Source organism: Actinoplanes subtropicus, assembly GCF_000721705.1.
Taxonomy (GTDB): domain Bacteria; phylum Actinomycetota; class Actinomycetes; order Mycobacteriales; family Micromonosporaceae; genus Actinoplanes; species Actinoplanes subtropicus.
In genome coordinates this window covers 114,207-227,523 of the sequence record NZ_JOJL01000007.1, presented here as the reverse complement: position 1 = coordinate 227,523, position 113,317 = coordinate 114,207, and the positions used below count along the sequence as shown (strand labels likewise).

The following is a 113,317-nucleotide window of genomic DNA, read 5'->3' as shown; positions in this document are numbered from 1 at the left end:
CACGCGGCGTGATCGAGGGAGTGCTCTCCGGCATTCCCCACGATTGCCTCATTGTTCTGGTGTCGAACAGCGACCGGGCCCCGGTCGACCGATACGAGATCGAGGCGCAGACCGTCGAGCAGTTCTGCCGGCTCGCCGGCCGCTCGGCGATCACCGTCCACCAGCGCGACCCCGGCGTGGCCGGCGCGTTCAAGGCGGCCGGGATGTCCGAGCTGATCGACGACGGCGGGCTGGTCCGGTCCGGCAAGGGCGAGGCCATGCTGATCGGGATGGCCCTGGCCGCGATGACCGGCCGCCGCCACCTGGGCTACGTGGATGCGGACAACTACGTGCCCGGCTCGGTCCACGAGTACTGCAAGGTCTACGCCGCCGGGCTGCACCTGGCCGATTCGCCGTACGCGATGGTCCGGATCTCCTGGCACTCCAAGCCCAAGCTGCGCGACGGCCGGCTGTTCTTCAGCCGCCGCGGCCGCAGCTCGGAGATCACCAACGAGTGGCTGAACCGCTTCCTCGCCGAGTATTCCGGCTTCGGCACCGAGGTGATCGCGACCGGCAACGCGGGCGAGCACGCGATGACCCTCGACCTTGGCCTCAAGCTGCGGCTGGCCGGCGGGTTCGCGGTCGAGCCGTACGAGTATCTCGATCTGTTCGAGCAGTTCGGCGGCGTGCTGGAAAGCACCAGCGCGGACGTGATGGCCAACTCGGTCCCGGTCCTGCAGATCGAGACCCGCAACCCGCACTTCCACGACAACAAGGGCGAGGAGCACGTCCAGGGCATGCGCATGCAGGCCCTCAACGTCCTCTACCACTCGCCGGTGACCCTGCCGTCGGTCCGCCAGGCGATCGTCGACTTCATGGTCGAGCAGGGCGCCCTCGGCATCGGCCAGGAGCCGCCGAAGGAACGCCTCTACCCGCCCGTCGGCACGCTCGACCTGGACCTGCTCTACGACGCGCTGGACGCCGAGGCCCTCAGCTTCCGCCAGCCGGACGGGCGGGTCGCCGCGGGCCTGTCGGCAGCCCCGCCGATCGACCGAGCCGCCATCCCCCGCCGCGTCGCATAGTTCGGTCGCGCTGCGTTGCCGAGGTCGTGGTCCGGCTGGGCGTTTCTCTTCAGCAGCTCCGATCGTACGAGCGTCGGACAGGTCCCCGGCGTGCCTGGGCCGCGAGCCGCAACAACAGCCCCGACTCCGGCCGCCGGGCGGGCCCGGCCCAAGACCTCTAGATGTGACGCCGATCACATAGATATGCCATGACGGCGGACTCGGCGGGCACGATACGAGGGCCGCGACACGGATGGAGGCGCATTGACTCCCGTCGTTCTGATCGCCGAGGAACTCGCTCCGTCCGCCATTGATGTGCTTGCGTTCGACTTCGACGTGCGCAACGTCGACGGCACCGATCGGCCGGCCCTGCTCGCCGCCGTCGCCGAGGCGGATGCGCTGATCGTGCGCAGCGCCACCCGGGTCGACGCCGAGGTGATCGCGGCCGGCGGCTCGCTCAAGGTGATCGCCCGGGCCGGCGTCGGGCTGGACAACGTCGACGTGCCGAGCGCCACCGCGCGCGGCGTCATGGTGGTCAACGCGCCGACCAGCAACATCGTTTCGGCCGCCGAGCAGGCGATCGCGCTGCTGTTGTCGACCGCCCGGCACACCGCCACCGCCAACGCGTCGCTCAAGAGCGGGCAGTGGAAGCGGTCCCGCTACACCGGCGTCGAGCTGCAGGGCAAGACCGTGGGCGTGGTCGGGCTGGGCCGGATCGGGGTGCTGTTCGCGCAGCGGATGGCGTCGTTCGGCACCCGGCTGATCGCGTACGACCCGTACGTCCAGCCGGCTCGGGCCGCCCAGCTCGGGGTGCGCCTGGTCGGGCTCGAGGAGCTGCTGCGGGAGAGCGACTTCATCTCGGTGCACCTGCCGCGTACGCCGGAGACCTTCGGGCTGATCGGCGAGAAGGAGCTCGCCCTGGTCAAGCCCGGCGTCCGGATCGTGAACGCGGCGCGCGGCGGGCTGGTCGACGAGCAGGCGCTGGCCGTCGCGCTGCGCGAGGGCCGGGTGGCCGGGGCCGGGCTGGACGTGTTCGTCACCGAGCCGGTCACCGAGTCGCCGCTGTTCGGCTTCGACAACGTCGTGGTCACCCCGCACCTGGGCGCCTCGACCGTGGAGGCGCAGGACAAGGCCGGCCTCGCGGTGGCCCGCAGCGTCAAGCTCGCGTTGCAGGGCGAGTTCGTGCCGGACGCGGTGAACGTGCAGGCCGGTGGGGTGGTGGACGAGGACGTACGCCCCTTGCTCGCGCTCGCCGAGAAGCTCGGCCGGGTGTTCACGGCGGTGGCCGGGGGCGTGGCCGCGAACGTGGCGGTCGAGGTGCGCGGCGAGATCGTCACGCACGACGTGAAGGTGCTCAAGCTGGCCGCCACCAAGGGCCTGTTCGCCTCGGTGGTCGACGAGCGGGTCACCTACGTCAACGCCCCGCAGCTGGCCGCCGACCGCGGCGTCGAGGTGGAGCTGCTGGTCAGCGACGAGCCGGCGGAACATCAAAACCTGGTTACCGTACGCGGCGCGCTGCCCGACGGCCGCACGGTGAGCGTCGCGGGCACCCTCACGCTGACCGCCACCCGCGAGATCAGCAAGCTCACCGGCGTCGACGACTTCGATCTGGACCTGACCGCGGACGGGGTGCTGCTGTTCTTCCGCTACCTCGACCGGCCCGGCGTGATCGGCGCGATCGGCACCCTGCTCGGCGAGGCGGGCGTCAACATCGCCGCCATGCAGGTGGCCCGCCGCGAGTATCACGGCGAGGCGCTGATGACGCTGACCGTCGACTCCTCGATCGACGCCGAGCTGCTGACCACGGTGGCCGAGCAGATCGGCTCGTCCCGCGGCAGCGTGGTCGACCTGCGCGCCTTCTGAGCAAAGGCGCTCGCTGAGCAAAGGCGCTAGCGCACCCGGGCGGGTGGCGGATAGACCGTCCCGTCCTGCAGGTCGAGCAGGTCCAGATTCAGCTCGCCGGCCAGCCGCTCGATCGTCTCGAGCACCACATCCGGGCAGTCGTCCTGCAGCCGCATCTCGATGTGGTCGGCGGCGGCGTGCAGCGGGGCCACCGCCCACGGCGAGCCGGCCGCCGAGGCGCGCGGGCCGCGATCCGGGTAATCGCTGGTCAGGGCGTCATAGAAGGCGACGACACGGGGGTCGGCCGGGCGCTGCGGGTGCTCTCCGCGCGCACAGCGCGCATTGGCGGCCCGCACGGCGTCCGGCGGGTCCGTTTTGTCCATCGCCCACACCACTAGGTCGAAACTCACCGGCGCATGGTGCCATCACCGAGCACGACACGCGGGAAGCGGCGCGACGACACGCGGGGGATGCGTCTTGCGCGTCATTAGTCCGCATCGCTAGCGTTGTCCCTGCCGCACGGCCCGCCGGTGGGTTCGTCTTCGGGTGACGCGTCCACCGCCGCGAGCCGGTCGGCTGTGTGTATCCGGCGGGACCGAGCCACGCGTACTCGTCGCATCAGCCCCCGCACCGTTTGCCGCGGTGCGGGGGCTGATTTCGCTCACCTGGTGGGACTCACCGCCCGAAGATCGGGACGCGCGGCTAGCCTGGTCGGGTCTTCTAGGTGAGGGAGCAGGACGTGAGCGTGGCGCGGATCGCGGTGGTGGCCGGCGACGGCATCGGGACCGAGGTGACCGCGCAGGCGCGGAAGGTGATCGAGGCCGTGCTGCCCGGCACCGAGTTCAACGACTACGACCTGGGCGCCCGCTTCTACAACCGCACCGGCGAGGTCCTCCCGCAGGCGATCGAGGACGAGTTGGCCCGGCACGACGCCATCCTGCTCGGCGCGATCGGCGACCCGAGCGTGCCGCCGGGCGTCCTCGAGCGGGGCCTGCTGCTCAAGCTGCGCTTCGACTTCGACCAGTATGTGAACCTGCGCCCCTCCAAGCTCTGGCCCGGCACCACCAGCCCGCTGGCCGGCGTGAAGCCCGGCGAGATCGACATGGTCGTGGTCCGCGAGGGCACCGAGGGTCTCTACGTCGGCGCCGGCGGTGTCCTGCACAAGGACACCCCCGCCGAGATCGCCACCGAGGAGAGCCTGAACACCCGGCACGGCGTCGAGCGGGTCGTGCGGGACGCGTTCGCCCGCGCCCAGCGCCGCGACCGGCGGCACCTCACCCTCGTGCACAAGACCAACGTCCTGACCAAGGCCGGCAGCCTCTGGGCGCGCACGTTCGCCGCCGTCGCCGCCGAGTTCCCCGAGGTCACCACGGAGTACCAGCACGTCGACGCGGCCTGCATGTTCATGGTCAGCAACCCGCAGCGGTACGACGTGATCGTGACCGACAACCTCTTCGGTGACATCATCACCGACATCGCCGCGGCCGTGACCGGCGGCATCGGCATGGCGGCCAGCGGCTCCGTCAACCCGGAGCGCAAGTACCCGTCGACCTTCGAGCCGGTGCACGGCTCCGCGCCGGACATCGCCGGCCAGGGCATCGCCGACCCGGCCGCGGCCATCCTGTCGGCTTCGCTGCTGCTCGAGCACCTGGGCCACCACGACGAGGGCCGCCGAGTATCCGAGGCGGTCGCCGCCGAGGTCGCGTCCCGCACCGCGGGGGCCCCGCTGCGTACCGCCGAGGTCGGCGACCGGGTGGCCGCCGCGCTCTGACCCTACTGTCGGGTCACTTCACCCCCGTTGTCTTAACGGGCGTTCGGGGTATCTTCGTGGCACTGCAGCTGAAGCGTGCCCTCATTCTTTCCAGATAGGCAGGTCTATTCGCCATGAGTGGTGGTGACAACCTCGACTTCGAGATCCGTCCGAACCCGGCGCCGGTGAGCCTGGCCGAGCGCGATGCGCTGCTGGTCAACCCCGGTTTCGGCCGCGTCTTCACCGACCACATGGTCACGGTGCGGTATGCGGAGGGCAAGGGCTGGTATGACGCCCGGGTGGAGGCCCGAGCGCCGATCTCGATCGACCCGGCCTCCGCGGTGCTGCATTACGCGCAGGAGATCTTCGAGGGGCTCAAGGCGTACAAGATGGCCGACGGCGGCGTCGCCATGTTCCGGCCGGACGCCAACGCGGCACGGTTCGCCCAGTCGGCGCAGCGGATGGCGATGCCCGCGCTCCCGCAGGCGGCCTTCCTCCAGTCGCTGCGCGAGATCATCCGGATCGACCGGGACTGGATCCCGCAGAGCGAGGAGGGCAGCCTCTACCTGCGGCCGTTCGCGTACGCGAGCGAGGTCTTCCTCGGTGTGCGCCCGTCCCTCGAGTACCTGTACCTGGTGATCGCCTCGCCGGTCGGCGCCTACTTCTCCGGCGGCGTCAAGCCGGTGTCGGTGTGGGTCAGCCCCGACTACACCCGCGCGGCGCCCGGCGGCACCGGCGCGGCCAAGTGCGGCGGCAACTACGCGGCCGGCTTGTCGGCGCAGGCCGAGGCCATCGAGAACGGCTGCGACCAGGTCGTCTACCTCGACGCGGTGCAGCGGAAGTACATCGACGAGCTCGGCGGCATGAACGTATTCTTCGTGCTCGACGACGGCAGCCTGGCCACCCCGCCGCTGAGCGGCACGATCCTGCCCGGCATCACCCGCGACTCGGTGATCCAGCTCGCCTACCGGGCCGGCCGCCAGGTGGTCGAGCGCCCGGTGAGCATGGACGAGTGGCGCGAGGGCGCCGCGTCCGGCCGCATCCGCGAGGCCTTCGCCTGCGGCACCGCCGCCGTGATCACGCCGATCGGCACGGTCAAGTCGCCGGACTTCGAGTTCACCGTCGCCGACGGCGGCTCGGGCGAGGTCACCATGGGCCTGCGCAAGGAACTGGTCGACATCCAGCGCGGCCGGGCCGCGGATCCGTTCGGCTGGGTGCACCGCGTCTTCTAGTCCGTCAGGAGGTGGGCCCTCATCGACGCGACCTCGTCGTCGGTGAGGCCGATCTCGCGGACGTAGTCCTCGATCGACCCGTGCAGCGCGCGCAGGTCGTCGAGGAACAACAGCATCGCGCCGGGCGGCGAGTCGAACATGTGCTCGTTGCCGTTGACCGCTTCCGGGTTCACCTTCAGCAGGTAGTCGGTCAGCCGTCGCATCGCCGCGGTGGTCAGCGCATAGTCGGCGGCGATGTCCTCGTCGGACACCCCGAGCAGGGCCAGCGCCAGCGCGCACACCGTGCCCGTGCGGTCCTTGCCGGCCATGCAATGCACGATCACCGGGGCCCGGCGCGGGTCGGCGATCACCTGCAGCGAGGTGCGCAGCGCCGCCCGGCCGTCCTCGGCGAAGTTCAGGTAGCGGTCGGCCAGCCACCGCTCCTGGTTCTCGAGCAGGGGCTGCTCGATCGTCTCCCAGTCGATGTGGTTGAGCACCAGGTGGTGGTAGTCCAGGCCGTAGCGCTCGGGCACCCGGCCGAACTTCTCGACCTCCAGCGGGCGCCGCAGGTCGATCACCGTACGTACGCCCAGCTGGGCAAACGCCATCTCGTCCGCGTCGCCGAGCCGGTGCAGCGCGTCCGAGCGGAACAGTCGTCGCCAGCGCACCGTGCGGCCGTCGAGACCGGTGTATCCGCCGACGTCGCGGAAGTTGTAGGTAGCGGAGAAACCGAGGTTGCGGGGGTATGAGTCGGTCACCACACCCCTGAACCTAGTCTCGATAGGTGGAACAAGGCTTCCTACGAAGGCCGTTAGTGGCATGCTTCATTCCGTGACCCGTCTCGTGCTCATTATTGGCACCTAGCGCGCCGGCTGACTCCTCGCCGACGCGCAGACCTCCCGCATCCGCGGGGGGTCTTTTTGTTGGGCCACCACATCCTCGGAAGGGAAACGACTCCCATGGAGTACCAGGTCTTCGACACGACCCTGCGAGACGGCGGGCAGCGCGAGGGCATCAGCTACTCGGTCGCCGACAAGCTGGCGGTCGCGCGCCTGCTCGACGAGTTCGGCGTGGGCTTCATCGAGGGCGGCTGGCCCGGCGCCATGCCCAAGGACACCGAGTTCTTCGAACGGGCCAAGACCGAGCTCGACCTCAGGAACGCGCTGCTCGTCGCGTTCGGCGCGACCCGCAAGGCCGGCGTCGACGTGGCGAAGGACCCGCAGGTGCAGGCCCTGCTGGACGCCGGGACCCCGGTGGTCTGCCTGGTCGCCAAGTCGGACATCCGGCACGTCGAGCGGGCGCTGCGCACCACCGGCGAGGAGAACCTCGCGATGGTCCGGGACACCGTGGCGTACTTCGTCGAGAACGGCCGCCGGGTCTTCCTCGACTGCGAGCACTTCTTCGACGGCTTCCGCTACGACCCCGCGTACACGGCGAGCGTGGTGCGGGCCGCCTTCGAGGGCGGCGCCGAGCGGGTCGTCATGTGCGACACCAACGGCGGCATGCTCCCGTCGATGGTCACCAAGGCCATCCAGGAGGTGACCGAGCGGACCGGCGTGACCGCCGACCGGCTCGGCATCCACTGCCAGAACGACACCTCCTGCGCGGTCGCGAACACGATCGCCGCGGTCGAGGCGGGCGTGAAGCATTTCCAGTGCACCGCGAACGGGTACGGCGAGCGCCCCGGCAACGCCGACCTGTTCGCCACGGTCAGCAACGTCCAGCTCAAGCTTGGGCTCCAGGTCCTACCGGACGGGTGCCTCGAGAAGGCGACGCGGGTCTCCACCGCGCTCGCCGAGATCGCCAACATCGCCCCCGACACCCACCAGGCCTACGTCGGGGCCGCGGCTTTCGCTCACAAGGCGGGGTTGCACGCGAGCGCGATCAAGGTGGATCCGCTGCTCTACAACCACGTCGACCCGTCGGTGGTAGGCAACGACATGCGGATCCTGGTGACGGAGATGGCCGGCCGGGCCAGCATCGAGCTCAAGAGCAGGGAGCTCGGGCTGGACCTGGCCGGCCACCCGGACGAACTCTCCACGATCACCCAAAAGGTCAAGGACCTCGAGGCGGCCGGCTGGTCGTTCGAGGCCGCCGACGCCTCGTTCGAGCTGCTGGTGCGCGGCGAGTTGCCGGGTCGGGCGTACGCCCGGCCGTTCGCCCTCGAGTCGTACCGGGTGCTGGTCGAGCACCGCGAGGACGGCGCGGTGGTCTCCGAGGCGACCGTGAAGGTACGCGTCCGCGGCGAGCGGGTGATCGCCACCGCCGAGGGCGTCGGCCCGGTCAACGCGCTCGACGAGGCGCTGCGGGTGGCATTGACCCAGCACTACCCGCAGCTCAAGACCGTCGAGCTGACCGACTACAAGGTGCGCATCCTGGAGGGCAGCCACGGCACCAACGCGGTCACCCGGGTGCTGCTGGAGACCGGCGACCACGAGCGCGAGTGGACCACGGTGGGCGTGCACGAGAACATCGTCGAGGCCAGCTGGGTCGCGCTGGTCGACGCCCTGACCTATGGCCTGGCCCGCACGTCCACGCCCGCCTGAGACTCGGCCGAGGCGGAGGCGATCAGCGCGATCGCCTCCGCCGCCGGCATCACCGGCAACTGACGTCCGTCGCGCAGGCGAAGAGCGATCAGGCCGTCCGCCGCCTCACGCTTGCCGACGATTCCCGCGTACGGGATCTTCCGGTCGGCGGCCGCACGAATGCGTGCCCCGATCGACCCGTCGTGGTGGACCTCCGCGCGCAGCCCCGCCTCGATCGCCCGGTCCCGCACGGCGCCCGCGGCCGCCGCCTGGTCGTCGGAGATCGGCAACACGTCCAGCTGCACCGGCGCGTACCAGAGCGGAAACGCCCCGCCGTGCAGCTCGATGAGATGCCCGAAGAGCCGCTCCATCGACCCGGCCAGGCTGCGGTGCACCATCACCGGCCGCTCCCGCTCGCCCGCGGCGTTCCGGAACGACAGGTCGAACTGCGCCGGCATGTGGAAGTCGATCTGGATGGTGGACAGGCTCCACTCCCGCCCGGCCGCATCCTCGATCTGGATGTCGATCTTCGGGCCGTAGAAGGCTGCCTCACCTTCCACCTCTTCATACGAAATTTCGGACAAATCCAGTGCAGACCGCAGCAGCGCCGACGCCCGCTCCCACATGTCGTCGTTTCCCGCGTATTTTCCGCCGTCGCCCCGCAGCGAGAGCCGGACCGACGAGGGCTCCATGCCGAGTGCCCGATGGGCGACCCGCATCAGCCGCAACACCCCGGCCACCTCGGAGCCGACCTGGTCCAGGGCGCAGAAGATGTGCGAGTCGTTGAGCTGGATCGAGCGCACCCGGGACAGGCCGCCCAGCACGCCCGACCGCTCGGCCCGGTACATCGGCCCCAGCTCGGCGATCCGCAGCGGCAGGTCGCGATAGGACCGCTGCCGGGCCTTGAAGATCAGCGCGTGGTGCGGGCACAGGCTCGGCCGCAGCACCAGTTCGTCGCCGCCGAGCGCCATCGGCGGGAACATGTCGTCGGCGAAGTTCTTCCAGTGCCCGGACAACTCGTACATCTGCTTCTTGCCCAGGGCGGGGGAGTAGACGTGCTGGTAGCCGGCGCGCCGCTCCAGCTCGTAGAGGAACGACTCCACCTCGTGGCGGGCCGCCGCGCCGGCCGGCAGCCAGAACGGCAGGCCGGCGCCGATCAGCGGGTCGGAGTCGAAGAGGTCGAGCTCGCGCCCGAGCTTGCGATGGTCGACGTGCACGTTTTCGGCTTGCATGGCGGGGTCTCCTTGATCAACGCAGGCGAGACCCCAAGCCCCGGGCATCTCGCCCGGGGTCGTGTGCACTAGGTCAGCAACGCCGGGACTTCTCCGGCGTCGTCGTGATCGACCAGCACAGCATCATGCCGCCGATGATAGGGCCGCCATGGCGGCCCCGCAGCCGATTTACTCGTCGTCGGCCAGCCGCTGGAACAGGATGTGGTCCCGCCACTCGCCGTCGATCTTCAGGTAGCGCGGCGCCAGCCCGTACTGGCGGAACCCGTTGCGCCGCAGCACCCGCTGGGACGCGGCGTTGTGCACCATCGTGCCCGCCTCGACCCGGTGCAGGCCCAGCTCGTCGAAGGCGATCCGCAGGATCCGGGCCAGCGCCGCGGAGGCCACGCCGCGCCCGTTCGCCGACTCGGCCACCCAGTAGCCGACGCTCGCCGACTGGAACGGGCCGCGGGTGATGCCGCTGAGGGTGATCCGGCCGACGATCCGGCCCCCGTCGACGATCACGTGCGGGAAGGTCAGCCCGGCCGCGGTCGTCCGCAGCACGTCCTCCAGATAGGTGCGCTGGCCCTCGGCGGTGTAGAACTCCTCCGGCCGGAACGGCTCGTAGGGGGCGAGGAACTCGCGGTTCGCGGCGAGCACGGCGGCCAGTTCGGGTGCGTCGCTCGTGGCGACGAGGCGGGTGGTCACGACGGTGGGGGTGGTCACGACAGCCATCATGCCTTCGGCACGATCAACTCCGCGACGATGGCCCGGTGGTCGCTCCGCGGGATCCGATGCACGCTCATCTGCCGTACGCCGATCCGCCGGTCGACGAGCACGTGGTCGATGGTGACCCCGGGGATGCCCGGGTGCTCCGCGTACGGCCAGGTCGGCACCAGGCCCTGCCCGGTGGCCGCCCCGGCGTCCCGGTAGCCGGTGGCGATCAGCTGCCGCAGCGGCGCGTGGTCGAGCGTCGAATTGAAGTCGCCCAGCAGGATCCGGGGAGTGCCGCCCGGGTCGGCCGCCGGCTCGGCGGCCAGGTCCCGCCGCCAGTCGCCGTTGGCCTTCGGCGCCCACGGTGCCATCGGATGCGCCGACTCGACCAGCAGCGTCCCCGCGCCGGGCGGCTCGATCACCCCGTACGCCTGCTGGAAGCCACCCTGATTGCGCTGGCTTCCCGCCTGGCGCAGGGGAAATCGGGTGTAGAGGCCGGAGCCCGGCGAGCCCGGCTCGTCGGCCAGCGACGCATACGGCAACAGGTCGCCGAGACCGGCCTTGGCCAGCGCGTCCTTGGCGTCCGGAGTGAACTCCTGCACGGCCAGCACGTCGACGTCGTGGTCGCGGACCAGCTCGACGATGACATTCGCGTCCGCCCCGCCGAGCAGCAGATTGCTGGTCATCACCCGCAGCCGCACGCCGTCGGTCGGCCCGCGCCCGCCCGCAACGACCCGCGGCAGCACGAAGGAGGCGAACAGCGCCACGACGACGATCGCGAGCGCGGCGGCCGACCAGCGCCGGGTGCCCAGTGCCACCGCGGCGGGCACCAGCGACCAGGCCGCGACGTACGGCGTGAAGGACAGCAACTGCACCAGCGGCCCGCGGTCGAGACCGCCGAGCCGGACGAGCGCCCACAGCAGGCCGGGCAGGATCAGTAGCCAGATCAGTACGGTCACGGCAACCCTTCGTCGGTTCCGGGCCGGTCGGGTCTCCGGCGCTACCCCCATGATCGTCATGACGCGACGCTATCGACCACCGGCCGGGCGCGGCCCACGCTCGCACCGAGCCTGCACGACACCTTCACGACATCGGCACGGTCAGCGTGGCGATCACCGCCCGGTGGTCGCTCCCGGCGACCCGATGCACCGACACCTCGCGTACGCCGATCCGCTTGTCGACGAGAACGTGGTCGAGCGTGATCGGCGGAACATGCGTGCCCCACGTCGGCACCAGCCCCGCGCCGACCGCGTCGGCCGCATCCCGATAGCCGCGCCGAATCAGCGCCCGCACCGGCGCATGGTCGAGCGTCGAGTTGAAATCCCCGAGCAGAACCCGCAGCGGCCCCGGCGATTCCGGGACGGGTTCGGCCGCGAGATCCGCACGCCACAAGGGCAGAGCCGATTCCGCGTACGGGGCCAGCGGATGAGCCGATTCCACGGCCAGCGCCCTGGCCTGTGGGGGCTGAATCGTCGCGTACGCCTGAAGGTTTCCGCCCTTTCCCCGCTCGGCACCCGGACCGCTCATCGGAAAGCGCGAATAGAGCCCGGACCCGGTGGTGCCGTGCGCCGGGTCGTCCGCGAGCGCGTTGTACGGGAGCAGCTTGCCGAGGCCGGCCGCCGCGAACCCGTCCCTGGCCGGCGCGGTGAACTCCTGCACCGCCAGGATCGACACGTCGTCCTCGCGGACGAGCCCCACGATCGCACTCGGATCAGCCTGCCCGACATACATGTTGATCGTCATAACGGTCAGGCCGAACCCGGTCGCGGGCCCACGGTCGCGGTCCGGAATCGCCCGCGGAAGCACGCACCCGGCCAGCACCAGCGCCGCGACCGCGCCGACCGTGGCGATCAGCCACCGCCGGCCCACCAGCGCGATCACCGCCGGCGCCACGGCCGCCGCCGCGGCATACGGCGTGAACGCCATCAGCTGGACGAGCCAGCCGCGCTCGAGGCCGAACAGGCGGATCACCGCCCAGATCAGCCCCGGAAGCACCAGCACGACCCCGAAGATCCTCCACCGGGCCGTGCTGGTGATCCTCATGGCCGCCCGTTTTGTCAGATCTCGGCGTCGACCATCTCGCCGATGGCGGCGGCGGTGAGCTCGTCCCGGATCACCGCGGCGTCGCCCTCCACCACCAGGGTCATGCCCTCCGGGTGCAGATGGCCGGCGGCCGCCTTCGACACCTGCTCGACGGTCGCCTCCAGGTACTCCCGGCGCAGCGTCGGGTAGTAGTCGTCCGGCAGGTCGTGCAGCACCAGCGTGCTCAGCGCCCCGACGATCGCCCCCGGCGTCTGCATCTCCACCGACAGCTGGCCGGCCCGCCACGAGCGCGCCACCGCCAGCTCGTCCTCGGTCACCCCGTCCAGCTGGGTGCGGGCGATCTCGCCGATCGTGTCGGTGATGGCCGGCACGGTCACCGCCGTCTGCACCCCCGCGGCGACCTCGAAGCGGCCGAAGCGCCGGCTCATCGCATAACTTCCCCGGATGCCGTACGTGTAGCCGCGCACCTCCCGGATCAGGTGGTTCAGCCGGGACGTGAACGCGCCGCCCAGCACCGTCGCGGCCAGCGTCATCGGCACGTAGTCGGGGGTGGCCCGCTCCGGCGCCCGGTGGCCGATCCGCAGCGTCGACTGCACGCTGCCCGGCCGGTCCACCAGAATCACCCGCCGCTGCCGCCGGACATCCCAGGCCAGCGGCCCCTCGGCAGCGATCTCGGCGCCGGTCGTGCCGGCGAACGCCGCCTCGCCCAGCGCCGCGAGATCGAGCGTGTCGAGGTCGCCGGCGACCAGCAGCACGCCCGGCCGCCGCAGCCAGGCCTCGTGGTACGCGACCACGTCGTCCACGGTCACCGCGGCCACCGAGGCCGGGTCGCCGTGCAGCGGCCGGCCGTAGCGGTCGGCCGTCCCGAACAGGTCGGCGCGCAGGGCCGCGTCGGCGCGCGGGCCCGGCTGCGCCCAGTCCATCCGCAGCGCGGTCACCTCGTCGTCGCGCACCCGGGTGACATCCTCCGGGTCGAGACGCGGGGTGCGGGCCGCCTCGGCGGCCAGACGCACGGCGCTGAGCAGCAGCGGCACCGGCGCCGAGACGCCGACCCGGAACGAATCCCAGTCCACGGCCGCGGACAGCTCGGCGCCGAGGCCCTCGAGCGCGAGCGCGTAGGCCGCCGAGTCGCGGGTCCTGGTGCCCTCCTCCAGGGACTTGGCGAGCACCGTGGCGGTGCCCTCGCGGCCCGCGCTCTCGTGCGCGGCGCCGGCCTCCAGCATCAGCATCGAGCTGGCCAGCAGCTGACCGGGCAGGTGGGCGGCGATCACGGTGCCACCGGCCACGGCGACCCGGCGGATCTCCGGGAACGTGTACGGGCGGGCCGCGCCGGCCGCCGGGCGGTTGGCGACGAGCGTCATGCCTTTTCCCCTTCCTTGCTCTCGGTTTCCTCCGGCAGGTACGTCAGGGTGACCCGGGACTCCGGCCGCAGTGCGTACGCGGCCGCCTCGGTCACGTCGTCGGCGGTGATCGCCAGCCACTGCGGCAGCCGGTACGCCACCGTCGCCGGGTCGCCGAACTGCGTCGCGTACCGGCCCAGCGTGTCGGCCCGCCCGCCGACCGTGGACAGCGACCGCCACCAGGCCGTGGTCAGCATCGCCTTGGCCCGGCCCAACTCGTCCTCGGTCACCGGCTCGCTCACCAGGCTGTCCACCACCTCGGCCAGCCCCTGTTCGAGGTCGTCGACGGCCACGCCGTCCTTCGCCGTGGCGGTGATGATGATCGGGGCCGGGGCGTGCGCGAGGTCCACCCCGTACGAGCCGATGTAGTCCGGCTGGGCGATCCGCTTGCCGTCGGCGAGCCGCTGGTAGAGCCGGCTGCCCCGGCCGTTGCCCAGCACGGTGGCGAGCACGGTGACCGCGTCGTACCCCTTGGTGCCGAACGGATGCGTCCGGTGCGCCACGTAGAGCCGCGCCGCGGGCACCGCCGCCGTCACCGTCTCGCGCACCGGCGTGGTGGCCGGCCCGGCGAGGTGCCCGGGCGGCGCCGGCGGGATGTCCGGCGCCGGCGCGAGCGCCCCGAAGTACTTCTCCGCCAGCGCGTACACCTGCTGCGGTTCGGCATCGCCCACGACGGTGAGCACGCAGTTGTTCGGCGCGTAATACTGCTGGTGGAAGGCCTTGAAGGTCGCCAGGCTCGCCGCGTTCAGGTCCTCCATCGACCCGATCGTGGCGTGGTGGTACGGGTGCCCCGCCGGGTAGAGCAGCTCGAGCAGGCGCAGCCAGGCATCCCCGTACGGCACGTTGTCGTACCGCTGGCGGCGCTCGTTCTTCACCACCTCGCGCTGGTTGTCCAGCGTCTCCTGGGTGAGCGCCGGCACCAGCCCGCCCATCCGGTCCGCTTCGAGCCACAGCGCCAACTCGAGGTGCTCGGACGGCATCGTCTCGAAGTAGTTGGTCCGGTCCGGGTTCGTCGTCGCGTTCAGCGAGCCGCCGTTGCCCTGCACCAGCCGCATGTGCTCGGTCTTCTGGACATGCACCGACCCCTCGAACATCAGGTGCTCGAAGAGATGGGCGAACCCGGTCTGCCCGTCCGGCTCGTGCCGCGAGCCCACGTCGTACCAGAGATTGACACAGACGACCGGCGAACTCCGGTCCGAACTGACCACGACCCGGAGGCCGTTCGCCAGTCGCGTGGTTTCAATGGGCCACGGATAGCCGGTCGTGACAACCGGCGCACTTGGGGACGTCACCCACCCATACTGCCCTGTCCCGCCCGTTGTCGGGCATGATCGATATCGCCTGGCGCCCCGGAGGTACCGATGGGATGCTGGGCGCGTGCTGGAGGATGTCCGGGTCAACGACCGCCTGACCATTCCGGCGGCCGAGCTGGCCTGGCGCTTCTCCCGCTCCGGCGGCCCGGGCGGCCAGGGCGTGAACACCACCGACTCGCGGGTCGAGCTGTCCTGGGACGTGGCCGGCTCGCCGCTGCTGCCGCCCACCCTGAAGGAGCGGGCGCTGGGCCGCCTCGGGCCGCGGCTGGTGCAGGGGGTGCTGACCGTGACGGCGTCCGAGCACCGCTCCCAGCTGCGCAACCGCGAGGCCGCCGCGGACCGCCTGGCCGGCCTGGTCGCCTCGGCGATCGCCCCGCCGCCCCGGGCCCGGCGCGCGACTCGCCCCACGAAGGGCTCGGTCGAGCGCCGCATAGCCGACAAGAAACGCCGCGGCGAGACGAAGCGCAATCGTCGCTACCCGGGCGAGTGAAGGTTGCCTTGCTCTAGCCCCATGCCTATAGTCGCTGGTATGCCTCTACATCTCGTTGGCCCGCACGAGATCCGGATGCGTCTGGGTGGCATCAGTCGCCAACGTGTCTACGAGATCACCCACTACAGCCACTTCCCGGCGCCGGTTGCCGACCTCGTCTTCGGCAAGATCTGGCTCGCCGATGACGTCGACGCCTGGATCCGCGAGCACCGCCCCGGCAACCACGAAGCGAGCTGGCCCGGCCCCCGCTGACGGCCCACGACGGCGAGCTGGGTCAGCGACGATTGAAGGGCGCCACGGCCTCACGATTGCGGGCCGCACCCTCCGGCCCCAGCAATTCCTCGCAGACGCGGATCAGCCGGGCCCGCAAAGCCGCCGCCCGCCGCGCGAACTCGCGCTGCCGGGCCACGTATTCCGCCTTGCCTTCCGGCGTCTCGATCTTCACCGGCTCGTAGCCGTACGACGAAAGGTCGTACGGACTCGCCTGCATGTCGAGCAGCCGGATATCCGTCGCCAGCGCGAAGCAATCCAGCGCCAGCGCCCCGGGCACCGCCGGCCCCAGCTTCTGGGCCCATTTGTGCACGTCCATCGCCGCGTGCAGGCACCCGGGCTGGTCGAGGTCGACCTGGGTGGCCCGGGTGGGCTGCAGCCGATTCAGGCCGACCGCCTCGGGTGTGAAGAAGCGGAACGCGTCGTAGTGCGTACACCTGATGGGGTGTTCTTCCACGACGCGATCGGTTTCGGCCTGGCCGAGCCGCAGCGGCAGCGGATGCCGGTGGTCGGGGGAGCGGTACACCATCGCCCACTCGTGCAGCCCGAAACAGCCGGAGAAAACGGGGCGGGACGACGTCGCGGTCAGCAGGCCGTGGATGTAGCGGACGCTTTCGCCGCGGGCGTGCATGAAAGCGTCCAGGTCGAGAGTTACCACACCATCCGGATAGGTGACGTAGAACTTCCACGCGGCATGCTCGGCCACTCCGGAGGGGGCCGGCGCCAGGCCCGTCCCGATGCCGGGATGCCAGCGGCGCAACTGGGACGGGCGGGTGCCGTAGTAGTCGTAGAGGAAATCCTCGATGGCGTGCTTCTCATCGCTGGCGCGCCGCTCGCGATGGCCCGCGGTCATCTCGTCGGCGCGTTCGGCGTGGGCGCGGGCGAGGGGAATCCAGGCGATGGAGGGCAGCGTCGTGGTGAGCGGCCTCACCTGCTTGATCCCCATCCCGTCAGCGTATCCAGCCGAGGCGATCAACACGATCACCGTCACGCGCGAATGAGCTCCGCCACCGCCGCCGGGGCACTCAGGTCTGGGGCATTATGGTCCAATTCCGGCGTCAGCACGAGGCGCGAGTCCGGAATCGTGTCCGCCAGCAAGGTCAAACCCGTTTGCGTGTGCGCCGGGGACCGCCCGCCGCCGAGCAGCAGCGTCGGGGCCGCGATCGCCGCGTACCGGCCGCCGTCGGAATCCAACTCGCGTACGACCCGCGCCTCGCGGACGACAGTCGTCTTGGCGCGCCCGGCGGGTCATGCCGGGCACGACGACAAGGCCGGGCCCCACCCCGGTAGTCACCACATCGACAGAAGCCATGCTCCGGAATGTAGTACATCTACTACAAATTTGATACCCTGCTGGACATGGGAGGAATGACTTTGACGGGGGCGCTCGACGCCGGCACCGAGCTGCCGGCCGACGAGCGGGTCATCGACGTCCGTGACCTGCGGATGCGCTACGGCACCAGAGACGTGCTCGACGGCGTCAGCTTCGCCGCCCGGCGCGGCGAGGTGCTCGCGCTGCTCGGGCCGAACGGCGCGGGCAAGACCACCACCATCGAGATTCTCGAGGGTTTCCGCATGCGCTCGGCCGGCGCGGTGAGCGTGCTCGGCGTCGACCCGGCCGGCGCCGGCGAGCGCTGGCGTGCCCGCATCGGCGTGGTGCTGCAGTCCTGGCGCGACCACGGCAAGTGGCGGGTGCGCGAGCTGCTCAAACACTTGGGTACGTACTACGCGCCCTATTCCACCGCGGCGATCCGCCGGCCATGGCCGGTCGACGACCTGCTCGAGGTCGTCGGCCTCATCGAGCAGGCCGGCCAGCGGGCGATGCGGCTCTCCGGCGGCCAGCGCCGCCGGCTCGACGTGGCGATCGGCATCGTCGGCCGGCCCGAGCTGCTGTTCCTCGACGAGCCCACGGTCGGGTTCGACCCGGCGGCCCGCCGCGAGTTCCACGACCTGGTGCACCGGCTGACCGATGTGGACGAGACCACGATCCTGCTCACCACGCACGACCTCGACGAGGCGGAAAAGCTCGCCGACCGGATCGTGATCCTGGCCCAGGGCCGGATCATCGCGGACGGTTCGGCCGACGCCCTGTCCCGGCAGGTGGCCGGCGAGACCGAGATCCGCTGGACCCGCGGCGGCCAGCGGTTCGTGCACTCGGCGGTCGAGGCGACCCCGTTCGTCCGGCAACTCTTCCTGCAGTACGGCGACGACATCGGCGACCTCGAGGTGCGCCGCAACAGCCTGGAGGACACGTACATGAAGCTGGTCCTGGAGTCCGAGGGAGGTCTCCGATGATCAGGTCCTTGCGCATCGGCCTGGCCCGCGGCGGGATCGAGCTGAAGCAGACGCTGACCACGCCGACCGACCTGTGGGCGTACTTCTTCCCGGCTCTTCTCCTGCTGGGCACGGTCTTCTTCATGCGGAACGCGCACGTGCCGGGCACCACCTTCTCGCTCGGCGCCAGCACCTTGCCCGGCGTCCTCGGCATGGGCCTGGCCCTCGGCGGCCTGATGACCGTGTCGCAGCAACTGGTGGTCGAGCGGGAGGACGGCACGCTGCTGCGGGCCAAGGCCACGCCGAACGGGATGACCAGTTACGTGGTCGGCAAGGCGGTCGTGGTCGGCGGCATGACCATCCTGAGCATGCTGCTGCAGCTCATCCCCGGGGTGTTCGTGGTGCACGGCCTGCACGTGAGCGTGGCCGGCTGGCTGACCCTGGCCTGGCTCATCCCGCTGGCGTTCCTGGCCACCATGCCGATCGGCGCGGTGATCGGCTCGCTCTTCGACAGCCCGCGGAACATGGCCTTGGCCGTGCTGCCGATCTTCGGGCTGGTCGCCATCTCCGGCATCTTCTACCCGATCACCGCGATGCCCGGCTGGCTGCAGGGCGTCGCGCAGGCCTTCCCGATGTACTGGCTAGGGTTGGGCATGCGATCGGTGTTCCTGCCCGATTCGCTGGCGTCCGTCGAGCTGACCCATTCCTGGCGGCATTTCGAGACGTTCGGCGTGCTCGCGATCTGGGTCGTGCTCGGCATGGCGCTGGCGCCGGCGATCCTGCGGCGGATGGCGCGCCGTGAGTCCGGTTCGGCCGTGGCCGCGCGACGGGAGCGGGCGATGGCGACGATGGGGCGTTGAAAGTGGCTACAGCCAACGAGATCACGTACAACCGGATCGCGATGCTGCGTGCCGAGCGCGGCATCTCGCGGCGGCAGCTCGCCGACGCCCTCGGGGTGCACTACCAGACCGTGGGCTACCTGGAGCGCGGCGAGTTCAGCCCCAGCCTGCACCTGGCGCTGCGGATCTGCGCGTACTTCGAGGTGCCGGTCGAGGTGGTGTTCTCCCTCGATCCGTTCCCCCGGCTCGGCGCGGAGTCCAACGGCGCGTCGCGACCGGCGTAGATTTCGGGAGAGGTTCTAGAAGATGGGATTCTTCCGTGCGTTTCGCCCGTTTTGTCCATGCTGGCGGTGTCTCCTTCGGCGTCGTCGAGGGTGACGGTACGACCGGCCTGACCATCGCCGAGATCGGCTCGCTGCCGTTCGAGAAGGTGCAGTTCACCGGCCAGCGGTGGGCGCTCGCCGACGTACGCCTCCTCGCGCCGATCTTCTCCAGCAAGGTGATCGGCATCGGCCGCAACTACGCCGACCACGCCGCCGAGTTCGGCAACGAGGTGCCCAAGGAGCCGCTGATCTTCATCAAGCCCTCCACCTCGGTGATCGGCCCCAACGACGCGATCCGGCTGCCGCCCGCCTCCCAGCGGGTCGAGGAGGAGGCCGAGCTCGCCGTCGTGATCGGCGCCGCCGGCGCCCGCCGCGTCGACCGGGCCGGCGCCGAGAAGGCGATCTTCGGCTACACCATCGGCAACGACGTCACCGCCCGCGACCTGCAGCGCAAGGACCCGCAGTGGACCCGCGCCAAGGGCTTCGACTCGTTCTGCCCGATCGGCCCGTGGATCGTCACCGACCTCGACGTGAGCGACCTCGAGATCCGCTGCGAGGTCGGCCGCAACCCCGACGCCATGGAGGTGCGCCAGATCGGCCGCACCAAGGACCTGGTCTTCGACATCCCGACCCTGGTCTCCTACGTGTCGCACGTCATGACGCTGCTGCCCGGCGACATCATCCTGACCGGCACGCCCGCCGGGGTCAGCGAGCTCACCGCCGGCGACACCTGCGCGATCACCATCCAGGGCATCGGCGAGCTGCGCAACCCGGTGGTGTCGCTGGAGTGAGGACTGCTCGACGATCCGCACGCCGGCCGCTCCCACGAGCTGACCGGCCCGAGGCCCTGGGGAGGCGACAGAAGGTCGACCTGCTCGCCCCCGCCCTCGGGCGTGACCTTTGTTACGTCGGCTACCCCGCGACGAAGCCATCGCCGAGCTCACCAACAACATGGGCCCCACGCCACCTGGTACGTGGACGGGCAGCAAGCCCTGCGCGAACACCCCCGGGCAGCCGCCCCCACCGTCGCCCAACTAGCCGCCCGACCTGCGACAACGTTCCTCGAGCCGGCTCGAGCCAACCGCAACTTGTGCCGAGACCCGTAACCCGATTTGGTGCCCCCCGACCAGTCAGGTAAAGTTCTCACTCGGCACGGCGAGCGGAACAGCAAGCCGCGCCGATGGGGTATGGGGTAATTGGCAGCCCGACTGATTCTGGTTCAGTTAGTCTAGGTTCGAGTCCTGGTACCCCAGCGCGACCGCTCCGCAAGGAGGGTGGCGCTGGACTTCTGATAGAGTTCGGCCCGCCCGCTGAAGCAAAGCGGAAGCAAGAAGTTCCTGGCCCCGTCGTCTAGCGGCCTAGGACGCCGCCCTCTCAAGGCGGTAGCGAGGGTTCGAATCCCTTCGGGGCTACGTTTCAGGTGCCCCCTGTCTGCAGACTGCGCAGACCGGGGGCACTTCGCATGTCTGCCGGGGGGGCCGAGCCCCCCGAACCCCCCACGGACTAACGCTTACGCTGGGTGGGGGGGCGCGCTGTTGGGCTTCGCCCTTGCCCCGGGTGGTCAGGGCTTGTGACCAAGACGGTGTCGCGAGTGACCAAGACGGTGTCGCGAGTGACCAAGACGGTGTCACGAGGTCGCGAGGTGTGGCGAGGTGTCGCTAGGTGCCACGGTGCGTTCGAGGCAAGCCGCCTCTCACAAAGCGGGGGCTGGTGGTGGTTGTCTTCTTGCCACGGCAGCCGACGGCCATCTGATGGTGGGTGGGAGGGCAAGCGGGGTTTGCTTGCGCTCCCACCCACCATCAGATTCCCTCTTGGATGTCGTGGCGAGGAGATAACTGCCACCCACCGAGCGCAACAAGTACGCCCCTCCATCTCCGAGCGCTCGGCCGGGGTGTGGGGCGGAGCCCCGCGGTTTTGCCTCTACGCGGTCGTAGAGGGGCGGTGCTGGCGGATCCAGGCCTCGACCTCGTCCGCGCGCCAGATTTTGCCCCTGCTCAACTTGGCGACCGGCTTGGGGAAGGAGGGCGCGGTGGTGATCTGGTGGGCCCGTTGGCGGCTTATGCCCAGGCGGATGCGGATCTCGTGGGTTCCTAGGAGCTGGTGGCATGGTGACATACCCGTGACTATAGGCGGGGCGCTATAGTCGGGCAACTAGTTGCGGTGCGGCATACTTGATCGATGGCTGACATTGGGGTCCGTCGTGTCGACTTTGGGTATTTTGTGCGGCCGGCCGAGGAGACCGGGACCGGGCAGTGCCGGGTGGAGCCGACCCTGGGGTATCTGATCGACCATCCGCACGGTGGTCTGGTGCTGGTGGACACCGGGATGGGGCGGCATCCGGAGGTGGACGCGCACTATCGGCCCCGACGGGTTCCGCTGGCGGGGGCGCTGCGGGCGGCGGGGGCCGAGGTCGGCGACATCGCGTACGTCGTGAATTGCCATCTGCATTTCGACCACTGCGGCGGGAACCCGGAACTCGGTGGGCGGCCGGTCTTCACCCAGCGGGTCGAGCTCGAGCTGGCCCGGACCACCGAGCACACCATTCCGGAGCTGATCGACCACCCGGGTGCCCGCTACGAGGAGCTGGACGGCGAGGCCGAGATCCTGCCGGGCGTGATGATCGTGCCGACGCCGGGGCACACCTCAGGGCATCAGTCGATGGTGGTGACGCGCCGGGACGGGACGGTCATCGTCGCCGGGCAGAGTCACGACAACGCCAGCCTCTTCACCGGGGACGTGTTGTCGCAGCGGGCCTGCGTGGGGCGGCACCCGGTCTGGATCGACCGGCTGCTGGCCTTCGACCCGCGCCAGGTCCTCTTCGCCCACGACAACGCGGTCTGGACGCCCTAGCGAGCCCGCCGGCGGCCGCCGGGCGCTACAGGCCGGAGAGGCGTTGGCCGGCCCGGACGACGGCCATGGCGTGGCGCTCGCCGGGGCGGCGGCCGAGGCGCTCGATCGGGCCGCTTATCGAGATCGCGGCGATCACCCGGCCGGTGCGGTCGCGGATCGGGGCGGAGACGCTGGCCACACCGGGCTCGCGCTCGGCCACACTCTGCGCCCAGCCGCGGCGGCGGACCTCGGCCAGCGTGCGCCCGGTGAACTTGCAGCGGGGCAGCAGCGGCATCACGGCCTCCGGCGGCTCCCAGGCGAGCAGGATCTGCGCGGCCGACCCGGCGGTCATCGGCAGCACCGAGCCGACCGGAACCGTGTCGCGCAGGCCGCTGGCGCGCTCGGCGGCGGCGACGCAGATGCGCTCGTCGGCGCGGCGCAAGTACAGCTGCGCGCTTTCCCCGGTCGCGTCTCGCAATGCGGACATCAACGGCTCGGCCGCGGTCAGCAGAACGTCCGGCGCGGCGTTCGCCAGCTCGCCCAGGCGGGGGCCCGGACGCCAGCGGCCCTGGGTGTCCCGGACCAGCATCCGGTGGATCTCCAGGGCCTGGGCCAGGCGATGTGCCGTCGCCCGGGGCAGCTTCGTACGGTCGACGAGCTCGGCCAGGCTGGCGCCGTCGACACACGCCGCCAGGATGACTACCGCCTTGTCGAGAACGCCGACACCGCTCATACTGTGTCCCACAAGCCGAAACATACCTCCCAGAATTTAGGATGTCCAGATGGTGGGAGTCACTCCGAAGCCGCGGACCTTGGCGGAAAAGGTCTGGGACGACCATGTCGTGCGTGCCGCCGATGGCGAGCCCGATCTGCTCTACATCGACCTCCACCTGCTGCACGAGGTGACCAGCCCGCAGGCCTTCGACGGCCTCCGGCTGGCCGGGCGCCCGGTGCGGCGCACCGACCTCACGCTCGCGACCGAGGATCACAACACCCCGACCGGGTACGCGGATCCCGCGTTCAACAACCGCCGCGGCGAGCTGCTGACGATCGCCGACACGGTGTCCCGTACGCAGATCGAGACGCTCCGGAAGAACTGCGCCGAGTTCGGCGTGCAGATCCGGCCGCTCGGCGACGTCCAGCAGGGCATCGTGCACGTGATCGGTCCGCAGCTGGGCCTCACCCAGCCCGGCCTGACCATCGTCTGCGGCGATTCGCACACCGCGACCCACGGCGCGTTCGGCGCGCTCGCCTTCGGCATCGGCACCAGCGAGGTCGAGCACGTGCTCGCCACCCAGACGCTGCCGCAGGCGAGGCCGAAGACGATGGCCGTCACCGTGGTCGGCGAGCTGCGCCCGGGCGTCAGCGCGAAAGATCTGATCCTGGCCCTGATCACGCAGACCGGCACCGGCGGCGGCAACGGCCACATCGTGGAGTACCGCGGCGAGGCCATCCGCAAGCTCTCCATGGAGGGCCGGATGACCATCTGCAACATGAGCATCGAGTGGGGCGCCAAGGCCGGCATGATCGCGCCGGACGAGACGACCTTCGCGTACCTCAAGGGCCGCGAGCACGCGCCGCGGGGCGAGCAGTGGGACGCCGCGGTCGAGTACTGGAAGACCCTGGTGACCGACGAGGACGCCGAGTACGACACCGAGATCGTCCTGGACGCGTCGACGGTCAGCCCGTTCATCACCTGGGGCACCAACCCGGGCCAGGGCGCCCCGCTGGACGGCGTGGTGCCGGACCCGGAGGAGTTCGTCGAGGAGACCGACCGCAACGCCGCCCGCCGCGCGCTGGCGTACATGGACCTGACCCCGGGCACGCCGTTCCGCGACGTCGAGGTGGACGTGGTCTTCGTCGGCTCCTGCACCAACGGCCGGCTGGAAGACCTGCGCGCCGCCGCCGACGTGCTGCGCGGCCACCGGGTGCACGACGGCGTCCGCATGATGATCGTGCCGGGCTCCTACCAGGTGCGCGAGGCCGCCGAGGCGGAGGGCCTGGACAAGGTCTTCACCGACGCCGGTGCCGAGTGGCGCTTCGCCGGCTGCTCGATGTGCCTGGGCATGAACCCGGACACGCTCAGCCCCGGCCAGCGCGCCGCCTCCACCTCCAACCGCAACTTCGAGGGCCGGCAGGGCAAGGGCGGGCGTACCCATTTGGTCTCGCCGCAGGTCGCCGCCGCCACCGCCGTGGTGGGCCGGCTCGCGGCGCCGGCTGACCTTGTTCCGGCCGATCTGTAACGGGAGAGACAGATGGACAAGTTTGTGACGCACAGCGGCAAGGTCATGCCCCTGCGCCGCTCCGATGTGGATACCGACCAGATCATCCCGGCCGTGTACCTGAAGCGGGTCACCCGGACCGGTTTCGAGGACGGATTGTTCAGCGCGTGGCGGGACGACCCGTCGTTCGTGCTCCACAACCCGGCCCACGCCGGCGCCACGATTCTGGTGGCCGGGCCCAACTTCGGCACCGGCTCATCCCGGCAGCACGCGGTCTGGGCGCTGCGCGACTGGGGCTTCAAGGTGGTCATCGCCGCCCGGTTCGGCGACATCTTCCGGGGGAACGCGCTCAAGGAGGGTCTGCTGCCCGTCCAACTCGACCAGAAAGCGGTCGAGGCGCTCTGGGACATGGCCGACAGCGAGCCGGAAAAGCGGATAACCGTCGACCTCGAGACCCGTCAGGTGCGCGTGGACGACGCCTCCTGGCCGTTCCCGATCGACGATTTCAGCAGGTGGCGGCTCATGGAGGGCCTCGACGACATCGGACTGACGCTGCGCCACGAGGACGCGATCACCGCGTACGAGAGCAATCGCCCGGCCTTCAAGCCGGCCGTCGCCTAAGGCCTCGAAAGCCCTGTCGGAGCAACGAATTCCGCCCCCGCCGCATCCCTGGCGGGGGCGATTTCGTTGCAACACAAGGGGTTTTTTTGCGCGAATGTTTGTGTCTGCTGGTCAAAGGGCATACGGTGCGCGCAGAATGGCTTCGATTGGGGCCAGTTCTCACGTTCGGGAGGAATAACCGTGAACAAGGCCGAGCTCATCGAGGCGCTCGCCGCCCGACTGGGGGACCGGAAGACGGCGACGGCGGCGCTGGATGCGGTCATCAGCGAGGTGCAGAGCGCTGTCACCAAGGGCGACAAGGTGGCCATCACCGGCTTCGGATCCTTCGAGAAGCGGGTACGCAATGCGCGGACCGCGCGCAATCCGCGGACCGGCGAGACGGTGAAAGTGAAGAAAACGTCGGTGCCCGCATTCCGGCCCGGCACGGCCTTCAAGGACATGGTGGCGGCCGGCAAGGTCGCGAAGGTCGCGGCGCCGGCGAAGAAGGCGGCGACCACCGCGGCGGCGGCCAAGAAGACCACCGCCACCGCGACGAAGGCGGCGCCGGCCACGAAGGCGGCTCCGGCCACCAAGACGGCGGCGGCCAAGAAGACCACCGCCACCAAGGCCGCCCCGGCCAAGACGGCCACCGCCACCAAGGCCGCGCCGGCGAAGAAGGCGGCGACCGCCACCAAGACGGCGGCGGCCAAGAAGACCACCGCCACCAAGGCCGCCCCCGCCAAGACGGCCACCGCCACGAAGACCGCCGCGGCCAAGAAGACCGCGGCGACCAAGGCCGCCCCCGCCAAGACGGCGACCGCGGCGAAGAAGACGACGGCGACCAAGGCGGCGCCGGCGAAGAAGACGACGGCCGCGACCAAGACGGCGGCGGCCAAGAAGACCACCGCCCGCAAAACCACGACGGCCGCGGCCGCCGCTACGCCCACCCGGGCCCGGGCCAACACCTCGGCGGCGCGCAAGACCCGCTGACCGAGCACCCTCATCGCCGCGTAGGCGGCGCGTCAGGCGTCCACCCTAAGGTGGACGCCTTTCGTGTGTTCCGGCGCGGAAACGGCCGCTGAGCCTACCGTCCGGGGCATGGAGCGAGAGGGGACACCGCGGGGACTGGTCGGCCGGTCGCTGATCGCCGTGCTGCTGTTCGCGGTCGCGGTCGTGCCGGGGTGGACGCTCGGCGGCCTGGCCGAGGACTGGACCGGCAACGGGCTGCTCGACTGGCTGGTCACCTGCGCCTGGTCCGGCCTCGCCGTACGGCTGCTGGCGCCCTGGGGTTCGTACCGGACGCGGGACGGGTGGCTCGGCGCGGTGCCGCTCTACGGCTGGTACCTCACCTGCGTGCTGTGCTGGCGGGTGGCGCTGCTGCCCTATCGCGACTGGGAGCCGCGGCCGGACGAGCTGTGCCGGGCCCGCTGGCTGACCGGCGACCGGCTGGGCCTGTGGCGGGCCGGGATCGCGGTCCCTAGAGCCGGGAGGCGTCCAGCAGTCGGTCCCCGCTCCAGGTGAGCAGCCAGCCGTCGCCCTTCGGCGTCTTGTAGGGCTCGGGATCGGCCTCGTCCCGCAGGGTCGCCAGCAGCGTCGGCATGATCTTGCCTTGGCTGCAGACCACCGGCAGGCCCTCGTCGCGCAGGTCGAGCAGCCGCTGGGCGGCCAGCTTGGCCTTGGCCGGCGCCTCCTCGGCCAGCGGCGGCTCGGCGAACGCGCCGTCCTGCACGATCGGGACCCCGCCGAGCCGAGCGGCCAGCGGCTCCAGCGTCTGCTTGCAGCGCAGCGGCGTCGCCGAGATCAGCCGGGCCGGCCGCAACAGGGCCAGGACCGCGCCGATCCGCTCGGCCTGCCGGCGGCCGCGCTCGTCGATCGGCCGCAGCGCGTCGTTGCCCTTCCACTCCTTGCGCTCGCCGGCGTGCGCGTGCCGGACCATCGCGACCACCGTGGTGACCGGCGGCAGCGCGGCGGCCCGGTCGAGCACGGCCCGCTCGTCGTCGTAGCTGAGCCGTTCGCGGGCCGCCGCCGGGGACAGCCAGGCCAGCTCGTCGACCTCGGCGGTGTCCACCACCGGGCCCTCGCCGGCCAGCCGCATCAGCCAGAAGTCCACCGTCTTGGGCGTGCCGTCGGGCAGGTCGTACGCCAGGGTCGGCAGTCTCAGATGGGGGACGCCGGCGCAGCCGGTCTCCTCGGCCACCTCGCGGACGGCGCCCACCATCGGGTGCTCGTCGCCGTCCAGCTTTCCCTTGGGCAGCGCCCAGTCGTCGTACCGCGGGCGGTGCACGAGGCACACCTCGATGCCGCCGCCCGCCGGGCGGTACAGCACCCCGCCCGCCGCCCGGACCGGTTGCGGCATCAGGCCGCCTTGCCGATGACCCGGCGCAGCAGCGCCTCCTGCAGGTGCAGGTGCTGGTCGGACGGGCCGAACGGGCGGCGGTGCCAGGTGCCGTCGCCGGCCAGATCCCAGCCCTCGCTCTCGTCGCTCATCGCCAGCTCCAGCACGTCGCGCAGGTCCCGCTGGGCGGACGGGAGGGTGACCCGCACCAGCGCCTCGACCCGGCGGTCGAGGTTGCGGTGCATCAGGTCGGCCGAGCCGATCCAGTACTCGGCGTCGTCGCCGGCGCCGAACCGGAACACCCGGGAGTGCTCGAGGAACCGGCCGACGATCGAACGGGCCCGGATGTTGTCCGACAGGCCGGGCACGCCGGGCCGCAGCGCGCACATGCCGCGGATGATCAGGTCGGCCTTCACCCCGGCCTGCGAGGCACGGTAGAGCGCGTCGATGGTCTCCTCGTCGACCAGCGAGTTCACCTTGAACTGCACGAGCGCCTCGCCGCCGGCCCGGGCGATCTCGGCCTGCCGCTCGATCCGCTCGATCAGCCCGGCCCGCACGCCGTGCGGCGCCACCAGCAGCCGGCGGTACTGCCGCTGCCGGCTGTAGCCGGTGAGCACGTTGAACAGGTCGGTCACGTCGGCGCCCACCTCGGGATCGGCGGTCAGCATGCCGAAGTCCTCATACAGCCGCGCCGTCTTCGGGTGGTAGTTGCCGGTGCCGATGTGGCAGTACCGCCGGATCTGGTTGCCCTCCTGGCGTACCACCAAAGCGGTTTTGCAGTGGGTCTTGAGACCGACCAGGCCGTAGACCACGTGGCAGCCGGCCCGCTCCAGGGTGCGCGCCCAGGCGATGTTGGCCACCTCGTCGAACCGGGCCTTCACCTCGACCAGCACGACCACCTGCTTGCCGGCGGCGGCCGCGTCGACCAGCGCGTCGACGATCGGCGAGTCGCCCGAGGTGCGGTACAGCGTCTGCTTGATGGCCAGCACGTTCGGGTCGGCGGCGGCCTGCTCGATGAACCGCTGCACGCTGGTGGAGAACGAGTGGTACGGGTGGTGGACCAGGATGTCGCTCTCCCGCAGCCGGTTGAAGACGCTGCGCGGCACCTCGCCGTCGGCCAGCTGCGGGTGGGTGGCCGGCACGAACGGGCGGTCCTTCAGGTCGTCCCGGTCGCACTCGCCGAAGACCTGCCAGAGAGCGGAAAGATCAAGCAGGCCGGGTACGCGCAGGACGTCCTGGTTGTCCATCTCGAGCTCGCGGACCAGGGTGTCGAGCACGTGGTCGCTGATCGAGGCGGCCACCTCGAGGCGGACCGGCGAGCCGAACCGGCGCTGGGCCAGCTCCCGCTCGAGGGCCTGCAGCAGGTCCTCGTCGCGGTCCTCGTCGACCTCGAGCTCGGCGTTGCGGGTCACCCGGAACAGGTGCCACTCCTGGATCTGCATGCCGGAGAAGAGCTGGTCGAGGTGGACCGCGATGAGCTCCTCGACGGGCAGGAAGCGTACGGCGCGGCTGTCGTTCTGCACAGTGACGAAGCGCGGCACGTTGTTCGGCACCTTGATCCGGGCGAACAGCTCGGAGCCGCCGTCATCCGGGTCGCGCAGCACCACGGCGAGGTTGAGCGACCGGCTCGAGATGTACGGGAACGGATGCGCCGAGTCGACCGCGAGCGGGGTCAGCACCGGGAAGACCTGCTCCCGGAAGTGCGTCCGGAGGCGCTCGCGCTCGGCCGCGCCCAGCTCGCCCCAGGTCACCATCTCGATGCCCTCGGCGGACAGCTTCGGCCGCACCTCCTCGGCGAAACAGGCCGACTGCCGGGTGACCAGGTCGGCCGTCCGCTCATTGATCATCTCGAGTTGGTTGCGCAGCGACGACCGGTCGCCGCCGCGCATCGGCAGGCCGGCGCTCAGGCGGCGCTTCAGGCCGGCCACCCGGACCATGTAGAACTCGTCCAGGTTGCTGGCGAAGATGGCCAGGAACTTGGCCCGCTCGAGCAGCGGCGTGTTCGCATCCTCGGCGAGGGCCAGCACGCGCGCGTTGAAATCGAGCCAGGAGAGCTCGCGGTTGAGGAAGCGATCCTCGGGCAGCTCGGGGGCGCTGTCCGACTCGAAGACCTCGTCCGGCGCTGTCGACTCGGCCGCGTCGGCAATGTCCGTCATGAGGTGCTCCTGCGGCTCGATGGGACTTTCCTCGCCGCTCCGGGGCAGGAAGCGGCCGTTGGGGCCACGCCGGCGAGCTTCGGGGATCCGGGGCGAGGTCTGCATCGGTCCATCATCGCGGCTTCCGGGGAAACGTGAAAAGGAACCGGGCCTTGATCAACTCAACCGATTCCGGCGATTCCCACACGGTGGACATCGCCCGTGACCTCGGTCTCTATCTCCACCCGTTGGCCGAGGCGGAGCAGCCGCAGCCCCGATCGCTGGAACGCGTCAGCATCGAAGGCCAGCTCACTGCCGTCGTCGAGGAGGAGCGTGCCGGCTCGGGTATCCGGGTCGAAGGTGGCGATGGTGCCCTGCATGACCTGCACGCTACCCGGTTCAGGCGGCCGGGACGCAGCTCACGGTGAGTCCCAGGTCACGGAGCAGGGCGCAGGTGTGCCGGCCGGCGCCGAGGGCCAGCACCCGGGCCAGGTCGGCCGGGGTGTCGACGTCCTGCCGCAGGCCCGGCCAGTCGCCGTCCAGCGGGGTCGCGCCGGAGGTCGCGTGCGCCACCGCCGAGCCCAGCCCGAAGCGCGGGTCGAGCGGCTCGCCGGGCGGGGCGGCCAGCAGCACCGTGCCGGAGCCGGCCGCGTCGGCCACGAAGCTGCGCCCGGCGGCCGAGCCGAGCGCCTCGTCCAGCTCTTCGGGGCGCAGCGCCGGCAGGTCGCCGGCCAGCACCGCGCGGAACCGGCCGAGGCCGGCCACCTCGTCGGCGCCGAAGCGCATCGCCGCGTTCAGGTCGGCGGCGGGCCGGTCGGGCACCACCCGGGCGCCGAGCGCGGTCACCGCGGCCGCCGCCACCGGGTCGTCGGTCACCACCACCAGCTCGGCCACCGCCGCGCCGGCCAGCACCGCCGACACCGTGTCGCGCACCATGGCCAGCGCCAGGTCGGCGTGCCGGGCCGCGGGCACCGCGCCGCGCAGCCGGCTTTTCGCCGCGCTCAACCGCTTGACGGGGATGACCGCCATCCAGTCCCGCACCATTGGTCAAGTCTGCCAAAGACCGGCGCGCGTCACCCTGCCTGGTCCCGGCGCGCCGGAGCGGGCATGATTCCTCCGAGGGATGGGGCCGCGGTGGGGACACGCCGCGGGTAGGGCAGGAGGGGCCGTGGCGCGGCGCAGGCTCGGATTCTGGCGGCGTTTCGCGGTCGTGCTGGTGCTCCCGCTGCTCAAGGTCTGGACCAAGCGGACCTGGGCCGGCATGGAGAACATCCCCGCGACCGGCGGCGTGATCATCGTGCCGAACCACGCGTCGCACTTCGACCCGCTGGTGGTGGCGCACTACATCTACGCCGCGCACCGGTGGCCGCGCTTCCTGGGCAAGGCGAGTCTGTGGAAAGTCCCCGTTCTGGGGTTCCTGCTGCGCAAGGTCCAGCAGATTCCGGTGGAACGCGGCAGTGTGGAAGCGGTGAAATCCCTGGACACGCTGGTCGAGGCCCTCAACGGCGGCGGCGTCGTGGTGATCTATCCGGAGGGCACCACCACCCGCCAGCCCGACCTGTGGCCGATGCGCGGCAAGACCGGCGCGGCCCGGCTGGCCCTGCTCACCGGCGCGCCGGTGATCCCGGTGGCGAACTGGGGGGCGCACACCATCTACGACCCGCGTACCAGCAAGCTCAAAATCCGTCCGGGTACGCCCGTCTCGGTCTTGGCCGGCCCGCCCGTCGACCTGTCCCGCTGGCGGGGCGCGACGCCCACCCGCGCGGTGCTGGAGCAGATGACCGAGGCGATCCTGCTGGAGGTCCAGGGACTGCTCGGCGGCCTGCGCGGCGAGCAGCCGCCCGCGGGGCTGTACGACCGGCCCGCCAAGCGCGCGACCGCGCCCGGGGAGGCGTGATGACCCGCGCCGCCGTCCTCGGCTCGGGCGCCTGGGGCACCGTGTTCGCCAAGGTGCTCGGCGAGGCCGGCGCCCACGTGACGATGTGGGGCCGCCGCCCCGGCGTGGTCGAGGAGATCCGCGACCGGCACACCAACGAGGGCTCGCTGCCGGGCGTACGGCTGCCCGTGGAAGTCACCGCGACCGCCGACCTGGCCGCCGCGACCGACGACGCCGACCTGATCGCGATCGCCGTGCCGTCCCAGACGCTGCGCGGCAACCTGGCCGGGTGGGCGGGTCACTTCGGCCGGGACGCGACCGTGGTCTCGCTGATGAAGGGCATCGAGCTCGGCACCACGAAGCGGATGAGCGAGGTCATCGTGGAGACCGGGCACGTCGAGCCGGAACGGGTGGTGGTCGTCTCGGGGCCGAACATCGCGCCCGAGATCGCCGAGCGCCAGCCCACCACCACGGTGGTCGCGTGCATCGACGAGGAGCGCGCCAAGCGGGTGCAGCACGCGCTCGCGCTGCCCTACTTCCGGCCGTACACCAGCGACGACGTGGTCGGGTGCGAGCTGGGCGGCGCGGTCAAGAACGTCATCGCGCTCGCGTACGGGATGGCCGTCGCGATGGGCATGGGCGACAACACCCGGGCCTCGCTGATCACCCGGGGGCTGGCCGAGACCGCCCGGCTGGGCGTGGCGCTGGGCGCCGACCCGCTGACCTTCGCCGGGATCGCGGGGCTGGGGGATCTGGTCGCCTCCTGCTCGTCGCCGCTGGCCCGCAACCGCACCTTCGGCGAGCACCTGGGCCGCGGCGAGAGCCTGGAGGAGGCACAGGCGGCCACCCGGCAGACCGCCGAGGGCGTGAAGAGCTGCCTCTCGATCCGTGACCTGGCCCGGGCGCACGATGTGGAGATGCCGATCGTCGAGCAGGTCGAGCGGGTGTGCCACGAGGGGGTGGACCCGCAGATCGCGGTGAAGCTGCTGATGGGCCGGGAGATGAAGCCGGAATGAGCTACTCCGACGGCACTCGGGTGGTGCACGCGGGACTGCCCGAGCCGGTGGTGGGCGAGCCGTTCCTGCCCGGGCCGGTGTTCGCCGCGCCGTACCACCTCGATCCGGTCAACGGCCCGGGGGAGAACGGCTACGGCCGCACCGAGCACCCCACCCGGCGTGCGCTGGAGGCGGCGATCGGGCAGTTGGAGGGCGCGCCCACGCTCGTCTTCGCCAGCGGCCAGGCGGCGATCACCGGGTTGCTGCTGTCGGTGCTTCGTGCGGGCGACACGGTGGCGCTGCCGTCGGACGGGTATTTCACGGTTCGGGCCTTCGCCGAGGGAACTCTCCGGGACCTGGGCGTGAGTTCCGTCCAGGTGCCGACCGCAGGGCCATATCCCGATTTTTCCGGCATGCGGCTGGTGCTGCTGGAGACCCCGGCGAACCCGGGGCTGGACGTGTGTGACATCCGGGCCGTCGCCGCGGCCGCGCACGCCGCCGGCGCCCTGGTCGCCGTCGACAACACGACGCCCACGCCGCTGGGCCAGAATCCGCTGGCGCTGGGCGCCGACATCGTGGTGGCGTCGGGCACCAAGGCGCTCACCGGCCACTCGGACGTGCTGCTCGGATATGTCTCGACCGCCGACGACGCGCTGTTCGCCAAGGTGGAGACCTGGCGCAAGCAGACCGGCGCGGTGCCCGGCGGTTTCGACTGCTGGCTGGCGCACCGGTCGATCGCCACGCTCGACCTGCGGCTCGCCCGGCAGACCGAGAACGCGGCGGCGATCGCGGCGATGCTTCAAGGCCGCCCGGATGTGCTCGCCGTGCGCTGGCCCGGCCTGGCGAAGGACCCGTCGTACGAGGTGGCCCGCGCGCAGATGCGCCGGATCCCCGGGGTGGTCTCGTTCGACCTGGGCACGGCCGACCGGGTGGGCCGGTTCCTCACCGCGGCGGCGCTGGTCTTCGCGGCCACCTCGTTCGGCGGCGTGCACACCACGGCCGACCGGCGGGCGCAGTGGGGCGACGACACGTCACCCGGCTTCGTGCGGCTGTCCTGCGGCATCGAGGACACCGCCGATCTGCTGGCCGACCTGACGGCCGCCCTCGACCAAGCGACCTGACGCCGCCCTGACACTTGCCTGGTCGGCGTCCCTGGCTCTATGGTTCATTACATGAGTAATGAACCGCAGAACTAGGGAGGCTCGGTGGCATTCGACGACCGCAGCCCGATCTACCTGCAGATCGCCGACGGCATCAAGAACGACGTTCTGAGCGGCGCCCTCAAGGAGGACGAACAGGTCATGTCCACCAACCAGTACGCGGCCTTCTACCGCATCAATCCCGCCACCGCGGCCAAGGGGTTCGCCCAGCTGGTCGACGAGGGCGTGCTGTACAAGAAGCGGGGCATCGGCATGTTCGTCAGCCCGGCCGCCCGGGAGAAGCTGCGCCGGGAGCGGCGGGAGAGGTTCTTCACCGAGGTGGTCGACCCGATGCTGGCCGAGGCCAAGCGGATCGGCATCGAGGTCGACGAGATCGTGCGGCACCTCGGCGGTGCCCGGTGATCGAGCTGCGCGACGTCTCGGTGCGGTACGGCTCGACCGTCGCGGTCGAGGGCATCGACCTCGACCTGCCGACCGGCAAGATCTACGGGCTGCTCGGGCGGAACGGCTCCGGCAAGACCAGCCTGCTCAGCGCCCTCGCCTCGTTCCGCCGCCCGTCCTCCGGCACGGTCCGGGTGGACGGCCAGGACGCCTTCGAGAACCCGGCGGTGATGCGGCAGACCTGCTTCATCCGCGACACCCTGGACACCAACGAGTCCGACAAGGTGCGCGCGCTGCTGCGCTTCGCCGGCTGGATGCGCCCGAACTGGGACGCCGACTACGCCGCGAAGCTGCTCGACCTCTTCGAGATCAACCCCCGGAAGCGGGCCTCGTCGCTCTCCCGCGGGCAGAAATCGGCGGTCGGCGTGGTGCTCGGCCTGGCCGCGCGGGCGCCACTGACCATCCTGGACGAGACGTACCTGGGCATGGACGCGGTGGCCCGGTCCGCCTTCTACCGCGAGCTGCTCGGGGACTATCTGGCGCACCCGCGCACGATCATCCTCTCCACCCACCTCATCGAGGAGGTCGCCGACCTGTTCGAGCGGGTGATCGTCATCGACCACGGTCGGCTGCTCCTGCACGAGGAGACCGACGAACTGCGCGGGCGCGGGGTCACCGTGACCGGGCCGGCCGCGGCGGTCGGCGAGTTCGTGGCCGGGCACACCGTGCTCGGCGAGCAGACCCTGGGTGGCGTCCGCGCGGTCACCCTCGACTGGCGGCCCGACCCGGCCGACCTGGCCCGCGGCGAGTCGGCCGGGCTCAACTTCGGCCCGGTCGGCATCCAGGACCTCTTCATCCACCTCACGTCCCGGGCCCAGCCGCTGGAGGCCACCCGATGAGCGTCACCCGCGTCCTGTTCCGCCTCTACCGGCCGATCATTCTCCCGTTCGTGGTCATGATCGTGCTGGCCGACGTGATCGCGACGGTGGCCGTGACGTCGGTCAGGCACCCCGACTTCAGCATGTGGCTGGTGCTCGGCGGGGCGGCCGCGAAGTACTGGATTCTGGTGATCGGCATCATCCTGGTCGCCATGCACCTGCGGCAGTTCGTGGTCAACGGCGCGACCCGGCACGAGTTCCTGGCCGGGGTGGCCGTGTTCGGGCTGATCCTCGCGGTGGCCTGGGCGATCGCGGTGCCACTCGGGCACGGCATCGAGAGCGCCGTGCTGGGGGCCGCCGGCAAGCGGGGGCCCGGTTATCCGGTGCTGACCGCTGGCGGCGCGCTGCGGCAGTTCGGGCAGCAGCTGCCGATCTCGCTGGCCTACCTGGTGTCCGGGGCGATGATCGCGACCGGGTTCTACCGGTGGCGGGCCTGGACCGGGCTCGTGGTGATGCTCGGCGGCGCGGTGCCGGCGCTGGCGACCGACTGGCTGCTCGGGTTCGACGTGTGGGGCGGCCTGAACCGCGGCGTGCCGTACCCGGCCGGGCTGGCGCTGTCGGTCGCGGCCATCGCGCTGGTGGCGTGGGGACTGCACCGCGCGATCAGCGACGTGCCGATCCGCCCGACCGCCGGTTAGAGCCGGACCAGCTGGGTGGGGACCTGGTGCAGCCAGTCGCGGGTGACCGGTGCCTCCGCGCCGCCGGTCACCCGGCGCAGGGCCTCGCCCGGGGCGATGCCCAGCAGCACCAGCGTCGTACAAGCCAGCAGCGTCGACCGGCCGACGCCGCCGAAGCACTGGGTCGCCACGAAACGCCCGGCCCGCACCTGCGCGGCGAGCTGGAAGGCCAGGGTGACCACCTTGGCCGCCTCGTCCTGGGGTGGGCTGTCCTCGCCGGCCGGGAACGACACCAGGTCCACGCCCAGCCTCGCCGCCGCGGCCGCGCCGCCGCCCAGGCCGAGCCGCTGCTGCTCGGCGGTGGTGAGGGCGGAGACCAGGACGGTGACCCCGGCGCCGGCCAGCTCGGCCAGTTGCTCATCGGCCCAGCCGTCTTCGCGGGGGTGCGCGATGGTCGCGAGCCGGCCGGAACCCCAACCGGCGAGCACGTGGAGCGCTGCTGTCATGAGCCTGCTGTTTCCCTAGTCCCCGGAATGGCAACGCAGAGCAGAGTAGCCCTACGGCGCCAAACGGGACTTCACTGTGTACAACCGGTCGGCACGCCGGAGGTCTTCGACCTGACCGTCTTGACCACCGGGTCGGAGAACTCGTTGGCCCACTGCGCCGCCTGGTTGTAGCTGGACGGCACGGTCACCTGCACGGCGACTTCCCGGTCCATCGTGGTGAACACGTTGGACGCCGGGCCGTCCTGGCCCCACCAGCAGACGCCGTTCATCGCGTACATCGTGGCGTCCAGCGGCACGCAGCCGGGATGCCCGCCGTCCACCCGCTCGCACATCGTCGGCTGGGTGATGCCGCAGGCGACCGTGATCGGCGGCTCGCCCCAGGCCGCGTTCTGCTCCGGGCCCGCGGTGACCTTGCGGCCGGGCAGGCCGCGCAGCGTGGCCGGCAGTTGCGAGGTGACCGCGAGGCAGACCTGGGCGGTGCGCGCGTCCAGCTTGGGCGCCGCCATCTGGACCGGGGTGGTGGGCTCGACGACGGGCGCGCTCGCGGACGGGGCCGGCGTCGCGGTGGTGTCGGAGGGCAGGAACTTCCAGAAGATGAGGAGACCGGCCACGAGCGCGATCGGCGCGGCGATCGCAGCGGCCAGCAGGGCGGCGCCGCGCGTCGTCGGTTCCGTTCGATTCGCGGTGGGAGGCGTCTCCACGTCGACCATGACTCAGAGGTTTACCACGGAGCAGGTGAGCGTCCGCATGATGCCCAGGACGTTCTGGACCTTGCTCACAATGAGCCCGCCGAGATCGTCGACGGTGTGCGCCTCGGCCAGAACCACCACGTCGTACGGGCCGGTGACCGCGTCGACCCGGATCACTCCGGGGATCTTTCCGATCGCGACGGCCACGTCATGGGCCTTTCCGACCTCTGTTTGGATCAGGATGTATGCCTGGACCACAATCCGCTCCCATCCGCCGCCAGCCTGCACCAGAACGTGAAACTACCGTAAGAATCCACTCGGCTGCGGGAAGCCACCGTTGGGGGCCTCTGTCACGAAGGGATGGCCGTACCGGTGAGCATTGCCGAGATCGGCGAGTTCGGTCTCATCTCCCGGGTCGTCGCGCGGCTCGGGGCCGGGTCGAAGACCCTCCTGGGCCCCGGCGACGACAGCGCCGTGGTGGCCGCGCCCGACGGCCGGGTGGTGGCCTGCACGGACGTGCTGGTCGAGGGCCGGCACTTCCGGCGCGACTGGTGCGGGCCCGCGGACGTCGGCCATCGGGCCGCCGCGGCCAACCTCGCCGACATCGTGGCGATGGGCGCCGAGCCGACCGCGCTGCTGGTTGCCCTGTGCGCGCCGGCCGACCTCGCCGTCGGCTGGGCCGAGGAGCTGGCGACCGGGCTGTCCGACGAGGCGGCGCTCGTCGGGGCGGGCGTGGTGGGCGGGGACATGTCGTCCAGCCCGACGCTGACCGTGGCGGTGACCGCGCTGGGCGATCTGGGCGGCCGGCCGCCGGTGCTGCGGTCGGGGGCCCAGCCGGGCGACATTCTCGCGCTGTCCGGGCGTACGGGTCATGCGGCGGCCGGATACACCGTCCTGTCCCGCGGCTTCCGTACGCCCAAGATCCTGGTCGAGGCGTATCGGCGGCCGGAGGTGCCGTATGCGGCCGGGCCCCGGGCGAGCGCGGCCGGCGCCACCTCGATGATCGACATCTCGGACGGGCTGCTGCAGGACCTGGGGCACATCGCGGCGGCCAGTCTGGTGGCTGTCGACGTACGCACGGAAGCCTTTGACGTGCCCCCGGCGATGCGGGACGCGGCCACGGCATTGGGGGTCGATCCCCACCAGTGGCTGCTCGCCGGCGGCGAGGATCACGCGCTGGCGGCGACGTTCCCGGCCGGGACGGCGCTGCCGGAGGGATGGCGCGAGATCGGCACAGTGCACGACGGCGAGGGTGTGACGGTCGACCGAAAACCGTGGAGCGGCCCGGCGGGCTGGGACCACTTCCGCTGAAAGATTTACAGTCGTCGGGTGCGGGAGATCAAGATCAGGATGGCCGACACGGCCGACCCGGCGGTGCAGGCATTGCTGGTCGACGTGCTGAACGAGCTGTCCGAGAGGTACGGCGGCAGCGGCGACGACACCCCGATCGCCGAGGACGACTTCACCCCGCCGAACGGGGCGTTCTTCGTGGCCGACGACGGCGAACGGCTGATCGGCTGCGCCGGCTGGCGACGGCACGGCGACGATGCCGAGCTGAAGCGGATGTTCACCGCCAAGGCGGGCCGCCGGCGCGGGCTGGGCCGGCGCCTGCTGACCGCCATCGAGGAATCGGCGCGGGCGGCGGGCTGCCGCCGGCTGATCCTGGAGACCGGGGACCAGCAGCCGGAGGCGATCGCGCTCTACCAGACGGCCGGCTACGCCCGGATCCCGGATTTCGGCTACTACAAGGACGAGGCGGACGTGCTCTCGTTCGCCAAAGACCTCTGACACAGACAGCCGCCGGGCCTGTGGCCCGGCGGCTCAAGTCTGATGAGCCTCAGCTCAGGCGCGGACGACCTTGCCGGCCTTGATGCACGAGGTGCAGACCTGGAGCTTCTTGGTCGTGCCGCCACCGGCGGGGGTGCGCACCGACTGGATGTTCGGGTTCCAGCGGCGGTTGGTCCGCCGGTGCGAGTGGGACACGTTGTGGCCGAAGCCCGGCCCCTTGCCACAGACGTCGCACACGCTAGCCACGGGTAACTCCTGAGTTTGAAACGAACTGAGCTTGCAACCCGGCAAGGTTACCCGACGAGCGGGTCGAACACCCAATCGCCCCCGGTCAGGGAGCGGTCCACCGATAATGTCGGTGGGCGACAGTACGATTTTCGCGTGCTGGAGACCCTGGACGCCGCCGCGGTGCACCGCTGGTGCGGTGGTGGGCTGGCCGCGTTGCGCGCCCACCAGCACGAGATCGACGAGCTGAATGTCTATCCCGTCCCCGACGGCGACACCGGCACCAACCTCGTGCTCACCCTCACCTCGGCCCAGCAGGCGCTCGACGAGGCGCCCCCGCTCGATGCCGCGCGACGGGAGACGCCGCCGGCCGGCAGCGCGTTGCGCCGGATGGCGCGCGGCGCCCTGCTGGGCGCCCGGGGCAATTCCGGCGTGATCGTCTCGCAGATCCTGCGCGGCATGGCCGACGCCCTCGCCCCGGCGGCCGCCGTGCGCGGCGCCGAGCTGGCCCGGGCGCTGCGGTCGGCCACCGAGGCGGCCTATGCGGCGGTGGCCCGCCCGGTCGAGGGCACCGTGCTGTCGGTGGTCGCGGCCGCCGCCGACGGCGCCGAGCGCCTCGGTTCCGACGATCCGGTGCTGGTGGCCCGGGCGGCGGCCCGCGCGGCCGCCGAGGCGCTGGCCCGCACCCCGCAGCAGCTGCCGGTGCTGGCCCGGGCCGGGGTGGTCGACGCCGGTGGCCGGGGCCTGGTGCTGCTGCTCGATGCGCTGGTCGAGGCACTGACCGATGCGCCGGTTGCCGCGCCCATCTTCTCGGTAGGGGAGGCTGAAGTGTCCGAATATTTCGGATACGAGGTGCAATATCTCCTCGACTCCGACGACGCCGCCGTGGCGGTCCTGCGCGAGACGCTCGACAAGCTGGGCGACTCGCTCGTGCTGGTCGGCTCCGGCGACGGCACCTGGAATGTGCATGTCCACGTGAGCTCGGCCCAGATCGGGCCGGCCGTCGAGGCGGGCGTCGCCGCGGGCCGGCCGCACCGGATAAGCGTCACCCCGCTCGAGCCCAGCGGCCCGCATGCGGTCGAGGTGACGCCCGCGCCGACGCCGGGCCGGGCCGCGGTCGTGGTGGCGGCCGGCGACGGCCTCACCGCGCTCTTCGAGGCCGAGGGCGCCACCGTCGTCGGCCGCAACCCGTCGATCCGGGAGATGCTGGAGGCGATCACCGCGAGCGGCGCCGGCTGCGTCGTCCTGCTGCCCAACGACGCGAATACGCATGCCGTGGCCACCGGCGCGGCCCGCGAGGCCGAGGCGGCCGGGGTGCGGGTGAGCGTGGTGCCGACCCGCTCGCCGGTGCAGGCGCTGGCCGCGCTGGCCGTCCGCGACCCGGCGCGCCCGTTCGCCGACGACGTCATCGCGATGGCCGAGGCGGCCGGCGCCTGCCGGTACGGCGAGGTCTGCACCGCCCAGCGCGACTCGCTCACGGTGGCCGGGCCGTGCCGGGCCGGCGACCTGCTCGGCCTGGTCGACGGCGAGGTGCACGTGATCGGCGCCGACCTGGAGGACGTGAGCCGGCGCCTGCTCGACCGGATGCTCGGCGGCGGTGGCGAGCTGGCCACCCTGGTGCTCGGCGCCGACGCCCCGCCCGCGCTGGAGGGGGTGCTCCGCGGCCACGTCACGCAGGCCTGGCCGTTCGTCGAGCTGGCCTGCTACGCCGGCGGGCAGCCCCGGTACCACCTGCTGGTTGGAGTGGAATGAGCGACCCGACGACGACCACCACCCCGCTGCGCGCGGTGCTCGGCGAGCGTGCGGCGAAGGCCCTCGCCACCCACCTGGAGCTGCACACCGCCGGCGACCTGATCTACCACTTCCCGCGGCGGTACGACGAGCGCGGCGAGCACACCGACATGCGCGACCTGAAGATCGGCGAGCAGGTCACGCTGCTGGCCCAGGTGCAGTCGGTGAGCGTCAAGCCGATGCGCGCCCGCAAGGGCAATATGCTGGAGATCACCATCGGGGACGGCTCCGGGGCGACGCTGACCTGCACCTTCTTCAACCAGGCCTGGCGCGAGCGCGAGCTGCGCCGCGGCCGGTGGGGCCTGTTCGCCGGCAAGATCACCGACTTCCGCGGCAAGCGCCAGCTGAACGGCCCGGCGTACCAATTGCTCTCCGCCGACGCCACGCAGGACGAAGCGGCCGAGGAGATCGAGGAGTTCGCCGGCGCGCTGATCCCGGTCTATCCGGCCGCGCAGGCGGTGCCGACCTGGGTGATCGCCAAGCACGTCCGCACCCTGCTGGAGACGTTCCAGCCGCCCGCCGACCCGCTGCCGGCCGCGGTGCGGGCCAACCGCAACCTGGTCGGCATCGGCACGGCGCTGCGCGAGATCCACCGGCCCAGCTCGAAAGAGGCGCTGTTCGCCGCGAAATACCGGCTGAAATGGGACGAGGCCTTCGCCGTGCAGCTAACCCTGGTGCAGCGCCGGGCGCGGGCGGCCGCCGCGCCGGGCACCGCGCGCCCCCGGGCCGAGGGCGGCATCCTGGCGAAATTCGACGCGACCCTGCCGTACGAGTTGACCGACGGCCAGCGGCAGGTCGGCGAGGAGATCGCCGCCGACCTGGCCCACCCGCACCCGATGCACCGGCTCCTGCAGGGCGAGGTGGGCTCGGGCAAGACCCTGGTCTCGGTGCGCGCCATGCTCCAGGTGGTCGACGCCGGCGGCCAGGCGGCCCTGCTCGCGCCGACCGAGGTGCTCGCGACGCAGCACTACCGCGGGATAAGCGAGCAGCTGGGCGCGCTCGGCCGGGCCGGCGAGATCGACGGCGATCCCGGCGGCACCCAGCTCACCCTGGTCACCGGCTCGCTCGGCGCCGCCGCCCGCCGGGCCGCACTGGCCAAGGTGGCCGACGGGACGGCCGGCATCGTGGTCGGCACGCACGCCCTGCTGTACGAGGGGGTCGACTTCCGGGACCTCGGGCTGGTGGTGGTGGACGAGCAGCACCGGTTCGGGGTCGAGCAGCGCGACGCGTTGCGCGCCAAGGCGGCCCGGCCGCCGCACGTGCTGGTGATGACCGCGACGCCGATCCCGCGCACGGTCGCCATGACGGTCTACGGCGACCTCGAGGTGTCCACCCTGTCCCAGCTGCCGCGCGGCCGCTCGCCGATCGCCTCGCATGTGGTCCCGCCGGAGCGGCCGGCCTTCCTCGACCGAGCCTGGCAGCGGCTGCGCGAGGAGGTGAAGGCCGGCCACCAGGCGTACGTGGTGTGCCCCCGGATCGGTACCGGCGGCGCCGACGAAGACGAGGAGCCGCCCGGCGACAACGAACCGGCCCGGCGCCCTCCTCTGGCCGTGACCGAGGTGGCGCCGCTGCTCGCCGAGGGCCCGCTGAACGGCCTGCGTATCGGCGTGCTGCACGGCAAGCTCCCGGCCGACGAGAAGGACGCGGTGATGCGCGCCTTCGCCGGCGGCGACCTGGATGTGCTGGTCGCCACCACGGTGATCGAGGTGGGCGTCGACGTGCCGAATGCCACCGTCATGATCATCATGGATGCCGACCGGTTCGGCGTCTCCCAGCTGCACCAGCTGCGTGGCCGGGTCGGCCGCGGCTCCGCGGCCGGCATCTGCCTGCTGGTAACCGAGTCGGTGGAGGGCACCGCGGCCCGGGAGCGGCTGGACGCGGTCGCCTCCACCACCGACGGCTTCCGGCTCTCCGAGATCGACCTCGAGCAGCGCCGCGAGGGCGACGTGCTGGGCGCCTCGCAGTCCGGCCGCCACTCGCACCTGCGGCTGCTCTCCCTGCTGCACGACGCGAAACTGATCACCGATGCCCGCACCGAGGCCGCCGACCTGATCGCCGGCGACCCCGACCTGACCGACCACCCGGCGCTGGCCGCCTCGGTGGCGGCGCTGGTCGACGAGGAGCGCGCCGAGTACTTGGAGAAGGGATGATTTTGCATATCTGCCCGCGTGACGCGTGGGAGAAGGCGCTGGCCGCCGGCGTCTACGAGGGTGACACGCTGGCCACCGACGGCTTCATCCACTGCTCGACCGAGGAGTGGGTGCACCTGCCGGCCACGGCCATCTTCCGGGGCCGCGCCGATCTGGTCCTGCTGGAGATCGCCGAGGATCGGCTGCCCAGTCCCGTGGTCTGGGAGGAGGGCGTGCCGCCGCACCCGGAGGTCCCGCTCTTCCCGCACCTGTACTCGGCGCTGCCCACGGCGGCGGTCGTCGCGGTCCGGGATTACCCACCCGACGCGGACGGTTCGTTCTCGCCGCTGCAGTGAGCCGCTGCAGTGAGCCGCTGCAGTGAGCCGCTGAAGTGACAGGGGCGCGCCGACCGGAAGATCGGCGCGCCCCGCTGGCCCGAACTGGGGGTATCAGTTCGTTTCGCCGGGCTTGTCGACGATGGTCATCTTGCCGTAGATCACCTGCCGGAACAGGTCGCCCTTGTGCGTGTACGAGGTGCCGTCGTCGGCGCGGTTGACGTGGTCGGCCACGGCGATCATGCGTTCGCCGATCAGGGCGTAGGTCTGCTTGTCGAAGAGCAGTTCCTGCGACAGGTAGCCCTCGAGAACCCGGCCCAGGCCGATCGCGGGGCGACCGTCGATGGTGACCGCGTCCGGGTTGATCGTCATGCCCGGCTGCTCGGCGAGGTAGCGGTAGATGGCCGCCCGCACGTCGGGTGGCAGCACGTACTGCCCGGCCAGCGACTCGGGTTGCGCCATGACGCCGCCCTCGGGGTGGTCGAGGTAGTACGCCACCTTCGCGGGAGTGGTCAGCTTGACGATCTGCGACCACGGGACGAACGCCCAGCTTCCGCCGTTCTCGCCCTGCCGGTGCACCTCGAGCCTCCCGTTGTTCATCGACGCCTGGACCTGGCCGTCGATGCGGTTCCACACCTGCACCGTGCGGTACTTCGCCTGGCCCGGCAGGAGGGCGCCGTTGGGTGTCTTCCGCTCGTACGCCGGCGGGTTGCGCATCTCCCGCGTCTCGACGTACATGAACTGGTCGGGCCGGGGGTTCACCCAGCCTCGCCGCTCGGCCGTCCACGCCGCGTTCTCCAGGTACTGGGCGGCGCTGACCGGGCGGAGGTACGGCACCGCCGCCGGAACCTTCCCCTGCTGCACGGCCGGCCGGGTGGCCGCCGGGTCGTCGAGGTTGACCACCACCACGGCGGTCGCAACGGCGGCGGCCGTGGCGACGCCGACCACGAAGGGAACGCGCAGGCGGCGCCCGTCCGCGCGCGGCGCGGTGATCCGGGTTTGCAGCGCGGCCCGGGCCCGCTGCTGCGCGGCCATCGGCGGCGCCACGTCGGGGTCGAAGGCCTCGCGCAGAATGCTGATCTCGTCCATCACTCGTCCACCTCGGTCTCGGCGCCCAGCGCCCGTCGCATCTCCTGTCGTGCCCGGTGCAGCCGGGACCTGGCGGTGCCGGCCGGTATGCCGAGCGCCTCGGCGGCCTCCTGCTGGTTGAGCCCGGCCCATGCCACCAGCAGCAGCACGGCACGGACCGGCTCGGGCAACCGCCGCAACGCGTCGGCGAGGCGCCCGCGTACGGCTGCCGCGTCGAGCCGGACCGCGACCGCGTCGGCGTGGCCGTCGACCTCGCCGGTGTCCTGCCGGCCGGCCCGCGCCAGCGCCTTGTAGCGTCGCGACTCGGCACGCACGTGCCGGGCGACCAGGTTCGAGGCGATCCCGTACAGCCAGGGCCGTGCCTCGCCGCGAGCGGCGTCGAAGCTGTGCCGCCGGTCGAAGGCGGCCAGGAACGTCTCGGAGGCCACGTCCTCGGCGAGATCCGGGCCCAGCCGCCGCGCCACGTACGCGTAGATATTCCGATAGTGCCGATCGAAGATCGCCGTGAAGATCTCCGGTCGCCGTTTGGCCTGTTCGATCAGGTCGGCATCGGTGTCCACCCACGTCGCCCCGGGCTGCGTCACCGTCACCACCAGACCCGTCTCCGTCGTATCTCAAGGTGCGTCACACCGATGATTCGCCGAAGCCGGGAAAAGTGTTCGGCTCGGGTGCCGACACAAGAAGGGGCGCGCCGACCAGGTCGGCGCGCCCCTCAGGGTTGTTGCGGTGATCAGGCGGTGAACTTCACCTTGCGGCGACGGGCCAGGAAGAACAGGACCGCGCCCAGGGCCAGGACGGCCACCGCGCCGCCGGCGATGGCGGCGGTCGGCGTGCCGGTCACGGGCAGGCCGCCACCCTTGCCGCCGGTGCAGTTGCCGGGGCCCTCGTACTTGACGGTGTCGTAGTCCGAGATGGTCTTGCCGTTCACGGTCACCGAGATCGTGACCTTGATCGAGAAGCCGGCGGTCGCGCTGAACTTCTCGGTGTGCTTCTCACCGGGCTTGAGCGTGAAGCTGCGCTCCTCGCCCTTCGAGGTCTTCAGGTCGAACTTCCACGTGATGCCGTTGGCGGGGTTGTCCGCGCCGATGGTCATCGTGGTGCAGTCCTCTTCGAGGATCGGCGTGAAGATGTTCGGCGCGTCGGTCGGAACCGGCAGGGTCGGCGTCTCCGACGGGGTCGGGGTCGGCGACGACGGAGAGGCCGGCGACGACGGCGGCGTGCTCGGCGTGCTGTCGCACTTCTGCTCCGGCTTGTGCACCGTCGTGTACACCGGCGCGTGCCAGTTGTCACCATTGTTGGTGTAGCCGTCCGACCACAGCAGGATGGTCTTGAGGGTCACCGATGTGGCGCTGGAGTTGGTGATCTTGGTGCTGGCCGCGAGCGCCTGATCCGAGCTGGGCTGGGTGTAGGGGGGAATGGCGTGGGCCGGATCGGTGATGTTCACCGTCACGGCCTTGCCGCTGCTGTCCTTGGCCGAAATGTCGCTGGCTTTCGCGTCGGCCCCGAAGTCGTTGCCGATCTTCCAGGAAACGGTCCAGCTGCCGTCGGACTTGACGCAGTCGGAGCTGCCCGCGACGAGGGGGCTGTGCGCGCTGGCCGGGGCCGCGAAGGCGGCCACTCCGGCGAGGCCGAGCAGGGTGCCGGTGACGACGGCGGTCGTACGCCGGAACTTGGTCTTAAGCAGGTTCACGCCTACTCCTGTGTTGGGGTCAGGGGTCCGGCGAGGAAGCGGCGGGCCGACGCCAAGAAATGGGGGCGAGGCCGTCGACGACGCCTCCCCACGTCGTCGACACGTAGACGTATCTACGTGCAACGGAGGATGACCCTAGCGACTAAGGAGTAACTGGGAAATGCCTCAGAGGCTCTTAAAACTGTTGTTATCCATCCGTGATCTTCCATGAACCGAGGGGCATCGGGCGGCTGCCGAGCGTGTCCGGCCACAGGGGAATTGTTCACTCTCCGATTGCGGTCGGTAAGTGGTGAAGTAGCTTCTACACGTGTTCCTCGACAACCCCGGTGCGGCGGCATGACCAGGATCATTGCGGGCGCCCACGGCGGCCGGCGGCTGTCCGCCCCGGTCGGCGTCGCTACTCGGCCCACTTCGGACCGTGTTCGTGAGGCGCTCTTCAGTGCCCTAGACACGATGACCGACCTGTCGGGAGCGCGGTTCGCCGACCTTTATGCCGGATCCGGGGCGGTTGGTCTGGAGGCGCTGTCCCGCGGCGCGAAGCATGCCCTTCTGGTCGAATCGGACGCTCGCGCGGCGCGGGCCATCCGCGACAACATCGTGGCGCTCAAGGTCGGCGCGGCCGCCCGGCTGATCACCGGCAAGGTCTCGCAGGTGCTCGCCGGAGCGGCCGATGGCGGCCCGTACGACGTGGTGTTCGCCGATCCGCCCTACGCGGTCGGCGACGACGAGATCCTCCAGCTGCAGGAAGCGCTGCTGGCCGGGGACTGGCTCGCGCCGGACGCCGTGCTCGCGATCGAGCGCTCGAGCCGGGGTGATCCGCTGAGCTGGGTGGATGGCATCACTGCCGACCGCAGTCGACGGTACGGGGAGACTACTCTTTGGTACGGTCGCCGATCATGAGACGTGCGGTGTGTCCCGGCTCCTTCGACCCGGTCACCAACGGCCACCTCGACATCGTCGGGCGGGCCAGCCGGCTGTTCGACGAAGTGATCATCGGAGTGCTGATCAACCAGTCGAAGTCCGGCCTGTTCACCGTCGAGGAACGCCTCGAGATGCTCAGCCAGGCGACGGCCGGCTACGACAACGTCCGGGTCGACTCCTTCCACGGGCTGCTCGTCGACTTCTGCCGGGCGCAGGGCGCCGCGGTCGTGATCAAGGGCCTGCGCGCGGTCAGCGACTTCGACTACGAGTTGCAGATGGCGCAGATGAACATCGGGCTGTCCGGCGTGGAGACGTTGTTCATGCCGACGAATCCGCTCTACTCCTTCCTGTCGTCCAGCCTTGTCAAGGACGTGGTGAAGTGGGGCGGCGACGCGTCGGCGTACGTCCCGGACTTCGTCGGCGAGCGTTTGGTGACGCGACTCAAGCAGAACTGACCCCTCGGCGCGCCGGAAACCGGACCGCGACGGACGCAGTAACGTGATCGGACCACGCTCTGTGGGTGCGCTATGACAGGAGTGAATCACCGGTGGATCCGCTCGACAACATCGACGAGATCATCGAACGCGTCCAGGACGCGCGCTCCGTCCCGATGTCGCGGACGAATTTCATGTACGACCGGGGCGAGATGATCGAGCTGCTCGACGCGCTGCGCTCCGGGCTGCCCTCGGAGATCCGCAAGGCCGCCGCCGTGCTCGACGAGCGGGACCGCATCATCGAGGCCGGCCGCCGGGAGGCCGACCGGATCATCAGCGAGGGTGAGGCCGAACACGCCCGGCTGGTCTCGGTCAACGAGATCACCGTCTCCGCCGAGCACGAGGGCGCCCGGATCATCGCCGAGGCCCGCACCGAGGCCCAGCGGCTGCGCGAGGAGGTCGACGACTACGTCGACACCGCGCTGGCCAACTTCGAGCAGTTCCTAACCCGGGCGCTCGCCTCGATCGAGCGCGGCCGGGACAAGATGCACGCCCTCCGGGAGATCGGGACATTCCAGGGCGAAGACACCGAGCGGCCCCTGCCGTTCTAGCGGCCCGGCCCGATTCGACGCTGCGGCTCCTGCTCAGGTAGCCTTTTACGTCGGCCTACCCATGGCTGAGAGTTCACGATGCCCAAGTCACCTGTGCAGAACCACCTGGACCCCAGGCTCCCGCTGGTCGTCGACACGACCAAGCTTCCGCGGCAGCCTGGTGCGACGCGTGCCCTGAAACGGGTGGCCCCGGCGCCGGCGGATCTCGGCCTGGAGCTGATCGGCGTACCGGAAGGGTCGGATCTTGAGCTTGATCTCGAGCTCACCTCCGTCTCCGAGGGTGTGTACGTCTCGGGCCGGGTCCGTGGCTCGCTCACCGGCGAGTGCGGCCGCTGCCTGAACGAGATCAGCGAGTCCTTCGACGTCGCCATCGCGGAGCTGTTCGCCTACGAGGACAGCACCACCGAGGAGACGACCGACGAGGACGAGGTGGGCCGGATGCAGGGCGACCTGATCGACCTGGAGCCGGCGGTACGGGACGCGATCGTGCTGACCTTGCCGACCAACCCGCTCTGCCGGCCGGACTGCCCAGGCTTGTGCCCCGAGTGCGGGGTGCATTTCGACGACCTCCCGGCCGATCACAGCCACGAGGCTGCCGATCCCCGCTGGGCCGCTTTGCGGAACCTGAAAGAGACTGAGGAGTAACTACCGTGGCCGTCCCCAAGCGCAAGATGTCGCGCAGCAACACCCGGTCCCGCCGGGCGAACTGGAAGGCGACCGCGGTCGCGACCCAGGCCTGCCCGCAGTGCAAGTCGCCGAAGCTGCCGCACACGGCCTGCTCGGTCTGCGGGACCTACAACGGTCGTCAGGTCCTCGAGGTCTGAGCCTCGCGGAGTGACGCGCCCGATCTCCGGGCGGGTCGTTCCTGGGCAACGGCGGACCACCGGTGTGCCGGCTCCCTCCGCGGAGCCGGTGACCGCGCGGATCGCCGTCGACCTCCTCGGCGGGGACAACGCTCCCGCCGTCGTGGTTGACGGCGCTCTGCGCGCCTTCCAGGACGACCCGTCCCTTCACCTCCTTCTCGTCGGCACGCATGAGGCGGCCGGCGCGGTTCTCGCTGCCGTCGCACCGGCCGAGCGCGACCGCGTGGGCATGCTGCCCATGCCGGCCGTCGAGCTGCATCCCGACGACGCCACCCGGGCCGCCCTGCGCGCGGTCGCCGACGGCCTCGCCGACGCGGTGCTCTCCGCCGGCAACACCGCGGCCATCGTCGTCTCCGCCACCCGCGCGCTCGGCCGCTGGCCGGGGGTGCGCCGCCCGCCGCTCGCCGCCGTGCTGCCCACCGCCGCCGGCCGGCTCGTGCTGCTCGACGTCGGCTCCGCGGTCGACCCGGACGCCGCGACCCTCGCCACGCACGCCCGGCTCGGCGCCGCGTACGCCGCGATCGTGCACGAGGTCGCCGAGCCCCGGGTGGGCCTGCTCACCATCGGCACCGAGCGCGGCAAGGGCGACCGGCTGCGCCGCGCCGCGCCCGAGCTGCTCGCCGCCCTGGACCTGCCGGCCGGCGGCCGTTTTGTCGGGCTGGTCGAGGGCCATGACGTCGTCATGGGCGCCGTGGCCGACGTCGTGGTGACCGACGGCTTCACCGGAAACGTCCTGCTCAAGGGTCTGGAGACGGCGTACGCCCGGCTCGGGCCGCCCGGCGGGTCGGCGGGCGTGCCACCGCGCGCCGCCCTGCTGCTCGGTGTCAACGGCACCGTCGTCGTCTGCCACGGGGCCGCCTCCGGCGCGGACCTGGCCGCCGGCATCGCCTTCGCCGCCCGGACGCACCGCCGCGCCGCCGTCGCGGCGATGGCCGAACACGTCTTTGAAGATCAGCAGAGCCCGCACAACGAGGTGTCCCATGAGTGACAAGCGTCGCCGGCCGTCGACCGCCCCGCTCGAGGAGGCGTTCGGAGTCCCGTTCGAGCCACCCCTGCTCGAGCGGGCCCTCACCCACCGGTCGTACGCGTACGAGAACGGCGGCCTGCCCACCAACGAGCGCCTGGAGTTCCTCGGCGACTCGGTGCTCGGCGTCGTGATCACCTCGGCGCTCTACCACAACCACCCCGACCTGCCCGAGGGCCAGCTGGCCAAGCTGCGGGCCAGCGTGGTCAACATGCACGCGCTCGCGGACGTCGCCCGCGGCCTCGGCCCGTCCGGCCTGGGCCCGCACCTGCTGCTGGGCAAGGGCGAGGAGACCACCGGCGGGCGGGACAAGGCGAGCATCCTGGCCGACACGCTGGAGGCGCTGCTCGGCGCGATCTACCTGGAGCACGGCCTGGACGTGGCGGGCGAGGTGATCCACCGGCTGTTCGACCCGCTGATGGCCGAGTCGGCCGGGCGCGGCGCGGCGCTGGACTGGAAGACCAGCCTCCAGGAGCTGACCGCGGCGCTGGGGCTGGGCGTCCCGGACTACGTGATCGAGGACTCCGGCCCGGACCACGCCAAAACCTTCACCGCCTGGGTGGTGGTGGCCGGCGAGCGGTACGGCGGCTCCGAGGGGCGCAGCAAGAAGCAGGCCGAGCAGCGGGCCGCGGCGGCGGCGTGGCGGACGCTGAACGAACGCGGCAGCGAGAAGCCCGACGATCTGTGAGCGCGACCGTGGTGGAAGCGGAAACGGCAACCCGGCGGCCGTCGCTCTGGGAGCAGGCCGGCTGCCGGCGCGGCGTGCTCACCGCGGTCGGGATCTTCGCGCTGACCCGGATCGCCCAGCTGCTCATGCTGGCCTGGCTGGGGCACGCCTCGGGCGACGGGGACAGCCTGCGCAGCCGCCTGCTGGTCTGGGACGGCGGCTGGTTCCTGCGGGTCGCCGTTAACGGGTACCCGCACGGCTACACGTACGGCGCGAACCATCAGATGGAGGGCAACGAGCTCGCCTTCTTCCCGCTCTACCCGATGCTGATCCGGGGCGTGGCGGCGCTCGGCATCAGCCCGCAGACGGCCGCGATCGGGGTCACCTGGCTCGCCTCGATCGGCGCCGCGGTCGCCCTGCATCTGCTCGGCACCACCCTGCACAGCAAGCGGGCCGGCTGGGCGCTGGTGGCGATCTGCTGCACGGCGCCGGTGTCGGTGGTGCTGTCCATGGCGTACTCCGAAGCGCTTTTCCTGGCTTTGGTGGCCGGCATGCTGGCCGCCGCCCACCGCAAGGTGTGGTGGGCCGCCGGGCTGCTGGGTCTGGGGTGCGCGCTGACCCGGCCGACCGGCGCAGCGGCCGCGCTCGCCCTGGCGGTCGCCGCGATCATGGCGGTGCGCGAGTCCCGGACGAAGGCCTGGCAGCCGCTGCTGGCCGCCGCGGTGGCGCTGGCCGGCGTGCCGCTGTTCCTGATCTGGGTGGGCCTGCGGGTCGGCGACCCGAGCGCCTGGTTCCGTATCCAGTCCGCCGGCTGGGGCACCTCGTTCGACTTCGGAAGCAGCACCTGGACGTTCCTGCGCCAGACGCTGAGCACCGGGGACGGCTGGGTGCCGGTCAGCGTGGCGCTGATCCTGCTGGTCGCGCTGGCCGCGGCCGGGGTGGCGCTGGCCGGGAAGCCGTGGCTGCCGCTGGCGGTTTACGGGGTGGTGGCCATGGTGCTGGTGTACGGCCAGGCCGGCTTCTACCACTCGAAGCCGCGCCTGCTGTTGCCCGTACTGTTGACGCTGCTGCCCGCCGCCGTCGCGGCCGCGCGCGCCCGCCCCCGGGTCGCGGTGCTGTCGATCGTGGCGTGGGCGGCGTTCGGCCTCTGGTATGGCGCCTACCTGGTCGCCATCTGGCCTTATACGCTGTAGGGAGACGTGAAGTGCCCGAACTGCCCGAGGTCGAGACCGTCCGGCAGGGACTGGCCAAGTGGGTGGCCGGCCGGACCATCGCGACCGTCGAGGTGCACCACCCGCGCTCGATCCGCCGGCACCTGCCCGGCGACGCGCACTTCATCGCGATGCTGACCGGCCGGACGATCCTGGACGCCTCCCGGCGCGGCAAGTACCTGTGGCTGCCGCTGGACTCCGGCGACGCGATCATCGGGCACCTGGGCATGAGCGGCCAGCTGCTGATGCAACCGGCCGAGGCCGAGGACGAAAAGCACCTGCGGATCCGGTTCACCTTCACCGACGGCGGCCCGCAGCTGCGCTTCGTCGACCAGCGCACGTTCGGCGGCCTGTCGGTCTCCGAGGGCGGCGCCGAGCTGCCCGACGAGATCGCCCACATTGCCCGCGACCCGATGGACCCGCTCTTCGACGACGAGCTGTTCGTGGCAAGGCTGCGCGGCAAGCACACCGAGGTCAAGCGCGCCCTGCTCGACCAGACCCTGATCAGCGGCGTCGGCAACATCTACGCCGACGAGGCGCTGTGGCGGGCCCAGCTGCACGGCGCCCGCCCGACCGACCAGCTCACCCGTCCCGCCGCCCGGCGCCTGCTGGCCCACGTCCGCGACGTCCTGGGCGAGGCGATCGTGGCCGGCGGCACCAGCTTCGACGAGCTCTACGTCAACGTGAACGGCGAGAGCGGCTACTTCGACCGCTCACTCAACGCCTACGGCCGCGAGGGCCAGCCCTGCCACCGCTGCGGCACCCTCATCCGCCGCGAGCAATTCATGAACCGCTCCTCCTTCAGCTGCCCCAGGTGTCAGCCAAGACCTCGTCTGCCGAAAAACTAAGATCAAATTCCCGCTACCGTACGAGGTCAGCCAAGTCCCGGCCTACCAAGGCGACCTGGCTGCCGTCCCGACCCTGTGCCGCCACCATCCGGGCTGAGACTGCAACTCGGGCAGGCCGGCCCAGGTGTCAGCCTGCCCTCGCTGCCGCCGTTCACGCGACTACCTTCTCTCGCCGAGCAAGTATCTCGCCGACCGAGTATCTTGCTGGGCGAGTATCTTGCTGGGCGAGTATCTTGCTCGGCGTGAGAGTGGGTCAGCGGTCCGGGCTGCCGGCGCCGCCCGCGTAGGCGCTGACATAGGGGCTGGCGTCGGTGGCCAGGCCGAAGCCGGCGCCGCGGCGGCCCATCAGGCGGCGGGCGGCGGTTAGCAGGGCCGGCGGGACGCCGTGCACGATGTGGCCGTCGCCGGGGCGGACGCCCTCGCCGTCCCAGCTCTGGTAGGCCGTCCACGGGCCCTCGAAGGTGCAGATCCGGACGCCCAGGTCCCGGTAGAGGGGGTGGGTCGGCACGCCGGGGTTGAGCACCACGCGGTGCAGCCCGCGCCGGGCGGCCAGCCGTACGGTCAGCGCCACCGGCCCGACCCCGCCCGAGCCGGCCGGCGCCCGGTCGAGGAACAGGCCCTCGACGCCGTCCTCCCGCCAGGCGTCGACGTCGGCGAGCACGTCGGCCAGCGACCGGCTGCCCCAGTCCAGGTCGATCCGGCCGAGCGACTGGTGCATGGTGCGGCGTTCGCCGGGCAACTCCCGGATGATCCAGGTCTCGCTGTCCAGGGCCAGCTCGGGCGAGGGATGGGCGTACGGCGGAAAGAGGGTCTTCATGATGCTCTCCGGGGGTCGGCGGCGGTCAGGGCGACGGCGAGCAGGCCGGCCAGGTGGGTCACGGCTAGCGCGCCGACGGCGTCCGGCAGGGGGCCGGCGGCCGGTAGCGGAAGGATCTTCAGGGACACGGTGAGCAGCGGCGCCGCGATCGCCAGGACGGCGGCGACGCCGGTGCGGCCGCGGGCGGCGAGCAGGTAGGTGACGGCGAAGACGCCGCCCAGCAGGGTGCCGCCAGCCAGCGCCAGTACCTCGGCGCGGGCCTCGGTGCGGGCGGCGACCACGGCGAGCGCGATCCCCAGGGCCAGCGGCGGCAGCAGGCCGGCGAGGGTGACCGCGGTGACGCCCCGGCGGTCCGGGCCGGCCTCGGTGCTCCACCCGATCAGCGCCTCCAGGATCGGCACCGCGAGCAGCAGCGGCAACCAGAACGGCGCGGTCGAGCCGGACGGCACGGCTCGCCAGACCAGCCCCACGCTGATTGCCTGGGAGGCGCCGACGGCCAGGTACGCGGCGGCCCGGCGCACCTCCGGCCGGGTGAGCCGGATCGGTCCCCGGGTACCGCAGATCATGGCCGGCCGGAACGCGCGGATCAGCGCCACCACGATCGCGGCCGGCAGCAGCGTCCCGATCGACAGCGTGCCGATCGGCAGCGTCCCGATCGACAGTGTGCCGGCCGGCGGCGTCCCGATCGGCGGCATGCCGATCGACAGCGTGCCCGTCGGGAGCGTGCCGGCCGGCAGCCCGGGCACCGGCCGGCTGGCCAGTGCGGCGAGCGCGGCGGCGGCGAGCGCCCAGCACGGCACGAACCAGCGGACGACGGCCGCCTCGGCCCGGGTGACCAGCGCCGCGGTGACCGTGGCCAGCGTGGCCAGCCCGCCGAGCCCGACCACCAGCGCCAGCCAGCGGTGCGGCCCGACCAGGGCATGCGGCGCGACCCAGACCAGCGCGCACCACAGCGCCCCGGTCGCGGTGAAGCCGGCGCCGACCAGCCGGCAGGCGGCCGAGACCCCGGCCCGCCGGGCCACGGACACGCCGGCGCAGGTCAAAGCTTGGGCGGCGGTCCAGCCGAGCAGCAGGGTGACCAGCGGAACCGGCCAGGCCACCTGCCCGAACGACTCGCCACCGGCCAGGGCGACGCTGAGCGGCCCGAGGTAGAGCGCGCAGCGAAGCGCGACGGCCCCGAGGTAGGCCCGGCGGGCCGGCGCGCGCCGCGATCGCCGGCGGACACTGACGGCCGGCGCCGGCGCGGCGGTCTCCGGCACGGTGGGTACCGGCTCGGCGGCGTGCCGGGCCCCCGCGCGCACACCGGAACCGTGCCGGCCGGTGGCGGCCGGGCCTGGGCGCCGAGTGCGGACCCGGGTCGGCCGGGTGGACGTCCGGCGTGGGGTGATCGTCACAGTGCTGCACCTCCGATCGCGGCCCGGCGTTGGGTGGTCGTCACAGCGGCCGTCCCGTTGTCCGCGGCCCGGTGTGGGGTGGTCGTCACAGTGCTGCGCCTCCGTCCGGCGCGGGCGGCCATTCGCCGGGCGCGACCCCGGCGAACGCCGGCCGGGGCGGGAAGACGTCCAGGGCGATCGGGGTGGCGCTGGCGATGTGGCTGATCGGCGGCAGGGTGACGGTCGGCTCGTGGCCGCCGAGCATCGGGCCGCCGGGGCCCTCCAGCGCGGTTCCAGCGTCGTCCGGGCGAATGGCGTCGTCCCCGCGAATGGCGTCGCCGCCGCCAGTGGCGTCTGCCCCATTGACGGCGTCTGCCCCACTGACGGCGTCTGCCCCATTGACGGTGTCGGCCCCACCGGCGGCGCTGGCCCTGTGGAAGGCGTCTGCTCCGCGGAGGGCGCCGGCCCGACTGGTGGCGCCGGCGCCGCGGACAGCGGCTGCCGCACCGTTGGCCTCGTCCGCGCCGACGGCGCCGGCTCCGCGGATGGCGCCGGCCGTGGGCGCCGGACGGTCGGGTGTGGTCAGCCAGCGGAGGGTGGCCGGCAACGCGGTGCGCGGCGCCGGCACGGCCAGGGTCAGCTCGAACGCGCCCGGTGGCGGGGGCGCGCCGAGATCGCGGTAGAGCGCGTCGTAGACCCGTACCACCCGGTCGGTGGTGAAGTGCAGCAGCGCCCGCTGCCGGGCCGCGTCGCCGAGTTGGCGGCGGCGGTTCGGGTTGCGGAGCAGGCCGACGACGGCGATCGCCAGCTCGGCCGGGTCGTCCGGCTGCACCAGCACGCCCGCGTCGCCCAGCGTCTCGGCGGCCGGGCCGACGTCCACGCCGACCACCGCGCGGCCGGACATCATCGCCTCGATCAGCCGGTACGGTGGGTCGGCCGGCCCCGGCACGTGCGCCACCACGTGGCCGACCGTGTACCGGTCGCGCGGGTCGGCCGGCAGCGGGTGCAGCCGGACGGCCCGGCCCAGCCCGGTGCGCTCGATCTGCTCGGCGCAGTGGTCCTCGTGCGCGGGAGTGACCCCGACCAGGTGCAGCACGGTCCCCGGCTGGGCCGCCGCGATCTGCTCGAAGGCGGCCAGCAGGGGGGTGAGGCCGCTGTCCGGGCCGCCGCTGCCCGCCCACACCACGGCCGGTTCGGTGTTCAGCTCGGCGGTGACCGGATACTCCGACGGGTCCACGCCGGCCGGCACCTGCACGAGCCGGGTCGCCTCGGCGCCGTGCCGCAGCGCCCAGCCGTGGTGATACGCGCTGAGCGGGGCGATCAGTCCGGCCTCGGCGTACCCGGTGCGGGCGACCGCGGCCCGGAACCGGCGCAGCACCACCCGCACCGCCGGCGACAGCCGGTCCTCCGCCGGCTTGTGCCGGGCGACCGGCGCCCGCGCCTCGGTGAGCAGCAGCGGCACCCCGGCCCGCCACCGCCCGGCCAGCGCGGCCAGCAGCGGCGTCGTCCCGCCCACGCAGTGCACCAGGTCGGTCTCCGGCAGTTCCACGGTCAGCGCTCCGAGCGCGTGTTTGAGCAGCGTGGCGGCGGTACGCGCATCCCGGGTGGAGAGCCGCGGCAGTGGCGGCTCGGCCGACTCGGGCTGCGTCCGCCAGGCGTCCACCAGCAGGTCGGCCAGCGGCACCCCGGCCAGCGGGTCGGCCCGCTCGGCGGCGAGCTCGGCCAGCCCGCGCAGCCCGGTGGCGAACCGGCGCTCCTCGAGCAGCCCCCGGCAGAGCAGGTGGGCGGCGCCGCGGCCGGTCTCGTTGTGGTCGCCGCGGCGGCGCTCGCGCGGCGGCTCCCGGCCGATCTGGACGGCCGAGGCCGTGCCGACGTTGAGCGGCAGCGGGTACGCCGGCGCGGACGGCGGTTCGCGGTCCGTGACGGTCAGCAGGTCGAACCGGAAGCGGCGGAGTCCCTCGACGAGGGTCCGGCACCACCCACTCAACGCGTCCCGCCGGTACGGGTACCCGCCGCCGGTGAGCAGGCAGACGCGCTCGAGCGACGGGGTCGATTTCACGAAGGAGGCAACGACACAGCGCGGGAAAGTTACGAGACCCTGTCGGGTAGGCGACAGAATTACGCGACTTTTATCCGATTTGCCGCCTGATTTGCCCGAAATGGGCGGATGTCACCTCGACGGGAAGGAGCGTCCGCGGCCGCGCGCCACCCCGGGCCTGTCCCGTTGCCGGCTCGCCTGGCGAGGAGGGAGGCTGAGCCGGTCGGGCCGGAAGCGATGATCGAGATGCCGACGCTCATCGCCGGCGCGCGGCCGCGACGCCGTATAGCGCGGCTGACCGTATGCAGTGGGAGCGCTCCGCGGCAAACCCGCTAAGCCAAACGTAAGGCCAGGTAAAAGTGTCAAGGTGGCAAGATTCACTGGATGCGTCCGGGGGACGGCGGGCACACGGCTTGACGCAGAGTGGGTATCGGCGGACTATGGAGTTGTCGCCAGTCGCGCCCACTCATGCCTGGTTTCAGCGGTAACCCCAAGCCAGACATGGGACATCTGCACCTAAGAGCACTTTTCTAGGGTGCACGATTCTGTGCTCACGCGTGCCCGTGTGCATAGAAGTGTGGTGCAAGCTGGGCGCGCGATGTGAGAGCGCGCGGTTTCAACAACACCCAAGAAGAAGCAGTGCTTCTCAAGGAGTCACCATGGCGAAGGCCCTCTTCGGCCACGTAGGTGCGGCGCCCGATCGGCGCCTGCTCGACGAGGTCACCCGACTGCGTTCCAGGGTGCAGGCTCTGGAGTTCGAGGTCACCCGCCTCCGGGCGGAAAATGATCGTCTGGCGGCCGCCGCGGCCGAGGCGGACGACATCCTGCGGCTGACCGAGCCCGCGCTGACCTGAGCTTCATCCGGCCGCCCACCGGCGGCCAAATCCCCCCTCAAGCACCTATAACGCATCTCAAACAGCGCGCCTCCACGTCGTGGCGGCGCGCATCCTTTTGTCCGATTTGCAGGGCGACGCCCCGTGTGAGCGCGGCGTGCCGAGCCGCCGGGCCGGGGTACGGGTAGCCTGCACCCCAGTACTACGTCGCCGACCCTCGGAGATCCGTGCACCTCAAGAGCCTGACGGTCAAGGGCTTCAAGTCCTTCGCCTCCGCCACGACGCTGCGCCTGGAGCCGGGCATCACCTGTGTGGTGGGCCCCAACGGCTCCGGCAAGTCCAACGTCGTCGACGCCATCGCCTGGGTCCTCGGCGAGCAGGGCGCCAAGGCGCTGCGCGGCGGAAAGATGGAGGACGTCATCTTCGCCGGCACCGCCGGCCGGGCCCCGCTGGGCCGCGCCGAGGTGACGCTCACCATCGACAACAACGACGGCGCCCTCCCGATCGAGTACACCGAGGTCTCGATCACCCGGCGGATGTTCCGCGACGGCGCCAGCGAGTACGAGATCAACGGCAACGCCTGCCGCCTGCTCGACATCCAGGAGTTGCTGAGCGACTCCGGCATCGGGCGGGAGATGCACATCATCGTCGGCCAGGGCCGGCTCGACGCCATGCTGCACGCCAAGCCCGAGGACCGCCGCGCCTTCATCGAGGAGGCCGCCGGCGTGCTCAAGCATCGCAAGCGCAAGGAAAAGGCGATCCGCAAGCTGGACGCCATGCAGGTGAACCTCAACCGCCTGACCGACCTCACCGGCGAGCTGCGCCGCCAGCTCAAGCCGCTGGGCAAGCAGGCCGAGGTGGCCCGCCGGGCGGCCGGCATCCAGGCCGACCTGCGCGACGCCCGGCTCCGGCTGCTCGCCGACGACCTGCACACGCTGCGCACCACGTTGGACAAGGAGATCGCCGACGAGTCGGCGATGCGCGAGCGGCGCGAGCAGGTCGAGGCGGAGAACCGCGAGATCCAGCGGATGCTCGCCGACCTGGAGGCGGCGCACGCCGAGGACGCGCCGCTGCTGCAGGCCGCGCAGGACACCTGGTACCAGCTGTCCGCGCTGCAGGAGCGGTTCCGCTCGACCGAGCAGCTGGCGAGCGAGCGACTGCGGCACCTGGCCGCCACGCCCGACGACGAGCGCCCCGGCCGGGACCCGGACCAGCTGGTCGCCGAGGCCGAGCGGGTCCGTGAGCAGGAAGAAGAGCTGCGCGAGGCGCTCACCGACGACCAGATGCGGCTGGCCGAGGCGGTCGAGCAGCGGCAGGAGCTGGAACGGCAGCTGGCCGCGGCCGAGGGTGCGCTGCGTACGGCGGCCAAGGCGATCGCCGACCGGCGCGAGGGGCTGGCCAAGCTCACCGGCAACGTGAACGCGGCCCGGGCGCGTACCGAGGGCGTGGCCGAGGAGATCGAGCGGCTCGCCGCCGCGCACACCGACGCGCTGATGCGGGCCGAGGCCGCGCAGGCCGAGGTGGACACGGTCGCCGCGGAGTCCACCGAGGCCGATCGGGACAATGTCGAGCTGGACGAGCGGCACGCCGAGGCGGTCGGCGCGCTCGACCGGGCCAACGCGGTGGTGCGCGAGCTGAGCGACGCCGAGCGGGCCGCGGAGAAGGACGCGGCCAGCTGGAAGGCGCGCGAGGAGGCGCTGGCGCTCGGCCTGCAGCGCAAGGACGGCGCGGGCGCGCTGCTCGCGAAGTCGGCCGAGGTGCCCGGCCTGATCGGCAGCCTGGCCTCGATGCTGACGGTCAAGGGCGGCTACGAGGGTGCGGTCGCCGCCGCGCTGGGCACGCTGGCCGACGCGGTCGCGCTCACCGGCGTGGACGAGGCGATCGAGGCGATGCGTACGCTCAAGATCGCCGACGCCGGCCGAGCCGCGCTGGTGGTCGCCTCGCCCGCCGGCCCCGGCATGCGCGGCTCGCTGGAGAGCCTGCGCCCGCAGCTGCCCGAGGGCGCCGTCTGGGCGCCCGAGGTGGTCGAGTGCCCCGAGCAGGTGCGGCCCGCCCTCAACCGGGCCCTGCGCGACGTGGCGCTGGTCGCCGACCTGGGTGCCGCCGCCCGGGTGGTCGCGCACAACCCCGAGCTGCGCGCGGTCACCCCGGATGGCGACGTGCTCGGCGTGTTCGCCGCGGCCGGCGGCTCCGGCAAGGCCACCAGCTACATCGAGGTACAGGCCGCGGTCGACGAGGCGAAGGCGAACCGGGCCGTCGCCGAGGAGACCATCCGCGAGGTCAAGGCCCAGCTGGTCGACGCGCGGGCCGAGGTCGCCGAGCGCAAGGAGGCGGTGAACGTCGCGGCCGCCGCCAAGCGGGCCGCCGAGGGCGAGCGCAACGCCGCCGCCCGCCGGCTGGCCGAGCTCGGCGCCGCCGCCCGCTCGGCCAAGGCGGAGAGCGAGCGGCTCGGCGCGGCCCGGCAGAAGGCGGAGTCGGCCCGGGAGACCGACCTGATGCGCCTGGCCGAGCTGGAGGAGCGGCTGTCGCTGGCCGAGTCCACCCCGATCGACGAGGAGCCGTCCACCGAGGAGCGCGACCAACTGGCCGCGCTGGTGCCGCAGTCCCGGCAGAACGAGATGGAAGTACGCCTCGCCGTCCGTACGGCCGAGGAAAGGGTTTCTTCGATCGCCGGCCGGGCCGATTCGCTGATGCGGCAGGCCAACGCCGAGCGGCAGGCCCGGGAACGCGCCGCCGCCCGCCGCGCCGCCCGGGCTCGCGGCGCCGAGATCGCCAAGGCGGTCGCGCTCGGTGCGGCCACCGCGCTGGTCCGGGTCGAGGTGTCGCTGGCCGCGGCGGTCGAGGCGCGCGACGAGCTGGCCCAGGCGCGCACCGCCCGCGAGGCCGAGTTGCAGGAAGTACGAGCGAGCGCGAAGCGCCTGGTGTCCGAGTTGGAGCGGCTCACCAGCGAGGTGCACCGGGACGAGATGGCCCGGGCCGAGCAGCGGATGCGCATCGAACAGCTGGAGGCGAAGGCCGCCGAGGACTTCTCGCTCGACGTCGAGACGCTGATCAGCGAGTACGGGCCGAGCCAGCTCGTGCCGCCCAGCGCCGCGGAGACGGCGCAGGCGGAGAAGGACGGCAAACCCGTACCGGAACCGACGCCCTTCCACCGGCCCACCCAGGAGAAACGGGCCAACAAGGCCGAGCGGGACCTGCAGCTGCTCGGCAAGGTCAACCCGCTGGCGCTGGAGGAGTTCGCGGCGCTCGAGGAGCGCTTCAAATTCCTCTCCGACCAGCTGGAGGACCTGAAGGCCACCCGCAAGGACCTGCTGACCGTGGTCAAGGACGTCGACGACCGGATCCTCGAGGTGTTCACGTCGGCGTTCGAGGACACCGCCCGCGAGTTCCAGACCGTCTTCCAGGTGCTGTTCCCGGGCGGCGAGGGCCGGCTGGTGCTGACCGACCCCGAGGACATGCTCACCACCGGCGTCGAGGTCGAGGCCCGCCCGCCGGGCAAGAAGATCAAGCGGCTGTCGCTGCTCTCCGGCGGCGAGCGCTCGCTGACCGCGGTGGCCATGCTGTGCGCGATCTTCCGGGCCCGCCCGTCGCCCTTCTACATCATGGACGAGGTCGAGGCGGCCCTCGACGACGTCAACCTGGGCCGGTTGATTACGCTCTTCGAGCAGTTGCGGGAGCGTTCGCAGCTGCTGATCATCACGCACCAGAAGCGGACGATGGAGGTCGCGGACGCCCTCTACGGCGTCACGATGCGCGCCGGCGTCACGCAGGTGATCAGCCAGCGACTCAAGAAGGAAGTCGAGGACTAGTCAGCATGTCGCGCGAGCGCGCCCAGGCCCTGCTCATCGACCTGGACGGCGTGCTGCGCCGCTGGGACCCGGCCCCGATGATCGCCGTCGAGATCGAGTACGGCCTGAAGCCGGCCGCCCTGCTGGAGACGGCGATGGAGTGGGACATCTACCGCCCGGCGATCTCGGGCGAGCTCACCGACGCCGAGTGGATGCGGCTGGTCGCTTCTCGATTGCCGCTTCCCGAGGACAAAGCGACCGAGGCCGTCGCCCGTTGGCAGTCGTACCGCGGCGAGGTGGATCCCGAGGCGTTGGCCTTCGTGCGTGACGTCCGCGCGGGCGGCCGCAAGGTCGGCATCGCCACCAACGCGACCGACCGCCTGCGGCCCGACCTGGATGCGCTCGGCCTCACCGACGAGCTCGACGTGGTGGTCAGCTCCTGGGAGCTGAAGGTCCACAAGCCGGCACCGGAGTTCTTCGCCGAGGCGGCCCGCCTGATCGGCGCGAAGCGCGAGCACGTCCTCTTCGTGGACGACGACGACCGGGTGATCCGTGGCGCGCGGGCCGCCGGGATGTCCGCCTACCGGTGGAGCGGCCCGCACCACGTGGAGCTGCTCAAGAAGGCGCTCGACCTCTAATCGCCGGTGGTGCCGTCGAGGCGTTCGCGGATGAGGTCGGCGTGACCGTTGTGGCGGGCGTACTCCTCGATCATGTGGATGTAGACCCAGCGCAGGCTTATCGTGCTGCCCCGGTTGGTGGTGAACTCGTGGTCGAGCGGGAGGTCGGCCACCGCCTTGTCGGCCGCTTCGATCTCGGCGTCGAAGGCCGCGAAGTTGGCCTCGGCGTCCGCCTCGGCCACGTCGTCGAAGTCGCCGTCGTCGTTGCCTTCCGGGCAGTAGAGGTCGGGCAGGGTCTGGCCGGCCGCACGGATCCGGAACCACCAGCGCTCGACCTCGGTCATGTGGCGGACCAGGCCGAGCAGGGTGAGGTTGGACGGCTCGGTGCTCGCCGTCTTGAGCTGCGGCGCGGTCAGGCCGGCGCACTTGGTCAGCAGGGTCTGGCGGTGCCGGTCCAGCCAGCCCTGCAGCATCTGCCGCTCGGGGCCGGTGAGGGGCTCGCGCTCGCGATTCGGTGTGGGTGCGGTCCAAGTAGTCATCGAGGGTCATCCTGCCGGGGATAGCTCACCTCGGCGACCGAAAAAAGCTCGCCGCCCTTGGCGGTGCCCTCGACCCGGACCGTGGCGGTCCGGCCGTCCAGCCGCAGTGTGCTCACCGCGTTGCCGAAGTACGGGCCGGCCAGCCGCTTCCAGCGCCACGCGGGAGCGCGCACGCCGGCGGCGCGGGCCATCGCGCGTACGCCCCGGGCGGCCAGCCGCGACCAGCTGAACCGCATCATCGGGCGCATGAAGGCCGGCACCTGGTTGTGCACGGGGGAGCAGGTCAGCTGCATGACCGGGGTGCGGGTGCCGAGCTCGGCCTCGGCGACGTACGAGTGGTGGACGTCCCCGGACAGCACGCTGATCGTCGCCGGCGGCCGATATGCGCCGCCGGCTCCCACCCGGTCGCCCAAGGCAGGGTCACCCTCGCCAAGCCGCCGGAACAGCTCGCCGAGCGCCGCGAACGAGCGGCCGAACGCGGCCCAGTGCTCGAGGTCGAACGTTCGCCGGATCCTCTCGGCCCGGGCCGCCACCCGGGGCTGGGGCGAATCGGCCCGGCGCTCGTTCCACGCCTCCAGGTGGTGGATCGCCGGCGGCATCAGCCACGGCAGGGACGACCCGACGACCAGGTGGTCGTAGTCGCCGTGCGCCTGGTCGAGGAACCACTGCCACTCGGCGGCCGGCAGCATCTCGCGGGCGCCGGGGGCGAGCACCCGGTTGCACCGGCTGTCCAGCATCACCAGGCGGGTGCGGCCCAGGTCGAGGGCGTAGCTCCAGCGGTACCTGTTGACGTCGGCGGTGTCGACCGTACGGCCGAAGTCGTGCAGCAGGACCGTGGCGTCCTCGGCCGTGCTCACCTTCTGATAGAGCGGGTCGGCGGCCAGCTCGTCCGGGGAGAGGTTGCCCAGGTGCTGGTAGACCCAGTAGGAGGCCAGCCCGCCGGCGATCCGCTCGGACCACCACGGCTCGGCGGCCATGTCCGCGCGCCAGGACTCCGAGGTGTTCCAGTCGTCGATCAGCTCGTGGTCGTCGAAGATCATCACGCTCGGTACGGTGGCGAACAGCCAGCGGATCTCCGGGTCGCGCCACGACTCCAGGTACAGCTTCGTGTACTCGTCGAAGGTCACCACCTGGTCGGCCGGGCCCTGCTGGCCGGCCGCCCGGCGGTGCTTGAGGAAGCGTTTGACCTTGGCCGAGGTGTTGTCCGCGTACACCTGGTCGCCGAGCAGCACGATCAGGTCCGGGCGGGTCGAGGGGTCGGTCATCAGCCGGCGGGCGTAGGCGTCCAGCGCGTCCGGAGGCAGGTGCCGGGCGGACGAGCTGGGTGTTCCCTCGCGGCACGATCCGAAGATCAATCGGACCGGGTCGTCGCCCTCTTCCGCCGGGCGGGTGCTGATCTCCGATGGGGGGTACGCCGAGCCCGGCGCCGGCCAGAGCTCGCGGTCGTCCACGAGCACGCGATAGGGGCTGCTCGTGCCCGGGACCAGGCCGGTGACCACGATCAGGGCGTAGTGATGCCCGTACGCCGAAAAGGTCTTCGCGGACCCGGAACCGCCGCCCTCGACCTCGACCCGCACGGTGGCCGCTGCGGTGGTCTCCACCCAGACGGTCGCGCTGGTGCCGACGACGCGCCGCAGGACGGGGCCGACTAGAAGGTGTGCAGTCATTCAGCTCAGGCCTTCAGTCCGATCATGAGTGGTGGGCGGGGCGGTTGGACGGCGATAGGGGATCTCATCTTTCAACAGATGTGCCGGATGTCGCCACTGCGCGGCCCGAGCCACGCGCGGACGGCTCGTCTGTCAGGATTTGAGCCATGGAATACGTGGTCGCCGCAGTCATCCTGCTCGTGGTCCTGGTGGCCGGCGTGGCCGGCCTGGTGGTGCCCCGCCTGCGCCGTCGTGAGCTGCCGCCTCCGGGGGAGGCCCCGACGACCACGATCGAGCGTCCCCCGGCCGATCTCGTCGTTCCCGAGGCGGAGGAGGAGCTTCCTCCCCTGATCGTCGAGGAGAAGCCGGCGGTCGAGACGCCGGAGCCGACCGCCGGCCGGCTCGTCCGGCTCCGCGCCCGGCTGGCCCGCTCGCAGAGCGTCCTCGGCCGCGGCCTGCTCAGCGTGCTGTCCCGCGACCACCTCGACGACGACGCCTGGGAGGAGATCGAGGACAGCCTGATCTCGGCGGACGTCGGGGTCGAGGCCACCCAGGTGCTGGTCCAGCGGCTGCGCGAGCGGGTCCGGGTGCTCGGCACCCGCACCGTGGCCGAGGTGCGGGCGCAGTTGGCCGAGGAGCTGACCGCGGCGCTCGAGCCCGAGCTCGACCGCAGCCTGAAGACCGCCCCGCACGACGGCCGCCCGGCGGTGGTGCTGGTGGTCGGCGTGAACGGCGCCGGCAAGACCACCACCTGCGGCAAGATCGGCCGGGTGCTGATCGCCGACGGGCGGAGCGTGCTGTTCGGCGCGGCCGACACGTTCCGCGCGGCGGCCGCCGACCAGCTGCAGACCTGGGGCGAGCGGGTGGGCGCCGAGACCGTGCGCGGCCCGGAGGGCGGCGACCCGGCCAGCGTGGCGTTCGACGCGGTGAAGCGCGGCATCGACACCGGCGTGGACACCGTGCTGATCGACACGGCCGGCCGGCTGCAGAACAAGGTCGGCCTGATGGACGAGCTCGGCAAGGTCAAGCGGGTGGTGGAGAAGCACGGCCCGGTCGACGAGACGCTGCTGATCCTGGACGCCACGACCGGACAGAACGGACTCGAACAGGCCCGGGTGTTCACCGAAGTGGTGGATGTGACGGGCGTCGTGTTGACCAAGCTGGACGGCACGGCGAAGGGCGGCATCGTCATCGCCGTGCAGCGCAAGCTGGGCATTCCCGTGAAGCTGGTGGGTCTGGGCGAGGGGCCGGACGATTTGGCGCCCTTCGAGCCGGCGGCGTTCGTCGAAGCATTGCTTGGCTCCGACGGTTAGTCTCGGAGACTACGTTGCTTGAGGCAAGGGAGACGTGGGTGGCGCAGGAGCCGGTGCGCGAGATTCCGCTGCACGGCGGCAACGTCAGCACGGTCTCGCGAATCGGGGACACCGTCCGGCGAAACACCGGGCCGTGGACCCCGGCCGTGCACGCCCTGCTCAACCACCTGGAGCGGGTGGGCTTCACCGGCTCGCCGCACGCGCTCGGCGTGGACGAGAAGGGCCGCGAGGTTTTGTCGTATCTCGACGGCGAATGCGGCGAGTACCCGCTGGCCCCGCACTGGGTGACCGAGGAAGCGCTGGTCACCGTGGCGACCATGTTGCGGATGTTCCACGACGCCCAGTACGGTTTCGCACCGCCGCCGAACGCGATCTGGCGCTCGTTCGGGCCGCCCCCGCCGGACACCGAGGTGATCTGCCACCACGACGCGGCGCCGCACAACGTGGTCTGGCGGCCGGACGGCACGCTGGCCCTGATCGACTTCGACCTGGCCTCGCCGGGCGCGCGGATCTACGACGTCGCGTACGCGGCCTGGACCTGGGTGCCGCTGTTCAGCGATCGCGACTCGTACACGCTGGGCTGGAAGCGGCCCAACAGGCCGCGCCGCCTGCGGCTGTTCGCCGACGCGTACGGGCTGATCCCGCGCGACCGGCACCGGCTGGTCCGCACGATCCGGAAGCGGATCGTGGACCACGTCGAGGGCATCCGGCGGATGGCGGCGGCCGGCGATCCGGCTTTTGTCCGGATCGTGCACAAGGGTCACCTCCGGCGTCCGATGCGTGATCTCCGGCTGCTCGACTACGAGCGCCACACCCTGGAGTACGCCCTGCGCTGAGCGCGGGCTGTGAGAGTTTCTTCACACGTACGAAACAAGCCGTCACCTCCCGGAAATCGCGCATGGACTGTGCGTGAAACAGCGGAGCGGAAGGCTCTCGCCACGAACCGGCCGACAGGCGATGGCGCCTCCGTAGGTCGTGTGGAGGACTTACACATATCCGAAGGGAGGCGGCGTGCACGTCGACACCGGCAATACCGCATGGTTGCTTCTGTCGTCCGCGCTCGTTCTGCTGATGACCCCTGGCCTGGCGCTGTTCTACGGCGGCCTGAACCGGTCCAAGGGCACGCTTAACATGATGATGATGAGCTTTTCGTGCATCGGGCTCATCTCCGTACTTTGGGCACTTTATGGCTGGACCCTCGCGTTCGGTACGAACAGCAGCACCGGTTTCAACAAGATCCTGGGCAGCTTCACCCAGTACCTCGGCACCGGCACCAGTTGGATCGGCGAGGAGTGGAAGGTCGCCGGGACCGGGACGGGCATCCCGACCTACGTCGTGATGGCGTTCCAGATGATGTTCGCGATCATCACGGTCGCCCTGATCAGCGGGTCGCTCTCGGACCGGCTGAAGTTCGGCGGCTGGGTCCTCTTCGCGATCGGCTGGTTCACCATCGTGTACGTCCCGGTCGCGCACTGGATCTGGGGCGGCGGCTGGATCGGCGCCAACCTCGGCGCGCTCGACTTCGCCGGTGGTACCGCGGTGCACATCAACGCCGGTTCCGCGGCGCTGGGCGTGGCGCTGGTGCTCGGTAAGCGGATCGGCTGGCCGCGGGAGAACATGCGGCCGCACAACGTCCCGTTCGTGGCGCTCGGCGCCGGCCTGCTGTGGTTCGGCTGGTTCGGGTTCAACGCCGGTTCCGAGCTGACCGCCGACACCGTAGCCTCCGCCGCGTTCGTCAACACCCAGCTGGCCACCGCCGCCGCGCTCTGCGGCTGGTGCGCGGTGGAGTGGATCCGGGACGGCAAGCCGACGCTGGTCGGCGCCTCCTCCGGCGCGGTCGCCGGCCTGGTCGCGATCACCCCGGCCTGTGGTTTCATCCCGCCGCTGGCCTCGATCCTGCTCGGCATCGTCGCCGGCGCCGTCTGCGCCCTGGCCGTCAGCCTGAAGTACCGGTTCGGCTTCGACGACTCGCTCGACGTGGTCGGCGTGCACTTCGTCGGCGGGTGGATCGGCTCGCTGTGGATCGGCCTGTTCGCCACCTCGGGCGTGAACGCGGTCGTCACCCACAAGTCGCTCTTCTTCGGCGGCAGCCTCGACCAGCTGTGGCGTCAGTTCGTCGCCAGCGCCTCGGTCACCGTCTACTCGTTCGCGATCGCGGCGATCCTTGCGCTCATCCTCAAGGCCGTCAAGGTGCTGCGGGTCAGCGAGGACGCGGAGGTCGGCGGCATCGACATCTCCGACCACGGTGAGACCGCGTACGACTTCCAGCCGGTCGCGGGTTCCAGCGGCGGCGCGTTCGCGATCGCCGGCATCGGCGGCACGAAGGCCGACGCCGACGGCAAGGCCGACGCCAGCCAGAAAGTCGCCGGTTAACTACCCGTATGACTGCTCCGAGAGAGGGACTGAGCATGAAGCTGGTGACCGCGGTCATCAAGCCGTACCAGCTCGACGCGGTGAAGGAAGCGCTGCACGCGCTCGGCGTGACCGGCCTGACCGTGAGCGAGGTACAGGGGTACGGACGGCAGAAGGGCCACACCGAGGTGTACCGGGGAGCCGAGTACACCGTCGAGTTCCTGCCGAAGATCAAGGTCGAGGTGGTCACCGACGAGATCGACGTGGACAAGATCGTCGACGCCGTCGTCACCTCGGCGCGGACCGGCAAGATCGGTGACGGGAAGGTCTGGGTGACCGCCGTGGAGGAGGTCGTCCGGGTCCGTACCGGCGAGCGCGGCCTCGACGCGCTCTGATTACGACCATTATGTCCAGCGAGCCGCCGGCCCCGCCCTCAGTGCCGGCCGGCGGCTCGCTCGACAAACTTCGCGCGCACATCGGCGCCGCCGCCCGGGCCGACCGGGCCGCGGCGCTCGACGCGTGGCTGACCGCGATCTTCCCGAGCCACCTGCCGGGCGTCAGCCTGCTGGCGGTGGGCGGGCTCGGCCGGCGGGACTGCGCCCCGTTCAGCGATCTCGATCTGGTGTTGCTGCACAACGGCGCGGCCGGGATCGACCGGATCGCCTCCGCCCTCTGGTACCCGATCTGGGACGCCCGGCTCGGCCTCGACCACTCGGTGCGCACGCTGCCCGAGGCGCTGTCGGTCGCGCACGACGACGTCAAGGTCGCCCTCGGCCTGCTCGACGCCCGGCACCTGGCCGGCGACCCGGCGCTCTCCGGCGAGCTGATCGCGGCGGCGGGCGATCAGTGGCGGCGCACCGCCGTACGCCTGATGCCGCAGCTCAAGGAACTCACCACCACCCGCTGGGCGAGCCACGGCGAGCTCGCGTTCCTGCTCGAGGGCGACCTCAAGGAGGCGGCTGGCGGGCTGCGCGACGTCACCATCCTGCGCGGCATCGGCCGGGCCGGGGTCGCCGACACCATGCGCCCCGCGGTGCGCGCCGCCAACCTGCGCCTGCTCGACACCCGGGACGCCCTGCACCTGGCCGTCGGCCGCCGGGTCGACCGGCTGGTCGCCCAGGAGCGCGCCGCGGTCGCCGAGCTGCTCGAACTCGACGACGGGGACGCGCTGCTGCGCCGGGTGGCCGGCGACGCGCGGACGATCGCGCACGCGGTGGACGACGCCTGGCGGGCGGTGGACCGGCTGCGGGCCGGGCGGCGCCGGGGTGGTCCGGCCGGGTCGCCGACCCGCCGGCCGATCGCCCGCGACGTGGTGGAGCAGGACGGCGAGCTGGTGCTCGCGCGTACCGCCATCGGTCCGGTCCCGGACCCCAGCCTGTCGCTGCGGGTGGCCGCGGCCGCCGCCACCGTACGGCTGCCGATCGCCCGCGCCACCAGCGAGTGGCTCGCCGCGTTCAGCCCGCCGCTGCCCAACCCCTGGCCGCCGGCCGCCCGCGCCGCGCTGGTCTCGCTGCTCGGCTCCGGCCCGGGCCTGCTGCCCGCCTGGGAGACCTGCGACCGGTACGGGCTGATCGACGCGTGGCTGCCGGAGTGGGCCCGGATGCGCAGCCTCCCGCAGGTCCACCCGGTGCACCGCTTCACCCTCGACCGGCACCTGGTGCAGGCCGCCTACGAGGCCACCGCGTACGCCCGCGAGGTGGACCGCCCCGACCTGCTGCTGATCGGCGCGTTCCTGCACGACGTCGGCAAGGGATTGCCCGGCGACCACAGCATCGTCGGCGCCCCGATCGCCGCCGAGATCGCCACCCGGATCGGCCTGCCCCCGGCCGACGTCGCCACCATCGAGAAGCTGGTGCGGCTGCACCTGCTGCTGCCGGACGTGGCCACCCGCCGCGACCTGAGCGACCCGGTGACCATCTCCACGGTGGCCGGGAAGGTCGGCGACAGCGCCACCCTCGACCTGCTGCACGCGCTGGCCCGGGCCGACTCGCACGCCACCGGCCCGGCCGCCTGGTCGGACTGGAAGGGCCGGCTGATGGCCGAGCTGGTCCGGCGGGTGCACGCCGCGCTGGACAACGGCGAGCTGCCCGAGCCGCCGCTGCCCGACCCGGAACTGCTCGACGGCGACCTGCCGGCCGTGCACCTGGACGGCGACCGGGTGGCGGTGGCCGCCGCCGACCGGCGCGGGCTGCTCGGCCAGGTCGCCGCCTGCCTGGCGCTGCACCGCCTGGACGTGGTCGGCGCGAACACCAGCACGATGGACGGCCGGGCCATCGTCGAGTTCCTCACCCAGCCGCGGTACGGTTCGCCGTACGACCCGGTGGCGCTCGCCGCCGACCTGCGCCGGGTCGCCGCCGGGGACGTGTCGGTCACCCAGCGGGTGCGGGCCCGGGCGATGAGCGCCCGCGGCGGCACGGCCTCGCCCCGGGTGGTCTGGCATCGGGACGCGGCGACCGACGCGGCCGTGCTGGAGCTGCGCGCGGCCGACTCGGCCGGGCTGCTCTACCGGGTGGCGAGCGCGCTCGACGAGGCCGGCGCCGAGGTGCGCGCGGCCCGCATCTCCACCCTGGGCGGTGACGTGGTGGACGCGTTCTACCTGGTCGGTTCGTGGGCCGAGCAGGCCGAACGCGACCGGGTCGAGGCGGCGGTGCTGGCCGCCGTATGACCAGAGACGGGTAACCAAAGGCGGTGAAGGCGCGTTGGTCCGGGCGTGCTCGAGGCCCTGCTTGATGATCACATCGCCGCGCTCGGGCCGGAACTGCGGCTCGCGCTGACCGCCACGGTGACCCGCACCCGCTCGCGGGACGGGCGCCTGCTGCTGGCCCGGGCCGCGCTCGGCGATGCCCTGACGCTGGACGACCTGCTGGCCGCGGCCCGGGCCGGCGACCGCCGCCGGCTGCGGAAGGTCCGGCGGAAGGTGACCGCGTCGCTGCTGGCCGCGATCGCGCAGACGTACGCCCAGCAGGAGCTCGCGCCGGAGGACCGGGCAGACGCGCTCGCCCTCTACGAGCTGATCCGCCGGGCTCTGGGCGGCCGCCGGCTGAACCCGGCCAACCAGGCGCTGCACGTTCAGCTCGCGCTGGCCGACCTGGGTCCGGAGCGGGCCCGGGCGCTGCTGCGGGGCTACTGGCGGATCAAGGAGCCGGCGCTGGGCTGCCTGCGGGCCGACTTGATCAACCCGTACGCCGGGGACCGGCCGGCGGAGCCGTGGCTGCGGGCCTTCCAGGCGATGCTGCCGGCGCCCGGGCCGGTGGTCGGCGAGGGCGACGGCGCGCCGTTCGACCGGCTGGCCGCGCCGGCCGTCGAGCGGGTCGAGGAGGCGCACCGGGTCTCGGTGGTGGTCACCGCGTACCGGCCGGATCGGGGCCTGCTCACCGCGATCCGCTCGATCCTGGCGCAGAGCTGGGCGAACACCGAGATCGTCATCGTCGACGACGCGTCCCCGCCGGAGTACGACGAGGTGCTGCGCGCCGCGGTGGCCCTCGGTGACCGGATCCGGCTGGTCAAGCTCGCGGTCAACGGCGGCACCTACGCGGCCCGGAACGCCGGGCTGGAGGCGGCCGGCGGCGAGTTCGCGGCGTTCCAGGACTCCGACGACTGGTCGCACCCGCGCCGGCTGGAGCTGCAGGTGCGGCCGATGCTCTCCGACCGGCGGCTGGTCGCCACCACCTCGGACGGGCTGGCCGTCACCGACCAGCTGATGCTCAGCCGGCCGGGGGTGCGCAGCGGCCGGTTCAACCCGTCCTCGCTGGTCTTCCGGCGCAACGCGGTGCTCGGCAAGGTCGGCTGGTTCGACCGGGTGCGCAAGGCGGCCGACAGCGAGTACATCGGGCGGATCCAGGCGGCGTTCGGGGCGCGCCGGGTGCGGCACCTCGACTCGCTGCCGCTGGCGCTGATCCGGCTCAGCGCGAACTCGCTGTCCCGCTCGGAGATCAAGCCGAACTGGATGCACCCGGCCCGGGTCGCCTACAGCTCGGCGTACCTGCGCTGGCACGACCGGATCGCGGCGGGGGTCGCCTCGCCGGTACGCCCGGCCGACGGCTCCGGCCGGCCGTTCCCGGCGCCCGGCCACCTGCTCGGCGCCGACCCGTCCACGCCCGTCCGGTACGACGTGGTCATGGTCGCCGACTGGCGGTTCCTGGAGAGCCCGCAGCGGACCGCCATCGACGAGTTGCGGGCGCTGGTCGCGGCCGGCCTGCGGGTCGCCGTGCTGCAGCTGGAGTCGTTCCGGGCGGTCTACCTCAAGCGGCAGCCGATCTGCGCGCCGCTGCAAGACCTGATCAACGCGGGCGTGGTCGATCGGGTCGGGATCCAGGAGCGGGTCGAGGCCGCGCTGGTGCTGGTCCGGCAGGCCGCGGTGCTGCAGTTCGCGGGCGGCCTGCCGAGCCGGGTACGGGCCGGGCGGGTGGTCGTGGTCGCCGACCGGGCGCCGCGCCGGTCGAACGGCACCGACCACCGCTACCTGCCGGAGACGTGCACCGAGGTGGCGCGCGAGCTGTTCGGGGCGGAGCCGGCATGGGTTCCACAGGACCCGGGGGTGCGGGCCGCCCTGCGTACCGGTGAGGACCGGGACTTTCCCACCGCCCTCGCGCCCGGCGGCTGGGTCCCGCCGCGCACCGCCGCCGGCCCGGGACCCGCGCTGGCCGGCGCCGATCTCTGCGACGCCGCCAACTGGCCCGGCGACCCGGCCGAGACCCTCGCGGTGTGCCACCGGCTGCCCGGCGCCGACCTCCGGGTGCGGCTGCCCGACCGGCCGCGCGGCACGCTCGAGGTGCCGCTGCGCCCCACCTGGCTGGCGTACGAGGCCGGCGACCTCGACCCCCGCCCGTTCCTCCACCAGCTCGACTTCTACCTGCACTTCCCGCCGCCGGAGAGCGCCGAGTGGTACTCCCGGCCGGCGCTGGAGGCGGCCGCGATGGGCTGCGTGGTGGTGATGCCGGAGCGGTACGCCGGGCTGTACGGCGACGCCGCGGTCTATTGCGGCCGCACCGAGGTGGCGCCGCTGATCGAGCGCTACCGGGCCGATCCGGCGCTGTTCGCCGAGCAAAGCCGGAGGGCCCGATCGGTGGTCGCCCGCGCGCATGATCCGGCGCTGCTGGTGGAGCGGATCATGGCGATGCTTCCCGTAACGGCCGCGACGTAGGCTCCGTTGAGAAAAATGTGCCTTTAGGCGGTTTTTGGGTGGCGGGCGGGGTGGTTGGACGGGTGAAGGTGACGGCGAAGGTCAAGCGGCTGGTCAAGGCCCTCCTCGGGTTGTCCCGCCGGCAGGTCGCCGGCCTGCTGGCGACGGCGATCGTCGGCCTCGGGGTCGCGGTGGCCTCGGCCGCGGGGCAGTCCGCGCTGGCCACCAGCCTGCTCGCGCTGCTGCTGGTCGCCGTGCCGGCCGGGGTGATCCACCTGTCCCGCCGGCTCGGCGGGGTCGGCCGGGCCAACCGCGAGGCCGTCCGTGACCTGCGCGCGCTCGTCGAGCAGGTGCAGCGCCGGGTGATCGCCGCGGTGGAGAAGGAGCGGCTCGCGGCCGGCGACCGGCACCAGGAGCTGACCGAGGCGCTGTCCCGGGCCGAGCGGCTCACCGGGCGCGGCGCCGAACTGCTGCTGCGCGAGCAGACCCGCGAGGTCGAGGCGCTGTTCCAACTCTTCCAGCGGGTGACGCCGCGGGCGCCGATGCCGCCCGGCGGCGCGCTCAACCCGACCGACCTGCTCGGCCTGCACAACCTGGCGGCCGGCCGGCAGCCCGGGCTGACCGTGCTGCTCGGCGGGGGCGGGCCGGCCGCGGTCTGGCTCGGCTACGCGCTCGCCGAGGGCGGCCGGCTGGTCGCGGTCGAGCACGACCCGGCCCGGGCCGAGGCGACCCGGGACGCGCTGCGCGAGCACGGCCTGACCGGCGTCGAGGTGCGGCACGCTCCGCTTGCCGAGCTCACCGTGGACGGCCGGCCCGTCGACTGGTACGACGTCGACGCGCTGGACGGCCTGACCGGCATCGACCTGCTGGTGGTGGCCGGCGCCGACGGCGTGGCGCCGGCCCTGCACGTGCTCGGCCGGCGGCTGGCCGACGGCGGCGCGGTGGTGGTGGAGGCGCCGACGCACGTCGCGCCGCGGCAGGGCGGGTTCGGCCTGACCGAGCAGCGCCGGGTCAGCGGCCGCTGGACGGTGCTCGCTCATCCCGAAGCACCGGCCAAGGCCGCCAAATAAGAGCGGTCCCGCCGCGGGGGACGGCGGGACCGCTGGGCCGCGGGTACCAGGGGAGTGTCCCGGCGGCCGAGCCGGCGGGGGCCGGCTGCTCTGTTGTCCTACGCCGGCACAGATCGGTCGCCGGCCCGGGCGGGTTTACGAACGGGCCGGGTGCCCTTGGGTTGCCAACCGGGCGGCGCGCTCGGCGTACACCTCGTGGCCGTGGTGCCGGCGGACGAACTCCGGGCCGCGGGCGGCCTGGGCGCGCAGTGCCGGCTTGTCCTCGTGCAGCCGGCGTACGGTCTCCGCCACCTCGGCCGCCTCGCAGTAGACCGCGGCGTCGCCGAACGCGGCGGCGTACCGGGCCGGCAGCAGCACCACGCAACCGGCGGCGAGCGCGGCCAGCACGTCCGGTTCCGGGTCGGCGGGCGCGTCCGGGCGGGGCAGCGGCAGGTAGAAGTCGATCTGGTAGAGGAACGAGCGCAGGCTCACCTCGGCCGGGCCGTAGACCAGCCAGGAACCGGGGGCGCCGGGCCGTCCGAACGAACGCTCGGCGGTGCCGTCGGCATCCAGCAGGCGTACGTCCACCCCCGGGCCGTCCGGCAGTTCCGCCCGAAGGCGGTGCCACTCGGCCCGGCCGCCCCGGCAGCGCCGCCCGAGCACCGGCCGGTCGGCCCGCGGCCCGCGCCGGTCCAGGCGCCACTGCGCGGGGTCGACCGTGCCGGGCAGGTCGAGCGGGGTGAGCAGGTCGGCCGGGGCGCCGTCGGTGAGCGGGTCCTCGGCGAGCGCCTCGGTGAGCAGCCGGCGGCCGTCCGGCCCGGCCGGGGCCCAGAGCGGCCGGCGGCCGAACAGGCGGCGGCTGGACGCGGCCGCCGAGCGGGCGATGGTCGCCGACTCGATCACCACCCGCTGGGCCCGGATCCCGCTCGGCAGGTCGGGCGCGTGCTGCAGCACCTTGGGGGTGCGGCACACCACCAGCCGGGCCCGGACGTCGTCGGTGAGCTCGACCTGGGCCAGCTCGCCGAGGTTGATCAGCTCCTGCACCGCCGGGTCGAGGTTGCGCACGCCGTGCCGCAGGTGCGAGAGCACGTCCAGCTGGAGCAAGGCGGCGCGCAGGTTCCGGTCCCGCAGCGCCCGCAGCTGCCCGATGCCGGCCGTCCCGGCGCCCCCGGCCGCGGTCCAGTCCCCGGCCAGCACCACGTCGTAGGCCCGCGGCCCGCTCTCGCCCCGGATCCGGCGGGGCGCGGCGAAGGCGCGGGGCTGTCGTGGGTCGGCCGTCCCGTCCTTGACCCGTACGTGCCAGGCCTGGAACGCGGACAGGTACGAGCGGCGGGCCGGGTGCATCCAGCCTGGGCGGTAGTCGGCGCTGGACAGCGAATCGGCGGAGAGCCGGATCAGGGCCAGCGGGGCGCCGCCGAGGTGCTGGGTGGCGGCGCGGCCGAGGACGGCGCGGGCCCGCTCGACGTACTCGGCGTCGGCGCCCTTGCGGACCGGGTCGAGGTAGCCGACCCGGTTGAGCGCCGCCGTCCGCCGGATCATCAGCGAGGAGAGGTTGTACGACCGGGTCTGCTCGACGCCGACCCGGGTGAGCACCAGGTCCGGGGTGACCCGCATGCCCACCGAGGTGGTCGAGAAGACCGCGTCGTCGGCGAGCAGCGGGGCGATCTGCCGCTCCAGCCGCAGCGGGTGCGACCAGTCGTCGGAGTCCTGGAACGTGACGAAGTCCCCGGTCGCGGCGTCCAGGCCGGCGTTGCGGGCCACGTAGGTGCCGCCGTTGGCGACCATCCGGATCAGCCGGACCCGCGGGTCCAGCCCGGTGGCGGCGCGCAGGATCGGGTCGTACTCGGCCGGCGAGCCGTCGTCGACCAGCAGGATCTCGTGGTTGGTCCAGGTCTGCGCGACCAGCGAGCGGACCGCGGTGAGCAGCTCCCGGCCGGGCCGCCAGGTGGTGACGATGGTGGTGATCCGGCGGGGGTGGCCGATCCGCTGGGCCGCGCCGGTGACCAGCCGGTCGAGGGCCGGGCCGCCGCCCTCGGCCACCCGGCAGGACGGGTGCGGCAGCAGGCCGGTGAAGTCCCAGTTGCGGCCGGTCCCACCGGCGTGCGGATTGGCCAGGTCGAGCGTGACGGCGGTACGGATCGGCTCGGCGATCCCGGGGTACTCCGCCAGGAGGGCGGCCGCGAGCGTGCGATCGCCCACGGCGTACGCAATCTGGGTGTGCAGTCCTTGATGTTCCGGCGCGATCGTGCCGGCCCGCCGCAGCTTCGCCAGGATCGCCAGCGCCTCCGCCGGATCGTCCGGGCGCAGGTCCTGACACGCGATCACGCGGGCCAGCTCGCCGACCGGCCAGGGCTCCTCGGCGGCCGCGCGGGCCAGCGGCGCCCGGGCGGCGACCGAGCGGGCCTGCAGCGCGGCCACGGCGAGCGGGTGCGGTTCGTACATGCGCGTCCTCCTGGTCTCGGTGTTCTTAACGACCGAGAGGCTCGTCTTAACCACCGAGAGACTCGGGTGAATTGTCCGTATCGCCCCCTTGGTTCCTGTCGTTTGTCCTCGCGTGCCCCAGTACGACGTCGCCATCCTGTCCGACCTGCGGTACCCGGGCGGCAATTCCGCGAGCATCGTCGCCGAGGTACGCGCGCAGGCCGCCGCCGGACTGTCCACCGTGCTCGCCCACCTGCCGTCGCCGCACCTCAAGCACGCCCGGCCGTTCCAGAGCCGGATCGTCGCCTGCCTGCGCGACGGGCTCGCCGACCTCGCCCACGACGACGGCGCCGAGATCACCGCCCGGGTGCTGCTGATCCGCCAGCCGCGGATCTTCACCGAGGAACCGGCCGTGGTGCCCCGGATCCGGGCCGGGCACACCATCGTCGTGCTCAACCAGCCGCCCGGCGACGAGCGGCACGCCCAGTGCTACTACGTCTTCGACGAGGTACGCGAGCGGGTCGAGCGGCTCTTCGGCGGCGACGCGGTCTGGGCCCCGATCAGCACCCAGGTACGCGACAACGTGCTGCAGGTCGCGCCCTCGATCGCGCTGCCGGACACCGACTGGCACGAGATCATCGACGTCGCCGACTGGCAGGTCGAGCACCGCCGTGAGCCGGGTGCCGTCCCGGTGCTCGGGCGGCACGGCCGGCCCGATCCGGTGAAGTGGCCGCGCGACCCGGGTGAGCTGCTGCAGGCCTACCCGGACTCGCCGGACTTCAAGGTGCGCATTCTCGGCGGGGGCGAGATCGGCGTCCACCGGCTGGGCCGGCTGCCGCGGTCGTGGGAGGTGGTCGAGTTCGGCGCCGAGGCGCCCCGCGACTTCCTGGCCGGGCTGGACTTCTTCGTCTACTTCCACGACCCGGACTGGAAGGAGGCGTTCGGCCGGACCATCCTCGAGGCGATGGCCAGCGGGGTGCCGGTGATTGTCGGGCCGCACTTCCGGGCCATCTTCGGGGAGGCGGCGCTCTACTGCGAGCCGGCCGGCGTGCGCGAGGTGGTCCGCCGGCTGCACCACGACCGGGAGGCGTACGACTCGCAGGTCTTGCGGGCTCGGCGGTTCGTGGCCGACCAGTTCGGCAGTGCGTCGCACATCGCTCGGTTGGCGTCTCTCGGCGTGGTGTCCCGAGCGGGATTTTCCCCTAAGAAGCGACGTGCCCGAATTACCCGAGAAAGGCGGCGCGTCCTCCTGGTCGGCGATGACGTGGCTCGCTTCCGGGCGATCGCCCGGCGGCTCCCCGAGGGCCTCGAGGCGGTCGTGGTCGGCACCGCCAGCCTGGCCGAGGCGCACGCCGCCGGCCTGCTCACCGAGTACCTGCCGGGCGCCGCCGACCTGGGCGTGCCGCCCGCCCGCTGGCCCGGCTTCGTCCGCGACCGGCTGCGCCATCTGGTCGAGCTGTACCGCCCGCGGGCCGTGCTGGTCGGCGGGCTGCCGCACGACGGGATCCTCGGTGCGATCGAGGAGAACCCGGCGACCCGCTGGCTGTGGCTGCGCCCGGCGATGTGGCGGCGCGGCACCGGCGGCGAGTGGGCGGCCCGCGGACTGGCCTTCGCCGGCATCCTCGAGCCGGGCGAGTTCGCCGCGGCCGGGGACGAGGGCTGGACCACCACCGCCCGGCACGGGGTGTCCACGGTGGACCCGATCACCGACCTGCCGGACCGGGTCGTCCGGCGGGCCGGCGACTTGACGCTGCTCTGCCGGGGCGTCGAGGCTACCTTGCCCGGTTTCCGGGCCGTCTCAGCGATGGGGGCCGAGCTGGGCCGGGTCACCGTGGCCGTGTCCCGGGCCGACTACACCGGCTTCCACGAGCTGATCGGCGCCCGGGTGCCGACCGTCTTCGTGCCCGATCCCGCGGCCACCGACGACGAGCTGGCCCGCGCCCGGTTCGCGGCCGCCGCCGGGGTCGCCGCGTACGCCACCGACGACGGGTCGGCCGCCGCCGAGCTGCAGCGGCTCGCCGACCCGGCCGTCCGCGAGGCGCTCAGCCGGCGCTGCGCCGAGCTCTCCTTCGGCAACGGCGCCGGCGACGCGGCCAGCTGGCTGGCCGGATTCGCGAGGGAGGCCAACCGTGTCGGAACCCGATGACCTCGCGCTGGCCCGCTGGGAGGTGGCGACGCTGACCGGCCGGCTGCGCTCGCTGGAGGCCGAGCGGGACGCCGCCGTCGAGGAGCGCGACCGGCACCGGCGGCAGGCCGCGGCCCTGCGGGGCAGCCCGTCGTATCGGATCGGGCGGACTCTGGTCGAGCTGACCCGCGACCCGATCGGGCTGGCCGGCCGGGCGGTCCGGCGCATCCGGCACGGCCGGGCCACGCCGCCCCGGCGCCGCCCGCCGGCCGGCCCGGCGCCGGCCCGGGTCTACGTCGCGGTCGGCCTCGGCGGCCCGGCGTCGCACGCGCTGGTCCGGGCCCTGCGGCAGCGCATCGTCGTGGACGGCGACCACCTGCCGGTCCTGGTCACCGACCAGCCGGCGCTGCGCGGCCTGCAGGTGCCGGGCGTGGTGCTCGAATACCTGCCCGACCCGGCGACCTGGCGCCGGCACGACCCCGGCGCCGACTGGGAGACGATGCTGGCCGGCCGGATCGCCCAGCTCTGCCGCGACCATCGCGCGGCCGGCACGGTGGTGATCGATCCCCGGGACCCGCCGACGTTGGCGCGCCTGCTGAGTAACTGACCGCGCGGCGCCCTCGTTGGCCGCCTTGTGACCGTCGTCGTGCCGAAGCCCCGGACCGAGATGCGCTTTGCCGCGGCCGGGCCGTCGGCCGGCGCGCTGTGGCGGCGGGCGCTGCTGCGGGCCGCGCTGGCGCCGCTGGTCGTGCTGGCCTCGATCGTGGCGCTCGCGCCGACCGCCGACCACAAGTACAACGTCTACTGGCACGGGGGCCTGTTCCACGACGACCCGCCGCGGATCGTGCCGGACACCCTCGATTCCCTGCCGGGCTATCTGCGCAACGGCAACTTCCGGCCGCTCGGGCGGATGCTGGAGAAGCTGGTCGACCTGGCGGCGTACACGCTCGGCGACTTCGGCGTGCCGGCGAACATCGGGCTGCGGCTGGTGTCGATCGCCGCCGCGATGCTGCTCGGGGTGGCCACGCTGGTGCTCGCCGAGAGCGTGGTGTGCCGGGGCCGGTTGTTCCGCGCCGAACCGTCCACAGTGGCCGCCTTGACCCCGTTCGCGCTCGCCGCCGGGCTGGTGGCCTCCGGGCGGTCCAGCCCGGTGGTGCTCTTCGGCGGACTGTATTTCACGACCGCCGCGCTGGTCCTGCTGGCCGTGGCGGCGATCGTCCGGCTCGGCCGGGTCCGGGTCCGGCACCTGCCGCTGCTGGCACTCGGCGGCGCCGCCCTGGCCGCCGTCAACGAGCTCACCTATCTCGCGCTGCCGCTGGCCACGGTCGCGGTGGTGGCCCGCGGCCGATGGGTGCCCGGCCGGCGCGCTCTGGCCGCGCTCTGGCTGGGCTTCCTGCCGGTCTTCGGCGCGGTCCGGCTCGTGATCAAGTCCTATTGCGACACCGGTCCGTGCTACTCGGCCTCCGACGTCGCCTTGCGCCCGGCGTCGTTGGAAGCCTTTCCCGTACGGGCGATCGCCTGGCTCCCGCCGCTGCAGTGGCAGAGCGCGATCCGCGGCGGCGGCGCCCTCTCCGCCCTCACCCTCGTCCTCGCCCTGGCCGCCCTGGCCGTGCTCGCCCGGACCGCCCAGCGCGACCTGCGCCGGCTCGGCCCGGTCGGCCGGCCGGCCGCTCGCGCCCTGGCCGTGGTGGCCCTCACGCTGATCGCGCTGGGCGCCGCTCTGGCCTCGCTGAGTGCCGACGTGCAGCAGTTGGTGGCCGCGCACCGCTGGGGGCAGGGCTGGCGGGACACCGCCGTGGTCGCACCCGGCGGCGCCCTGCTGCTGGTCGCCACGGCCCACCTGGCCCGGCCCCGCCGACTGGTGCTCGGCGGCCTGATCGCGGTGCTGGTCGCCGGGTGCGCGGTCACCGCCACGGTGAACAAGCGCTTCCGGGACACGGTCATGGCGTCGCCGGTCGCCCGGCTCGACGACCGGCTCGCCCAGGAGGTCGCCGACTTCGACCCGACCGCGGCCGGCGCGGCCCGTCGATGTGCGCTGCGTGCCGAGTTCCTCGCGGTCAATCCGGGCGGCGCCCGGGTGGCCCGGCGCTTCGACACCGCGTTCGACGCGGCCGCGCGGCAGCGGGCCGGCCGGCCGTTCTGCCCCGTAACCGGCCGCGGGCAGGGGCGTTGACGTGGTGTGATTAGCCGTTTGCGGAAACTCAACCGCCGCCAGGCGGCCGTGCTGGCCGCCGCGGCCCTCCTCGGCCTCGCGGTCGTCGGCAGCGCGCTCACCGGGCACTTCGGGCTGGCGCTCACCCTGCTCGGGGTCTTCCTCGCCGGGACGGTCGCCGGCCTGCTGTTCGTCCTGCACCGGCTGACCCAGCTGTTCGCGCTGCAGCGCACCCACCAGCGGGACGTGCGGCAGGTGCTCGACCACACCCAGCGCCGGGTGCTCGGCGCGGTCGAGGAGATGCTGCTGTCCGCCGGCGACCGGCACCGCGAGCTCACCGACAAGCTGGCCGCCCAGCAGAAGGCCGCGGCCAACGGCACCGACCGGCTGCTGCGCGCGCAGACCGCCGAGGTGGAGGCGCTCTTCCAGCTGTTCGACGGCTTCCCGCCGCGGGCGCCGATGCCGTCCTCGGGCGGGTTCGCGCTCAACCCCACCGACCTGCTCGACCTGGTGCACCTGGTGCGGACCCGCAAGCCGAAACTGGTGCTGGAGCTGGGCAGCGGCACGTCGACGGTGTGGCTCGCGTACGCCCTGGAGAAGTTGGGCGGCCGGCTGGTGTCGCTCGACCACGACCCGGGGTACGCCGAGAAGACCCGGGCGATGCTGGCCGCGCACGGCCTCACCGAGGTGGCCGAGGTACGCGACGCCCCGCTGCGCCCGGTGCTGCTCGACGGCCGCAGCTTCCCCTGGTACGACACCGATGCGCTGGCCGACGTGCGCGCGGTGGACCTGCTGCTGATCGACGGGCCGCCGGAGAAGACCGGGCCGGACGCGCGCTACCCGGCGATGCGGGTGCTGGAGGACAAGCTGGCCGACGCGGCGACCGTGGTCTTCGACGACGCGCACCGGCACGACGAGCAGCAGGCTCTCCGCAAGTGGGTGGAAACCATCGAGGGCCTCACCGAAGAAGGTGAGGCCCCCGGACGGCACGCCGTGCTCTCTTACCGGCGCGTCGTGCGCCAACTAGCTCCTCAGTAACCGAACTCCTGGGTGAAGTACGTGTTGCCGCTCGCCGAGTACACCGCGCCGACGCCCAGCGCGGTCGCCTTGCAGTTGAGGATGTTGGCGCGGTGCTCGGGGCTGGCCATCCACGCCTTCACCACGTCCACGCCGGTGCGGAAGCCGAAGGCGATGTTCTCGCCGGCCGGCCGCGGGTAGTGCGCCGCCTTCTGCCGGGCCACAAAGGTCGAGCCGCCGCTGCCGACGTGGCTGAACGCGCCGGTCCGGGCCATGTACGTGCTCTGCACCCGGGCCGCGCTGGTCAACCGCGCGTCGAGGTGCACCGCCTTGCAGCCGTTGGCCACCCGCTGCTTGTTGGTCAGGTAGGCGATGTCGCCCTGCAGCTTGGTCTCGCTCACCACCGCGGCGCTCGCCGGTGCGGCCACCATGACCAGGCCGAGCAGGGTGGCGGGGATCGTCGCGATCAGGGCCAGACGCTTGGTGATCTTGGTACGCATCGAGTCGAACTCACTTTCGGTGGTAGGTGCCCGGCTCCTACCGCCGGGTTCACCGACTCAGTTCGGCTCCACACGAGCCCGGATGACCCCGCGGCGGTTGCCTTGCCGGGGCCTCTCGGTTGCCGGACGGTTGGCGCCTCCGGCACGGTTGCCGTCACGGTGCGGGCCGGTTTCTCGTTGATCCGACGTGCACGACGTGGCGATCCTTTCGGACTTCCGCTACCCCGGCGGCACCTCGGCGAGCATCGCCGCGGAGGTGTACGCGCAGGCCGAGGCGGCGCTTTCCACCGTTCTCGTGCACGTGCCGTCGCCGCACCAGCCGAGGACCCTCCCGTTCAGCCCGCGGATCAGCGACCTGCTGCGGGACGGGGTGGCCACGCTGGCCCGGGACGACGACGAGATCGAGTGCAAGCTGCTGCTCGTACGGCAGCCCCGGATCTTCACCGAGGACCTCGCCGCGCTACCGCGGATCCGCGCCGAGCGGACCGTCATGGTGATCAACCAGCCGCCCGGCGACGCCGGCAACCCCTTCCGCTACTACGACTTCGCGGCCGTACGCGACCGGGTGCACCGCTACTTCGGCCCGCGGGTGGAGTGGGCCCCGATCAGCTCCCAGGTCCGCGACCAGGTCCGCCAGGTCGAGCCGGACGCCGGGCTCGCCGACGCCGACTGGCACGAGATCATCGACGTGGCGCACTGGTGGCGCGACCGGGACGGCTTCGTCGGCGACCTGCCGGTGATCGGCCGGCACGGGCGGGCCGACCCGGTGAAGTGGCCGCTCGACCCGGACGAGATCCTGCGCGCCTACCCGCCGTCGTCCTCGTTTCGCGTGCGCGTGCTCGGTGGCGGCGAGATCGCGGTCCGCCGCCTCGGCCACAAACCGGACAACTGGGACGTGGTCCCGTTCGGCGCCGAATCGCCCGAGGAGTTCCTGCGTACGATCGATTTCTTCGTCTACTTCCACGACCCGGACCTGGTCGAGGCCTTCGGCCGGACCATCCTCGAGGCGATGGCCAGCGGCGTCCCGGTGATCATCGGCGAGCACTTCCGCCCCACCTTCGCCGACGCCGCACTCTACGGCCGGCCCGCCGACGTGCCCGCCCTGGTGAACGAGCTGTACGCCGACCCGGCCCGCTACCGCGCGGTGGCCAGCCGGGCCCGCGAGTTCGCCGAGCAGCGCTACGGCCACCAGTCGCACCTGACCCGGCTGGCCACGTACGGCATCCGCCCGCGCATCTCCCCGCCGACCGCCTCCGCCGCCACCGGCAAGCCGGCCACCACGCGACGCGTCCTCATGGTCAGCGACAACGGCGCCGGGATGGGCCACCTCTCCCGGCTGATGGCCATCGCCCGGCGGCTGCCCGACGACCACACCGCGGTGATCGCCACCCAGTCGTACGCCGCCTCGGTCGCCCACGGCGAGGGCTTCCTGACCGAGTACATCCCGTCCCGCAAGGTGCTGCAGGCCGCCCATCCCCGGTGGACCGCCCTGCTGCGCGACCGCCTCGCCCACCTGATCGACCTGCACGAGCCGGCCGTGGTCGCGGTCGACTGCCTGCCGCACGCCGGGATCGTCGAGGCGGTCCGCGACCACCCCGGGCTGATCTGGGTGTGGGTCCGCCGGGCCATGTGGCAGCGCGGCGTCGGCGCCGACTGGATCACCGAGGGCAAGGTCTTCGACCACGTGCTGGAGCCGGGCGAGTTCGCCGCCGTGGTCGACGAGGGCCCCACCGTCGCCGACCGGCCCAACGCCGTGCAGGTCGAGCCGATCACCTTCCTCGACGAGAGCGAACTGCTGACCCGCGAGGCGGCCCGGGCCGAACTCGACCTCGACGACCGGCCGGCGGCGCTGCTGCAACTGGGCGCCGGCAACATCAACGACATCTCGTCCCCGGCCGCCCGGATCTGCCAGCACCTGACCGGGCGCGGCTTCCAGCTGGTGCTGGCCGAGTCGACGATCGCCACCACCCCGCTGCCCCGGATCGCCGGCGCCAAGGTGGTCAAGCTCTACCCGGTGAGCCGCTACCTGCGGGCGTTCGACCTCGCGGTCAGCGCGGCCGGCTACAACTCGTTCCACGAGCAGATCGGCTTCGGCATCCCCACGGTCTTCCTGCCGAACGCCGCCACCCGCCTGGACGACCAGGTCGGCCGGGCCCGGTTCGCGGCGGCCACCGGGGTGGCGCTCACCGTCGAGGACCCGTCCACCGGCGAGCTCGAGGAGGTACTCGACCAGGCCACCCGCCCGGAGGTGCGGGCCGGCCTCGCGCACCGCTGCCGCGAACTGGCATTCGAGAACGGCGGCGGCGCGGCCGCCGCGTGGCTGAGCGGCCTACGGGCCCGCCGACACGGAGGCTGACGTGCGTAACGTCAAGGTGCCCGACCGCCGGATGGCCCTGGACGCCCCCGAGCGGGCCCGCTGGGAACTGGCCGCGATGGCCGGCCGGATGCGCTCGCTGGAGGCGCGGCTCGCCGAGGAGCAGGAGAACGCCGAGACCGCCCGCCGCGAACTCGACCGCGAGCGCCGCCGCCTGGAGCGCCTGCGGCACAGCGAGTCCTACCGCCTCGGCTACGGCCTGGTCTCGCTGGTCAAGGACCCGGTACACACCGTGCCCCGGCTGAGCCGCGCGGTCCTGCGCCGGCTGCGTGGTCATCCAAAGACCAATTCCGCGGCCGTACGCCGAGTGCCCTCCGCCGCGCAGCGACCCCCCGCCCACCTGTACGTGGCGATCGGCCTGGACACCGCGGCGGTCCGCGAGTTCGTCCTCACCCTGCGCCAGCGCCTGCTGGTGAACCCGGACCACCGCCCGGTCGTGGTGACCGACTGCCCGTCCTTCGCCCTGCTCCGCGACCTGGGCGTACTGATCGAATACCTGCCGGACCGGGCCACCTGGGACCACCACCGCCCGGACCGCCCCTGGGACGACGTGCTCACCCAACGCCTCTCCCGCCTGAACCGGGACCACGACACCGCCCGCACCGTCATCGTGGACGCCACCCAGCCCCCAACCCTCGCCGACCTGCTCCGCTGACCAGCGCGCACTGTTCCGCCCCAGACCGGCTTGCCATGGGCCGGTGGCTGCAACTCCGGCTGCGTCTCCGGCTGCCGGGTTCCGCCCCAGACCGACGGCAGGCGATCGTGAAGAGAACGGGTTTCCGGCGAACAGGAACACTCCACTCTCGAAGCTCGACTGCCAGATCATGGAGGAAATCCGTTCACGGCGAACGCAAACTCTTCCTTCTCGGCCCCAACGAATCGATCGTGCAGAGATAACGTCATCGCCTGCCCAGCCGGCGGCCGGAGTCAGAGCCGGTGTCGCACCACCGGCCCATGGCAAGCCGGTCTTGGGCCAGGCAGCCGTAGTCGAAGTCCACGCCGCACCGTGGGGGTCAGAGGCGGGCGCCGAGCAGTGGCGCCAGGGCCTCGGCGTACGTCGTCGTCAGGTGGTTGGAATCGCGGTAGACGAGCAGGTTGCCGATCACCGCGGGGCACGCGTCGGTGCAGAACCATTCGGTCGGGTCGATGACGTTGGCGTAGGACAGGAAGACCTGGCGCTGCTCGGGGCCGCGGATCGCCGAGTGGAGGGTTCGGGTGCAGTTGCCGGCGTGGTTGGCGTTGGCGGGGGACGCGAGGCACTCGGGGACCGAGCCGCCCATGTAGGGCGTGTCGGAGATGGCGACGACCCGGGCGCCGGTAGAGCGCAGCGCGGCGAAGGTTCGGTCCCAGGCGGCGCGCCACTGGCCGCTCAGGTCAGGAGACGGGTGGGCGGGGCGATAGTTGAAGCTCGACCCGACCACCACGAGCGCCGGGCGCAGGCGGGCGATCCGGGCCAGCGCCGAGCGGTGGTACGCGGCGCACTCGGTGTACTCCCGCTTGAGCGTGTCGTGCCAGAGCGGCAGGTCCGCGGCCGAGCAGGAGCTCTTGGTCAGCTCGACCAGCCGCCAATGCCGCTGGACGGCGAGCCGCTCCACGGCCGGGAACCATTGCGCCGCATGCGAGTCGCCGTACAGCACGACGGTCTGGGTGCCGGCCGGGTCGCCGTAGACGCAGCCCTCGGGCGCGGCGGTGACCGGGACGTCGGCGTGGCAGCCGTCGGTCCACACCCGGGGGCGGTCGCGGGCGGCCCGGGCGAGCGCGGGGACGAGATTGCCGGGCAGCGGGCCCATCGCGCGGCTCGCCTCGATGGCCGCGGCCAGTTCCTGTTCGGGTCGCGAGGCGGTGGCCAGGGTGGCGCGCAGGTCGACCCGGCGCGCGCCGGTGGGCACCGCGTGCGGCAGCAGCGCCAGGCCGATCGCGACCGCCGCCACCGTGCCGGAGAGGGCGGCGCCGAGGCTCAGGCCGGTTCGCGCGCCGCGCCAGCGGTGGCGGCGCAGAGGGTTCTCCACCCAGCGGTAGGTCGCCGCGGCCAGGCCGAGGGCCACCCCCGCCTTCAGGACGGCGAAAGGGAGGCCGTTGCCGAACGGGAGGAGAAGCAGGACCGGCCAGTGCCAGAGGTACCAGCCGTAGGAGAGCCGGCCGACCGTCCGCATCGGACGGATCTCGAGGAGCCGGTTGCCGCCCGCGGCGATCACCGCGACCGCGCCGCCGACCGGCAGCAGGGCCCGCCATCCGGGGTACGCGGTAGCGTCGTCGAACCACAGTGCGGACGCCGCAATCGCGGCGAGCCCGGCCCAGCCGTACGCCCGCATCGGTCCTTTGATCTTTTTGATGCCGAGCGCAAGCAGGGCGCCGGCGCCCAGCTCCCACGCCCGGGTGTGCGGGCCGAAGTAGGCCCACGGCGCCGAGCGCTCGGTCTCGGTGACGCTCAGCGCGAACGAGGCGACCACCAGCACGCCGAGCACCGCGGCGAGCGGCCGGCGGCGTCGCCACAGGTGCGCGGCGGCCAGGATCAGCAGCGGCCAGACCAGGTAGAACTGCTCCTCGACGGCGAGCGACCAGAAGTGCTGGAACGGCGAGGGCGGCCGGTCGGCGTTCAGGTAGTCGGTGCCGATCGCGGCGAAGCGCAGGTTCGCGACGTACGTGGCGGCCGACAGCGCGTCCTTGCAGTACTCGCCGAGGCGTACCGCCGGGAGCAGGAAGCGGGCGGCGACCAGCGTGCTGACCAGCACCACGGCGGCGGCGGGCAGCAGGCGTACGGCTCGGCGGCAGTAGAAGCGGGCCACCGAGATCCGGCCGGTCCGCTCCGCCTCGCGCAGCAGCAGCGAGGTGATCAGGAAGCCGGAGACGACGAAGAACACGTCCACGCCCACGTAGCCGCCGGCCAGCCCGGCGACGCCCGCGTGCGCCGCCACCACGAGCAGCACGGCCACCGCCCGCAGGCCCTCGATGTCCGGCCGGAAGACGCCCTCGCCGGGTCGCACCGCCACCGGCAGCGGGTCGCGCTGGCTGGGCAGCCGGCGGGCGGACGTGTCCAGGGCCGCTACGTTGCGCACGGTCCACCCAACGCCCGTTTCGCAACTTTCGACTCGGTGCGGTCGTTGCTTTTTCGTGACCGCCGAGATCCTAGAAGTGCCGCGTCAGGCCGGCCCGGCGGCTGTCGTCCCGGCCGCGGGCCGCCCGTGGCGGGCGCTTCTGCGGCGGTGCCTGCTGGCCCCGCTGGTGGTGCTTTCGCCGCTGGTCACGCTGACTCTGTCGGCCGACCACCGGTTCAACATCTACAACAACGGCGGGCTGTACGCGACGCGCCCATGGCGGTTGTTCGAGGCGGCGGTGACCACCGTCCCGCGGTATCTGGACGCGGGCAATTTCCGTCCGCTGGGCCGGGTGCTGGAGTGGTCGCTGGACGTGGCCGCGTTCGCCCTGACCGCGCTCTTCGGCGTGCCGGCCCCGATCGGGCTGCGGGTCATCTCGTTCCTGGCCGCGGTCCTGCTGACCGTCGCCGCCGTCGTCTTCGTCGAGGCGGTCACCGCGCGGCGTCGCCGGCTCTTCGCCGGGTCGCCGTCGGCGGCCGCGGCGCTGCTGCCGTTCGCGGTCGCGGCCGGGCTGGTGGCGGCCGGCCGGCTCGGCACGACCGTGCTGTTCGGCGGGCTCTACCTGACCACCAGCGCGCTCGTGCTCGGCGTCGCGGCCTGGGCCTGCCGGGCGCGGCGGGCCGGGTTGCTCATCGTCCTGGTGGGGGCCGGGCTGGCCGCGTTCAACGAGCTCGCCTACCTGGCCGTGCCGCTGGCCACCGTGGCGGTGCTGCTGCACGGCCGGGTGGTGCTCGGGTTCGACTGGCGCCGGGTGCTGCGCGGCGCGTCGGTCCGGTTCGCGGGCCTGCTCTGGATCGGGTTCCTGCCGGTCTTCGTGCCGGTCCGGCTGCTCATCCGCCAGCGGTGCGCGAGCGGCGGGTGCTACGTGGGCTCGGATATCGCGTACCGGGGAGCGGCCGCCGCCCTGCCCGGCCGGCTGGTCTCCTGGCTGCCGCCGCTGATGTGGCAGCGGGCCACCGGCGGCGAGTTCCCGCGTCTGGCGGCGGCGGTCCCGGTGCTGGCCTTCGTCGCGCTGGCGGTGCTCGGCTGGCGGGCGCTGCGCGGGCTGTGGGCGCTGCCCGTTCTCGACGGCCGGCAGAGCGGCGCGCTGGTCGGCGTCGCGATCGCGTTGCTGGTGCTGGCCGGCACGCTCGCCGCGCTCGGCGCCGAAGGCCAGGATCTGCCGGTCGGCAGCGGCTGGCGGGAGAGCGGGCTCACCACGGTCGCCGGGAGCGTGCTGGTGCTCGCGCTGTGGCGGCGGTTCGTGCTGGTGCTGCTGGCGCTGCTCGTGGTGGCCGGGACCATCTCGGCGGCGGCGAACAAGGACTTCCGGGACGCCTCCGGGGGCGGGCGGTTCCCGTACCTCTACGACCGGATCGCGCAGGAGGTGGCCGGCTTCGACCGGACGCCGGCCGGCGACGCCCGCCGCTGCGCGCTGCGCGACGCCTTTCTGACTGTGGACTCTCGCGACGGGGAGCGTTTTGACATGAGTCTCGACCGGGCCACCCGGCAGCTCGCCGGCCGCCGCTTCTGCAGCCGGGCGCCGCGATGAGCGCGCTGGTGTCGGTGGTCGCGCCGATCTACAACGAGGGCCCGGGCGTCGACCGCTTCGTGCGCCGGCTCGGCCAGGTGCTCGGCGACGCCGGGCTGCGGTACGAGCTGGTGCTGGTCGACGACGGCTCGGCCGACGACTCGTGGGACCGCATCGTCCGGCACGCGCTCGCCGACGACCGGGTCCGCGGCGTCCAGCTGTCCCGCAACTTCGGCAAGGAGCCGGCCGTGCTCGCCGGGCTGGAGCACGCGGCCGGCGACGCCGTCGTGGTCATCGACTCCGACCTGCAGCACCCGCCGTCGGCCATCCCGGCCATGGTGCAGCGCTGGCGGGACGGCGCGCACGTGGTCGAGGCGGTCAAGCGCAACCGGACCGGGCAGGGGCTGATCGGCCGGGTCGGCGGCCGGCTGTTCAACCGGGCGTTCACCCGGCTGACCCAGGTGGATCTGGTCAACGCCACCGACTTCCGGCTGCTCAGCCGCCCGGCCCTGGAGGCGTTGCTGCGGCTGCCGGAGCACTCGTCGTTCTTCCGGGGCACGTCCAGTTGGATCGGCTTCCGGCGTACGACCATCGAGGTGGACATCGACCACCGGGAGGGCGGCGCGTCCCGGTGGACGTTCCGCGCGCTGTTCCGGCTCGCGGTCAACGGGCTGACCTCGTTCACCTCGGCGCCGCTGCACCTGGTGACCCTGGTCGGGCTGGCCTTCGCCGGGTTCTCGGTGGTGCTCGGCGCGCAGACGCTGATCCGCTGGGTGCGCGGCGGGGCGCTGGCCGGCTTCCCGACCGTGATTCTGGTGCTGCTGGTGATGGGCACGTTCGTGCTGCTCGGGCTGGGCGTGATCGGCGAGTACCTGGCGCGCATCCACGAGGAGGTCCGCGGCCGGCCGCGCTACCTGGTGCAGGAGAAGTCGCCCCGGTCGATGGGCGGTGCCGACCCGCGGCGGAAAACCCCGGAAGAAACGGCTGAAGTTCCCGAACAGCTGGTGGCGGACCGCAAGTGACCGCGGTCCTGGACAAACCGGGCGTGGCGGTGCTGGCCGCCGGAGGATGGCGGCGGATCTTCCTTCATTGCCTGGTGCTGCCGCTGACGGTGACCGCGCCGCTGCTCTACCTCGTGGCCGACGCCGACCACCGGTACAACGTGTACTGGCACGGCTCGATCGGGCAGCGGCAGCCCTGGCGGCTGGTCACCGACAATCTCCGCTCGGTGCCGATGTACGTGGGCTTCGGCAACTTCCGCCCGCTGGGCCGCATGCTCGAGTGGTCGGTGGACACCGCCGCGTACGTCGTCGCGGAGGTAACCCACCTCCCGGTGCAGGTCGGCCTGCGGCTGGTCTCGGCGCTGGCCGCCGCGGTGCTGTGCGCGGCCGCGGTGGTCTTCGCCGAGGCGGTGACCGCCCCCGGGCAGATGTTCGCCGAGCCGCCGGCCCGCCCGATCGCCCTGCTGCCGTTCGCCTTCGCGGCCGGACTGTGCGCGGCCGGCCGGCTGAGCACCACGGTCCTCTTCGGCGGGCTGTACTTCCTCTCCGCGGCGCTGGTGCTCCTGGTCGCCGCCTGGGTCTGCCGCGGCCCGCGCCGGGCCGCTCTCGTGGTGCTCGCCGGCGCAACGCTGGCCGTCTTCAACGAGGTGGCAGCGTTCGCGCCGCCGCTCGCCACGGCGGCGGTGCTGGCCCGCGGCGGCCCGGCCCGGCTGCGGCCCGCGCTGCTGCTCTGGGCCGGTTTCCTGCCGGTCTTCGGGCCGGTCCGCGTCGTGCTGTACCACGCCTGCCGGGACGGCGGCTGCTACGGCAACTCCGATCTGGTGCTCGGGCCCGGCGTCGGCGGCGCGCTGGCCAACCGGCTCACCGCGTGGCTGCCCCCGCTGCAGTGGGGCGAGGCGATGCGCGACGCCGGGCCGGTCAGCAAGGTCGTGTTCGGGGTGGCGGCGGTGGTGCTCGCGCTGCTCGCCGCCCGGGTGTTCGCCGAGTTGCCGCGGCTGCCCGGTCTCGGCCGGCCGCGGGCGGTCCGGCTGGCCGCGGCCGGGGGGTCGGTGCTGCTGCTCGGCGCGGTGCTCGGCTCGATCAACGAGCAGACGCAGGAACTGGCCGAGGCCGGGCGGTGGGGGCTGGGCTGGCGGGACAGTGGTCTCACCGCGGCCGGCGGCGCGCTGCTGCTCGCCGGTCTGCTCGGGCTCGCCGGGCGGGCGCTGGTGACTCGGGTCGCGCTGGTCGTGGCGGTCCTGCTCGGCGCGGGGACAACCACCGCCAATCAGGCGTACGCCGTGGGCGCGGACCGGTTGCCGTACGCGGTGCTGACCGGCGCGATCGCCGCCGAGGTCGCCCAGTTCGACCCGCGGCCCTCCGGCAACACCCGGCGGTGCGCGCTGCTCGGCGAGTTCGGTGCGCTGTTCCGCGAGGCGCCGTACTCCCGCTTCGCGTCCGGCGAACTGCCCGGCACGCACAGCTCCGGGGAACGGATGGCGGTCACCGCGTCGATGGCGACCGAGCAGATGTACGGGAGGCCGTTCTGCCGATGATCGCTCGCCTGCTCCGCTACGCCGTCAGCGGCGGCGCCAGCGCCCTCACCCACTTCGGCGTCGGCCTGGCGCTGGCCGAGGGCCTGCGCGTCCGCCCGGTCGCGGCGTCCACCACCGGCTTCCTGGCGAGCATCCTCGTCTCGTACGTGCTGCAGCACGCCTGGGTGTTCCGCTCGACCACCGGTCACGCCGTCGCGGGTTCGCGCTTTCTGACCGTGACGGCCGCCGCTTTCGCCCTCAACACGGTTGTGCTCTGGGTTGGCACCGAGGCAATGCACACCCCTTACCCGATCGTTCAGGCGGTCGCCCTGGTCGCCATCCCAGTGCTGAACTACAGGCTCAACTCCCGTTGGACGTTCCGCCCGCAACCGTGAGCGGCGGCAGAGAAAGTGGGCCGACGCCTGGGCCGGCCTGCCCGAGTTGCAGCACAGCCCGGATGGTGGCGGCACGGGGCCGGGACGGCAGCCAGGCCGCCTGGAACAGGCGGGGCCTGGCTGACGCGTACGGTAGCTGGAATTTGATTTTTATAGGCGATGTGCTTCGCGGACGGTGGTGACGCCGCGGGTGTCGAAGAAGCGTTTCGCGACGCGGGCCAGGTGGTCGGCGTCGTATTCGCGGTGCTGCTGGACCAGGATCACCAGGTCGGCGGCGGCCGCCGCGCCCTCGAGGTCGTCGGTGCGGGTCACCTCCACGTCGCCGACCGTCCACGATGGAACGTGCGGGTCGTGGTAGAGGACGGTCGCGCCGAGCTGGGCCAACTGCCGGGCGAGCGGGGTCGCGGGGGATTCGCGCTGGTCGGCGATGTTGGCCTTGTAGGTGACGCCCAGCAGCAGGATGGTGGCGCCGTGGACCGCCTGGCCGTCGGCGTTCAGCAGGTTCTGCGCGCGGCGGGCCACGTAGCCGGGCATGGTCGCGTTGATCTCCTGGGCCAGCTCGACGAAGCGGAACGGGTAGCCGAGCTTGCTGCGTACGTTGTGCGAAAGGTAGTTCGGGTCGATCGGGATGCAGTGGCCGCCCACGCCCGGCCCCGGATAGAAGGCCTGGAAGCCGAACGGCTTGGTCGAGGCGGCGTGGATCACGTCCCACAGGTCGATGTCGAGCTCGTGGCAGAACCGGGCCATCTCGTTGACCAGCGCGATGTTGACGTGCCGGTAGGTGTTCTCGAGCAGCTTCGCGGTCTCCGCCTCGCGGGTGCCCTTGGTACGCACCACGGTGTCGACGAACCGGCCGTAGAAGGCGGCCACCCGGTCGGCGCAGTCCCGGGTGTAGCCGCCGACCACCTTGGGCGTGTTGCGGGCGCCGAAGCGTTCGTTGCCCGGGTCGATCCGCTCGGGGGAGAAGGCCAGGTGGAAGTCGATGCCGGCGGTCAGCCCGGAGAGCTTCTCGAGCAGCGGCCGGACCACCTCGTCGGTGGTGCCCGGGTAGGTCGTGGACTCCAGCACGACCAGCATGCCGGGGCGCAGGTTGCGGCCGATCGCCTCGGTGGCGCCGACCACCGCGCGCAGGTCCGGGCCGTCGCCCTCGGCGAGCGGGGTGGGTACGCAGATGACCGCGGTGCCGGCCTCCGCGATCTGCGACTCGTCGGTGGAGGTACGGAAGCCGCCGGCCAGCATCTCGGCGACGTCGGCGTCGCTGAGGTCGTCCACGTGCGAGCGGCCGGCCGCCAGCGAGGCGACCACCTTGGCGTTGACGTCGAAGCCGAGCACCCGCATGCCGACCCGGGTGGCCTGCTGGGCGAGCGGCAGCCCGACATACCCGAGCCCGAGCACTGCAACATCAAAAGTCACGAAAAATCCTCTCGAAAGGTACGAGCTGCGTCAGGCGTGCGGCAGCGGGATGTCCGGGTGCACCTGGGCCGAGCGGTGGGGGCTCTGCCGGCCCACGACGGGCGGCCGGGGCGGCTCGATGGCGGCCGTCGCCGGCCGGGGCGTGCTCAGCTCGTACGGGGACGGGAACGGCAGGAAGGCGGGCAGGAACTCGGCCAGCAACGCCGCCTGCTCCCGCGCCGCCTCGGCCGACGAGTCGGTGTCGTTCAGGCAGAACGCGTCCATCTGCCGGTCGTGCAGCACCCGCGCCAGCCGGATCGGCGTCGCCGGGTCGGCCAGGTCGGTGTACATGTACCGGATGTCCCCGGGCGCCGCCCGGCCGGTCAGGTAGGCGTAGTACTGCTGCAGCGAGGAGAGCAGCGAGATGTCGTCGGGATGCCGGAACTGGTGACTCGCCGTCGCCGCCACGTGCTCGGCGAAGCGCAGCTCGATCTCGGCCAGCACGCTGCGCCGCGACGGGTGCGGGGTGTGCTTCATCTTGCGGGTCAGCACCCGGCCGAACGCCTGCTGGATCAGCCGCCGGTTGTTCTTGCCGGCCGAGTTCGCCGGCGGGTCGGTGGGCTGCCGGGGCGCCGAGTCGACCAGCGCGCCGGAGGGGAAGAACCGGGTCAGCCCGCCCGGCGTGAAGAACATCTCGGGCGGCACCGGCCGGGCCAGGAAGACGTCGTCGTTGAGGTAGAGGAAGTGCTCGGACAGCCCCGGGATCCGGTGCAGCCGCGACTCGATGGCCTGCGAGTTGAAGGTCGGCAGCCGCCCGGTGTCCCCGAAGATCTCCCGGTGGCTCACCACGGTCAGGTCCGGCCGGGTGGTGTCCAGCCAGGCCGGCACCTGGTCGGCGGTGACCAGGAAGATGTGCCGCACCCAGGGGGCGAACGCGTGCAGCGCGCGCAGCGAGTAGCGCAGCTCGTCCCGGGAGGCGAACCGCGAGTCGTTGGCGGCCTGCTCGCTGACCTCGGCGACCCAGCCGTTCTCGCGCAGCGCCGCGGCCTTGCGCTCGCGCCAGGCCGGATCGCCGCCGTCCACCCAGGTGTAGACCACGTCGATCGGGAACGCGACCCGATCCGGGCTGACCATCGTGAAGATCTCGCGGGTCCGGTAGGAGGCCGGGTCAGCCGTGGAGCTGAACGAGCCGAAGACCGACTCGGGCGCGTCCACGATCGGCTCGCCGGCCGGCACCACGTCGGCGACCGGGTTGCTGCGCGGCCCGGCCAGGTTGCCGTTCACGGTCCGCCAGAACTCGATCTCGCAGCCGTACTCGGGTCCGAAGACGAGGGTGCGGCCCGGGTCGGTCACCGGGCGGCTCAGCCGCAGCACGTCGGCCTTCCAGCGGGCCCGGCGGCCGGACCGGCCGGCCGGCCGGACCACTTCCAGCAGGCCGGCGTCGCTCGCGCCGAGCGTTTCGAGCAGGCCGATCACCCGGTTCCGATCCTCTTCCCGTACGGCGACGGCCGAGCCGGTGAGGGAGTCGACGGGAACCCGGAACCACTCGATGCCGGCGGTCTCCAGGGCGGTGACGACGCGGTCGAGGTTCTCCCGGCGGACGCCCGTCGGGGTTGCTCTCGTCGTCACCCGGACCGCGGTCCGGCCCCGGCGTCCGGCCGCGCCGGCCCCGTCGGCCAGCGGAACGAGCCGCCGGGCCGTCGCCAACCGGCGCTCGGCCGGCAGATAGGGCAGCAGTTTGTGCTGTACGCCGGCCATCAGGCGGCGCCGTACCGGCCAGGGGGTATGTCGCAGGATCCGCCGTAGGGGCACGCCGTCGTCCTTCCGCCGGGTCCGTCGAGGTCTGTGACCCTCAACGGCGCTCCGGAACTCCAGGTTGCGGTGTCGGGTGACGCCTGATATCGCCGGTATACGTCTTTTGGCGCCTGTGACGTGCGGAAACGGGCGAGACCGACCCCTACGGGTGCGCTCAGGGTTACGGCGGATGGGCAGGGTTGCGATGTTGGGGCATGGTGGAGGTCGAGGTTTTTCGGACCCAGGGGGAGGACCCGATGGGCAAGGCAATCGCGTTTCTGGTGGCACTGATCGCCGGCGTGATCGTGGTCGGCTGGGTGGTCAGCTCGCTGATCGGGCCCGCGCTGTTCTATCTGATCGTCGGCGCGATCGCGCTCGCCGGCGGCGCGTACGTGTACGGCAAGGTCAAGAAGGGGATCGCCCCCGGCACCCGTACGCAGCGGCGGATCGAGGCCGCGCAGAAGACCTACCGCATGCGCAACCGGTGAGCGTTCGTACGGGCGGCTAGGCTTGCGGCATCGCCTTAACTCTGACCAACGGGCCGAGCCAACTAGGAAATCGAGCGCACCGTGTTTGACACTTTGAGTGACCGCCTGTCCGGGATCTTCACCAAGCTCCGCGGCAAGGGCCGGCTCACCGATGCCGACATCGACGCCACCGCTCGCGAGATCCGCCTCGCGCTGCTCGAGGCGGATGTCGCGCTGCCCGTGGTCAAGTCCTTCGTGTTCAACGTGAAGGAGCGGGCCCGGGGCGCCGAGGTCTCCCAGGCGCTCAACCCCGCCCAGCAGATCATCAAGATCGTTCACGAAGAGCTGATCAACGTCCTCGGCGGCGAGGGCCGGCGGCTGCGGTTCGCCAAGACCCCGCCCACCGTGATCATGCTGGCCGGCCTGCAGGGCGCCGGTAAGACGACGCTGGCCGGCAAGCTCGCCCGCTGGCTCGCCGGCCAGGGCCACCAGCCGATGCTGGTCGCCGCCGACCTCCAGCGCCCCAACGCGGTCAACCAGCTGCAGGTGCTCGGCGGCCGGGCCGGCGTCGAGGTCTACGCGCCGCAGCCCGGCAGCGGCGTGGGCGACCCGGTCCAGGTGGCGAAGGACTCGATCGAGTACGCGCGGCGCCACGCCAAGGACATCGTCATCGTGGACACCGCCGGCCGCCTCGGCGTCGACGCCGAGATGATGCAGCAGGCCCGCGACATCCGCGCCGCGGTCGACCCCGACGAGGTCCTCTTCGTCGTCGACGCGATGGTCGGCCAGGACGCGGTGCAGACCGCCGAGGCGTTCCGCGACGGCGTCGGCATCAGCGGCGTGGTCCTCTCCAAGCTCGACGGCGACGCCCGCGGTGGCGCGGCCCTCTCCGTGCGGCAGGTGACCGGCGAGCCGATCCTGTTCGCGTCGACCGGCGAGAAACTGGAGGACTTCGACCTCTTCCACCCCGACCGGATGGCCAGCCGGATCCTCGGCATGGGCGACGTGCTGACCCTCATCGAGCAGGCCGAGCAGGCCTTCGACGACGAGCAGAAGGAGAAGATGACCTCCAAGCTGCTCGGTGGCGAGCAGTTCACCCTGGAGGACTTCCTCGAGCAGCTGATCGCCGTACGCCGGATGGGCCCGATCGCCAACATCCTCGGCATGATGCCCGGCATGGGCCAGATGAAGGCCCAGCTCGACGAGCTCGACGACTCCCACTTCGACCGGGTCACCGCGATCATCCGCTCGATGACCCCGACCGAGCGCACCAACCCCAAAATCATCAACGGCTCCCGCCGCGCCCGCATCGCGAACGGCTCCGGCGTCACGGTGATGGACGTCAACCAGCTGCTCAACCGCTTCGCCGACGCGCAGAAGATGATGAAGCAGATGGGCGGCATGATGGGCCTGCCCGGCGCCCGCCGAAAGGCCACGAAGAGCCCGAAGAACAAGCGCAAGGGTACGAAGGGCGGCTCGTCCCGCCCCCGTGCCGGCGCGGGCGGCGGCGGCCTGCCGGCCGGCTTCCCGGGCGGCATGCCCCAGCTGCCCCCGGGCTTCGACCCGAACGCACTGGGCGGCGGGGCGGGCGGTTTCAAGCTCCCCAACCTGGACTTCAACAAGCTCACCAAGCCCAAGAAGGACGACGACGACAAGCGCTGACGCGGCCTCGCGGGGTAGTCGTATGTAAATTACTATGCGACTATGATGTCGGATTACGTACTTCCCTGTGGCGGCGACTGGACCGTTGACGACCTCGATGTGCTGCCGTTCGAGTTCCGCTACGAACTCATCGACGGCTGGCTCGACTTACCGCAGCGCGGCAACCTTTCGCAGCTCGGAGGCGCCGCCCTGCTCGGCTCGCTCAAGGAGCGGCAACCTGAGGGCTACCGGTTGGTGCCACGGATGCCGCTGTGGAGCGACGAGGAAGATGTGCCTTGGCCCGATATCGTCGTGCTCGGCCCCGGTGGCGACGGCGATGTCGTGCTGGTGGTCGATGTGGTCGATCCGTACCTGCTCTTCGCTGACATGCTCGACCGGGTCGCGAGGCTGTCGGCGATGGGCGTACCGGCTTACTGGGTCTTCGAGGACGGCTCCGAGAGCTGTCTGGGTGGCGGGCTGAGCGAGTTTCGGCGCGCCGTCGGCAGTGGCTTCGAGACGGTGACGCGCACTCGTGAGGTCTTCACGACGGAAGTGCCCTATCCCGTGACCGTCGATCTTCCGGCCATCTCGAACTGGTGGCCGATGGTGTTCACGTATCGCGGGAACTACTGGGATCGCGAAGAGAATCAGTAGGCTTTTGTCAACCTGACCCGCCGGGGAAGGGCGGTCCGATGTCGGCATGGAGCAACTAGTCTGGAGCCTAGTATGGTGAATGGCGATCCCATCGAGGAGGAATCGATGACCATCGCGCCGCACCTAGTCGGGCAGGACCTGATCGACCATCTGCTCGGCCGAGACGATCTGACCGTCGACGACATCGCGGGCCTTCCAGAGGATCTTCGCTTCGAGTTGCTCGACGGAAGGCTCGTCTTGACTCCCCGCGCTCTCCCCATCCACCAGTTCATCAGTGTCAGAGCCAACAATGCCATCGAGGAGCATTGCCCTGATGGCATCATGGTCAACGTGGGGCAGGCGGTTCGGCTGGACCGCTTCAACGAGCTGTGTCCCGACGTCATGGTCTTCCGTGAGGAGGGCGCCGACCGATCGCCGATCATGTCGGCCGATGTGCTGCTGGTGATCGAGGTGATCTCGCCGTCGTCGCAGTCCGTTGATCTGGGTAAGAAGTTCGAGCGCTACCGCGAACTCGGTATTCCGGCCTACTGGATCATCGATCCGTTGGCAGAGCGGGTGACGTTGACGCAATTCCTGCTCGGGCCGGATGGGTCGTATCGGCAGCACCTCAAGACGGATGAGCTGGTCACCGTCGAGGAGCCGTGGAAGATCACGCTGGATCTGCCGGCCTGGACCCGCCGGCGTGACCTGATCCGGGAGAGGACCCGAAGCCGCTGATGATCGCCTGATCGGGTAGGACTGTTCTATGGCTTTGCATGTGCGTGGGGCGGTCCTGCCTGAGGGCGACGTTCGCGATCTGTGGCTGGTGGGGGATCGGGTCACGTTCGAGCCCGTGGGCGGGGCCGAGACGATCAGTGACGGTGGGTTTGTGGTGCCGGGGCTGGTGGACGCGCACTGCCACCTGGGGATCGCGTACGGGGCCAAGCCGATCCAGAGCCTCGACGAGGCCCGCGAGCTGGCCGTCATCGACCGCGACGCCGGAGTGCTCGCCTTGCGGGATGCCGGGTCGCCGTACCCGTACCCGGAGTTGGACGACGAGGCGGGGATCCCGCGGCTGGCCCGGGCCGGGCGGCATGTGGCGCCCCAGCGGCGGTATCTGCGGGACATCGGGGTCGAGGTGGCCGCCGAGGATGTCGCCGCCACCGTCGCCGCGCAGGCCAAGGCCGGGAACGGGTGGGTCAAGCTGGTCGGGGACTGGATCGACCGGGGGGTGGGGGATCTCGCGCCCTCCTGGGACGCGGCCACGATGACCACGGCGGTGGAGGCCGCGCACGCGGCGGGGGCGCGGGCGGCGGTGCACACGTTCTCCGAGGAGGGCGTGGAGATCATGGTGCGGGCCGGGGTGGACTCGGTCGAGCACGGGACCGGGCTGTCGCTCGACCTCATCGACGAGATGGCGCGGCGGGGGACGGCGCTGGTGCCCACGATGATCAACATCCGGACCTTCGGGGGCATCGCGGAGCAGGCCCGGGAGAAGTTCGCCGGGTACGCGGATCACATGATCGCGCTGCGGGACCGGTTTCCGGGGGTGGTGCGGGCGGCGTACGAGGCGGGGGTGCCGATCTACCTCGGGACCGACGCCGGCGGCGGGATCCGGCACGGCCTGCAGGCCGAGGAGATGCTGCTCCTGCGGGAGGCGGGGCTGCCGGCCGCCGACATCATCGCCGCCGCCTCGTGGCGGGCGCGGGAGTGGCTGGGCTTCCCGGGGCTGGTCGAGGGCGGCCTCGCCGACCTGGTGGTCTACGAGGCCGACCCGCGCGCCGACCTGCGGGTGGTCAAGGCGCCGAAACGGATCGTGCTGCGCGGCGAGGTGATCCGTTAGGCACTCGCCAGAGCCGCAGGCCGCTCGGTGCCGGGCACGCCAGCACGATGCTGGTCGAGGAGCCGAACCCGAACTCCGCGCCGGTGGCGGCCCGGCCGCCTCGACCAGCAGCACCACGTCCTCGGCGGGTGGATCGACCGGTGGCGCCGGCGCCGGCGCGTGAGCCCGGCGCACCCCGATACGGCGCCACCGGTCGGTGGCCAGGCGGTTGACGACCGGACGGAGCCGTCGAACTCCATCCGTCAACGCCCTTCCGAGACAGGACACGGCCTGCCCGCCCGGAAGGTTGCAGTGCGGGCCGGACTAGGATGCAGCCTCATGGCTCGAGTGCTCACGCCCCGTGCGGAAGACTTCCCCCGCTGGTATCAGGACCTGGTCGCCAAGGCGCAGCTGGCCGACAACGGCCCGGTGCGCGGCACGATGGTGATCCGCCCGGTGGGCTACGCGATCTGGGAGCGCATGCAGGCCGACATGGATGCGCGGATCAAGGAAGCCGGCGTGCAGAACGCCTACTTCCCGCTGTTCATCCCGGAAAGCTACCTGCGCCGCGAGGCCGACCACGTGGAGGGCTTCTCGCCCGAGCTCGCGGTGGTCACCCACGCGGGTGGCAAGGAGCTGGCCGAGCCGCTGGTGGTGCGCCCGACCAGCGAGACGGTGATCGGCGAGTTCATGGCCAAGTGGGTCGACTCGTACCGGGACCTGCCGCTGCTGCTCAACCAGTGGGCCAACGTGGTGCGGTGGGAGCTGCGGCCGCGCACGTTCCTGCGTACCACCGAGTTCCTCTGGCAGGAGGGGCACACCGCGCACGCCACCGAGGCGGACGCCCGAGAGCACGCCCGCGACATCCACAAGAACGTCTACCAGGCGTTCATGGAGGAGATCCTGGCCGTGCCGGTCGTCCCGGGCCGCAAGACCCGGGGCGAGCGGTTCGCCGGGGCCACCAACACGATGACCGTCGAGGCCATGATGGGCGACGCCAAGGCGCTGCAGATGGGTACCTCGCACGAGCTCGGCCAGAATTTCGCGAGGGCGTTCGACATCACGTATTCGTCGGCCGCCGGCGCGGTCGAGCACTGCTGGACCACGTCGTGGGGCACCTCCACCCGCATGATGGGTGGCCTGATCATGGTGCACGGCGACGACAACGGCCTGCGGCTTCCGCCGCGCCTCGCGCCGATCCAGGTGCAGGTCATGGTGGTCAAGGCGGGCGAGGGCGTCACGGAAGCGGCGGCCAAGCTCCGCGACGAACTGAAAGCAGCGGGTGTACGCGTCAAGCTCGACGACCGCGCGGACGTCCCGTTCGGCCGGCGCGCGGTGGACGCCGAGTTGCAGGGCATCCCGATCCGGGTCGAGGTCGGCCCGCGTGACCTGGCGGCCGGCAACGTGACGGTGGCCCGCCGGGTGGACGGCTCGAAGTCGCCGATCCCGATGGGCGACCTCGTCGGCGCGGTCACCACCGCGCTCAAGGCCGACCAGCAGCGGCTCTTCGACGACGCGCTGTCGTTCCGCGAGGAGCGCACGGTCGACGTGAAGACGCTGGGTGACGCGATCGAGGCGGCGCAGACCGGCTGGGCGCGGGTGCCGTGGTCGGCGGTCGGCGACGAGGGCGAGAAGGAGGCGAACGGCAAGGCGGTCACGGTCCGCTGCCTGACCCGCCCGGACGGCACGATGCCGGATTCGGACGAGGAGCCGAACCTGATCGCCTACCTGGCGCGCTCTTACTGAGGCTCGGGCGTACTGAGGTGAGCTTCGCCCCGGGCCGTACGGTCCTGTACCGCAACGTCGACGGCCCACGGATCGCGTGCGTGCGCCCCTGCCGGGTGATTTCCGACGACGAGCGCGGCTTGCTGCTGTGGCTGCCCCGCGGCAGCGCCGTGGTCGTCGAGCAGGCGGTCGACGGCCGGAACATCCGGGACATGCCGTTCGCCGAGTGGATCCGGCTGGAGCACGAGAACGTGGTGGAGACCTGGCGCGGCCCGGGCCTGCTCAAGTTCGTGCCGCCGGGCGGCGACCACTCGGTCTGGTTCTTCCGGGACGACGCCGGCACCTTCCAGAACTGGTACGTCAACCTCGAGTACGGCGCCCTGCGCTGGGACGACGGCACCATCGCCGGCATCGACGTGATCGACCAGGACCTCGACATCGTCGTCCACCCCGACCGCTCCTGGGAGTGGAAGGACGAGGCGGAATTCGGCGAACGCCTGAGCCACCCGGACCACTACTGGGTACGCGACGAGCGAACGGTCTGGGCCGAGGGCCGCCGCCTGCTGAAAATCATCGAGGCCGGCGAGTTCCCCTTCGACGGCAACCACTCACGCAGAATGAAGGGTCAGGGGCAGCGTCAGCTGGGCCCCTGGCCCGGCCTCGGCGTGAGCGACGGTCTGCACCATGCAACCAGGCACGACACCTTGAATTTGATCTTGACGTGGCCCTTCTCCCGGCCGGTTGGCAGGAAACAAATACCGTCTGGCAGAATGGATACGCTTGGCACGCGTGAGGCGCCCTCTAACTCTGAGCGCGATGCCATCCCCGAGGTCACGGCTCCGCAACCCCACGCGGGTCCGAGGCCTCAAACACTCACGCAGTCACCAGGAGCTAATTACCGTGGCCGTTAAGATCCGGCTTCTGCGGATGGGCAAGATCCGCAACCCGCAGTACCGCATCGTCGTCGCCGACTCGCGCACCAAGCGCGACGGTCGTGCCATCGAGTACGTCGGCATTTACCAGCCGAAGGAAAACCCGTCGCTGATCCAGGTCAAGTCCGAGCGCGTGCAGTACTGGCTCTCGGTCGGCGCGCAGCCGAGCGAGGCCGTCCAGCGCATCCTGGAGAAGACCGGCGACTGGCAGCAGTTCAAGGGCCTGCCGGCGCCGCCGCCGCTGCTGGTGGCGGAGCCGAAGAAGAGCCGCACCGAGGTGTACGAGGCCGAGTCGAAGGCCGCCGCGGGCGTTGCCGACACCAAGCCGGCCACCCCGAAGAAGTCGGCCAGGACCGAGCCGAAGCAGGCTGCCGCTCCGGAGGCCGCCGAGGCCAAGCCGGCGGAGACCAAGGCCGTCGACCCTGCCGAGCCGAACCGCGAGGCTGTCGCCGAGACCGCAGCGGAGCCCGCCGGTGCCGGCGCTGCTACCACCGAGGGAACGACCGATGCCGGCGCCGGCGCGAGCTGACGGGGCGCTCCGGCCGGCGCTGGAGCACCTCGTCAAGGGCATCGTCGACAACCCGGATGACGTTCGGGTCCGGCTGGTCGACTCGCGCCGCGGCAAGCGGCTGGAGGTCCGCGTGCACCCGGAGGACCTGGGTACGGTCATCGGGCGCGGCGGCCGGACGGCCAAGGCCCTGCGTCAGGTCATCGGGTCGATCGGCGGGCGCGGCATCCGCGTCGACATCGTCGACGCCTACTGAGCCTCCTGAACGGCTTCGCCGTACTGCAAGGAAAATTTGAATGCTCCTAGTCGTAGGTCAGATCGGTAAGCCGCACGGGATCCGGGGCGAGGTCTCGGTGTATGTGCGGACCGATGAGCCCGAGGAGCGTTTCGTCGCCGGTTCGGTGTTCGCCACGGAGGTCCCCCGGGACCGCCGGGTGAACGCCGGGCCGGCGGCTGCCGTTCCCGGGGTGCCCTATCAGGTGCCGCCGTCCCTCGTCGTCGAGTCCGTGCGGTGGCATCAGGGCCGCGGGATCGTGCAGTTCGAGGGCGTCCACGACCGCAACGTGGCCGAGGCCCTCCGCGGCGTCCTGCTGCAGGTGGAGAGCTCGACGCTGACGCCGCCGTCGGACCCGGACGAGTTCCACGACCACCAGTTGGTGGGGTTGCGGGTCGTCTCGGTGGGCGGCGACGATCTGGGGGCCGTCGCCCGGATCGATCACGCGCCCGCCTCGGATCTGATCGTGCTGGACAAATCGGGCGGTGGAACGGCGTTGATCCCGTTCGTCAGCCAGCTCGTGCCGTCCGTGGACGTGGCCGGCGGGCGGATCGTGGTCGACCTGCCGGACGGTCTGCTGGACCTCTGATGCGCGTCGACATCATCACGATATTTCCGGATTTCTTCGCGCCGCTCGACCTGTCGCTGATCGGCAAGGCCCGCGCCACCGGGACGCTCGGCCTCACCGTGCACGACCTGCGCACCTGGACGCACGACGTGCACCGGACGGTCGACGACACGCCCTACGGCGGCGGGCCGGGCATGGTGATGCGGCCCGAGCCCTGGGGGCAGGCCCTGGACGCGGTCGGCGACGGCACACTGATCGTCCCGTCGCCGGTGGGGAAGCCGTTCACCCAGGCCGACGCGTACGAAATCGCCGGTCTCGAGCATTTGATCTTTGCCTGTGGCCGGTACGAGGGGATCGACCAGCGGGTCATCGACGACGCGGCGGCCCGAATGCCGGTGCGGGAGATCTCGCTCGGCGACTACGTGCTGTTCGGCGGCGAGGTCGCGGTCATCGTGATCATGGAGGCGGTGACCCGGTTGCTGCCCGGCGTGCTCGGGAACGCCTCCTCGCTGGATGAGGAGTCGCACGCCGCCGGCCTGCTGGAGGCGCCGATGTACACCAAGCCGGCCTCGTGGCGCGACCGCGAGGTGCCGGAGATCCTGCGCTCGGGCGATCATGGCCGGATAGCGCGCTGGCGGCGGGATCAGTCGCTGCTGCGGACCGCTTCGCGCCGGCCGGACATGCTGGCCGCCTACCCGCCCGCGTCTTTGGACAAAGCGGACAGGAAGACCCTCGACGAGGGTGGATTTCGGATCACGCCCCCTGCTGTGGCAGAGTAGGGAGGTTGCCGTTTTCGCCCCGCGCCGCGGGGAGGAGACGAGGATCTTCCTTCGGGAGATCAGCAGTACCCACTCGCGCATCGAACACCCGATGCGCCTCAGCACGACGAGGATGCAGCGATGAACACGCTGGACGCTCTCGACGCCCAGTCGCAGCGCACCGACCTTCCCGACTTCCGCGCCGGCGACACCCTCAAGGTGCACGCCCGGGTCGTCGAGGGTAACCGTTCCCGCGTCCAGGTCTTCCAGGGCGTCGTGATCGGCCGCCAGGGGGCCGGCCTGCGGGAGACCTTCAAGATCCGGAAGATCAGCTTCGGCGTCGGCGTCGAGCGGACCTACCCGCTCAACAGCCCGGCGATCGACCGGATCGAGGTCGTCTCCCGCGGTGACGTGCGTCGCGCCAAGCTCTACTACCTGCGCGAGCTCCGCGGCAAGAAGGCCAAGATCAAGGAGCTTCGGGAGAAGCAGACCGTCTGATACTCATCAATCCGGCGGAAGGCGAACTACGCTTGCGCCTGTGCCGGATGGGATCAGTGTGAACCCTTCCAGTGCTACCGCCCGTACTTCTCGGGCGGTAGTGCTGTATCCGGGGCGGATAGTCCGGTCGGCGGCGGGAGATGCTAAGCGTGGAACCGATGCAGGGTTATCGGCCGTCCGAACGGCGCCGGCGCTCGATGATCCGGCGCAAGGAGATGCCGCTCTGGCAGGAGTTGCCGCTGCTGCTCGTGGTGGCGTTCTGTCTGGCCGTGCTCATCCGCACGTTCCTGGTGCAGGCGTTCTACATCCCCAGCGGCTCGATGGAGAAGACGCTGCTGATCAAGGACCGGGTGCTGGTCAACAAGGTCGTCTACGACCTGCGTGACCCGGTGCGCGGCGAGATCGTGGTCTTCCGCGGCACCGACAACTGGGCGCCCGAGGTCACCGAGCCGGTCAGCAACAGCTTCGGCGCCAAGCTCGGCCGCACCATCGGCGACCTGGTCGGGGTCAGCCGCCCGGGAGAACGCGACTTCATCAAGCGGGTCATCGGCCTGCCCGGCGACAAGGTGGCCTGCTGCGACGCCAAGGGCCGGATCACGGTCAACGGCGTGGGCATCGACGAGCCGTACATCGCGGACGGCTACAACTCCGACCTGAGCCAGCCGCCGAACCCGACGCAGTGCACCAGCCGGCGGTTCGCCGAGGTGACCATCCCGGCCGGTGAGATGTTCGTCATGGGCGACCACCGCGCGGTTTCCCAGGACGCGCGATGTCAGGGCCCCGTCCCGATCAAGAACATCATCGGCCGGGCGTTCGTCATCGTGTGGCCCAGCAGCCGGTTCACCAGCCTTTCCGTGCCGGATGTCTGGAAGACGTACGCCGCCGACCACCCGACCGCCGCGGCGGAACACCAGCTGCCGGTTCGCCGGGACGACCCGGCGCGCAACGTTTTCGTCCTACCTTTTCTGTTATCCGCGGGCCTATCCGCGCGTTCCGGACTGAACTTCGCAGCTCGGCGTCGTAGGCTCCGTTCGTGATTGACGAGCAGACCGCCAAGCGCCGTGGTTCCTTCTGGCGCGAGCTTCCGATTCTGCTGGGGGTGGCGATCCTGGTCGCCGTCCTCGTGCGCGCCTTCGTCCTGCAGACCTTCTACATCCCGTCCCCGTCGATGGAGCACACGCTCAACGTGCTGGACCGGGTGCTGGTCAACAAGCTCGTCTACGACTTCCGCGACCCCAAGCGCGGCGAGATCATCGTGTTCAAGGCGCCCGACGACTGGCAGTCCGGCGCCGAGGGCGAGGATTTCATCAAGCGGATCATCGGTACGCCCGGCGACCGCGTGGTCTGCTGCGACGCCCAGGAGCGCCTGACGGTCAACGGCGTCTCGCTCGACGAGCCGTTCATCTACCGGGACGCCGACGGCAATCAGGACCCGGCCGCCGACCGAAAGTTCGACATCACCGTGCCCGCGGGCCGGCTGTGGGTGATGGGCGACCACCGCTCGGCCTCGGGCGACTCGCTCGAGCACTACGAGGAGAGCAACGACATCCAGGAGGCGACGATCACCGAGAAATCGGTGGTAGGCCGCGCCTTCACGGTCTTCTGGCCGCTGAGCCGGGCCAAGTGGCTCTCGGTGCCAGACGGCTTCGACAAGATCCCGGACGCCTCGGCTGCCAAGTAGCCCCGGCACCCGCTCGATAGATCCACCTCGGGCGCAATAGGCTTGCCGCGTGACCGTAATCGACCGCCGTGCCGCCCGCGTGCTGCTCGTCGACGGCGCCGGCCGCACCCTCCTGCTGCACGGGGGCGACCCGGCCCGTCCCGAGGACCGCTGGTGGATCACCCCGGGCGGCGGGCTGGACGACGGCGAGACCCTCGCCGAGGGCGCCGCCCGCGAGCTGTATGAGGAGACCGGCCTCCGGGTCGACCCGGCCGAGCTGGGCGACCCGGTGTGGCACGAGATCGCCGAGTTCAGCTACCGCACCCGGGCGTACCGGCAGGAGCAGGATTTCTTCCTGCTCCGCGTCGCCGAGTGGCGGGTCGACACAGCCGGCATGGATGAGGACGAGCAGCAGACCATCACCGAGCACCGGTGGTGGTCGGCCGCCGAGATCGAGGCCAGCGACGAGCAGATCTACCCGCTCGAGCTGGCCGGCCTGCTGCGCCGGCTCGGCCCCTCCGGGGGTCGCTGATGCTGGCGCCGCCGCGCACCGTGGTCCGCCGGGAAGGCGGCCTCTACGCCCTCGAGAGGGCGCTGCAGCGCCGGGGCTTCCGCAATGTCGCCGGCGCCGACGAGGCCGGTCGTGGGGCCTGTGCCGGGCCGCTCGTGGCCGCCGCCGCGATCCTGCCCGAGGGCAAGCGCGGCGAGATCGACGAGCTGGCCGACTCCAAGCTGCTCACCCCGGCCGCCCGCGAGCGCGTCTACGAGCAGGTGGTCCAGCGGGCGCTGGCCTGGTCCGTCATGATCATCCCGGCCACCGAGGTCGATTCCCGCGGCCTGCACGTGTGCAATCTCGCGGCGATGCGCCGCGCGCTGGCGTCGTTGTCCACCGCGCCCGAGTACGTGTTGACCGACGGGTTCCCGGTCGACGGCCTGGGTGTGCCCGGCCTGGCGGTGTGGAAGGGCGACCGGGTGGCGGCCTGCGTGGCGGCGGCCAGCGTGCTGGCGAAGGTCACCCGGGACCGGATCATGGTGGAGCTGGACGGTCAGTTTCCGAATTACGGGTTCGCCGTGCATAAGGGATACATCACCGACGAGCACAGTGCGGCGCTGCTGCGGCACGGGCCGTGCGCCGAGCACCGGTTCTCGTATGTGAACGTGGCGGCGGCCTCGGGACGGGGTAATCGGCCGCCCCGGGCGCGGCGTCCCGCTGTCGTACCGGCGGCGACGTTGTTCGACGTTGTTCCGGCCGAGCCGCCGGTGCTTCCGGGCGCTGGTGAGGGTACCGTCGGCGTGGCGTCGGGCGACCAGCCTCAGCCGTCGCCGTCGGTGGGGGAAGATGAGGCCATGGAGGGCGAGAAGCGATGAGCGCAGAGGATCTCGAGAAGTACGAGACCGAGATGGAGCTGCAGCTCTACCGGGAGTACCGCGACATCGTCCGCCAGTTCTCCTACGTGGTGGAGACGGAGCGCCGGTTCTACCTGGCCAACCAGGTGGACCTGCACGTGCGCAACTCGGACGGCGAGGTGTATTTCGAGGTCGAGATGCACGACGCCTGGGTGTGGGACATGTATCGGCCGGCTCGGTTCGTGAAAAATGTTCGCGTTATGACGTTCAAGGACGTCAACGTGGAGGAGCTGGAAAAGCCCGACATCTCCCTGCCGGACGACGCCGGCTTCGGCAGCTGACCCGGGTTATCCACAGGGCGTCGGCGGCGGCGCGGAAATTGGGGCAGGGTTGGCGGCCATGTCCGTCGTGCTTGCTCTTCTCGTCGCCCTTTACGCGTGGCCGGTCGCGCCGCCACACGTCACCCGCGGGTTCGATCCACCGCCGCAACCCTGGCTGGCCGGTCATCGAGGTGTCGACCTGGCCTCCGAGCCGGGTGCCGAGGTGCGCGCGGCCGGGGCCGGGACGGTGGTGTTCGCCGGCGTGATCGCCGGCCGTGGGGTCGTGAGCATCGCGCATCCGGGCGGGCTCCGCACGACCTACGAGCCGGTGACCGCCACGGTCGTCGTCGGCGCCCGGGTCGCCCGGGGCGATCTCATCGGCCGGCTGGCGGCCGGCCATCCCGGTTGCCCGGTGGCGGCCTGTCTGCATTGGGGCCTGCGGCGGGCGGACGTCTATCTCGACCCGCTGGCGCTGCTCGGCCTCGGGCGGGTACGCCTGCTACCGCTGAAGGCCGGCGAGTAGCTGGGGGAGCCGCTCGGCCAGCCGGTCGTACTCCTCGGGCCGGTTGTAGACCTGCGCGCTCAGCCGCAGCATCCCCCGGCCGCCCCAGGCGTTCACGGCGGTCTCGGTGGCCAGCTTGTCGGAGATCAGGGTACGCAGGGCGACCGCCTCCGGCCCGGTCGTGGCCAGCCCGGCCGGCAGCGGCAGCGATCGCATCGCCACCTCCGGCATCGTGGGCTGCGGCAGGTCGGCCGGGGCCAGCCCGAGCGCCGCGCCCACCACCCGCTGGCCGTAGGAGACCAGCGCCGCGTTGTGCTCCCGTACCGCCGCCCAGCCGAGCGTGCGCAGCGTGAAGAGCCCGGTCGGCGCGGCCAGCCAGGGCGTGTAATCGAGCGTGCCCTGGAACTCCACGGACAGCGGGAAGCCCTGCTCCTGCTCCCAGGAGACGACCAGCGGCTCGACCCGCCGGCGCCAGGCCGGGCCGACCGCCAGCAGGGCCGCCCCGCGCGGCGCGAAGGCCCACTTGTGCAGGTTGCCCACCCAGAAATCGGCGCCGATCGCGCTCACGTCGACCGGCAGCATGCCCGGGACGTGCGCGGCGTCGATCAGGACCGGGATCTCGTGCTCGCGGGCGGCCGCGACGATCTCGCCTACCGGAAAGGTCGCCGCCGTGGCGGAGGCGATCTGATCGATGATCAGCAGCTTGGTCTTGCCCGGCCGCAGGGCCGACCGGACCCGGGAGATCACCTCGGCGTCGGTGGCGGCCAGCGGCAGCGCCACGGTGCGCGCGGTGGCGCCCGCCCGGCGGCACTGGCGGCGGGCGGCCAGGTCGACCGCGCCGTAGCCGTGGTCGGTGAGCAGCACCTCGTCGGCCGGCCCGAGCCGGACGGTCTGCAGGGCCAGCGAGATCGCCGAGGTCGTGTTCGGCACCAGGGCGCTGCCGTCCGGGTCGGCGCCCAGGAACGCCGCGATGTGCCGTCGGGTGTGGATCACCCGGTCGACCATGCCCTGGGTGTGGAACTTGTGCGGGTTCGCCTCGATCTCGTCGCGCAGCCGCTGCTGGGCGCGCTGCACACCGATCGGGACCGCGCCGAAGGAGCCGTGGTTGAGATAGGACACGGCCGGGTCCAGCGAGAACAGGAGGCGGGCGCCCGGGAGGGGCGCGGGCGGGTCTCCTGTGCGCACGCCTCGATCGTACGGTGTCACGCGCGGGGGTGGGCCTGTTTGAAGGCGGCCCGCAGGCGCTCGGTCGACACATGCGTGTAGATCTGGGTGCTCGACAGCGACGAGTGGCCGAGCAGGTCCTGCACCGCGCGCAGGTCGGCGCCGCCGTCGAGCAGGTGGGTGGCGGCCGAATGGCGCAGGTCGTGCGGGCTGGTGTGCGGCAGCCCGGCGGCGCGGGCGGCCGCGTCGACGATCCGCCGCACCACGGTCTGCTGCAGCCGGCCGCCCTTGACCCCGAGGAAGAGCGCGTCGCCGCTGGTCGTCGTGGCCAGCGCCGGCCGGCCGTGGCGCAGCCAGTCGTCGAGGGCGCGCTGGGCGGGCAGGCCATAGGGGACGGCGCGTTCCTTGGCGCCCTTGCCGAAGACCCGGATCAGGCGGCGGCCCTCGTCCAGGTCGGCCAGGTCGAGGCCGCAGAGCTCGCTGACCCGCACGCCGGTGGCGTACAGCAACTCCAGGACGGCCCGGTCGCGGTCGCTCTCCGGGTTCGCGACTTCGTTCTTCGGGATCTCGACCAGGGCACCGGCCTGATCGGCGCGCAGCACGCTGGGGAGATCGCGGTGGGCGCGCGGGCTGACCAACTGCGCGCCAGGGTCGCTCGAAGCCCGGCCGGTGCGATGCGCCCAGGCGGTGAAGTTGCGGGCCGCGGCCGCGCGGCGGGCTTGCGACGTACGCGCGGCGCCGTCCCGCATCCGCGCGGCCAGCCACCCGCGGAGGACCGCGATGTCGAGATCGCCGGGCGCTTGCCGGCCGGCCTGGGCGGCATGGTGCAGCAGGGAGACCACATCACCGACGTACGCCCGGACGGTGTGCTCGGACCGGTTGTCGACCCGCGACAGGTGGCGGCCGAAGTCGTCGACCGCGTCGCGCAGGGCGGCCGGGAGCTCCTCGTGCATCTGCCGGGTGTCCATCACGTCGACCGTCATCGCTCGGACGGGTGGAGTCAAGCCCCCACGCTGTTGCGGGTTGTCCATAGACTCGCCTCACCATGGCACTGAACCGAGGAATTCCCCTGGTGGCGCTGCTGCTGAGCGTGGCGGCCTGCTCGAGCGCGGGCGGCGGCAAGCCGACGTCATCCCTTCCGTCGGCGCACGCCGGATTCGGGGGGCCGAGCGCCGCCCCGGTCGTGGTGACCGACGTGGGCGAGGTGTTCTTCCGGACGCCGTCGAAGAACATCTTCTGCGATCTGTCCGCGTCGGCGGTGCGCTGCGACATCGTCCGCAAGACGTGGTCACCGCCGACGAAGCCGTCGACGTGCGAGCTGGACTGGGGGAACGGGATGTACATCCAGGGCGGGAAGGCGGGGTTCACCTGTACGGGGGACACGCTGATCGGGTCGGCTTCGCAGACGTTGGAGTACGGGCACGCGGATCGGTCGGGCTCGGTGCGGTGTACCAGTGAGAGCGCCGGGTTGACGTGCGTGGACGAGAAGACGGGGCGGGGGTTTTTGTTGGCGGTGGCGCGCTTCAGCCTCTTCTGAGCCGCTCGCTCCTCTGAGCCGCTCGCGTCTCCTGGCGCCTCACGCCCTCTGGCGAGTCTCGTTGCGGGCGCTTTCCTTTGGCGGTCTTGTTTTGGTCCTTTGCCGGCGCCGGCTTTCTGTCGTACCCCCGCCCTACGGTCGAACCATGACCCGTCGCCTGGCCCACTCAGCGGTTCCCACACCCGCCCGTGGTTGTTGCCGGACCGCGTTCACCCGTGGTCGGGGGTCGCCCGCGCCCACCGCCGATCGTCGTCGGACCGCACCGGCCGGCGGTGATCGTCCGCCCGCGTCCACACGCGATGGTGGGTCGCTCGCGCCCACCCCCGATGGTCGTCGGGCTGCACCGGTCTGCGGTGGTCGTCGGCCGGTGTCAACACGCGGTCGTCGGGCCCCAGCCGTCCAGGTGCGGGCCGGGCTGGACGGCGATGACCTGGCCAGGCCGACCGGCCCGACCCGGGCCGGCCCGCGGTCAGGGGCGGGTGAGCTGCACCCGATCGGCGGGGTGGACGGTCTCGGTGCCATCCGCGGCGGTCACCACGAGGACGGGCACGCCCTCGCCGAGGCGATACTTGCGCCGCTCGGCGTCGGTGGGCATGCGGGCGCCGGCGCGCTCGCCCCGGCCGAGCGTGACGAGCTCGGTCGGCTCCGGCACCCGGACGAACGTCCCTCGTGGCCGGTCGACGGTGACCAGCCCTTCGGTGCGCAGCTGGCCGATGGCCTGGCGCACCGTGGTGCGACTGATCCCATACTCCTGCGCGAGGCGCAGCTCGCTGGGCAGCGGCTCGCCGGGCCCCAGCTCTCCCGACTCGATCTGATTGCGGAGCAGGTCGGCCAGCTGACGAAACACCGCACGGTCCGCGGAAGGATCGATCATGCCAGTCACTTTACGTGCCCACGACGCTCCATCATATTGTACGTATGAGGCCATGTAGGTATGATACAACTGCCGCACCGAGAAGGCCGGGACTTGATCGGGCGGCAGGGCGGGCGGCGGTTGTCGATCGCTCGTAGGGTCGCGAAAGCGCCTGGTGCGCGGTCCGGCCGTCGCCCGTTCCACCGCAGTCGGGAGACCTGCGGTGACCGCCTCAGGGCAGATCCCGAGAGTCGGAGCCAATCCGTCCATCTACGAATGGCGGCGCAGGACCGGCGCGCCAACATGCTCGCCGGTCCTGCAATGCCGGTGACACTCGCGTCGGCGCGGCCCGCGAGGCAGCCGGTCACCTAGGCCGTCGGCTGTTTCGGCGCTTCCCTGTGCTCGTGGGGCGCGCTGCTGCCCGCCGCGCTGCTGCCGTCCGGCCCGCTGCCCGCCGTGCTGCTGCCGTCCGGCCCGCTGCCCGCCGTGCTGCTGCCGTCCGGCCCGCTGCCCGCCGTGCTGCTGCCGTCCGGCCTGCTGCCGTCCGGCCTGCTGCCGTCCGGCCTGCTGCCGTCCGGCCCGCTGCCGCCCGTCTCGCCGTTGCGCGCGCCTTGCGGTTGCGAGTGCCTCGTTGCTGTACCCGTTTTGCCGCCGTACCCGTTTTGCCGCTGTAGCCCTGTCGCCGCTATACCTGTGTCGCCGCTGTCGGCCCGTCTCGCTGTTGCGGGCCTTGTCGTTGCCGTTGCCTTGCCGCTGTGCCGGTCTCGCCGCAGTGCCACCTGATTCGACGGAGGTCCACAATGCACATCGCCCACCGTCTTGTGGTCGGCGTGGGTCGAGCGTCTTTGACCGGAGGTGGCCCTGATCGAGCCGGGCCGGGTTGGGGTGTCGCGTCGCCGCGTCGAGTCCGTGCGTGCCGCTCTTCCGATGTGTGCCGGTATCGCGCGGTCGGTGGGGCGTGCCAGACTTTGATCGCGGTCGGTGTCAGTTGACGCGGGCCCAGGAGATGAAGCGCTCGTAGAGGTCGGCCGGCGTGAGCTCGCCATGCGACGTCAGGTCGTGGAGGGCGTCGTACATCTGGCCGTTCAGATAGATGGCCAGCACCGAGGGAAAGCCGCGAAACTCGCTCAGCAGATTGGTCTTGGCGTTGGCGCAGGGCCACGGCTGATTGCAGACGAGG

Annotated in this window: 112 protein-coding genes and 2 tRNA genes (2 of these 114 only partly in view); 78 read left to right on the top strand and 36 right to left on the bottom strand. The window is 71.9% G+C overall.

Translation table 11 applies throughout. From position 1 onward, the window contains the following. Together mpgS and serA are read left to right on the top strand one after the other, a co-directional pair. Positions 1–1,061 carry the 3' portion of a mannosyl-3-phosphoglycerate synthase gene (gene mpgS, locus IH26_RS0111720; protein WP_034214738.1) on the top strand. The gene continues 181 nt to the left of window position 1, outside the view, so the window shows 1,061 of its 1,242 coding nt (coding positions 182–1,242); its start codon lies off the left edge, out of view; its stop codon occupies positions 1,059–1,061. A 243-nt stretch (positions 1,062–1,304) separates the two neighbouring features. Then, positions 1,305–2,903 carry a phosphoglycerate dehydrogenase gene (gene serA, locus IH26_RS0111715; protein ID WP_030436182.1) on the top strand — a complete coding sequence of 533 codons (1,599 nt, stop codon included), beginning with the start codon at positions 1,305–1,307 and terminating at the stop codon, positions 2,901–2,903. 26 nt (positions 2,904–2,929) lie between these two features. Here serA and IH26_RS0111710 read toward each other — a convergent pair whose 3' ends face one another. Next, on the bottom strand, positions 2,930–3,292 hold the full coding sequence (locus IH26_RS0111710) for a hypothetical protein (protein ID WP_030436181.1): 363 nt from the start codon (positions 3,290–3,292) through the stop codon (positions 2,930–2,932). A gap of 335 nt (positions 3,293–3,627) precedes the next feature. Between IH26_RS0111710 and IH26_RS0111705 the strand changes: the two genes are divergently transcribed. Together IH26_RS0111705 and IH26_RS0111700 are read left to right on the top strand one after the other, a co-directional pair. Next, complete coding sequence (locus IH26_RS0111705) at positions 3,628–4,653, top strand: 3-isopropylmalate dehydrogenase (RefSeq protein ID WP_030436180.1); 1,026 nt, start codon at positions 3,628–3,630, stop codon at positions 4,651–4,653. 113 nt (positions 4,654–4,766) lie between these two features. Continuing rightward, positions 4,767–5,864, top strand: a complete 1,098-nt coding sequence (locus IH26_RS0111700; RefSeq protein ID WP_030436179.1) for a branched-chain amino acid aminotransferase — start codon at positions 4,767–4,769, stop codon at positions 5,862–5,864. Here IH26_RS0111700 and IH26_RS0111695 read toward each other — a convergent pair. Then, the gene (locus tag IH26_RS0111695; protein ID WP_030436178.1) at positions 5,861–6,604 is read right to left on the bottom strand and encodes a tyrosine-protein phosphatase; all 744 of its coding nucleotides are present in this window, start codon (positions 6,602–6,604) and stop codon (positions 5,861–5,863) included. The genes IH26_RS0111700 and IH26_RS0111695 overlap by 4 nt on opposite strands. 198 nt (positions 6,605–6,802) lie before the next feature. On the opposite strand from IH26_RS0111695, the gene cimA reads away from it, so the two are divergent. Next, entirely contained in the window at positions 6,803–8,389 is a 1,587-nt protein-coding gene (cimA, locus tag IH26_RS0111690; protein ID WP_030436177.1) for a citramalate synthase, read from the top strand. On the opposite strand, the gene thrS is transcribed toward cimA, so the two are convergent. The 6 genes from thrS to IH26_RS0111660 all read right to left on the bottom strand — a co-directional run bounded on the left by thrS (position 8,356) and on the right by IH26_RS0111660 (position 15,025). Beyond that, positions 8,356–9,600: a threonine--tRNA ligase gene (gene thrS, locus IH26_RS0111685; protein WP_030436176.1), complete on the bottom strand. Its 1,245-nt coding sequence runs from the start codon at positions 9,598–9,600 to the stop codon at positions 8,356–8,358. The two genes, cimA and thrS, sit on opposite strands and share 34 nt — an antisense overlap. 168 nt (positions 9,601–9,768) lie before the next feature. Continuing rightward, the gene (locus tag IH26_RS0111680) at positions 9,769–10,302 is read right to left on the bottom strand and encodes a GNAT family N-acetyltransferase (RefSeq protein ID WP_245665119.1); all 534 of its coding nucleotides are present in this window, start codon (positions 10,300–10,302) and stop codon (positions 9,769–9,771) included. Between the two features lie 8 nt (positions 10,303–10,310). Further along, positions 10,311–11,309: an endonuclease/exonuclease/phosphatase family protein gene (locus IH26_RS0111675; protein WP_030436174.1), complete on the bottom strand. Its 999-nt coding sequence runs from the start codon at positions 11,307–11,309 to the stop codon at positions 10,311–10,313. Positions 11,310–11,373: 64 nt separating this feature from the next. Further along, on the bottom strand, positions 11,374–12,333 hold the full coding sequence (locus IH26_RS0111670) for an endonuclease/exonuclease/phosphatase family protein (RefSeq protein WP_051807977.1): 960 nt from the start codon (positions 12,331–12,333) through the stop codon (positions 11,374–11,376). A 14-nt stretch (positions 12,334–12,347) separates the two neighbouring features. Beyond that, complete coding sequence (locus tag IH26_RS0111665; protein WP_030436172.1) at positions 12,348–13,694, bottom strand: M16 family metallopeptidase; 1,347 nt, start codon at positions 13,692–13,694, stop codon at positions 12,348–12,350. Beyond that, a complete protein-coding gene (locus IH26_RS0111660) occupies positions 13,691–15,025 on the bottom strand; it encodes a M16 family metallopeptidase (RefSeq protein ID WP_030436171.1) in 1,335 nt (444 codons plus the stop codon). The genes IH26_RS0111665 and IH26_RS0111660 overlap by 4 nt, the downstream gene beginning before the upstream one ends. 85 nt (positions 15,026–15,110) lie before the next feature. Between IH26_RS0111660 and arfB the strand changes: the two genes are divergently transcribed. Together arfB and IH26_RS0111650 are read left to right on the top strand one after the other, a co-directional pair. Further along, positions 15,111–15,536, top strand: coding sequence for an alternative ribosome rescue aminoacyl-tRNA hydrolase ArfB (arfB, locus tag IH26_RS0111655; RefSeq protein WP_425394377.1), 426 nt, complete (start codon positions 15,111–15,113; stop codon positions 15,534–15,536). Positions 15,537–15,575: 39 nt separating this feature from the next. Further along, positions 15,576–15,788, top strand: a complete 213-nt coding sequence (locus IH26_RS0111650; protein WP_084598793.1) for a hypothetical protein — start codon at positions 15,576–15,578, stop codon at positions 15,786–15,788. A 22-nt stretch (positions 15,789–15,810) separates the two neighbouring features. Here the strand turns inward: IH26_RS0111650 and IH26_RS0111645 are convergent, their stop codons facing one another. Both IH26_RS0111645 and IH26_RS0111640 read right to left on the bottom strand, forming a co-directional pair. Next, on the bottom strand, positions 15,811–16,752 hold the full coding sequence (locus tag IH26_RS0111645) for a hypothetical protein (protein WP_030436168.1): 942 nt from the start codon (positions 16,750–16,752) through the stop codon (positions 15,811–15,813). 41 nt (positions 16,753–16,793) lie between these two features. After that, complete coding sequence (locus tag IH26_RS0111640) at positions 16,794–17,000, bottom strand: alpha/beta fold hydrolase (RefSeq protein WP_030436167.1); 207 nt, start codon at positions 16,998–17,000, stop codon at positions 16,794–16,796. Between the two features lie 165 nt (positions 17,001–17,165). Here IH26_RS0111640 and IH26_RS0111635 point away from each other — a divergent pair, with 165 nt between their 5' ends. From IH26_RS0111635 to IH26_RS0111600, 7 genes are all read left to right on the top strand, one after another. Beyond that, positions 17,166–18,101, top strand: coding sequence for an ABC transporter ATP-binding protein (locus tag IH26_RS0111635; RefSeq protein WP_063763678.1), 936 nt, complete (start codon positions 17,166–17,168; stop codon positions 18,099–18,101). Then, the gene (locus tag IH26_RS0111630) at positions 18,098–18,940 is read left to right on the top strand and encodes an ABC transporter permease (protein WP_030436165.1); all 843 of its coding nucleotides are present in this window, start codon (positions 18,098–18,100) and stop codon (positions 18,938–18,940) included. The genes IH26_RS0111635 and IH26_RS0111630 overlap by 4 nt, the downstream gene beginning before the upstream one ends. A gap of 41 nt (positions 18,941–18,981) precedes the next feature. After that, complete coding sequence (locus IH26_RS0111625; protein ID WP_030436164.1) at positions 18,982–19,203, top strand: helix-turn-helix transcriptional regulator; 222 nt, start codon at positions 18,982–18,984, stop codon at positions 19,201–19,203. A 35-nt stretch (positions 19,204–19,238) separates the two neighbouring features. Continuing rightward, positions 19,239–20,033 (top strand): fumarylacetoacetate hydrolase family protein, encoded by a 795-nt coding sequence (locus tag IH26_RS0111620; RefSeq protein ID WP_030436163.1) that lies wholly within the window; start codon positions 19,239–19,241, stop codon positions 20,031–20,033. Positions 20,034–20,423: 390 nt separating this feature from the next. Then, positions 20,424–20,495 (top strand) — tRNA-Gln (locus tag IH26_RS0111615). Positions 20,496–20,581: 86 nt separating this feature from the next. Further along, positions 20,582–20,654: transfer RNA gene (locus tag IH26_RS0111610), tRNA-Glu, on the top strand. Between the two features lie 766 nt (positions 20,655–21,420). Continuing rightward, on the top strand, positions 21,421–22,092 hold the full coding sequence (locus IH26_RS0111600; RefSeq protein ID WP_030436161.1) for an MBL fold metallo-hydrolase: 672 nt from the start codon (positions 21,421–21,423) through the stop codon (positions 22,090–22,092). Between the two features lie 25 nt (positions 22,093–22,117). Here the strand turns inward: IH26_RS0111600 and IH26_RS0111595 are convergent, their stop codons facing one another. After that, entirely contained in the window at positions 22,118–22,804 is a 687-nt protein-coding gene (locus tag IH26_RS0111595; RefSeq protein ID WP_030436160.1) for an IclR family transcriptional regulator, read from the bottom strand. A 49-nt stretch (positions 22,805–22,853) separates the two neighbouring features. Between IH26_RS0111595 and leuC the strand changes: the two genes are divergently transcribed. From leuC to IH26_RS0111575, 4 genes are all read left to right on the top strand, one after another. Beyond that, positions 22,854–24,314 (top strand): 3-isopropylmalate dehydratase large subunit, encoded by a 1,461-nt coding sequence (gene leuC, locus IH26_RS0111590; RefSeq protein WP_030436159.1) that lies wholly within the window; start codon positions 22,854–22,856, stop codon positions 24,312–24,314. A 12-nt stretch (positions 24,315–24,326) separates the two neighbouring features. Next, positions 24,327–24,914: a 3-isopropylmalate dehydratase small subunit gene (leuD, locus tag IH26_RS0111585; protein WP_030436158.1), complete on the top strand. Its 588-nt coding sequence runs from the start codon at positions 24,327–24,329 to the stop codon at positions 24,912–24,914. A 180-nt stretch (positions 24,915–25,094) separates the two neighbouring features. Then, the gene (locus tag IH26_RS0111580; RefSeq protein ID WP_030436157.1) at positions 25,095–25,883 is read left to right on the top strand and encodes an HU family DNA-binding protein; all 789 of its coding nucleotides are present in this window, start codon (positions 25,095–25,097) and stop codon (positions 25,881–25,883) included. Between the two features lie 108 nt (positions 25,884–25,991). After that, entirely contained in the window at positions 25,992–26,414 is a 423-nt protein-coding gene (locus IH26_RS0111575) for a hypothetical protein (protein WP_030436156.1), read from the top strand. Here IH26_RS0111575 and IH26_RS0111570 read toward each other — a convergent pair. The 4 genes from IH26_RS0111570 to cofC are packed head-to-tail and all read right to left on the bottom strand — an operon-like array spanning position 26,371 to position 30,407. Beyond that, the gene (locus tag IH26_RS0111570) at positions 26,371–27,249 is read right to left on the bottom strand and encodes an NUDIX hydrolase (RefSeq protein ID WP_030436155.1); all 879 of its coding nucleotides are present in this window, start codon (positions 27,247–27,249) and stop codon (positions 26,371–26,373) included. The two genes, IH26_RS0111575 and IH26_RS0111570, sit on opposite strands and share 44 nt — an antisense overlap. Continuing rightward, entirely contained in the window at positions 27,249–29,489 is a 2,241-nt protein-coding gene (locus IH26_RS0111565; protein ID WP_030436154.1) for an RNA degradosome polyphosphate kinase, read from the bottom strand. The genes IH26_RS0111570 and IH26_RS0111565 overlap by 1 nt, the downstream gene beginning before the upstream one ends. A gap of 56 nt (positions 29,490–29,545) precedes the next feature. Continuing rightward, complete coding sequence (locus tag IH26_RS62795; RefSeq protein ID WP_030436153.1) at positions 29,546–29,743, bottom strand: hypothetical protein; 198 nt, start codon at positions 29,741–29,743, stop codon at positions 29,546–29,548. Between the two features lie 19 nt (positions 29,744–29,762). Further along, entirely contained in the window at positions 29,763–30,407 is a 645-nt protein-coding gene (gene cofC / locus IH26_RS0111555; protein WP_030436152.1) for a 2-phospho-L-lactate guanylyltransferase, read from the bottom strand. 124 nt (positions 30,408–30,531) lie between these two features. Between cofC and IH26_RS0111550 the strand changes: the two genes are divergently transcribed. From IH26_RS0111550 to IH26_RS0111525, 6 genes are all read left to right on the top strand, one after another. Beyond that, on the top strand, positions 30,532–31,260 hold the full coding sequence (locus tag IH26_RS0111550; protein WP_030436151.1) for a lysophospholipid acyltransferase family protein: 729 nt from the start codon (positions 30,532–30,534) through the stop codon (positions 31,258–31,260). After that, positions 31,257–32,255 (top strand): NAD(P)H-dependent glycerol-3-phosphate dehydrogenase, encoded by a 999-nt coding sequence (locus IH26_RS0111545; protein ID WP_425394376.1) that lies wholly within the window; start codon positions 31,257–31,259, stop codon positions 32,253–32,255. The genes IH26_RS0111550 and IH26_RS0111545 overlap by 4 nt, the downstream gene beginning before the upstream one ends. Further along, entirely contained in the window at positions 32,252–33,355 is a 1,104-nt protein-coding gene (locus tag IH26_RS0111540; RefSeq protein ID WP_030436149.1) for a cystathionine gamma-lyase, read from the top strand. The genes IH26_RS0111545 and IH26_RS0111540 overlap by 4 nt, the downstream gene beginning before the upstream one ends. An 84-nt stretch (positions 33,356–33,439) precedes the next feature. Continuing rightward, complete coding sequence (locus IH26_RS0111535; protein WP_030436148.1) at positions 33,440–33,796, top strand: GntR family transcriptional regulator; 357 nt, start codon at positions 33,440–33,442, stop codon at positions 33,794–33,796. Then, complete coding sequence (locus tag IH26_RS0111530) at positions 33,793–34,674, top strand: ABC transporter ATP-binding protein (RefSeq protein WP_030436147.1); 882 nt, start codon at positions 33,793–33,795, stop codon at positions 34,672–34,674. Before IH26_RS0111535 ends, IH26_RS0111530 begins: the two co-directional genes overlap by 4 nt. Continuing rightward, entirely contained in the window at positions 34,671–35,351 is a 681-nt protein-coding gene (locus IH26_RS0111525; protein WP_030436146.1) for a hypothetical protein, read from the top strand. The genes IH26_RS0111530 and IH26_RS0111525 overlap by 4 nt, the downstream gene beginning before the upstream one ends. Here IH26_RS0111525 and IH26_RS59695 read toward each other — a convergent pair. From IH26_RS59695 to IH26_RS0111510, 3 genes are all read right to left on the bottom strand, one after another. Next, positions 35,348–35,836, bottom strand: coding sequence for a protein-tyrosine phosphatase family protein (locus tag IH26_RS59695; protein WP_030436145.1), 489 nt, complete (start codon positions 35,834–35,836; stop codon positions 35,348–35,350). The two genes, IH26_RS0111525 and IH26_RS59695, sit on opposite strands and share 4 nt — an antisense overlap. Positions 35,837–35,907: 71 nt before the next feature. Then, on the bottom strand, positions 35,908–36,546 hold the full coding sequence (locus IH26_RS0111515; RefSeq protein WP_030436144.1) for a DUF3515 family protein: 639 nt from the start codon (positions 36,544–36,546) through the stop codon (positions 35,908–35,910). A 3-nt stretch (positions 36,547–36,549) separates the two neighbouring features. Next, positions 36,550–36,783, bottom strand: a complete 234-nt coding sequence (locus tag IH26_RS0111510; protein WP_030436143.1) for an Lrp/AsnC ligand binding domain-containing protein — start codon at positions 36,781–36,783, stop codon at positions 36,550–36,552. 114 nt (positions 36,784–36,897) lie between these two features. Between IH26_RS0111510 and IH26_RS0111505 the strand changes: the two genes are divergently transcribed. Both IH26_RS0111505 and IH26_RS0111500 read left to right on the top strand, forming a co-directional pair. Then, positions 36,898–37,836, top strand: coding sequence for a thiamine-phosphate kinase (locus tag IH26_RS0111505; protein WP_425394375.1), 939 nt, complete (start codon positions 36,898–36,900; stop codon positions 37,834–37,836). 18 nt (positions 37,837–37,854) lie between these two features. After that, entirely contained in the window at positions 37,855–38,313 is a 459-nt protein-coding gene (locus IH26_RS0111500; protein ID WP_030436141.1) for a GNAT family N-acetyltransferase, read from the top strand. 54 nt (positions 38,314–38,367) lie between these two features. On the opposite strand, the gene rpmB is transcribed toward IH26_RS0111500, so the two are convergent. Next, on the bottom strand, positions 38,368–38,559 hold the full coding sequence (gene rpmB, locus IH26_RS0111495) for a 50S ribosomal protein L28 (RefSeq protein ID WP_030436140.1): 192 nt from the start codon (positions 38,557–38,559) through the stop codon (positions 38,368–38,370). Between the two features lie 135 nt (positions 38,560–38,694). Here rpmB and IH26_RS0111490 point away from each other — a divergent pair, with 135 nt between their 5' ends. The 3 genes from IH26_RS0111490 to IH26_RS0111480 are packed head-to-tail and all read left to right on the top strand — an operon-like array spanning position 38,695 to position 42,814. Next, positions 38,695–40,290 (top strand): DAK2 domain-containing protein, encoded by a 1,596-nt coding sequence (locus IH26_RS0111490; protein ID WP_030436139.1) that lies wholly within the window; start codon positions 38,695–38,697, stop codon positions 40,288–40,290. Beyond that, on the top strand, positions 40,287–42,479 hold the full coding sequence (gene recG / locus IH26_RS0111485; protein WP_030436138.1) for an ATP-dependent DNA helicase RecG: 2,193 nt from the start codon (positions 40,287–40,289) through the stop codon (positions 42,477–42,479). Before IH26_RS0111490 ends, recG begins: the two co-directional genes overlap by 4 nt. After that, positions 42,476–42,814: a DUF952 domain-containing protein gene (locus tag IH26_RS0111480; protein WP_030436137.1), complete on the top strand. Its 339-nt coding sequence runs from the start codon at positions 42,476–42,478 to the stop codon at positions 42,812–42,814. Before recG ends, IH26_RS0111480 begins: the two co-directional genes overlap by 4 nt. Before the next feature lie 93 nt (positions 42,815–42,907). On the opposite strand, the gene IH26_RS0111475 is transcribed toward IH26_RS0111480, so the two are convergent. The 3 genes from IH26_RS0111475 to IH26_RS0111465 all read right to left on the bottom strand — a co-directional run bounded on the left by IH26_RS0111475 (position 42,908) and on the right by IH26_RS0111465 (position 45,572). Beyond that, complete coding sequence (locus IH26_RS0111475) at positions 42,908–43,882, bottom strand: CU044_5270 family protein (RefSeq protein ID WP_030436136.1); 975 nt, start codon at positions 43,880–43,882, stop codon at positions 42,908–42,910. Then, positions 43,882–44,475, bottom strand: a complete 594-nt coding sequence (locus IH26_RS0111470) for an RNA polymerase sigma factor (protein WP_245665113.1) — start codon at positions 44,473–44,475, stop codon at positions 43,882–43,884. Before IH26_RS0111470 ends, IH26_RS0111475 begins: the two co-directional genes overlap by 1 nt. Before the next feature lie 137 nt (positions 44,476–44,612). Then, positions 44,613–45,572: a PVV-CTERM domain-containing choice-of-anchor G protein gene (locus tag IH26_RS0111465; protein WP_030436134.1), complete on the bottom strand. Its 960-nt coding sequence runs from the start codon at positions 45,570–45,572 to the stop codon at positions 44,613–44,615. A gap of 336 nt (positions 45,573–45,908) precedes the next feature. Between IH26_RS0111465 and rsmD the strand changes: the two genes are divergently transcribed. From rsmD to mutM, 9 genes are all read left to right on the top strand, one after another. Continuing rightward, on the top strand, positions 45,909–46,472 hold the full coding sequence (gene rsmD / locus IH26_RS0111460; RefSeq protein ID WP_030436133.1) for a 16S rRNA (guanine(966)-N(2))-methyltransferase RsmD: 564 nt from the start codon (positions 45,909–45,911) through the stop codon (positions 46,470–46,472). Continuing rightward, complete coding sequence (gene coaD, locus IH26_RS0111455) at positions 46,469–46,948, top strand: pantetheine-phosphate adenylyltransferase (protein WP_030436132.1); 480 nt, start codon at positions 46,469–46,471, stop codon at positions 46,946–46,948. Before rsmD ends, coaD begins: the two co-directional genes overlap by 4 nt. Positions 46,949–47,040: 92 nt before the next feature. Next, positions 47,041–47,538 carry an SPFH domain-containing protein gene (locus IH26_RS0111450; RefSeq protein ID WP_030436131.1) on the top strand — a complete coding sequence of 166 codons (498 nt, stop codon included), beginning with the start codon at positions 47,041–47,043 and terminating at the stop codon, positions 47,536–47,538. 78 nt (positions 47,539–47,616) lie between these two features. After that, positions 47,617–48,183, top strand: a complete 567-nt coding sequence (locus IH26_RS0111445; RefSeq protein ID WP_030436130.1) for a YceD family protein — start codon at positions 47,617–47,619, stop codon at positions 48,181–48,183. 5 nt (positions 48,184–48,188) lie between these two features. Beyond that, positions 48,189–48,362: a 50S ribosomal protein L32 gene (rpmF, locus tag IH26_RS0111440; protein ID WP_020518010.1), complete on the top strand. Its 174-nt coding sequence runs from the start codon at positions 48,189–48,191 to the stop codon at positions 48,360–48,362. A 64-nt stretch (positions 48,363–48,426) separates the two neighbouring features. After that, positions 48,427–49,389: a phosphate acyltransferase PlsX gene (locus IH26_RS0111435; protein WP_245665111.1), complete on the top strand. Its 963-nt coding sequence runs from the start codon at positions 48,427–48,429 to the stop codon at positions 49,387–49,389. Next, positions 49,382–50,113: a ribonuclease III gene (rnc, locus tag IH26_RS0111430; protein WP_030436128.1), complete on the top strand. Its 732-nt coding sequence runs from the start codon at positions 49,382–49,384 to the stop codon at positions 50,111–50,113. Before IH26_RS0111435 ends, rnc begins: the two co-directional genes overlap by 8 nt. Then, positions 50,110–51,285: a mannosyltransferase family protein gene (locus tag IH26_RS0111425; RefSeq protein ID WP_030436127.1), complete on the top strand. Its 1,176-nt coding sequence runs from the start codon at positions 50,110–50,112 to the stop codon at positions 51,283–51,285. The genes rnc and IH26_RS0111425 overlap by 4 nt, the downstream gene beginning before the upstream one ends. Before the next feature lie 11 nt (positions 51,286–51,296). Continuing rightward, a complete protein-coding gene (gene mutM, locus IH26_RS0111420) occupies positions 51,297–52,151 on the top strand; it encodes a bifunctional DNA-formamidopyrimidine glycosylase/DNA-(apurinic or apyrimidinic site) lyase (protein WP_030436126.1) in 855 nt (284 codons plus the stop codon). Positions 52,152–52,404: 253 nt separating this feature from the next. Here mutM and IH26_RS0111415 read toward each other — a convergent pair whose 3' ends face one another. The 3 genes from IH26_RS0111415 to IH26_RS0111405 form a co-directional block, all read right to left on the bottom strand. Continuing rightward, positions 52,405–52,968, bottom strand: coding sequence for a spherulation-specific family 4 protein (locus IH26_RS0111415; protein WP_030436125.1), 564 nt, complete (start codon positions 52,966–52,968; stop codon positions 52,405–52,407). Further along, positions 52,965–54,362: a hypothetical protein gene (locus IH26_RS0111410; protein ID WP_245665109.1), complete on the bottom strand. Its 1,398-nt coding sequence runs from the start codon at positions 54,360–54,362 to the stop codon at positions 52,965–52,967. The genes IH26_RS0111415 and IH26_RS0111410 overlap by 4 nt, the downstream gene beginning before the upstream one ends. Before the next feature lie 85 nt (positions 54,363–54,447). Further along, complete coding sequence (locus IH26_RS0111405; protein ID WP_245665107.1) at positions 54,448–56,400, bottom strand: DUF3492 domain-containing protein; 1,953 nt, start codon at positions 56,398–56,400, stop codon at positions 54,448–54,450. A gap of 638 nt (positions 56,401–57,038) precedes the next feature. Between IH26_RS0111405 and IH26_RS0111400 the strand changes: the two genes are divergently transcribed. From IH26_RS0111400 to IH26_RS0111390, 3 genes are all read left to right on the top strand, one after another. Continuing rightward, positions 57,039–57,233: a hypothetical protein gene (locus tag IH26_RS0111400; RefSeq protein ID WP_020518001.1), complete on the top strand. Its 195-nt coding sequence runs from the start codon at positions 57,039–57,041 to the stop codon at positions 57,231–57,233. Between the two features lie 206 nt (positions 57,234–57,439). Beyond that, entirely contained in the window at positions 57,440–61,021 is a 3,582-nt protein-coding gene (smc, locus tag IH26_RS0111395) for a chromosome segregation protein SMC (RefSeq protein ID WP_030436122.1), read from the top strand. A 5-nt stretch (positions 61,022–61,026) separates the two neighbouring features. Further along, a complete protein-coding gene (locus tag IH26_RS0111390) occupies positions 61,027–61,638 on the top strand; it encodes an HAD family hydrolase (protein ID WP_030436121.1) in 612 nt (203 codons plus the stop codon). On the opposite strand, the gene IH26_RS0111385 is transcribed toward IH26_RS0111390, so the two are convergent. Then, entirely contained in the window at positions 61,635–62,156 is a 522-nt protein-coding gene (locus tag IH26_RS0111385; RefSeq protein WP_030436120.1) for a DinB family protein, read from the bottom strand. The genes IH26_RS0111390 and IH26_RS0111385 overlap by 4 nt on opposite strands. Further along, on the bottom strand, positions 62,153–63,823 hold the full coding sequence (locus IH26_RS0111380) for an alkaline phosphatase D family protein (protein ID WP_030436119.1): 1,671 nt from the start codon (positions 63,821–63,823) through the stop codon (positions 62,153–62,155). The genes IH26_RS0111385 and IH26_RS0111380 overlap by 4 nt, the downstream gene beginning before the upstream one ends. A gap of 146 nt (positions 63,824–63,969) precedes the next feature. Between IH26_RS0111380 and ftsY the strand changes: the two genes are divergently transcribed. The 7 genes from ftsY to IH26_RS0111345 all read left to right on the top strand — a co-directional run bounded on the left by ftsY (position 63,970) and on the right by IH26_RS0111345 (position 73,659). After that, a complete protein-coding gene (gene ftsY / locus IH26_RS0111375) occupies positions 63,970–65,115 on the top strand; it encodes a signal recognition particle-docking protein FtsY (RefSeq protein ID WP_030436118.1) in 1,146 nt (381 codons plus the stop codon). A gap of 38 nt (positions 65,116–65,153) precedes the next feature. Continuing rightward, positions 65,154–65,951, top strand: coding sequence for an aminoglycoside phosphotransferase family protein (locus IH26_RS0111370; protein WP_030436117.1), 798 nt, complete (start codon positions 65,154–65,156; stop codon positions 65,949–65,951). 175 nt (positions 65,952–66,126) lie between these two features. After that, positions 66,127–67,488: an ammonium transporter gene (locus IH26_RS0111365; protein WP_030436116.1), complete on the top strand. Its 1,362-nt coding sequence runs from the start codon at positions 66,127–66,129 to the stop codon at positions 67,486–67,488. A gap of 35 nt (positions 67,489–67,523) precedes the next feature. Continuing rightward, positions 67,524–67,862 carry a P-II family nitrogen regulator gene (locus IH26_RS0111360; RefSeq protein WP_020517993.1) on the top strand — a complete coding sequence of 113 codons (339 nt, stop codon included), beginning with the start codon at positions 67,524–67,526 and terminating at the stop codon, positions 67,860–67,862. 11 nt (positions 67,863–67,873) lie between these two features. Next, positions 67,874–70,132 carry a [protein-PII] uridylyltransferase gene (locus tag IH26_RS0111355; protein ID WP_030436115.1) on the top strand — a complete coding sequence of 753 codons (2,259 nt, stop codon included), beginning with the start codon at positions 67,874–67,876 and terminating at the stop codon, positions 70,130–70,132. A 45-nt stretch (positions 70,133–70,177) separates the two neighbouring features. Then, the gene (locus IH26_RS0111350; protein WP_030436114.1) at positions 70,178–72,610 is read left to right on the top strand and encodes a glycosyltransferase family A protein; all 2,433 of its coding nucleotides are present in this window, start codon (positions 70,178–70,180) and stop codon (positions 72,608–72,610) included. Between the two features lie 62 nt (positions 72,611–72,672). After that, positions 72,673–73,659, top strand: a complete 987-nt coding sequence (locus IH26_RS0111345) for an O-methyltransferase (RefSeq protein WP_051807969.1) — start codon at positions 72,673–72,675, stop codon at positions 73,657–73,659. A gap of 135 nt (positions 73,660–73,794) precedes the next feature. On the opposite strand, the gene IH26_RS62790 is transcribed toward IH26_RS0111345, so the two are convergent. Continuing rightward, entirely contained in the window at positions 73,795–76,080 is a 2,286-nt protein-coding gene (locus tag IH26_RS62790) for a glycosyltransferase (protein WP_051807967.1), read from the bottom strand. A gap of 112 nt (positions 76,081–76,192) precedes the next feature. Between IH26_RS62790 and IH26_RS0111335 the strand changes: the two genes are divergently transcribed. From IH26_RS0111335 to IH26_RS0111320, 4 genes are read left to right on the top strand one after another with little or no spacing between them, the layout of a single operon-like run. Further along, positions 76,193–78,205, top strand: a complete 2,013-nt coding sequence (locus IH26_RS0111335) for a glycosyltransferase (RefSeq protein ID WP_030436111.1) — start codon at positions 76,193–76,195, stop codon at positions 78,203–78,205. Further along, on the top strand, positions 78,189–78,791 hold the full coding sequence (locus IH26_RS0111330; protein ID WP_030436110.1) for a hypothetical protein: 603 nt from the start codon (positions 78,189–78,191) through the stop codon (positions 78,789–78,791). Before IH26_RS0111335 ends, IH26_RS0111330 begins: the two co-directional genes overlap by 17 nt. Positions 78,792–78,830: 39 nt before the next feature. Continuing rightward, positions 78,831–80,357, top strand: a complete 1,527-nt coding sequence (locus tag IH26_RS53445; RefSeq protein ID WP_157437157.1) for a hypothetical protein — start codon at positions 78,831–78,833, stop codon at positions 80,355–80,357. An 18-nt stretch (positions 80,358–80,375) separates the two neighbouring features. Continuing rightward, positions 80,376–81,374: an O-methyltransferase gene (locus IH26_RS0111320; protein ID WP_030436109.1), complete on the top strand. Its 999-nt coding sequence runs from the start codon at positions 80,376–80,378 to the stop codon at positions 81,372–81,374. Here IH26_RS0111320 and IH26_RS0111315 read toward each other — a convergent pair. Further along, positions 81,368–81,853 carry a CAP domain-containing protein gene (locus IH26_RS0111315; protein ID WP_030436108.1) on the bottom strand — a complete coding sequence of 162 codons (486 nt, stop codon included), beginning with the start codon at positions 81,851–81,853 and terminating at the stop codon, positions 81,368–81,370. The two genes, IH26_RS0111320 and IH26_RS0111315, sit on opposite strands and share 7 nt — an antisense overlap. Before the next feature lie 196 nt (positions 81,854–82,049). Here IH26_RS0111315 and IH26_RS0111310 point away from each other — a divergent pair, with 196 nt between their 5' ends. Both IH26_RS0111310 and IH26_RS0111305 read left to right on the top strand, forming a co-directional pair. Next, positions 82,050–84,209 carry a glycosyltransferase gene (locus IH26_RS0111310; RefSeq protein ID WP_245665106.1) on the top strand — a complete coding sequence of 720 codons (2,160 nt, stop codon included), beginning with the start codon at positions 82,050–82,052 and terminating at the stop codon, positions 84,207–84,209. Between the two features lies 1 nt (position 84,210). Continuing rightward, positions 84,211–84,882: a hypothetical protein gene (locus IH26_RS0111305; RefSeq protein ID WP_030436106.1), complete on the top strand. Its 672-nt coding sequence runs from the start codon at positions 84,211–84,213 to the stop codon at positions 84,880–84,882. A gap of 358 nt (positions 84,883–85,240) precedes the next feature. On the opposite strand, the gene IH26_RS0111300 is transcribed toward IH26_RS0111305, so the two are convergent. Beyond that, positions 85,241–87,283, bottom strand: coding sequence for an acyltransferase family protein (locus IH26_RS0111300; protein WP_030436105.1), 2,043 nt, complete (start codon positions 87,281–87,283; stop codon positions 85,241–85,243). Between the two features lie 55 nt (positions 87,284–87,338). On the opposite strand from IH26_RS0111300, the gene IH26_RS0111295 reads away from it, so the two are divergent. The 4 genes from IH26_RS0111295 to IH26_RS0111280 are packed head-to-tail and all read left to right on the top strand — an operon-like array spanning position 87,339 to position 91,742. Beyond that, positions 87,339–88,853: a hypothetical protein gene (locus tag IH26_RS0111295; protein ID WP_030436104.1), complete on the top strand. Its 1,515-nt coding sequence runs from the start codon at positions 87,339–87,341 to the stop codon at positions 88,851–88,853. Then, complete coding sequence (locus IH26_RS0111290; protein WP_030436103.1) at positions 88,850–89,854, top strand: glycosyltransferase family 2 protein; 1,005 nt, start codon at positions 88,850–88,852, stop codon at positions 89,852–89,854. The genes IH26_RS0111295 and IH26_RS0111290 overlap by 4 nt, the downstream gene beginning before the upstream one ends. Continuing rightward, positions 89,851–91,368, top strand: coding sequence for a hypothetical protein (locus tag IH26_RS0111285; protein WP_030436102.1), 1,518 nt, complete (start codon positions 89,851–89,853; stop codon positions 91,366–91,368). Before IH26_RS0111290 ends, IH26_RS0111285 begins: the two co-directional genes overlap by 4 nt. Beyond that, positions 91,365–91,742 carry a GtrA family protein gene (locus IH26_RS0111280; RefSeq protein ID WP_030436101.1) on the top strand — a complete coding sequence of 126 codons (378 nt, stop codon included), beginning with the start codon at positions 91,365–91,367 and terminating at the stop codon, positions 91,740–91,742. Before IH26_RS0111285 ends, IH26_RS0111280 begins: the two co-directional genes overlap by 4 nt. A gap of 150 nt (positions 91,743–91,892) precedes the next feature. Here the strand turns inward: IH26_RS0111280 and IH26_RS0111275 are convergent, their stop codons facing one another. After that, positions 91,893–93,155 carry a nucleotide sugar dehydrogenase gene (locus IH26_RS0111275; protein ID WP_030436100.1) on the bottom strand — a complete coding sequence of 421 codons (1,263 nt, stop codon included), beginning with the start codon at positions 93,153–93,155 and terminating at the stop codon, positions 91,893–91,895. A gap of 30 nt (positions 93,156–93,185) precedes the next feature. Then, positions 93,186–94,946 carry a stealth family protein gene (locus tag IH26_RS0111270; protein WP_034214725.1) on the bottom strand — a complete coding sequence of 587 codons (1,761 nt, stop codon included), beginning with the start codon at positions 94,944–94,946 and terminating at the stop codon, positions 93,186–93,188. Between the two features lie 239 nt (positions 94,947–95,185). Between IH26_RS0111270 and IH26_RS0111265 the strand changes: the two genes are divergently transcribed. The 18 genes from IH26_RS0111265 (at position 95,186) to IH26_RS0111180 (ending at position 108,604) form a co-directional block, all read left to right on the top strand. Then, positions 95,186–95,416: a hypothetical protein gene (locus IH26_RS0111265; RefSeq protein ID WP_030436098.1), complete on the top strand. Its 231-nt coding sequence runs from the start codon at positions 95,186–95,188 to the stop codon at positions 95,414–95,416. Between the two features lie 81 nt (positions 95,417–95,497). Then, entirely contained in the window at positions 95,498–97,057 is a 1,560-nt protein-coding gene (gene ffh / locus IH26_RS0111260; protein ID WP_030436097.1) for a signal recognition particle protein, read from the top strand. Between the two features lie 42 nt (positions 97,058–97,099). Then, positions 97,100–97,690 carry a PDDEXK family nuclease gene (locus IH26_RS0111255; protein ID WP_030436096.1) on the top strand — a complete coding sequence of 197 codons (591 nt, stop codon included), beginning with the start codon at positions 97,100–97,102 and terminating at the stop codon, positions 97,688–97,690. A gap of 105 nt (positions 97,691–97,795) precedes the next feature. Next, positions 97,796–98,407 carry a Uma2 family endonuclease gene (locus IH26_RS0111250; protein WP_030436095.1) on the top strand — a complete coding sequence of 204 codons (612 nt, stop codon included), beginning with the start codon at positions 97,796–97,798 and terminating at the stop codon, positions 98,405–98,407. A gap of 28 nt (positions 98,408–98,435) precedes the next feature. After that, positions 98,436–99,512 carry an amidohydrolase family protein gene (locus IH26_RS0111245; protein ID WP_030436094.1) on the top strand — a complete coding sequence of 359 codons (1,077 nt, stop codon included), beginning with the start codon at positions 98,436–98,438 and terminating at the stop codon, positions 99,510–99,512. Positions 99,513–99,830: 318 nt separating this feature from the next. Next, on the top strand, positions 99,831–101,237 hold the full coding sequence (gene proS, locus IH26_RS0111240) for a proline--tRNA ligase (RefSeq protein WP_030436093.1): 1,407 nt from the start codon (positions 99,831–99,833) through the stop codon (positions 101,235–101,237). A gap of 17 nt (positions 101,238–101,254) precedes the next feature. Then, a complete protein-coding gene (locus tag IH26_RS62785; protein ID WP_245665105.1) occupies positions 101,255–102,127 on the top strand; it encodes a ribonuclease FAU-1 family protein in 873 nt (290 codons plus the stop codon). Then, on the top strand, positions 102,117–102,677 hold the full coding sequence (gene rpsP / locus IH26_RS0111230) for a 30S ribosomal protein S16 (protein ID WP_051807965.1): 561 nt from the start codon (positions 102,117–102,119) through the stop codon (positions 102,675–102,677). The genes IH26_RS62785 and rpsP overlap by 11 nt, the downstream gene beginning before the upstream one ends. Beyond that, positions 102,655–102,912 (top strand): RNA-binding protein, encoded by a 258-nt coding sequence (locus IH26_RS0111225; protein WP_030436090.1) that lies wholly within the window; start codon positions 102,655–102,657, stop codon positions 102,910–102,912. The genes rpsP and IH26_RS0111225 overlap by 23 nt, the downstream gene beginning before the upstream one ends. 40 nt (positions 102,913–102,952) lie before the next feature. Continuing rightward, on the top strand, positions 102,953–103,519 hold the full coding sequence (rimM, locus tag IH26_RS0111220) for a ribosome maturation factor RimM (RefSeq protein ID WP_030436089.1): 567 nt from the start codon (positions 102,953–102,955) through the stop codon (positions 103,517–103,519). After that, positions 103,519–104,277 (top strand): tRNA (guanosine(37)-N1)-methyltransferase TrmD, encoded by a 759-nt coding sequence (gene trmD, locus IH26_RS0111215; RefSeq protein ID WP_030436088.1) that lies wholly within the window; start codon positions 103,519–103,521, stop codon positions 104,275–104,277. Before rimM ends, trmD begins: the two co-directional genes overlap by 1 nt. A 120-nt stretch (positions 104,278–104,397) precedes the next feature. Further along, positions 104,398–104,754: a 50S ribosomal protein L19 gene (gene rplS, locus IH26_RS0111210; protein WP_030436087.1), complete on the top strand. Its 357-nt coding sequence runs from the start codon at positions 104,398–104,400 to the stop codon at positions 104,752–104,754. Positions 104,755–104,894: 140 nt separating this feature from the next. Then, the gene (gene lepB / locus IH26_RS0111205) at positions 104,895–105,791 is read left to right on the top strand and encodes a signal peptidase I (RefSeq protein WP_084598789.1); all 897 of its coding nucleotides are present in this window, start codon (positions 104,895–104,897) and stop codon (positions 105,789–105,791) included. Continuing rightward, positions 105,788–106,435: a signal peptidase I gene (lepB, locus tag IH26_RS0111200; protein WP_030436085.1), complete on the top strand. Its 648-nt coding sequence runs from the start codon at positions 105,788–105,790 to the stop codon at positions 106,433–106,435. Before lepB (IH26_RS0111205) ends, lepB (IH26_RS0111200) begins: the two co-directional genes overlap by 4 nt. A gap of 49 nt (positions 106,436–106,484) precedes the next feature. Continuing rightward, a complete protein-coding gene (locus IH26_RS0111195; protein ID WP_030436084.1) occupies positions 106,485–106,946 on the top strand; it encodes an NUDIX hydrolase in 462 nt (153 codons plus the stop codon). Further along, complete coding sequence (locus IH26_RS0111190; RefSeq protein ID WP_030436083.1) at positions 106,946–107,782, top strand: ribonuclease HII; 837 nt, start codon at positions 106,946–106,948, stop codon at positions 107,780–107,782. The genes IH26_RS0111195 and IH26_RS0111190 overlap by 1 nt, the downstream gene beginning before the upstream one ends. Further along, positions 107,779–108,102, top strand: coding sequence for a DUF2469 domain-containing protein (locus IH26_RS0111185; RefSeq protein WP_020517955.1), 324 nt, complete (start codon positions 107,779–107,781; stop codon positions 108,100–108,102). Before IH26_RS0111190 ends, IH26_RS0111185 begins: the two co-directional genes overlap by 4 nt. A gap of 58 nt (positions 108,103–108,160) precedes the next feature. Next, positions 108,161–108,604: a peptidoglycan DD-metalloendopeptidase family protein gene (locus IH26_RS0111180; RefSeq protein WP_034214718.1), complete on the top strand. Its 444-nt coding sequence runs from the start codon at positions 108,161–108,163 to the stop codon at positions 108,602–108,604. Here the strand turns inward: IH26_RS0111180 and IH26_RS0111175 are convergent. Together IH26_RS0111175 and IH26_RS0111170 are read right to left on the bottom strand one after the other, a co-directional pair. Next, positions 108,581–109,768, bottom strand: a complete 1,188-nt coding sequence (locus tag IH26_RS0111175) for an aminotransferase class V-fold PLP-dependent enzyme (RefSeq protein WP_030436081.1) — start codon at positions 109,766–109,768, stop codon at positions 108,581–108,583. The genes IH26_RS0111180 and IH26_RS0111175 overlap by 24 nt on opposite strands. Positions 109,769–109,785: 17 nt before the next feature. Further along, positions 109,786–110,715: a tyrosine recombinase XerC gene (locus IH26_RS0111170; RefSeq protein WP_030436080.1), complete on the bottom strand. Its 930-nt coding sequence runs from the start codon at positions 110,713–110,715 to the stop codon at positions 109,786–109,788. 77 nt (positions 110,716–110,792) lie between these two features. Between IH26_RS0111170 and IH26_RS0111165 the strand changes: the two genes are divergently transcribed. Then, positions 110,793–111,284 carry a DUF6636 domain-containing protein gene (locus IH26_RS0111165; protein ID WP_157437156.1) on the top strand — a complete coding sequence of 164 codons (492 nt, stop codon included), beginning with the start codon at positions 110,793–110,795 and terminating at the stop codon, positions 111,282–111,284. A gap of 469 nt (positions 111,285–111,753) precedes the next feature. Here IH26_RS0111165 and IH26_RS0111160 read toward each other — a convergent pair whose 3' ends face one another. Next, positions 111,754–112,158 (bottom strand): winged helix-turn-helix domain-containing protein, encoded by a 405-nt coding sequence (locus IH26_RS0111160; RefSeq protein ID WP_030436078.1) that lies wholly within the window; start codon positions 112,156–112,158, stop codon positions 111,754–111,756. A gap of 435 nt (positions 112,159–112,593) precedes the next feature. Between IH26_RS0111160 and IH26_RS59690 the strand changes: the two genes are divergently transcribed. Further along, entirely contained in the window at positions 112,594–112,920 is a 327-nt protein-coding gene (locus tag IH26_RS59690) for a hypothetical protein (protein ID WP_157437155.1), read from the top strand. Positions 112,921–113,121: 201 nt separating this feature from the next. Here IH26_RS59690 and IH26_RS0111155 read toward each other — a convergent pair whose 3' ends face one another. Continuing rightward, a protein-coding gene (locus IH26_RS0111155) for a hypothetical protein (protein WP_034214715.1) crosses the window boundary here: on the bottom strand, positions 113,122–113,317 show its 3' portion. The gene runs 56 nt beyond the window's last position; only the last 196 of its 252 coding nucleotides appear in the window; the start codon falls outside the window, past its right edge — the gene reads right to left on this strand; it ends in the stop codon at positions 113,122–113,124.

Coding starts and splice junctions, on each gene's coding strand:
- IH26_RS0111675 (WP_030436174.1), bottom strand. CDS start 11,309: ATGACGATCATGGGGGTAGCGCCGGAGACCCGACCGGCCCGGAACCGA.
- IH26_RS0111315 (WP_030436108.1), bottom strand. CDS start 81,853: ATGCGTACCAAGATCACCAAGCGTCTGGCCCTGATCGCGACGATCCCC.
- recG (WP_030436138.1), top strand. CDS start 40,287: ATGAGCGACCCGACGACGACCACCACCCCGCTGCGCGCGGTGCTCGGC.
- lepB (WP_084598789.1), top strand. CDS start 104,895: ATGCTAAGCGTGGAACCGATGCAGGGTTATCGGCCGTCCGAACGGCGC.
- leuC (WP_030436159.1), top strand. CDS start 22,854: ATGGTGGGAGTCACTCCGAAGCCGCGGACCTTGGCGGAAAAGGTCTGG.
- IH26_RS0111245 (WP_030436094.1), top strand. CDS start 98,436: ATGGCTTTGCATGTGCGTGGGGCGGTCCTGCCTGAGGGCGACGTTCGC.
- IH26_RS0111190 (WP_030436083.1), top strand. CDS start 106,946: ATGCTGGCGCCGCCGCGCACCGTGGTCCGCCGGGAAGGCGGCCTCTAC.
- IH26_RS0111180 (WP_034214718.1), top strand. CDS start 108,161: ATGTCCGTCGTGCTTGCTCTTCTCGTCGCCCTTTACGCGTGGCCGGTC.
- IH26_RS0111165 (WP_157437156.1), top strand. CDS start 110,793: ATGGCACTGAACCGAGGAATTCCCCTGGTGGCGCTGCTGCTGAGCGTG.
- IH26_RS0111290 (WP_030436103.1), top strand. CDS start 88,850: ATGAGCGCGCTGGTGTCGGTGGTCGCGCCGATCTACAACGAGGGCCCG.
- IH26_RS0111540 (WP_030436149.1), top strand. CDS start 32,252: ATGAGCTACTCCGACGGCACTCGGGTGGTGCACGCGGGACTGCCCGAG.
- IH26_RS0111670 (WP_051807977.1), bottom strand. CDS start 12,333: ATGAGGATCACCAGCACGGCCCGGTGGAGGATCTTCGGGGTCGTGCTG.
- IH26_RS0111625 (WP_030436164.1), top strand. CDS start 18,982: ATGCTGCGTGCCGAGCGCGGCATCTCGCGGCGGCAGCTCGCCGACGCC.
- trmD (WP_030436088.1), top strand. CDS start 103,519: ATGCGCGTCGACATCATCACGATATTTCCGGATTTCTTCGCGCCGCTC.
- cimA (WP_030436177.1), top strand. CDS start 6,803: ATGGAGTACCAGGTCTTCGACACGACCCTGCGAGACGGCGGGCAGCGC.
- thrS (WP_030436176.1), bottom strand. CDS start 9,600: ATGCAAGCCGAAAACGTGCACGTCGACCATCGCAAGCTCGGGCGCGAG.
- IH26_RS0111595 (WP_030436160.1), bottom strand. CDS start 22,804: ATGAGCGGTGTCGGCGTTCTCGACAAGGCGGTAGTCATCCTGGCGGCG.
- IH26_RS0111650 (WP_084598793.1), top strand. CDS start 15,576: ATGCCTCTACATCTCGTTGGCCCGCACGAGATCCGGATGCGTCTGGGT.
- IH26_RS0111185 (WP_020517955.1), top strand. CDS start 107,779: ATGAGCGCAGAGGATCTCGAGAAGTACGAGACCGAGATGGAGCTGCAG.
- IH26_RS0111645 (WP_030436168.1), bottom strand. CDS start 16,752: ATGGGGATCAAGCAGGTGAGGCCGCTCACCACGACGCTGCCCTCCATC.
- IH26_RS0111475 (WP_030436136.1), bottom strand. CDS start 43,882: ATGGACGAGATCAGCATTCTGCGCGAGGCCTTCGACCCCGACGTGGCG.
- IH26_RS0111170 (WP_030436080.1), bottom strand. CDS start 110,715: ATGGACACCCGGCAGATGCACGAGGAGCTCCCGGCCGCCCTGCGCGAC.
- IH26_RS0111355 (WP_030436115.1), top strand. CDS start 67,874: ATGTCCAGCGAGCCGCCGGCCCCGCCCTCAGTGCCGGCCGGCGGCTCG.
- IH26_RS0111480 (WP_030436137.1), top strand. CDS start 42,476: ATGATTTTGCATATCTGCCCGCGTGACGCGTGGGAGAAGGCGCTGGCC.
- ftsY (WP_030436118.1), top strand. CDS start 63,970: ATGGAATACGTGGTCGCCGCAGTCATCCTGCTCGTGGTCCTGGTGGCC.
- cofC (WP_030436152.1), bottom strand. CDS start 30,407: ATGGTGCGGGACTGGATGGCGGTCATCCCCGTCAAGCGGTTGAGCGCG.
- IH26_RS0111635 (WP_063763678.1), top strand. CDS start 17,166: ATGGGAGGAATGACTTTGACGGGGGCGCTCGACGCCGGCACCGAGCTG.
- IH26_RS59695 (WP_030436145.1), bottom strand. CDS start 35,836: ATGACAGCAGCGCTCCACGTGCTCGCCGGTTGGGGTTCCGGCCGGCTC.
- IH26_RS62795 (WP_030436153.1), bottom strand. CDS start 29,743: ATGCAGGGCACCATCGCCACCTTCGACCCGGATACCCGAGCCGGCACG.
- IH26_RS0111250 (WP_030436095.1), top strand. CDS start 97,796: ATGACCATCGCGCCGCACCTAGTCGGGCAGGACCTGATCGACCATCTG.
- IH26_RS0111360 (WP_020517993.1), top strand. CDS start 67,524: ATGAAGCTGGTGACCGCGGTCATCAAGCCGTACCAGCTCGACGCGGTG.
- IH26_RS0111445 (WP_030436130.1), top strand. CDS start 47,617: ATGCCCAAGTCACCTGTGCAGAACCACCTGGACCCCAGGCTCCCGCTG.
- IH26_RS0111570 (WP_030436155.1), bottom strand. CDS start 27,249: ATGCCGCAACCGGTCCGGGCGGCGGGCGGGGTGCTGTACCGCCCGGCG.
- rnc (WP_030436128.1), top strand. CDS start 49,382: ATGAGTGACAAGCGTCGCCGGCCGTCGACCGCCCCGCTCGAGGAGGCG.
- IH26_RS0111575 (WP_030436156.1), top strand. CDS start 25,992: ATGGAGCGAGAGGGGACACCGCGGGGACTGGTCGGCCGGTCGCTGATC.
- IH26_RS0111700 (WP_030436179.1), top strand. CDS start 4,767: ATGAGTGGTGGTGACAACCTCGACTTCGAGATCCGTCCGAACCCGGCG.
- IH26_RS0111665 (WP_030436172.1), bottom strand. CDS start 13,694: ATGACGCTCGTCGCCAACCGCCCGGCGGCCGGCGCGGCCCGCCCGTAC.
- IH26_RS0111390 (WP_030436121.1), top strand. CDS start 61,027: ATGTCGCGCGAGCGCGCCCAGGCCCTGCTCATCGACCTGGACGGCGTG.
- IH26_RS0111515 (WP_030436144.1), bottom strand. CDS start 36,546: ATGGTCGACGTGGAGACGCCTCCCACCGCGAATCGAACGGAACCGACG.
- IH26_RS0111265 (WP_030436098.1), top strand. CDS start 95,186: ATGGGCAAGGCAATCGCGTTTCTGGTGGCACTGATCGCCGGCGTGATC.
- IH26_RS0111600 (WP_030436161.1), top strand. CDS start 21,421: ATGGCTGACATTGGGGTCCGTCGTGTCGACTTTGGGTATTTTGTGCGG.
- rsmD (WP_030436133.1), top strand. CDS start 45,909: ATGACCAGGATCATTGCGGGCGCCCACGGCGGCCGGCGGCTGTCCGCC.
- IH26_RS0111525 (WP_030436146.1), top strand. CDS start 34,671: ATGAGCGTCACCCGCGTCCTGTTCCGCCTCTACCGGCCGATCATTCTC.
- IH26_RS0111385 (WP_030436120.1), bottom strand. CDS start 62,156: ATGACTACTTGGACCGCACCCACACCGAATCGCGAGCGCGAGCCCCTC.
- IH26_RS0111400 (WP_020518001.1), top strand. CDS start 57,039: ATGGCGAAGGCCCTCTTCGGCCACGTAGGTGCGGCGCCCGATCGGCGC.
- IH26_RS0111160 (WP_030436078.1), bottom strand. CDS start 112,158: ATGATCGATCCTTCCGCGGACCGTGCGGTGTTTCGTCAGCTGGCCGAC.
- IH26_RS0111415 (WP_030436125.1), bottom strand. CDS start 52,968: ATGAAGACCCTCTTTCCGCCGTACGCCCATCCCTCGCCCGAGCTGGCC.
- IH26_RS0111380 (WP_030436119.1), bottom strand. CDS start 63,823: ATGACTGCACACCTTCTAGTCGGCCCCGTCCTGCGGCGCGTCGTCGGC.
- IH26_RS62790 (WP_051807967.1), bottom strand. CDS start 76,080: ATGTACGAACCGCACCCGCTCGCCGTGGCCGCGCTGCAGGCCCGCTCG.
- rimM (WP_030436089.1), top strand. CDS start 102,953: ATGCTCCTAGTCGTAGGTCAGATCGGTAAGCCGCACGGGATCCGGGGC.
- IH26_RS0111565 (WP_030436154.1), bottom strand. CDS start 29,489: ATGCAGACCTCGCCCCGGATCCCCGAAGCTCGCCGGCGTGGCCCCAAC.
- IH26_RS0111630 (WP_030436165.1), top strand. CDS start 18,098: ATGATCAGGTCCTTGCGCATCGGCCTGGCCCGCGGCGGGATCGAGCTG.
- IH26_RS0111225 (WP_030436090.1), top strand. CDS start 102,655: ATGCCGGCGCCGGCGCGAGCTGACGGGGCGCTCCGGCCGGCGCTGGAG.
- IH26_RS0111280 (WP_030436101.1), top strand. CDS start 91,365: ATGATCGCTCGCCTGCTCCGCTACGCCGTCAGCGGCGGCGCCAGCGCC.
- IH26_RS0111255 (WP_030436096.1), top strand. CDS start 97,100: ATGATGTCGGATTACGTACTTCCCTGTGGCGGCGACTGGACCGTTGAC.
- rplS (WP_030436087.1), top strand. CDS start 104,398: ATGAACACGCTGGACGCTCTCGACGCCCAGTCGCAGCGCACCGACCTT.
- coaD (WP_030436132.1), top strand. CDS start 46,469: ATGAGACGTGCGGTGTGTCCCGGCTCCTTCGACCCGGTCACCAACGGC.
- leuD (WP_030436158.1), top strand. CDS start 24,327: ATGGACAAGTTTGTGACGCACAGCGGCAAGGTCATGCCCCTGCGCCGC.
- proS (WP_030436093.1), top strand. CDS start 99,831: ATGGCTCGAGTGCTCACGCCCCGTGCGGAAGACTTCCCCCGCTGGTAT.